Here is a 115,343-nt window from a genome sequence, read left to right as displayed (position 1 = left end):
CTGGGCAATCGTCTTGAGCGACTGCATCGACTGCGTGCTTTTGAAGATGCCGGCCAGCGCGTAGTAGTCGGCGGTCGAGATCGGATCGAACTTGTGATCGTGGCACCGGGCACACGCGATCGTCAGACCGAGAAACGCCTGACCAAGCGTATCGATCTGCTCGTCGATGATGTCCATCTCCATCTTTACGGTGTCTTTCTCGGCCAGCACCTTGGGGCCCAGCGTCAGAAAGCCAGTCGCGATCGTCGAGTCGTAGTCGTCTTGCTCGGCCGACTCTTTCGCCAGCAGATCGCCGGCGACCTGTTCCATGACGAACCGGTCGAATGGTTTGTCTTCGTTCAGCGCGTCGATCACGTAGTTACGATACCGCCAGGCATCGACGAACGCCTGGTTCTCGTCCAGGCCGTTACTATCGGCGTACCGCACGACGTCCAGCCAGTGGCGTCCCCAGCGCTCGCCGTAACCAGGGGATGCCAGCAAACGATCGATCACCTTGGCAAACGCCTCAGGCGACTCATCCGCCAGAAACGCGTTCACTTCGTCCGGCGTCGGGGGAATGCCGGTTAAATCGAACGTGGCCCGGCGGATGAGCGTCCGCCGATCGGCCGGACCATTGGGTACGAGCCCTTGCTGATCCAGCGCCGCATGAATGAACGCGTCGATCGGATGCGCAGCGTTCGACTTCGGCACCTCCGGCCGCGTCACGGGACGAAACGCCCAATACTCGCGGGCCGCTTTCCAATCGATCGGCGCGCGTCTCGGCTGGATGCCTCCCTTGTCGAGTTGATCGGGGTGGGGGGCTCCCATTTCGATCCACTGCTGCAGCAGCTTGATCTGCCCGTCAGTCATCTTGCCGTCGGGCGGCATCTTCAGATGCTGGTTGTCGTACCGCACCGCGGCCAGAAGCAGGCTGTGCTTCGGGTCCTTGGGAATCACCGCGGCGCCTGATTCTCCGCCACCCAGCATGCCGGACATGGTATCAACGCGGAGCGAGCTTTCCTGCGTCTCAGCCCCGTGGCAATCGACGCAGTGCGTGACCAACAGTGGACGGATCTTCGATTCGAAGAAGGCCAGATCCTGTGAACTGGGCGGCGCGGCTTGCACGGTGCGAGCAGTCAAAACGCATACCACAAGCAGCAGCATCGCCGCTTGAACGAACACCCCAGGCACGAAGGTCGATGTCGGCATAGCAGCCTCACTACACATCGGACAACAGGCAGGCACCGCTACCAGAACGTGGGCAACGGCTCAAATGGGCAGGAAAGTGATATCAGGTGAGATCACTTCAGTATATCGAATGCCAAGCGTTTGCCCACATTGATTTTTGGAAACGGAAGAATTTCCCTGTTGGGAATCAAGGTGGAAAAACTCTCTTCCGCGTGTGCCACTGCCGACCTCGGCAGTGTGAACTAGCAACTCGGTAAGCACCGCAAGAGGAGACGTAGAATCCGTCAAACGATGAACGCTTGATCGATGAATTAAGGCGTATCACACTTCACACTGCCGAGGGCGGCAGTGGCACACGGTCAACGGAATCTACTTCGCCACAATCCGCTGACTCAACTCGCCGCTTTGCTTATTTCGCAAAATAAGTTTCGTCGCGCCATCAGGCATCATTTCTCGTTTGATCAAATCGTGCTCGTCGTCGAACGAGCGTGACTTCTCGGCCTTCTGCTCGCCCGTATGACCTCGCCACAGGGGCAGTTCGACCGTTGACCACTGCCGAGATTTCACGCTTTGGTAAGCGGCATCGATGATCGCGTTCACGACGTACCCATCATAAAAATCTTCCCGAGGGGTTCCGCCGTGTTCCATCTGCGTGAGGACGTCGGCAAACATGTCGTCGTACCCCAGCGCGGCCCCTTCGTTGCCGACGGGGAAGAGCCAGCCGGTGTCGGTCTCGGCTTTTTCGGCGATGTAGCCGGCCTGGGTCGACGACGAGAACATCTCCATGCCGGTTCGCAGCCAGTGATTGAGCCAGATGGTTCCCTCGGTGCCGCCGACCTCGTCGCGCAGATCCATTCCGCCACGAAAGATCCAGCTCGTCTCGAACTGCCCTATCGCGCCGTTTTCGTAGCGGACCAGTCCGATCGCATGATCTTCGACGTCGACCGGATGAAACTGCGTATCGGCCCAGCACATCACTTCGACCGGACGAACTTCCTTGCCGATGAAGTTACGGGCGATCTCGATGCAGTGGCACCCCAGGTCGATGATCGCTCCGCCGCCGGAAAGCTGCTTATTCCAAAACCAATCGCTATGTGGGCCTGGGTGTGCTTCGCGCGAGCGAACCCACAGCACGTCGCCGATCGCGCCGGCGCGTACCGACTGCAGTGCCTTGAGCGTCTTCGGCGTGTAGACGAGATCTTCGAGGTAGGCATGGTAAACGCCTGCCTTTTCGACCGCGTGCAGCATCTCAAGCGCTTCGTTCGCGTTCATCCCCAGCGGCTTGGTACACAGCACGGCCTTGCCGGCGGCCGCCGCGGCCAGCACCACCTCCAGGTGCAGGTGATTAGGCAAGCCAATGACGACGGCGTCGACGTCCTCGCGCTGAATTGCTGCGTGCCAATTGTCCGTCGCGTGAGGGATACCGAACTCGTCGGCAAACGCGTCCGCGCGCTCGCGGCTGCGCGAATAAACGACATGAATCCGGTCTCGCGAGCGCCGACCGTGCAGCGACTGTGCGTAGAAACGGCCGATCAGGCCGGTTCCCAGAAGAGCAATGCGTGTCATGGAAGTGCCTTCAATCGATGCGATGCTAGGGGGTAGCCGAGACGGCCTGGATCGCTTTCGAGACCCGCTGGTCGGGCCAAATTTCCAGAGGAGTGTAGTTGGGGTGGCGACCGCCGGTGACGATCGGATCGTTGTGCCGCGTATTATAGCAGCAGATCAGCGACCATCGCGGATTCTCGGAAACATTCTGGTCCGATCGATGCAGCAGATTGCTATGAAAGAAGACGGCATCGCCGGGGCTCATCTCGCAGTAAACCAGTTCGTGCCGCGCAATCGCCGCCTCGACCCGCTGTGGATCAGCGCCGGTCTGATCGCCGATCTTCACATGATTGACCCGGCCCATATGATGCGTTCCGCGAAGTACCTGCAGGCAGCCGTTGGCCTTGGTTGCCTGATCGACGGCGATCATGCAGCTTCCCATGTCAGGGTACAAGCATCCGTTTTCGTACCAGTAGCCGTAATCTTGATGCCACTCCCAGGCCCCGCCTGTCTTGGGCTGTTTCAGCATCATCTTGTGATGGTAGTGATAGACCTCGTCACCCAAAAGCTTCTGCATCGTCGCCGCCACACGCTGGCTTCGGACGATCGCCGTATAGAGCGAAGACTCGTCCAGATCGTTGCGAACCGTCAGACGCGTTTCGGCGCCGGAAGCATCGACCTTCACATGCGACTGACCCAGCAGATCTTGATCAGCCCGGGCATACGCCAACAGACCATCCATTTCTGCCTGGTCGAACAAACGACGGACAATCAGGTAGCCATCGGCCTGAAACCACGTCACCTCTTCTTCGCTCACCGCGAACTCATTCATCGATCGATCCTTTTTGTCTCGGTAACATGAGGGGGGAATTGGATGAGACACGAAACCATTATCCACGATTAAGCAACCACCGCCAAACAGGAAACCAATTTGGTCCCCTCGCGCCTGCCCAGAAAGGGCCAGGGCGAGGGGCAAACCAGGTACCAACTCCTCACTGCTGGACGAGCCAGCAGGGGCACCCAAAATGGTTCCATGATCACGTCAGCCCTAAGGGGCGCGGGGACTGGATTACTGGGGCGTCATGTTCAGTGCGGCACGGTAGTCGGCCATGGCTTTGAAGAAGTCGGCTTTGGCGGAGATGTCGATCAGGCGGGCATCGGTGGTGGCTTGTTCGTAGATGTTCAGTTCCACCAGGTCGATGTCCCCTTCGTTGAACTGGATGCGAGCCAATTGCAACGCTTCGTCAGCCAGGCGGACATTTTGTTCGGCTCGGCGGATTCGCTGATGCGCATTGAGCAAAGCCGACACGGCGTCTTGCACGGCGGCAACCGTTTTGTCCTCGGTGAACTGCCGTTTGACCGACAGCTGCTGAAGCTTGGCCTGGGTCGAAGTAACCTTGCCATACGCTTCGCGTCGCTGCAGAGGAACTTCACCAAACAGTCCCAGCTCCAACTCGAACGGTGTTTTGTCCCCCTTGGAACTGGTCGGCTCGCCGACATCCTTGGAAGCGTACAATTGTGCGTCGAGCTTGGGCAGCAGCGAGTTCTCGGCCTGTTGCAGGTCGATGCGTGTTTGGCGGATCTTCCAATCCATTTCAGCCAGAAGAGGCGAAGCGGCGATCGCGGCTTGGGTCGCGTCGGCCAGGTCGGCTTCCGAGGGAAGCTCTTGCCCGGGAAAGCCGTCCGGCAGAAGGGACTCGTGTGGCAAAAGCGGCTCGCCCGAAGGATCGCGGAAGAAAAGCGATAACTTGATCGCCGCGCTTTGCAGCTTCCGTTCCGCCTCGATCAGTTTCGTTTCGCGCGAGGCAATGAGCTGCTCGTTGTTGATGCGCGTTATCGACTTGAGATCTCCCAATTCGATCCGCCGCTGGATGTTTTGCACGCGCTCCTGCGCGAGCGAGAGGAGTCCTTGCTGAGCATCGCGAGCCTGACCGGCGGCGACCCAATCCCAGTAATAGATCGTTGCCACGCGTGAGAATTCGATCAACTGAGCACGGATTTCCGGCTCGACCCGTTGGCGTTCGAGTTGGGCTTTGAACAATTCGGCCCGCCGCTTGTCGATGGCACGATCCTTCAGCAAGGGAACGCCGACGCCGGCCGCGAATTCGCCTCCCCCGTTGGTTTCACGCTCCCCGTACCAAGGAGCAAAGTTGCCTTCGCCGAGGCGGTAGCCACCGTACAGATAGCCGCCGTTGAACAGAGGTTTTTCCATCGACACCGCGTTGCGATACGTCTGGTAGAAGCCTTCCGGGCGCGAGATCGACGAGCCCTTGAGCTTCAAGTCGAAGTCCCCCCAGGCAGAAATGTTTTCGCCCGCGGCGACGTCGCGTCCGAGGTACGCGCTGGTCAATAACGGGTACGATGCCTGGACCGCCGTGAGGACGTCTTGTACGTCGAGCGGTGCTGGCTGAATCTCTTCCAGCGGAGTGGACTTCAGCCCAGGCAGTTCGTTCGGGGCCGGCTTGTCGTTTGAGATCGGTTTGGTCTCTTCCTCAAACGAGACCATTTGCAAATCGCTGCTTGCCTGAGGAGTGCCCGCGGCGGCCGGCAACGCCGCGGGATGAGGATGCTTCCCCTTGGCGGCAACGTGCTCCGAGTAGGCAGGCGGGCTTGGTGAAGACGCGCGGCACCCCAGCAGCGTCAGCGCCCAAACGAAAGCCAAGAATGCGACTGCCGTTGGTCTTACTTGGGAAGTTTGACCTTGGGCTTGGTAGCATCCTTGCTTTTGACTTTGGCCTTGCTGTTGGCGGCCGTGGGAGGAAATCCGTTTAACTGTCGCCATATTTCATAGCCCAAGGGAACTTGATTCAGCATCACCCAGCCGTTGGCCTGGACGCCTTGTCGTAGGTAGCTTTCATCCGGCCAGGCATTTTTGGCATCGGCGTCTGGGACGACCAACACCCGAAAATTGCCCATTCCATCATCGGTAGCGTCGACACTCGCAACGGTTCCGCCGAACGTTCCCACCGCAACCGAGGGCCAGCCGGCGAACTGTACCGCAGGCCATCCTTCAAATTGCAGCCGAACGTGATCGGCCGTATGAACCAAGGGAACATCGTTCCCGGAAATCCAAAGCTCGACCGCCCGCTGAGTCGTCTCAGGGACAATCGTGAACAGCGGATCTCCTTCCTTTAACATCTGACCTTGCTCGAATACTTCGACCCGATACAAGGTCCCATCGCGGGGGGCTCTGATTTTCAATCGCTGGAGTTCCGAAAGCTTGATGTCGACGTCGCGGCGTTCTTTGTTGGCGGAGGCTGCCTGCCCCAAGGCTTCCTGCTGCATCGCCTTGGCGTAGTCGACCTTGGTTTGGGCTTCCCGCTCCTTTTGAATTCGCTCGTTCTTCTTCGCTTCCAGTTCCCCCAGCGCGGCTTCGACTTCGAGCTTGACCGACTGAAGGTCGGACTCGGCGACGTCGAGGTCCTTTTTCAATTTTTCCAGTTCCTTTTCCGACTGCAGGCCCTCGTCAAACAGCTTTTTCTGGCGCTCCAGATTGAGCTGAGCCTGTAACCGTTTGGCTTCATAGCCAGGCACTAATTTTCGTTTGGCATCCCACTTCGCCTTGGCGGCTTCCACCAACTGGTCTGCGGCGGAGACGGCGGCGCTTTTGGCTTCGGTAAAATCAATGACATTTCGACCATACACTTCGGCTTTGGTCTGGGCGGTCTCGATCTTGGCGTCGAGGTCGCGCAGTGCCCCTTCCAATTGGCTGACCAGGTCGGCCGCTGCCGGCTCCATTTCGAGAATCAAGTCTCCCTTCTTCACGGGAGACCCTTCTCGCAGGTCAGGCATGATCTCGGAAACGATCCCCTTGGTCGGAGCCGTGACCATTTGTTGCCGTTCTTGCGGAGCATAGGCGATCACTTGTCCCGTCCCGCGAGCCGACTGCTGCCACGGCACGAAAACCATGCCCACGATGCTCAATAGCAGCATCACCAGCAACGCATTGGCCAACCGCCATACCCATCGCGATGACTGAACCAGCTTTAATGCTGGCAAGCTATCGTCGCGAGCTTGCGGGGTGGTCGTCATGTTCGTCAAACCCACTCTATTCATCGGAAACTGCTAGTTAGGAGCCTTAGAATCGATTCGCTTTATCCCGTATTTACCTTCGTGTTTTGCGATGCCCCGCCTGAGCGGAGCGCAATCTGCTGCTGGCATTGCTCGGCCAATCGCTTCCGCGACGTGGCGAGGACCAGCGTCCAGCTCTTTTCCTTTTGCAATCGAGCTAGCAGGCGATCGGCGAGGTCGTCGGAAAGCCCATCCAGCACGCAGTCCAACAGCAGCATTCGCGGGTGCCCCACGATAGCGCGGGCCAGCATCACGCGCGCGGCCTGGCTGCGGGAAAGCCGGTGCCCGTGCGTCTGCACCACCGTGTTGAGCCCGTTGGGCAGGTCTTGGAATTCATCCAACAGTTCGACCGTGGCCAGGGCGTCGTGCACGTCTCGGGCATTGATGTGCGCGCGGTTCAAATGGATGTTTTCGTGAATCGTGCCATGAAAGATTTCGATCTCGCCTGCCAGCGCGATGTGCTCTCGAAGCGAGTCAGGGCGAAGCTCGCGGATGTCGATGTCATCGAGTTCCACGCCCCCTTTGTTCGGATGTCGAAGACCGCACAACAGACTCAGCAGCGTCGACTTACCTGCGCCAGAGTCGCCATAAATACCGTGCGAGACGCCTGCTTCGATTTCGAGATTCAGGTCCGAGAAGATAGGCTTCTCGTGATTGGAAAGGGAAACGTTGCGGAAGCACATTTGTGCCGGTTCCCCTTCACGCAGGTGGAACAATCGGTCGTGCTGTTCGATGCTCAGGTCGAACAGTTGTCCTAACTTGTCGATCGAAGCGAGCAGATCGTAAAAGCTTTCCAGGTGCTTTCCCAGCTTGGCAAACGACGAGAGGATGGTCATCACAATGAGTTCCGCCGCGACCAACTGACCGAGCGTCATTTCACCCGAAATCACTAACCAACCCCCCAAGCCCAAAAGGATGGTCGCCGCGACCGCTTGCAGGCCCAACACAAAAAGGATCTGCCGCAGAAGGATGCGGAAGTGTGATCGTCTGGCATCCAGCCAATGCACGGCCAGGTCGTCGGCTCGTTCCAAGGCATAGGTCTGCCCGCCGTTCATTTTGAATGCCGTGGTATGCCGGGCCAGTTCCTGCAGCCACTCGGCAACGGCGTACTTGGCCTTCGATTCCTTGATCGCCGTTTTCACCGCTCCACGTCCAAGCACCGAAACGGCCATGATGATCAGCATCAAAAGAACGACGTCGTAGCCCAGCAGAAACGGATGATAGAAGGCAATCACCGCCATGCCGATGATCGTTTGCAACACGATGGCAACGCCGTCCAAAAGCAGTGTCGAGGTTGACTTCTGGACGGTAACCACGTCGAAGAAGCGGTTGGTCAACTCGGGGCCGTGAACGTCGTCGAACTCTTCCTGCTCGACGCGCGGCAAACGGTAAGCGAGGTCTTCGACCACGCGGATGAAGATTCGCCGCTGAAGGACTTCCGCCACGAAGATGATCAAGGCCCGCATCGCGGCGGCGAACAAGAGGAAAGTGAAAAGCAGCAGGGCCAGTACGATGACCGGCTGCAGATAGCGGCCAAACGCGACCGTGTTGACCAGCACCTCCACCGCGACCGGCGTTGCCAGGGCCAGCAAGCCAACGATGGCCGAGAAGATTAGCAGGATCCACAGATCTCGTTTTTCTGGCATGAACAGCGAGATCAAGCGATTGAACGGTTTGGCACCTTCCTTGCTTGAAGGAATGTTGGTAGGTCTGCCGGAGGCCTGACAGCTGAGTGCCGGCTGGCCGACGATCCATCGGCATTTCGCGTTCTTGCCGGATAGCGAGATCTCTTTGGCCAGTGCCGCTCGCGAGACCCACTGGGTCGTGTCGGCTTGAGGGTGGCGAATAAGGATCTTGTTGCCGCGGGCCTGTAAAAGAATCCGCCAGTGGATCTCGCCCGATTCGACCTGCGAACCATAGGCGACCGGCGTCCCGTCCTGTACGAATTCGATAATGCGATCGATGCTCGCATCAAGGGTTCGCACCTTGAGGTTGATGCTTTCACCCACCTCGACCAGTCGGCACCCCCACGTCGCTGGGTCGCTCCCCGGAATGGCGCGTTCGGCTTCGTGCAACAGCCGACGAGCCTGACCACGGTCAAAGGTGACCCGCGCGGCCTCCGCAAACTGCGCCAACACATCCGCGGCCCCGCGGAGTGTAGCATCTTCCCAGTCAGTAGGACGTCCGAGCGTCATGATGTGTGATCTTCCCCGTCGTTGGTTCTGCGTAGCAGACTGCTTAACCGTTAATTATCGCGTTTGGTATCCGCTGAGTTCATTGATTAATTGCATCCCTGCCATAGAAAATTTCAATGCCACGAAAAATGGCCGGAAAGCAGCTTGGGATTCCCCCTTAACCCTATTTCAATGGGGAACCAGGACAGCTTCTTGCGGTTCCCCCGCGTGAAAAACTCTCGGGTACAGAGGGACACATTCAACGTTTCCGGTCGATAAAAACTTGGTGGACATTACGTTTTTTTGCTATAACGTTGCATTGTAGCGATAATAACCCTCGCCGAACCTCCATTCCCGTCCTTTCTTCGCCGCTATACCAGATGCCGATTGCGTCGCGATTGGTGCACCTTTTCACTCGGTTTTCGGACCGTTTTTGCCTGCCTTCCATCCCTTCCGACCTTTACCCCAACGAGTCGCTTGGAGGCCTCAATTTGCGTATGCCCAGCCTGTCGAACATCACGCTCGGTCGACTTGCCGCAGCGGTTTTGCTGTTGCCGCTTTTATGCGTGAATGCTTTGGCCGCCGAGCCAGCGGCGAGTGAAGAGGTGCTGGCCCGCACCGTTGGGGCCCGCTGCGTCAAATGCCATGGGGCCGATCCGGAAGACCTTTCCGGCGATGTCGACCTGCGAACGTTTGCTGGCAACCAGCACCAGGCAGATGCCCAGCTGCTGCGACAGGTGATCGAGGCCATCGAATTCGGCGCGATGCCCCCTGAAGACGAACCGCCCCTGGAAGATGCCCTGCAACTGCAGCTGATCAACGAGTTGAACACGCGGCTGCACAACGCCGTGACCCGTGAAGACGCGCTGCCGCACGTTCCGATGCGGCGGATGAACCGGTTTCAGTACAACAACGCCGTGATGGATTTATTCGATCTGAAGTGCGTCGTCTTCAGCTTGCCGGAACGCATGATGCGCGATCACAGCGGCTACTTCCAACCGCAAACCGGCAAGATGCCCGGCGTCGTCTCGGTAGGAAGCCGCCCGATGGGCAAGTCGCAGTTGATCGAACCCCGCCTGGCTGGCGTGGCCGTCATTCCGCAAGACCTCCGAGCCGAGCATGGCTTCGACAACCGGGGAGATCACCTCACGCTTTCTCCCTTGCTGATGCAAGAGTTTCTCAAGCTCGGCAAATCGATCACCGAGAGCCCTGACTTCGTGCCGAAGAACGTCGGCATCTGGAAGACGTTTTTCGCGCCGCCCAGCCCGGAACTCGATGCCCGGCAGGAAGCGCGCCGTCGTTTGAAGACGTTTCTCACCCAGGCCTTTCGGCGACCGGTCGAGCCGGAAGTACTGGACCGCTACGCAAACTTCGTCGCGCGGCAGCTGGACGCGGAGGTCCCGTTCCCCGAAGCGATGAAGTCGGCAGCCGCCGCCGCGATTTCGTCGCCGAAGTTTTTGTATCTGTACGATCAGAAGAGTGACGGAGACGTGTCGACTTCGCTCGACGACTTCGAACTCGCTTCGCGGTTGTCGTTCTTTCTGTGGGGCAGCATCCCCGATCGAAAGCTACTCGACCTGGCCGCCGCCGGTCAGCTGAGTTCGCCGGAAGTGCTCGACCAACAAATTGACCGCATGCTGAAAGACGTCCGGCTGAAGCGGTTCAGCGATAGCTTTCCGACGCAGTGGCTGCAGTTGGAACGGATCATCTCGTCGGTTCCCGACCCCGAGCGTTACCCCAATTTTTACTTCTCGCGGTATCGCGACAGTATGCACATGATGCTCGAGCCGCTGCTGATCTTTGAAACGGTACTGATCGAAAACCGGCCGATTCGCCAATTGATCGACTCTGACTTCACCTATCGCTCGCGGCTGCTGGAAGACGCGTATGACACGCTCGCTTCTCCGGATGCCGCGAAACGAGTCAAAGGGGGAGACGTGGCGGTCTTGAAGTTCGAGCGCGTGCCGGTTACCGATCGCCGCAATGGAGGTATGATCACCAATGCGGCCGTCATGACGATGACCTCAGGCCCTCAGCGCACCCAGCCAATTACCCGCGGGGCCTGGATCGCGGCAGTGATCTTCAATAACCCACCCAAGCCTCCGCCGGCCGACGTGCCGCCGCTGGCTGAAAAGCCGCAGGAAGGGGAAGAGAATCTCACCCTTCGCGAACGCCTGGCACTGCATCGTCAGCGAGCCGATTGCCGCGGCTGCCACGAACAAATCGACCCGCTGGGCTTTGCCCTGGAAAACTACAGTCCGATCGGCACCTGGCGCGAAACGTACGACAATGGCCGCCAGGTCGACGTCTCCGGTAAGCTGTTCGGCAAGCACGAGTTTACGAACATCATTGAGTTCAAAGACGCGATCCTCCGCGAAGAAACTCGTTTTGCCCGAGCACTGGCAGGTCACCTCCTTTCGTTTTCCCTGGCTCGCGAGCTGGTTCCTTCCGATCAGATCGCCCTCGATACGATTGTCGCCAATGCTTCGCAAGACGGCTTTCGCCTGCAAACGATGCTTAAGCAAGTGATGCTCAGCCGACCGTTTCTAGCCAAGCGTAACCCGGCCGATTTAAACCCTCCGCAGTTGTCCCAAAAGGTGAGCCCATGAAGAAGTCGCTTGACCGTCGCCGTTTTCTCCGCGGGGTCGGAGGCTCGATGCTGGCACTTCCCTGGCTGGCCAGCGTAAGCCGCGCCGCGGCGTCCAAGCCCGTCGCCCAGCGGATGGCGTTCTTCTACGTGCCGATTGGGGTCGTGCGGCGGGGGTTCTTTCCTGGCGAACAGAACGGCAAGATCCCCGTGGGCAACATGGGCAACGTGATGAAGTCGCTCGACAAGCAAGACCCCAACTTCCGACAAGGTCCGCTGGAAGAACTCACGCCGACGATGAAGCCGCTGGAAGACCTGAAAGGCAAGATCAACCTGATCACCGGCATGGACCGCACCTTCCAGCAGGGGACCGACGTCCACGCGCAGTGCGCGTCGTGCTACTTAAGCAGCGCGAAGCCTTATACGATTGAAGGAACCGCCTGGCCGTTGGATCGGACGCTCGATCATTTGGTCGCCGACAAAATCGGCACCACCACGCCGTTCCGCACGCTTGAGTTCAGCTGCAACAGTCATCGCGATAATAAAGAGTCGATCTACTTCGACAACATCTCGTGGTACGGCACCGGGCACCTGGCCCCATCGATCCGCGACCCGCGTAAGATGTATCGGCGATTATTCTCGACGCAAGACACCGACCAGCTGCGCGACGTCACCGACCTGGTGCTGGAAGACGCCAACAGTCTGAAGAAGCAGCTTGGCTACGCCGACCGTCACAAGTTTGCCGAGTACTTCGACTCGATCCGAGCCATCGAACTGCAGATGGATCGTCTCGAAACGATGAAGAGCGAGCTTTCCAAGGTCGATCTCGAAGAGCCACCCGAAGCGTATCTGCCGCGCGGCGAGTACATTCGCCTGATGGGGGACTTGATGGTGGCCGCCCTGCAGACCGGCCTGACGAACGTGGCGACCTTCATGGTCGGCCCCGAGCGTTGGGACACGCCGTTCATGTTCGAGAGCCTGTTCGACAAACCGCGCAGCCACCACCAGATGTCGCACAATCAAACGAAGATGATCGACGACCTGCTGAAAGTCGACGAGTTCCACATGCAGCAGTTCGCCTACCTGGCCAGCAAGATGGATCGCATCGTCGAAGAGGATGGCACGACCCTGCTCGACAACACGCTGTTCACGTATGGCTCGGGGCTGGGAGATGGCTCGACCCATCAGTACAACGACCTGCCGGTTGTCGTCGCAGGCGGCGGCAGCAAGGTCCGCACCGGGCAGCACATCAACATGCCTGAGGGAACGCCGCTGGCAAACCTCTGGCTAACCCAGGCCCAGATGATGGGACTGGCGATCAACGAGTTCGCCGACAGCAGCGGCACCGTCGATACGATCCGGGCTTAATCGTTCAAGCGGTGAATCGTATTGTGAATCCGCACTTCCACCGGCTTACCTTCGGCCGACTTCAGGAAGCAGCGGATCTCCATGCCCCAGGTCGGTTCGATTTCCGGCAAGGTTAGCGTGACGGTCTTTCCATCGTCCGACAGCTTCGCGGCACTGACCTTCCACGGTCGTTCGTTGTAGTGCTTCGAGCCGTAATTCTTGCTTCGCTGAAGATCCCACGCAGTGATCGCGTAGTTTTCAGGGTTCGTTGCTGTGGCGGGATCGAGCTTACCTGTGAACGTGATTTGAACGCCATCGGTCGATGCGTTCAGCCCGACGGGCAGGTACACCGGCTGATCGGTGCGGCGAATGCGATAGAAGCCCCCAGGCTGCTGCTGATTGCCACCCCAGGCAAACATTCCGCAGACGTACAGCTGGCCATCGACCTGGCTGAAGCGGCCTCGCGCGATTCCCGTGGGGAACTGCGGCAGCGGCAGTTGGCACATGCCTCCTTGCTTCAGTCCGTCGACCGTCTCGAACGGAACGACGTACACCTTACCGTAACCGTACGACAGATTGAGCAGCGATCCGCCCAACGATCCCCAGCAATCTTCCGGTACCCACAACAACTCGGCAGGCGAACGATCGAACTCGTTAGTGATCCAACACAGTGGCGGGTCCATCGCTTCATCGGATGAATCGGTCACGTCGTGGTAACCATACATGTTGCCGTAGAAGCCTCCTTCTTCGACCCAGTTGATGCGGTTCTTCGGGTTCCAGTGTCCTTCCTGATCGGTCACCACGAACGTGCCATCGGGGTTCAAGCACACGCCGTTGGCAGCCCTGAAACCGGTGGCCAGAATATCGGTCCTTTCGCCGTCAGGCGAGACGCGAAGTAGCGTCCCGTGGTGCGGGACGACCGCCGTCAACGCATGCCGGGCCGACTTGGCGTAGTAGAAGTTGCCTGCGTCGTCGACCTGTAGTCCCATCGCGAACTCGTGGAAGTGCTCGGTTACCTGGTGATCGTTGTTAAAGCACTCGTAGAAGTCGGTTTCCAGGTCGCCGTTCAGGTCGCGCAGAATGACGATCTGATCGCGGCACGTCACGTAGATCGCTCCGTCGACGATCTTCAAACCGAGCGGCTGAAAGAGGCCCGAAGCGATGCGCCGCCAGTGGAGCGTACCGTCCTTGGCCATCAAACCATCGACCAGCCAGACGTCGCCGTCCCAGGCACACACGGCCGCGCGATCGCCCCCTTCGTAGAAGTCGAAACCCGTTAGACGCATCTGGGCATTCCACGGATTGGCATCCGGTAGGGTTAACACGTCGGCCGCGAAGGGACCGTCGTTTTCACCGCGGACGGTTTTCGTTTCAATCACCTCTGGCCAGCGGGCAGGGCTTCCCTGCGTAGCCACTTGAAGGTCTGGCGTGTCGCTGCTGGTCAGTTTTACGGCACCGACGATCCGATCGACGTCCTCGGCCGCTTCCGCGGAAGTGAACCACAAGGTGAACTTCGTTGCCTGGTCGGTGGCAGGCAGGTCCAAAAGGAGTGACTGGCCATCCAATCGGAAAGTAGCGTCCGCCGGAGGACTCTTCAGCCCGGCGACCAGGTAGCGGGGAGCATCCGTCGGCCCCGCACCGCGAACGATCTTGGCGTGGTGGTTCTTTCCCGTCTGATCGATCAACTGACCATCTTGGGTGACGCCGGTCTCCCAGCTGGCAATCCGAACTGAGGGCTTGAACGTGTCTTGCTTCTTTGCCGGGCTCCGCTTTTCGCCATAGAACCGCACCGATTCGATCTCCCCTTGAAAGAAGCTTTGCGAAGGGAAGTTGGGGGCGGCGAAACCGATGCGAGCGACCTGGTTCTTTTGCACCTGCTTGGGGCGCAGTTCTTTTGACTGGTCGAGCCGACCATCGATCCAAAGCGCGGCGATGCCAGTTTCATGGTCCCAGACCAAGTCAACGTCGTGCCATTTGCCGTCGTCGACGCTTCGCTTGGAGGTCACCACGCCGACCCAACCGATGTCATAACAGAGCTTGCCGCCTCGCACGAAGAGTACCTTGCCATCGGGCACCCACTTGGGGCCCGGCGTGGTCTGGGCGAAGATCGTGCCTCCTTGCCTGGTGCGGATCCTGGCGGCGATGCTGAAGTCGGACTTCGTCATGTCGAACGCATCGCCGTTGGCGACTTCAGCGTAAGTGCTACCGTCGAACGTTAGCTGGTCACTTACCGGCGGGCTATTCTTGCCCGCTTGCACGACGAACGCCGAGCCATCGTCGTTCCACTTTTTGAGTTGTGCCAGCTCGCTGCCACTGCCAGGTAAATCGGCCACGCGCAGCACCAGCTTGTGATCGCGCGGAGCGATCTCGAACTGCCGGGCAAAGACGGCCGGCGAATCGACCAAGAGCCGCGGCATCTCCAGGACGTCAGCTTTGCCAATTTGATAGCTGATGATGCGATCGCTGCCGTGGCGATACAGTCCGTGGTACTTCGCCCAAGACTTAGGCAGCGGACCATAGTGGCGTCCGTCACGTCCGACCACGCGAGGATCGTCGAACGAGTCATCCTCTGGGTTCGCCCAACCAGGTGCCGTTTTGTTGGCGGCTAACACGTCGCCGACGATATGGGGATGCACGCCGTGCTTGCCGTCGAAGTGGATCCCCTGCCAGTCGATGAAACCTTGCCCCTTCCAGGCGGCCGCCATGCGCATCGTATCGTGATCGAAGATCATCCAGCGGCTGCCGCGCGAGACGCCGCCGGCCCCTTGATCCAGCCGCGTGGCGATTCCCTTGTAGGCGAAGTTGGAACCGTCATTGCCGACTTCATACGTGTTGATGAGGGATGGCCCGTAGTCCATCGTGATCCAGGGCTGCATCGCCGATGGCGCAGGCCCGCGGAAGTCGCCGGCAGGCAGGCCCTTCAAGTAAGCGTCGTCGATAGCGAAATATTGCGAAGGATTGTCCTTCTGGAAGTAGGCCTGACGGATGTAATGAATCACGTCGTACTTCTGCTGCGGCACCATCCATCCCTGTGGCTGCATCATCCCAAAGCCGTGCGTCAGCGTTTGATACATGCCGTGCGGATCGATGCGGTTCTTCAGTTTGGCGCTGGCAAAGCGGGGCGAAGTCGGCAGCGAGCCTGGCTGATCGTGCGTGCCGTGGCAGTTAGCGCAGACGCGCTCGTAGATCGCCTTGCCTCGTTTGAAGCTGGCATCGTTCAAGTCCTTGAGCAGGCCGGCGTGATCGATTCGCTTCTCATACTCCGGAATCGGCTTGACCGCATACAGATGGGGTGCCGGTTCGAGATTACGGGCCGCGATGCGTCCCCCGTCGCGGACCTCCATCAAGTAGCGAACCAGATCGAGAAACTGCTGTCGACCGGAAAGCTGATTGGCGAGGCCTGCCGGCATGAGCGACTGCTTGCCGCTGTTGTGCGCTTCGATCTCGTCGGCGGGAATCGTATGCCGCTGCTGAGCACCGGTCAGCTCCTGCAACACGATGTGATCTGGCGTGCTCTCAACTTGCCGCCCGGTGATCACTTTGCCGTCGACGGTCAAAATGCTAACCGCCTCGAAGCCTTCTCGGATCTTCTTGGAAGGGGCCAGGATGGCGTCGACCAGGTCGGCATCGGAAGGAAGCGTCTTCCACTGCGTCAAATCAGGTCCCAGCTTGGCTTCATCCTCGATCGCATGACACGACCGACACGCCATGTGAGGCTGGTAGAACAGAATCGCTCCCCGCTTCGCGTCCCCCAACTGCCTGGCTTCGGCGGCCAACTGCTGGGGATCGATGGCCTGAAGTTGTTCCTCCAGCGTTTGTGCCAATAGGAGCTGAGCGGAAAGCGTCACAATGAGTAGGGCAAACGTCGAAAGAATTCGATGCGATAGGTTCATGGATGATTTGCGCCGGATGAGGGAGTGCCGGGTGGGAATCGATGCGGTGCCATTAACTTGACCGATTCGTCGAGAAGCACCGCGAATCTGCTTTTTCGTAGCTTTTCATTCTAACAGCCGCCACCTAGGTTTTCTATGAATTCCGCGACGGTCACGCGTATCGCTGCGCACAATACTGGCCTCCAGCGGCGGGAACTCTCGCACTGGCCCCGTTCCGCTAGTCGACTCAAAGCCGTTTTGCCGTCGATCATCGAATTACTTCCATGCCGAATACCATGCCATAGCACACCTTAACAGGCCATTCATTAGCACAGTTAACTTTTATTAAATCATCCTTATATTGTTTGATATAAGAACACAACTATGACACAATCAAACGCACCGTGTTGAGCAAGCGATTTCGGAGTGTTGTCGATGGCTATCCTAAACCCCGCCCCAAGTTGGCAGCCGCCGCGCAATGAGTTATTGACCCTCTATCACGGCTGCACCACGAAAGATCGCGATAAGATCGAGCAAGACGGAGTCAAACCAGAGAAAGGCCGACCGAACACCGACTTTGGCCAAGGCTTCTACACGACCACGCTCAAGCGTCAGGCCCGACACTGGGCATGGGCTCGCTTTTATGCCCCCGAGTTCGCCCACGCATCCGGGTACCAACCGGTGATCCTGACGTTTCAAGTCGAACGGCACGAGCTTGCCAAGCTTGCCGTCCTTTCGTTTCAGCTCGGAGACTACAATCAGGATGACTACTGGAGTCTCGTGCAGCATTGCCGGCAAAGTAGTGCCCCATCCGATCCCAAGCCGCATACAATCAACAGCCACTTCGGTCCACAAGCTGAAAATGGAGGGGACTGGTACGACGTCGTCTGCGGGCCGGTGGCGGCGTTTTGGGAACAGCGCAGTGCCATGCAGGATTCCGACCAATTCAGCTTTCATACCACGGCGGCGGTCAAGTTGCTGAACGATCTGATCAGTAAAAAGAACACAAGCAGTCGATATTCGTCGCAAATTGTCACGAACTAACGGGACGATCTCATGAGCACCTACGTACCGCCTAGTCGAGAGGAAATGGTCGGCCGATTCTGGATGGATGTCCGAACTCGTCTGACCAAGGTTTTTGAGTTATCGGAAGAGCGGGCCGACATGGGAATTGGACGCTACCGCTACGAGACCGAACTTCGCGAGATCGGGGACGCCGTTTACAACCAAGGGGTCGAACTCACGGCGGACATCGTGAACGACGTCATCCTGAACGGTCGTCCCCGCGACATGAGCTGGCAACGAGAGTCTTTTTGACAAGGATCATTCCATTGACAACCTTTCTGTATTGGCTGGGGATCATCGTCGCCGTGATCCTGGGATTTGCGATCGGGGCGCTGGTCTTTGGCTTTGAGCCGGTCGATGGTGCCGACAATTACTTTTGGGTGGTGGTCGCCGGCGGTTTCGGGGGCATCATTCATGGCCTGATCGACGACGGCGGATCTGGTAAGTTTCGACTTCCGCGGTCGGTGACCACGCAGGACAACGACGTCGTCGCCGACATCGGCATCTTTGGCGAAATGCTGATTGGCATGCTGGGGGCCATGATCAGCGTCCTGGTGATTGCTGTGTTTCTGGGAACCGATCCGTTTACCGAGGAAGATCCCGATGTCAGTTTGTTCCGCCTGATCGGCTTTGGTGCCTTGGCCGGCTTCGCGGCTCGTCAGTTTCTGCCCAACTTATCGAAGCGGTTTTCCAGTTTGATCGAAAGCAAGATTGAAACGATGGCCGACGCGGCGAAAGCGGAACAGGCGCGCCAGGCCGAGGTCATCGCCGAAGGCCAAAGGGCACGCGCCGAAATCGTTCGTCTGGCAGGCCAGACTTCGAGGTTGTCGCTGGAAGCCATGCGCGGACAAGGGGCAACCAATTTTGATTCCATGGAAACGCTTGTCGCCGAACTAGCGGGCATTACTCTCCAGACGCATCCCGAATATAAAGAGCGCGTCCGCGCGATGATGGATCTGGCCGATCGCATGGTCGAAGGGGTTCCGGCAGATACGGCCACCAAGCAAAACATCGCGGGTCGAATAGGGTCTGCGGACAATAAAGCTTGGCTGGTTCCCCTGTCGACCTTGATCGCCAGGTCGCCTGAGGATGGCGATGCCCAGCGGTTGCTCGACGCGTATGACGCGGCGCTGAGCGATCCTGAGATACGAAAGAAGAGCAAGTTTATCCTGTATCGTATTTTGCTGGCGATCATTGCCCTGGTAGATTCCGTACGGCTGCCGATCTCGCAAGTTCCGCGTGCCCGAGCGGTCGCCCAGGCATGTCTTGCGATCGATGACGCCAGCCTCAAGAAACGAGCTGCCGTCGTTTTAGCGATGCTGGAGTAGATCATCGGCCTGCAAGCACGCCCCGCGTTTCGGCCTGATCGGTTCGTGCTCAGACCCTGAGAGTCAGGGCAGGGGATCTTACTGCGGTAACAAGATTAGTCGATCGATACCGAGCGATGTTTGAAGTGCAGAATGGCCTGGTTGGGTGACAGGTTAAAAATGGCACGGGGGTTGGCGATCCAACGGTCACCATCGTATTCAAAGACCCCGGTCGCGGCTCGGAGATTGCCGACGGCCTCGACCTCTTCCATGTCTCCTCCTTCGATGGCCTCGAAGCGGACGGTCAAAGAGACAAACGCGCGCAACAGACCGTACTCTTCATCGCAGGCATATTGAACGTCGTCGCCAAACTCGCAATCGACCCAGCGCAAACCTCGCGGCTTGCCACTGGCGGCGGCGGCCTTCAAGAATTCGGTCTCCAGCCATTCTCGGCGGAGACGGAACCGCTGCTTAGCTTGCTCCTGATTCTTGCTGCTCAGTCGGTACCGGCGACGGCCGTGGATCCACTCCGCCAATCCCCACGCACCAATTAAAACGACGAGGACCACAATCGAGATCCAAATTGAGATCCAAATCGCCCACATGGTCATCATCCTCAGCCAAAAGTCGAATTGGGTTCCGCCCAGAAAAGCGAAAAGGACTTCACCCAAACGAAACAATTAAGATGCAATTTATTCTAAGGATCAGCACACCAAAAATACAACGAGTTTTACCGCAACCTAGTCGATGCTGGCACGTGCCGGGCGAACAAGCTACCATAGTCGCCAATTCGCTGTCTTATCCGAACTCTTTTCCTTGCGTCATCGTATGTCGTCGGCTCCGGAGCACTCTCAGACCGCATCGCCCAACGAAGAGCCCTTATTCTTCGTCAAGATTCCCGAAGGGCAGATTTTCGGTCCCGTTCCCTCAAAGGAGTTGGATCAGTGGGTGCTCCAAGGGCGCATCGACCGGCAGTGCGAGCTGCGCAGGACGAACTCGCAGGTTTGGGAGAAATCGGATCAAAGATATCCCATTTTGGCCCTGCCAGAGCAGGTCGGCTCAGGCTCGCCGTTTCACCAGGTTCGCCTCAACGAAACGAATGCCCCTTACCTGGTGCCGCATCGCGGAATCCCCAGTTTAATCTTCGCCCTGGTTGGACTTTTAGGCATCTGCCCCATCTTCAGCATCGCAGCCTGGAGCATGGCCCACTCCGACCTGGAAGAAATCGACAAAGAGCACATGGACCCAGGCGGCCGCACCTTGCTGCTGTGGGCCAACTACCTGGGTATGGCCGGGGTGATCGGCTACGGAGTATTGTTCCTCGGCTTTTTACTGGTGGCGATGCTGCGGCTGTTGTTGTAGGTGGTCCGCTGCTCATGCCATTTGCCCTTTATTTTCATCATGTTTTCCCCACTAGGCACATCTCATGAACGACGAAGCAGACCACTCGTTGGAAGACAGCGATGACGCCCCTGGCTGGGACGCCATCGAGGCGGCACTTGCGCCGATCTACGGCGACCGCGAGCCAATGCACTACGGGACCGTTCTGCCGATGTCGCTCGGTGGGCAAGATCCTCTGCAAGGGATCAGCGCGTACAAAAACCTCGAGCCGCAGCCGCACTATCACTTTGTGACGTTCGGCTTTTCCGAACTGTACGAAAAGGAATCGGACGATCCCGACGTCAGTGGTTTCGGTTTTGAATTGACGTTTCGCCTGGCCTGTGGGGCCGATGCTCCGGAAGAGCCACCGCACTGGCCGCTCAATTTCCTGCAGAACCTGGGGCGGTATGTTTTCTCGACCGGGAACGCGTTCGACGAACGTCATCACATGACGCTCAACGGCCCGATTGCCCTGGGAGAAGAGACCGATATCACCGCGATCATGCTGATGCTCGATCCACAGCTGCAGGAAATCGACACCCCCAACGGCAAGCTTAAGTTTCTGCAAATCGTCGGTCTCTGCACCGACGAGCATCACTTGATCGAAGAAGGTTACTTCGACGCCGTCGCGCTACGAGTCGAAAAGACCGCCCCCTTGGCCATCACCGAAATCTGGCGTGATTCGATTCTGAAGGATCCCAAAACGCTCGACGAAATCACCGCCTCGGAACCTTCGACCAACCAGTCGGAAGTGTTCGGCAGTATCGCCCAGTGGGAAGAAGCGGACGGCAAGCTGCTAATCCAAATCGGAGCGACCGTCGTACGGCAACTGAAAGGGATACTCAAGAATGTCCTCTCTCAAGGGGAATCTGGCGTCGTGTATGGCAAAGGATCAGGGATCGTGTTTCAGCCGGGCGACGGGGTAGAGTGGGAAGTGGACGAAGGCCTGCTGATCGTCACGCTTCCCCCCGAGCTTGCCGCGGCGCTGGCCGATTCCATGCAAGCCGAACGAGGCGTGTTTTCCGTGCCGGAAACCGACCTGGTGGCGATCGAAGTACTTCCGGTGGATATCAAAGATGCCGACGGCAACGTCATCAAAACGGTGGGCTAGCCGATGGCCAAGCCAAAACAGAGTGCTGGGCTCGTGATGTTTCGCCTGTGCGAAGGCCAATGCCAGGTACTGCTTGGGCACCCAGGCGGCCCTTTCTTTCAAAAGAAAGACGCCGGCGTCTGGTCGATTCCGAAAGGAGAGTTGGACGAAGGAGAGGACGCCTTCGCCGCCGCGCAGCGTGAGTTCCAGGAAGAAACGGGGCTAGTAGCCCATGGCCCTTTCATCCAGCTGACGCCGATCCAACAAAAGGGAGGTAAGATCGTACATGCCTGGGCGTTTGAAGGAGACTGCGATCCGACCACCATCATCTCGAACACGTTCCCGATCGAATGGCCTCCCAAGTCAGGCCGACAGATCGAGATTCCGGAAATCGATCGAGCCGAATTCTTCGACTTGCCCGAAGCCAAGATGAGGATTAACCAAGCCCAGGCGGCTTTGCTGGATGAACTGGCCGAAAAGCTCGCCGGCCAGCGACTTGCTTAATCGTCCCAATCCCGTAGCGTCGATGACCTCTTATCGTGTCTTGCTGCATTGGCGATGAAGTCGGGTGATTTTCGGCGAGATTCTTGATCACGTGTGGCACCTGCCAAGGCCGCCTGGTAGCGAGTGATGACGTGTTTTGCTAGGCTACCTCGACCCAAATTCATAGTCTGCTATTCCCAATAGCTCGCTCGTCCCAGCAAGTCGGGAAACGAAGCGGGAATGTTCGATAAACCTTTACAATCACTCAATTGATTTCGGTATGCAGCTTTTCTACGACCCAGACGACTTGCCGGATGCCAAGAGGCTTAATGACAAGAGAATCGACTGGCTCAGAGAAATCGGAGCAGTTGAGCTTCATCGGGCTCTACCCGATGCAACCGGATTCCTATTCAGTTATCAGCACGGCGAGTCGCACTTGGTCCAACAAGTGGAAGATCATCCAGGAATCCACGACCGTCCCAGCGAACGCCAAGAACTCATACGATTGGACGACATACTTCGTACACTTGCCGAGAATGAGATAGATGTGCCAACTCCCAAGACATGGGTGCTTGAGATCGACCAAGAACTTCCCGATGACTTGAAATTCCCCCTGTTTCTTCGCACTCCAAGGTCATCGTGGAAACGGGGAGGAGAACAGGCAAAGGTTCGCAATTTACGTGAACTTGCGGATGAATCGGAACTGCTGCGACGTGCTTTTGGATGGAACACACCAATTATTGCCCGTCAATGGCTTGATATCGCTGTGGCTGGGAAGTGGATGTTCGGAAATGCTCCGCAGGAAATTCGCACTTGGGTTGTCGATGGTGAACCGGCTGCATGGAGCTTTCACTATCTTCATGCTGTGCCAAATCCGGCTGGATTCCCGCTTTCTGAGGACGACTTATCTCAGTTGAAAACGATGGCAGCCACTGTCGCTAAACCATTTCATTCCAGGCTAATCGTCGTAGACTTTATTCGGGATACGCGTCTTCAATGGCACTTCATCGAGGCAGGCCCCGGAGCGGTCGCCGGGACGGCACATCAATGGGTTTTCAAGTACGTCGCCAATCGACTAGTTGGAAAAGAAACGAACCCGATTGCCGACGAGGTGGGAGGCGCATTTTAGTTTTTTTTGCTTTCGATGTGACCATACTATCCGCTTCTCTATGTTGGTAATGGAGCCCAGAGGCGATCTGGCATCGGTGACTGGTAGTCGCCCGAGCCAAGATTTGCTAGTTTACCAGCCATAGCCTCTGCTCATTCTCCGTTTCGTTTGTTCAAAATTCCCCCCGCACAGGACTCGTTTCCGCAATGCCGCTCATCGGTGCCCACATGTCGATCGCTGGCGGCTACTACAAGGCCGTTGAGGCTGCTGCCGAAGTCGATATGAATGTCGTGCAATTGTTCTGCAAGAACAACAACCAGTGGCGGGCCAAGGCGATTACCGATAAGGACGTGTCCCTCTTTCAAGATGCGCTGGCCAAGCACAACGTCGATGCGCCGCTTTGTCATGCTTCGTACCTGATTAACCTGGCTTCGCCCAAGGCCGAGTTGTGGGAGAAGTCGGTCGAAGGGCTGAAGATCGAGATGCTGCGGTGCGAGCGGCTAGGCATTCCGAACCTGGTGTTTCATCCCGGTGCTCACATGGAGGCCACGCTGGAAGAAGGGATCGAACGAATCATCCAGGCAATCGACGAGCTTCACCAGCAACTGCCGGATTGCCCGGTGACGCTATTGTTGGAAACGACCGCGGGGCAGGGGAGTTCGATCGGGCACAAGTTCGAGCATCTGCAAGCGATCCTCGAAGGGGTGAAGCAGGGAGAACGCGTGGCCGTGTGTCTGGATACGTGCCACATCTTCGCGGCCGGCTACCCGATCTCCGAAGAGAAAGACTTCAAAGCGACGTTTGAGGATTTCAACAAGCTGATCGGCTTCGACAAGCTGCGGGCAATCCACTTGAACGACAGCAAGAAGGACCTCGGATCGCGGGTCGACCGGCACGATCATATCGGCGAAGGCAAGATCGGCGTCGAGGCGTTCCGGCACATGCTGAACGATCGCCGCTTCAAGAAGATCCCCATGTATTTGGAAACGCCCAAAGGGGAAGAGAATGGCGTGCTGTACGATGCCAAGAACCTGGCCACGCTGCGTTCGCTGATCAAGTAACAAGCGATCTACTCGTCGTGCAGGCCTTGTTCTAGCTGCCGCGTGTAGCGATTGGTTTGCTCCTGCTTCCGTTTTTTGTTAATACTCTTGCGATTCATCAGCACGAGCACCCGCAGGAGGGTACCGGCCGAGAACAAACCAAAGAAGATCGCGGCGATCACCAGGTAAAGATAGTAGGCCGAAGCTTCGCCTACGAAGGTGCCCACGACCAGAAAATAGACGTGGGCAACACAGATCACTCCCATCAAGCCGCCGACCGCGATCAATTGGTCAGGCGACTTCCAAATTCCTTCCTTCGACAGCACGAAGGACAACCGTTGCCACAGTGTGGACTGCTTTCGACGGCTCATGACACCCGCTTAAACCGATTCGATGTACACGCCGCGGCGATCGCGTTGTTCCTGGCGGGCATCGTCGATCATCAGGGCGACCTTTTTGACGTCCTTGATGCCGGGGATGCGCAGTTCGGGATGGGTGCGGTCACTAGAGGTAATCTTGATCGTACCGACGTTAAACATGCGATCGAGGATCCCCTGTTCGACGGTCACGTCGTCGATGTCGATCACTTCGATCCGGTCGGTGGTTCGTTTGATAACACCGTGTTCGTGCATGAAACGACGCGTGGTCAGTTCATACGAAACACCCATCTTGATCCACCAAACGCGGATGAACTGGGCAATCCACAGCACAGGGATCGCGAAGACCAGAGGCCAGAAGAACACGCCACCCACAATCAGCCCAATGGTGATCAGGGTCAGAATGATGAAACTGCCGCTCTGATCGACGGCCGAGTAACCGCCGCTCCAGATCTGCTCGTCCGGGCCGCTACCGGCTTTCTTCTTACCGGCGGCAAACTTGTTTTGCGGATCTTGATTGTAGGCCCCATCGACAGCGGCGTTATCGGGGTTGTCCGACTGACTTTGCTGTCCGGGATCATTTGGGTTGAAGGGATTATTGGGGTTGCTCGCGTCCATCGTTCAATTCCTTCCCAATGGAAAAAGCAGGAGTGCCTGCGTGGTTCTTGAAAAAGGGGGATGCCTGTGAGCGAATATTCGCAAAAACGAGGCCAATCTTGATCCTTTTCCCGGTCATTATAGAGTTTCTGAAAGCTCAAAAAAGCGTCCCCGCCACTTGTTTTTCGCCAAACGGGTCGCGCATCAACCAGGGGAATTGCGAGTTATCTTGTTTGCTGAAGGAGACTTAGCTTGCTCAATTTGAAAGTTCAGGCCAAACTATGAAGATTGAAGCAGTTTCCCTGGCGGTGACCGCGCACGATTTCTGTTCGCGCCATCGTGATATCGAGTAAGCCCTATGCGATGCCCGTTCTGTCGAGCCGACAACGACCGTGTGATTGACTCACGCGCAAGCCAGGACAGTTTCTCGATTCGCCGCCGGCGCGAGTGCCTGGGCTGTAAGCGGCGTTATACCACGTACGAACGCGTGGAAGAACTCGACATCAAGATCGTCAAGAAAGATAACGTCCGCGAACCGTTCCATCCCGAAAAGATCAAACGGGGTTTGTCGCTGGCCTGCTGGAAGCGCCCCATCAGCGAAGCCCAGATCGAAGCGATCGTGGCGGCGGTCGAAAGCGAGATCTACTCCCAGTACGAAGGGGAGGTGGAAAGCCGACTGATCGGCGAGATGGTCATGCAGCACCTGCACGCGATCGACCAGGTCGCTTACGTCCGCTTCGCGAGTGTCTACCGCGAGTTTAAAGACGTGCGAGACTTCGTCGATGAACTGCAACCGATGCTCAAGAAGTACGCGCCCAGCGTGCCGAAGCCGTCTTCGTAGGCGTTTGTCCTCGCGGACGAAACATTGAATAATGCCAGAAGTTAATCGACCCGCGACACGCTGGCCCTACACGAGACTGAGCAAACACGCGAATTCGCCTAAATCCTTGAGAAGCCTGAGCCATGATCAGCATATCGCAACTGACCAAAGATGCCCTATCGCTGCCGCCGGAAGAGCGTGCCCGACTGGCTCAGACGCTTTTGGAGAGCATTGATTCGAGTCTCCCAGGTGCTCCTGATGCAGAGTTGATAAGTGTTCTGAAACGAAGAGTGAAGGAACTCGACGACGGAGTGGTGCAGGCCATTCCACTCGCTCAAGCCATGGAGCAGGCTCGTAGATCGCTCCAATGATTATCGATGTCCATCCAGAAGCTTTACTCGAACTGCAAGAGGCCGCAAAGTATTACGAGTCGAAGTCGACTAATCTTGGTGTCGAGTTCCTCGATGAATTTGAAGCGTGCACAAGGCGCATCAAGGAATCTCCAACGCGTTTTGCCTTGGTAAATGCCAAAACGCGTTGTTGTTCGATGTTTCGTTTTCCCTTCGGAATCTATTATCGCCTGTCCGAAAACCACGCCAGAATCATCCTCATCCGACATCGTAGCCGTGATCCCAAATACGGAATGGATCGGACTTAGATCGCGGGCTCGGATTTAGCGTAACTTTCAATCCAGTCGATCTTGCCGATTACTACTCCGGCTGATACCCATCCCACATCCAAACCAACGTGTCGGCCAGGGTCTGTTCGAATACCTTCTTATCGCAGTGGCGGGTCGCCTTGCTGAAGATGAAGCGGTAATCGTAACCCTTGGCTTTCAGCGCGGCGGCCGTGCGGCGGTTGGCCATGACCCAGTTGTGGTAGGTCTCTTCCGGGTCGTTGGCTCGGTTGTCGTTTTCGGCAACGTGCGTGAAGATCCGCAGCGGTTTCTTTTCGCTGTTTTCGATCAGCTTCATGCTCGAGTGATACTCCCAGGCACCCAGCGGGTAGTCTTTTTCTTGCGGGGCGTCATCGTCTTGTTGATCGACGAAGGTGCCAGAATAGGTGATCAGGCGGCGGAACAGGTCGGGGCGGAACCAACCGATCGTCAGCGCGGCGGCTCCGCCGGAGCTGCACCCCATGACCGCTTTGCCCCAAGGATCTTCGGTGAACGCGATGTTCGGATAAGCGGCTTTGATTTCGGGATTGTCCAAGACGGCGGGAAGAACTTCGTCGTTGATGAACCGGGCATGGCGGTCCGACATGGTATCGTATTCCAGACCGCGCTGGCTGCCTTTCCCGTCGTTTCCTCCGTTTTGCACGCCGATCGCAATGAACGCTGGCAGCTTGCGCTGCGGGTCCTTCGAGATCGTCAAGTTGTCCAGCGCGTTACGGACCAGGTTCAACCGGCTAGGACCGTCAAACGATACCAGGATCGGGGCCTTGGTCCCATCTTCATACGCGGCCGGAACGTAAACGAAGATCTTCCGTTCGGTTCGCACGTCCTTCTTCGGATCGAGCGTGACGTCTTTGCCGTCGAAGATCTTGCTCTCGGCCAGCGGCATCGAGAATTCGAAGTACTTTCCCTTGGGATTACCACGATCGGTCAGATCAGGATCGATGTGATAATCTGGGCCGATGACGAAGTCGCCGTTGCCGGAAATCTCTTCGGCCTGACTGGCATAAGGAAAAAACGTAACGAGCAGCGCCAGAGCAATGAGGGGAAGGGTTCGCATGGTGAGATGTCGCAGGGAAGGGGAGGTGGAGGTCAGAGCATCTCCCTTAGCATATTCAACAGCCGACCTCCGCGAAAGCGCCAGCCACGCCGATTAATAGCAGCGTTTGAGTACGAACTCCGCCAGCTGACGCAGCGCCGTGGTTGCGTCACCTTCGGGCCACTCGGCGATACTCGCCAGTGCACTCTCGACATGGCGGATGGCCGATTGGCGAGCGTAAGCAGCGCTGTCAAACTCTTCGAGCCAAGCCAGTACCTGGGCGGGATCGGGGGTTTCGGCCTGCAGGACGCTCAGCATTTCGGCTCGCGTTTCCGGCGGAGCGACCTTCAATGCATGGATGATCGGCAGAGTCGGCTTACGCTGGGCCAGATCGGTACCGAGCGTCTTGCCGGTGCGGTCGGTGTCCCCTTCGATGTCAAGAAGATCGTCGACAATTTGGAAAGCAACGCCCAGGCAGCGTCCGTATTCTGCGGCTTGCTTGCTCGCATGGGCCGGTGCGTCGGCGTAGATCGCTCCGAGTTCGCACGCGCATTGGCATAATACGGCCGTCTTGGCCTCGATGATCGACAGGTACTCTTCTTCGCTCAGGTCGAAGCGTCCCTTGGTCGTGATCTGGCGAAGTTCTCCTTCGCAGACGATGTTGGTTGCCTGACCTATTTTCTGGGCGGCCAAGGTGGTTGGCAGCGTACTGGCCAGGTAGAACGCGTGCGTGAAGAGGAAGTCCCCCACCAGCACGCTCGACTCGGTTCCCCAGCGATGATGAATCGTTTCCAGATGACGCCGCGTATCGGCTCCGTCGAGGACATCGTCGTGAATCAACGTGGCCGTGTGGACCATTTCGAGAACGGCCCCCAGCTTGTGATGACTGGCATTAAGGTTGTTCCAAGCCTGACCGCACAGCAGGACCAGGGCAGGGCGAAGACGCTTGCCGCCGAGCAAATAGCCGTAAGAAACGATGTCGCTGACCTTAGGGAACTTGGACGACATCTCCCGCTTCAAAATCGCTTCGACTTCCGCCAGATCGTCACCGATTCCACCGTAACAACGCATCAATGCTTCGGCACTGGGAGCGGCTGGAGTCTGATTCGCAGGATTCACGATGGTCTCGATTCGCTTTCTATTCGGCTTTAAGTTCCGTCGCACGCTGGAAGGTGCCTGACTTGCCCCCTGACTTTTTCATCAGGCGGACATGCTCGATTTCCATTCCTCGATCGATTGCCTTGCACATGTCGTAAATGGTGAGTGCGGCGACCGAAGCGGCCGTCATTACTTCCATTTCGACGCCTGTCTTTGCGGTCACTCGCGCCGTGGCGGTCACCAGCAGCCGGGTCGTATCGGCAAACTCGAATGCCACTTCGATGCTTTCCAGCGGCAGTCCATGGCACAGGGGAATCAACTCGTCGGTTCGCTTGGCGGCCATGATGCCGGCCAGGCGTGCCACTTGCAGCACCTCCCCTTTCTTATTTCGGTTGTCACGGATCGCATCTGCGGTAGCGGCTTCCATTTTTACGCAAGCCTCGGCGACCGCTTCGCGAAGGGTGGCTTGCTTCTGCCCTACATCGACCATCTTGGCCGCGCCAGACTCGTCCAGGTGCGTGAAATCCGCCATCAACCCCTCACACGTAAAATCACGAATGCCTCCATGTTAAGACGATTCGTCATTCTTCAGAAGGGGCGCTGGCAACGTTTTCTGCGGATGAAAGCCACACCCTGGCATCGAGTAATCGTCGCATCACGCAGTGGTTTCAATCTGTACCATGGCAACCGCAGCTTGAGAGAGATGGTTAACCCGAATGTTGAGGGGGATTTCGACCGCTAAAGCCCCTTTCGACAAGCAGTCCATTTCCCTTACCCGGAGGCGAAACAGACTGCTCTGGCCTGCCGCTAACGCGCAAAACGAAGCGATTTTCCAGGGGCTTCTCCCCAATTGGCAACCTGGGCAAGCAACGGCAAAACATCAGCCACTCCCCTAGCTATCGCGGGGAATCCAACATCCCATTCCAGGTGGCAACTCTATATTCCCCATGTATGTCATATTTTTGACTTGAATGGCTTTGCGAAGCTAATTAAAAAATCATGCAACACAAACACCCTATTAAGATGCAGTTGACCCCCCTTCGCCGCGACCCGCCCCAAGCGAGGGATTCCTCGGTTCAACCTGGGGTGGCTTCCTTGTAAAAGCGAAACAACGGCTGCGCGTTCCCACCTTGCTTACTCGCGTCTGAAAGTCGGCATTCATGAAGACTCATGCGTTTTCTAGCCTCCTCGTTCTGCTTTGCCTTCTCTTCAGTGGCTGTGGAGGCAATGGAATCCCCCGGGCTGCCGTTCAGGGAACAGTCACGTTGGACGGCAAGCCGATCGAATCCGGCGTCATCATGTTCATTCCGGAAACCGTCGCCCCGGTCGCCCTCAAGATTACCGGTGGCCATTACGACTCCGAGTCCGACGTCAACGATCGACGGGGAGCGGTCATTGGTCATTGCTCCGTCCAGATCTTTGCCAATCGCCCCACCGGTCGCAGTTACACCGACGTCATGACCGGCGAAAAGATGGAAGAAACCAAGCAGTTTGTGCCTGCCAAGTACAACGAGCGGACCGAACTGACCGCCGAAGTCGAAGCCGGTCGGCAGACCATCGACTTCCATCTCGAGTCGTAAACCAGGTTTGCTGCACCCAATCGGATACCAATCACCTGCCACCTATTTTCCTTATTTCTCTATTCGTAAGGATGCCTCCGATGTCACCCCACTCCTCGCGAAAGTCAGGCTTCACGCTTGTCGAATTACTCGTGGTCATTGCGATTATTGGCGTGCTGATCGCCTTGCTTTTGCCAGCCGTCCAACAGGCCCGCGAGGCCGCGCGTCGCATGTCCTGCAGCAACAACATGAAGCAACTGGGCCTGGCCACGCATGTCTATCACGATGCGTTTGGGCAGTTTCCGATCGGTTGTCTGTACTTCGACAAGGCGAGTGCCTGGAATAACAACCTGACGACCTGGATGGCTCGCATTCTGCCACAGATCGAACAAACGGCCCTGCACGACCAGATCAACTACGTGAGCGACGTCTACACGACGAACAACACCCCTGCACAGGTCGAGATCGATGCGTTCCGCTGCCCCAGCAACGCCCAAGATCCTCGTTCAAATTCCTCGATCACCACGGCCCCGACCGACTACGCCGCGTGCGTGGGCAAAGCCTGGAACCTGGGGGGCAACGACATCAACAACACCGGTTGGACCGCCGTGATTGTGCATGGTAAGAGCAAAGGGATCTTCGCCGCCAATGGAACGGTCCGTTTTGCCGACGTGACTGATGGCCTCTCGAACACGATGGCCATTTCCGAGATCACCCACGGCGATTTCTACGCCAGCAGCAGCACGCGGCCGACGTGCATTTCGGACCTCGGCACGCTCAGCACCACTCCCAATGGCGACTCGTGGCTGATCGGACGCTTTCAAGATTGGTGCTTCAACACCCAGTACACACCCAACCCGCCGAGCCCCGACTGCCAGCACAACGGGGTCTGGTTCAATGTCGCTGCCCGCAGTTTTCACCCCGGCGGCGTTCAGGTCACCATGGGGGACGGTTCGGTCCGCTTTGTGGCGGAAACGATTTCCCTTTCGACCTGGCAGAACCTGAGCAACCGAGACGACGGCAACGTGCTGGGGCAATTCTAAAATCACCGTTGTGTTTCGTTGGCCTACTGTCCCTTCTTCTCCGCTTGTCGGCGGAGAGGGGCCGTAGGGTGCAAGCGGGGCAGCGAACCGCACCAAGTGTGTACCCCGTATCCAAAGATGGTGCGATACGTTCCGCCTTGCGTCATTGCTCGCACCCGACGGCTTGTTTGCCCCACGCCGGCAAGAACAAAAAAGACGCCCCGATTTTCATCGTGGCGTCTTTTTTTAAGCTCGGATTGTGGTAACCCCGAAGTCGTTGGTCTTAGACCAATTCCTTCTTAGCACCGATCAAGGTTCGCAGACGTTCGGCCAGCAGAGCCGCATCAAACGGCTTCTTGAACGTCTCATTGATCGTGGACCGATCGAAGCTCATCGAGCTTCCATCATCGGGCAGCAAGGCGATCAGAATCGTTTCCGCGAAGTCCGGATTCCGACGCAGATTCTGGCAAATCTGCAATGCCTCGATACGACCGATCGAGAAATCCACGATAATGCAGTCCGGATGGAACCCTTCGGCTTGAATCCCCGCTTCAAAACCACTCGCGGCCACGCAGACCTTGAATGCTTTCTCGAGCGGAAGTTCGCGACGCAGATTTTCCACCAACACTTGGTCCTGAGCAACGATCAGCACCTTGGCCATGGCTTCGTCTTCCAAGTCGCCAAGGGGCATGCCGTGTTCTTTCAGGAACTTGATCAAATATTCCCGCGGGATACGGCGGTCCTGGGAACCAGGAATGCGATACCCTTTGAGGCGGCCCGAATCAAACCACTTACTCACAGTGCGGGGGGCCACTTTGCAGATCTTTGCGACCTGTCCTGTTGTGAAGACCTTCATCACAGGCTCTCCATTACTCTTTCGTTGAGTTGACCTCCACTGTGTTTCCGGTTCTGGCGGAAACACGAAAATCGCCCCTCATTTTCAACTTCCGACTCTTCTGGCGATCCCTCGCACTCGGCTATGGGTAGAGTCTTAGTATTCAATGTCTGGGTCAGGGCGCTACAAACGCTGCTTCTCTCGTGGCTCGTACTCAGATCCTTCTGAACCGCGCCTTCAAGGCGGAAACCGGATCCACTACTCACGACTTGGTTTGATTGGCCGTTCTCAAAGAACGAACCTCGCTCACCTTTTCGCAGCGGCTCGGCGATGCGGTGACCAATGGGAGAATCCCAAACAGAACAACTCACGCACTGGCAAGGTCACGCCAGTAGCGAAAGCTTCAGCTTGTTAAAGATTCCCCCCTTGGCCGGCTGCTTCATCACACCGACTGCAACATGTGCTGCAATCGGGAAGTGTGTAACAAGCCTTCCGAAGGTTAATTTCGATGTTTTGGGGGGTGTTTCTTTAGCATCTTTCCGATCTGTTTGCTGCGATCTTTAAAATCGCCACCAGCGGCACCGACAGATTGTGCGTCCTGTTCCGATTTTAACGGTGTGATGAGTCGCTAGCGGTTCTTCCCGGCGGTATGGAATTATTCGCAGGTACCAATGAAAAGGCCACCACCGATGCTCGGATTTATCTGGCGGGTGTCCGCAGACGGACTGCCTACGCAAGACTTTCGCCCTGCACGAGATTTTCTCGGAAACATCACATCCCACTCCGTACGACCACCCGAGCAGCGTAGTTCAGATGTTCATCTATAGAAATGATGGCAATCGCTAGCAGGGGTGGTTATGTTGGCGAGATGAATTCAGACCACCCTGATGATTTTCAAACGCCTGAGCCTGCCCCGCTTCGTCCATCGTGGCTGTTGGTTGCTCTCTCTATCCTGAACATCGCTGCTGGGGCTGTGACGGCCAGTATCGCGCTGGTAGGGCTGGAACTGCTTTGGCCCAATCCAATCGGCTACAGCTTGCTGTTGATCCTTCTTATTGGGCTGGTGACCATGGTGGGGCAATACTTCGGTACCTTTCGTGGCAGCTATCACGCTGCCTTCCTGGCCGCTGGCGCCAGCGGCGGTTGCTATTCGATGAGCTACCTGGCGATCGTGATTCACCGCATCATCTCCGATCTTAATTCTCCGGCGACGGCAGGTAGCGGCCTGAGTCATCAACAATCGGTCGTGTGGCCGGCCATCTTTGTCGTAACGATGGGTTCGCTCTGGCTCAATGGGCGGTGGGGGTGGCAGTTGAAAAGACGGAACGACCAAACCGCCGGACCAACTCGGCTGTCGATTTCTTTGCGCGAGATGTTTGCCTTCTGTTTCCTGCTAGGACTCATCATCTTGCCGGCCAGCATTCAAGCTCACAGGAATCAATCGATATATCGCGCCAACGTGGCCGCTGCGGACGCACCTTTTCCCGTTCCCGACCAGGCCGAGGCAATTCAATACCAGCGAGACCGCCATGGCTTGATCATTGGCAGTTATGAAGTCGACGAACAAGAACTCCGCAGTTGGCTCGACGTTCAGGCTTTCAAAATGTCAACCGGCGGAGCTCGATTGCAAGAAATAACCGCCGGACCGATCTTGGTGACTCCACCCGATCCAACGCAGACGCCGTTCCTGGTTCCGTATGGTACGCATCGCGTCACCAAAGGACTGCGAGCTTACTGGCACGTCGACGATCTATATCACATGCTTACCTACGACCGCGCGACGGGCGTTGCGTACTACCAAGAGCTGGCGATCCCGGAATGAAACGATGACCAGAGCAGCCGCGAACACGCCAATCAACTACCCCCAACCGACGCGTCTGCACTACGCCTGGTCATGCCTGCTCATCTTTGCCTGGCTGACCTTTGCCGGGTGCACGGCCGTGTGGCTCTTTAGTCCCGAGCCGCTCTTGAAGGTCATCGCCATGGCCCTGACAAGCGTATCGCTGCTGCTGGCACTGTTGCAGTATTACAGCACGTTTCGCTATCACCGCGAGGCGACGATCGTCGCCATGTTTCTGTATGGCACCCTGCGCGTCGCTTTGTTTCTGTCCGTGCTTTTTATGATTGGCTCGGCGCACAGCACTCACCAGTCGATTCCGCTCCGGGTAATCGTGGCGTTGTTGTCTCTGGCCCTGAGCCTCACCTTAATCATGGTCAACGTTTACCACTATTTGACTTGGAGCGAGCAGCTCTACGTGGCGCAGCAGTCGAACGCTTTGCCTTCCATCCCCCAGTTCGTCACCTTGCGGAAAATCTTCCTGCTGGTTCTGGTGATCAGCTGGGTCATCGGGATCGCATCGTTGGGCGTTCGAAACGGCTGGCAAACCATCTTGTTTTTCTGAGAGACCGAGTCTCGTGAACTCTCTGGAGCCAGCTAACGATCGTCGACATGATGGCCGCGACTCTGGTAACGGCGATTGTGCTGGGGACGTTTAGCTTTCTGTTTCGGCGGTAGCTACCTTATAGCTGGCAGCCTCGATGATCGGTTATTGTATGTGGATGCAAAATACAATCACCTTCACCTTGTTCACTCTTTGCCTGCTGGCAGGCTGTCACCACGAGGAGCCTAGCGTGTCCGACCAAGATCCGCTCGATGGTCTGTATCTCAGCACCAGTAGTCAATCCCAAGCTAGGGCTGAAGCAGTACTACCGGCTCAGGGAAGCGAAGACGTCAGCCATCTGTTGGGCACTATCACGATACCCAATGCAACCGCGCGAGACGAGGAACGCGATAATTACCTTCCCGAAGAAGCCACCGACTGGATCGTTGATGTTCAGTTTCCTGAGGGCAATGAATTTGAAGTAAAACGCCTGGCTCAATTATTCGATAAGTCCTTTCGAGAAGAACACGGGGGACTCACCCTCTACGGCAAAGATGCCAAGACAGGCTTCTGGACCTATCTCATTTCAGCAGATGGACCAACATCGGTCACCGGCCTAAAGATCTCCTGGGATTACTATTCGGCATGGAACGACGATGCTGAAGTGGCAACCGCTCAGAAGTATCAGGCCCGCCTGCAGGCCATTGAGAGCGTGCTGCAAGCAAATTCCATTAAGGCTGTCGTTCAACCGAACCGAACCACCGAAGATGCCGCGGCTCGCACACTCTTCTTATCGAATTTACCAGAACAAGTAGATCGCACGGTTGTCTTCGCAGTCGTCGCCCCCGAAGGGAAACCGTTTGAGGGACGCAAAATCTGGGACGTAATGTTGTGTCTGGGGCTCACCTGGGGCGATATGGATTGTTTTCATTGGATCAATCCCACGGGCATCGGCGACGACTACTACTTCAGCGTGGAAACCTCGACGCCGCCTGGCTACTTTCTTCCCGAAGAGATCGCGATGGGACGCGTCCATACGCAAGATCTCGTCTTCCTGTTCAGCCTTCCCCGCACAGCGGCGCCTTCCGTGGTTGCGGCACGAATGCGCAAAGCCGTTGAGTATGTGCAATCACGACTCGGAGGCGAGATCGTCTACATGATCGACGACGAGCAATACGAGTTTGATTCTGCCATCCAAGAGATAGGCGGCATCGAAGCGGAACTTACAGAACACGGTTTTCCGCCAGGAAGTGACGCAGCGCTGCGGTTTTTCTAGAATCTCTCGCAGTAAACCTTAAGCCACCGAGATATCGCCGTCACCTGTTTCATGCACGTCCTCAAACCGCACGCTCACGCGTTTCGAGATGCCGGACTCTTGCATCGTCACGCCGTGCAGGGTCGTGGCGGCGGCCATGGTCGCTTTTGAGTGGCTTACGATCACAAAGCGGGTCCAGTCCAGAAAGCCGTTCAGAACGTCGACGAAGCGGCCGATGTTGGCTTCGTCCAAGGGGCCGTCCACTTCGTCCAGAATACAGAACGGGCTGGGGCGGAACTGGAAGATGGCCAGCAGCAGCGTGACCGCGGTCAACGCTCGTTCGCCGCCCGATAGCAGCGAGATGTTGAGCGAGCTTTTGCCGGGCGGCGTCGCGATGACGTCGATGCCTGCTTCCAGGATGTCGACTCCTTCCTCGATGATGATATCGGCCGAACCGCCACCGAACACGCGGCGGAACATCACCTGGAAGTTGCTGCGAACCGTTTCCAGCGTCTCCTCGAACAGGCGGCGGCTGTCGACATTGATCTTGTTGATGATCTTCTCAAGCGATTCCTTCGCTTCGGTCAGATCCTTCAGCTGGCCGTCGAGCTGCTCGAAGCGGGCCTGGAATTCGTCCAGTTCCTTCAAGGCCTCCATGTTGACCGAGCCGATGTTGCTGATCTTGCGGCGCAGGTCGGCAATCTCTTCGTCGATCGCGGCCCGGTCGCCGGGCAGTTCGATCTCGTCGGTATCAAGCGTCACCTCCGAGATCTCGATGCCGTAGTCGTCTCGCAGACGCCGTTCGAGCGTGCTCCGTTCGTGCCGCAGATCGGTGAAGGCCAGTTCCTTGCGGTGCAGCTGATCGTCGGCCGTACGCTGCTTCTGCCGGGCCTCGACCAGCTTGGCCGTGTGCTCCGCTTTCACCTTTTCCAGTTGCTTTCGGGCAGCACGCTCGGTCGTCAGCATCTCTTGCGATTCGGCCAGTTGCAGCATCGCCGAGGCGTACTCGCTGGTGGCTCGCAAGATTTCCAGTTGCTGACTTTCCAGCTTGACGCGATTCTGGGCGATCGATGTGTGAATCTCCTGAATCGAAGCCTTCCGTTCGTCGAGGTTGGCGTGCAGCCGCTCGCTGCTGGCCTGGTGGGCTTCGACCTGCTGCTCAGCCCGGGCCAGTTCCACTTTCAGGCCGGTAATCTGGCCGCGGCTATCGCTCAAGCTTGCTTCCAGTTCGCCGAGAACGTGCATCAGAGTTTCGCTATCGCGTTCGAGCTGAGCGATCGTTTCCCGAGTCGAAGTGAGTTCCTGCTCTTTCTCCGCGAGCTGCTTCTGATCGTTCTCGATGCGGGCCGTGATCGTTTCCCGCTGCTCGATTCGCTTGGAAAGCTCGGAGTCGGCGTCGGTGATGCGCGACTCGAGACGCTGCTTCACCAGTCGATGTTCGGTCAGCACCGACGAGGCCTCTTGCTGCTGGCCGACCAACTCCTCGAGTGCTTGCTTCTGCTGGGCGACGGCGGCCTGAACCTCTTCCAGGCTCGCTTGTTTTTTCTCCAAGGCCTGCTGCAGCTTTTCGACTTCACTACGCAGAGCCCGCAGTTCACTTCGCCGCGAGATAATACCGCCGACGTTCGTCGTTGGCCCGGCATAGACGCGGCCATCGGCCTCCAGCATCTCGCCATCGCGGGTTACGAAGCGCAGGGGCTGCTTGTAACGCTTCTTCAGTTCGAGTGCGCTGCGGGCGTTGTCGACGAACCAGATGCCACTCAGCAGGAAGCGTGCGACCGGCTGGAATTCGTCCTCTGCTTCGACGAAATCGAGGGCATTGCCCATCACGCCTGGCTCGTGCCGCAGCCCGGACGGCTCGTCGTCGTCCCGCTGGGGGAGCGACTGCATGTCTAACAGACCGACGCGGCCAGGGAAGATCACTTCCCTCTCGAGCACTTGCTGCAGAAGTTCGCCGTTTTCCAGGATCACCAGCTGAGCCGAATCCCCCAAGGCGATTTCGATCAGCCGAGCGTACTCGACGTCAACACGCACCACGTCGGCAACCAAGCCGATCACCGACTGAAACAAGGGCAGCCGTTCGACGCGTGCCCGGGAGAGGATTTCCTTGACGCCGGAGTTCACCCCTTCGCTGGTGCGTTCCAGTTCATCGAGCACCGAGGCCCGCTCCGCGGCAACGGCTCGGCGGCGAGACAGGGCATCGAGGTCGGCCTGAATGTCGGCCGCTTCCTGCTCCTGCTTCCGCAAGGATCCCTTCGCGTCGGTTACATCGGCCTGGGCGGTCGAGAGATGCTCGACCAGGCCTCCTTCGTCCTCGGTTAGCTGCTCAAGTTCGCTCCGATGCTCACCCAGGCGGATCTCGTCGCGCTCGATGTTCTTCTCGATCGCTTCCAGCTGGTTCTGGTCGCTCTCGATGCGAGCTTTGACCGCGCCCAAGGCGTTGTCGAGCGTCGACACGTGCCGCAGCAGTTCCAGGTGCTGCTGGCGGTTGGCTTCCCCTTGCTCGCGTTTCGCCTCAATTTCGGTCTGCACTTCCTGGGTGGCGGTTTCCACGCTTTCCAGGTCGGCGGAGACCACGTCGCGCTGCGTCTTCGCTTTCGACAGGTCGTGCTGCGAAGTGGCCAGGTCGGTGGTCAGCGTTCGCAGCGAAGCAAAATTGCGGACCAGGCTCACCGACAGCGAGGTCGACTCTTGTTCCAGGTCCGATAGCAGCCGATACTGCATGCCGGACGAAGAGTGCAAGGTGGCCAGACGCTGGGCCAGCTTGGCGTGCTGCTCTTCCTTTTGCGTCAGAATGGTCTGCAGCTCGAACAGCTTCGCTTCGGCCCCTTCCAGGCCGGCTTCCGCGGTCGTGATCACCTGTTGAGCATTGGCCTGGTCTTTGCGAAGCTCTTCCAGTTCGCTCGAATACTGCTCGACGCGAACCGACAGGCTATTCCAGTCTTCCATCCCCACGACGGTGCGCAGCAGCTGGAGACGCTCGGTGTATTCGCGGTACTTCTGCGCCTTGCCGGCCTGGGCTTTGATGCTGCGATAGCGGGAGCCGACTTCTTCGACGATGTCCGACAGCCGCACCAGGTTCTGATCGACGCGGTCGAGTCGCCGCTGGGTCTCCAGTTTCTTGGCCTTGAAGCGGCTGATGCCGGCGGCCTCTTCAAACACGGCGCGGCGATCGCGCGGCGAGGCCTGCAGCAGCGTATCGACCTTGCCTTGCTCGATAATGCTGTAGGCGTCGGTGCCGATACCGGTGCCGCGGCACAGGTCTTTCACATCACGCAGGCGGCAAGGATGCCGATTGATCAGATATTCCCCTTCGCCGCTGCGAAACACGCGCCGCGTGACGTGAACTTCGGGGGCGTCGATCGGCAGGGTACCTTCGGCGTTATCGAAGATAATGGTCGCCTCGGCGGCGTTCATCGGCTTGCGGCCATGGGCGCTAGAGCCTTTGAAGATGACGTCGGCCATCTCCTTGCCACGCAGGCTCTTGGCACTCTGTTCCCCTAAAACCCACTTGATCGCGTCGACAATATTCGACTTGCCCGAGCCGTTAGGGCCGACGACGACCGTAATTCCCTCAGGGAATTCCAGGCGAGTCTTGTCGGCAAAACTCTTAAAGCCGTGAAGCTCTAAGGCCTTCAGCATATTCAGCTCCGACGGGGGGACGGATTAAAGGGACGCAATGGATAAACACTCCAGAGTCCTCTAATCGAACGTCGGGATCAAGGTGTCATCCCCATCGGCGTAGGTGGTTACCTCGGAAGACTCTTCGGTTTTGGCAGTTTCTGACGACTGGGAGAAGTTATCCGTGAAATTTTCCTGCTCGTCCGATTCCTTGGCGATCAGCTCTTCCGAGCGGACATAGCTGCGATCGGGACGCGGCATCGCGTTCACCTCGACGCGAGCGGTCAGGTAACCTTCGTTTCGCAGAGCGAAGACGTTCCGAACGATCTCGCCGTAGCCGCATTCGACTTCGGTGAGGGCCTTGATGATCTCTTTCAGGTCGCTGGAGCACTCTTTCTCCAGTTCGCCACCGTCGGCCTGGAACCGCGTGACCTTGACCTTGCGATGTCCCGAGGAGCGGATCGTGAGGCCGTTTTGCCCCACGAAAGCGACGTCGCCATTGAGACGTACCTCGGTCCCGAAGACGACGATCTCAGGACGGTCCTGCAGGCGGAAGTGAACCATTGGCGACGAAGCCGAGCGGACATGATGCAAATGAACGTGATTGTCCAGCAGCTCGCCGGCGATCGACGGCAACTGGTTCGAGCGTTTCTTCAGCTGGTCGAACGCACCATAACGTGCCTCGGCACTTTCTTCGTGCAGCAGACCTTCCAGACTGTCGATCACGTCCAGATCGTCAAACGACCCGAGTGCCTGCAGGGCCCGGAAGCGGAAGCCGTTGTTCGTACGGGCCGCTTCGGTGAGGGGTTCGATACAAGCCGAATCGTTCATGTAAGCCAGCGATTCCGCCGAGCAAAAACGAACTAGTTCGTTCTCGGAATTGAGCCCCTTCATGAGTGAAGGAACCGCTTCCTTGCCGATCGCTTCTAACTTAAGCGCACCTGCCTGAGCGGTCGATTCGACCAACAGCTCCGCTTCACACTCGGCGATGTAACGACGTCGAAACTCGGTCGAGCGAGAGAGGGGAATGAAGCGAATCACACGCATGTAGCGAGAGATGCTCTCTTTATAGCGTGGATGCACGTCCAGCGTGATGAACTTGTCGGTCATTGGCGTGGCGACCCCTTGCTTGGTCCCCTCGCGATACATGTGGAAGCGGCCGTTGATCGCGGCTCCGATCGCGGCACTTGCGGCGATCGAGACTTCCCCTTCGATCAATCCCAGGCCAAGAGGTCGCTCTTCCATCATCACGGCCCCGCCCAGGATTCGGCCGCGTCGCATGTTGGCCTTACTGTTGTTCCCTTCGATTACGCTGTCCAGCACGATCGGGCCGGAGGCCATGGCGATGTCGTTCCCCTTGCGAGCGCGACCGCCGAGGAAGGCCATTTCGGTGAGCCGCGTCGATGGCGAATAGCCATTTTCCAAGCTGGTCGTATCGGTCTCAGGTGGGGCGAAAACGGTAACGTCGATCGTGTCCCCTTCGCGGGCACCCGGAGGGATCACGGCTTCCAGCATGACCAGCGCCGTGTGAGGCGAGGCCAGCCACTGTTGGGGCTGATCGACTTGTAGAATACGCATCTCGTTGAGTAGCAGGTCTCGGGCAGCCGAAGGAGGTGGATCGCTTCCGGTGCCGTGCAGCCCCGTGACGAGCGTCACCCCTTTGATCTTGGCGTTGTTCATGCCGCCTGGCACGGTCAGATCGCCCACCGTGCGGGGTTTGTCCCAGTCGTGCGAAGGCTCTTCCTCTTTCTCATCGCCATCAGACCAAGGATTGAGATAACTCATCGATGATCCGCTGTCACTGGTCCACGGGGCCGTACACCCCGAGGTGAGCGCGTGCCCGGCGATGATAAGGCCAAGCGTGATAAAAAGGTAAGCCGTATGAGAGCGTCCGTGCCGTGGCATTGGGTTGCTGGTCCGTCAAAAACCTACGGTATTAGTCCGAAGAATTCCCTTCCTTCGGATCTAGTTGCGGCAAAGAGTAGGAAAAACTGATAGCACGATCAAGAGCAATTTCTTATTCCGCTTAGGCTTACGGCGGATCGAAGCCGCTTTTACATAGCGGGTTACAGCGTAAGATCCGCCACGCGCCGCGCAGAGCCCCCGAAATAGGGCCATACTTGCGCACCGCACCAATAAAGTAGTTGCTGCATGTCGGCTGAAAGCGGCACGATTGCCCGATCCACGGGCTGAGCGTGTACTGATAGCACCGCACGGCGAAGATCATCACCTCTGACAGCAGTGCTTGCCATCCTTCGTATAGAAACCGTAGAAAGATCATCCGCGCGGACTTCCTTCCGGTGACGGGGCCTTCTCGCCGTGACTGCGTTTCCACTTTCTAGCCGCACGATGAGCCAGTTGCACCAGGCCGTTTTCCAGTTCGGCGAAGGTCGGGTGCTGTTTCGACTGGGGCAGCACGACAAAGTCGAATCCGCTGGGGAGCTTCTCGCGGCTGAGCCGAAATGCCTCGCGCAGGCGACGCTTCCAACGATTACGCTGCACGGCGTTGCCGATCTTTTTTTTCGAGACGACCAGCCCGACACGGCAGACGCCTAGCGAATTCTTCGCCGCATAGACCACCAGCCAACCGTTGCCCGCTGATGCTCGGCGCGTGAAGACGGCGTCGAATTCGGCTGGCGTTTTGAGACGTAATTGCGGCGGAAACCGATGAGACTTCTCCGTCACACGCTTTCCTTTCCGCTACCAGCGAAGGTCCTTGCGGGGGTCTTCCGGGTGGTCTTCGGCGAACTTCTCGACGGCCTGCTTCAACTCGTCGGTGGGCTTTTCAGGCAGGGCAATCTGCAGCACGACATACAGGTCGCCTGCGTCGCCGGAAGCTGCCGGCACCCCTTGGCCGCGCACGCGCAGCCGTTTTCCGCTGGAACTACCTGGCGGGATCTTCATGGTGACGGTGCCCCCGGGGGTCGGGACGTCGATCGAGCCACCCAGCATGGCCTCGGCCAGCGAAACCGGCACGGTCACTTCCAGGTCTTTTCCACTGCGTTTGAAATACTTGTGCGATTCGACATGAATACGAATCAACAGGTCGCCGGCCGGACCGCCATTGGGGCCGGGGTCGCCTTGGCCGCGGAGACGGATCTTCTTGCCGTCTTCGATGCCGGGAGGAATCTTGGCGGTGAGTCGTTCCATCTCGCCGCCAGGCCGACGAACGTTTAAGTTGATCTCGCCCCCTTCCATGGCCTGCTTGAAGGGGACCGTCACGTCGTGCTGCAGGTCGTTACCGCGCACCGGCTGGGCGTGACGTCGACGGCCACCACCGCCACCGAATCCAAATATGTCGGACAGATCAGGCCCGGCACCGCCGCCGCCGAAGATGTCGCCCAGGTCGAACTCGTACTGAGCACCGCCACCGGGGCCACCGCCGGCCGAGCGCCATTGATGAAAGCCCCCTGGGCCGCCGCCACCGGGACCGGCTCCCATGTTTTCGAAATTGCTGCCGAACTGGTCGTATTTCTTACGCTTTTCGGCGTCGCCGACCACGTCGTAAGCGTTTTGAATCTCTTTGAACTTCGTATGGGCCGCCTTGTCGTCCGGGTTGAGATCTGGATGGTACTTCTGGGCCAACTTCTTGTAGGCCTTCCGGATCTCTTCCTGCGTCGCGGATCGTGAGACTCCCAGAATCTTGTAGTAATCGTCAGCCATGAACTTCTTGATTTTCGCCTAACTGGTTCCCTGAAAACAACTTCCAACGACATTCACGAGCATTTCGGTCCCCTCTTCCTCGAAGGGATAGGGTGAGGGTGAGGGTGAGGGATTTTTGATGGATGGATCGCAACGTCTGGCATTGCCCCTTCCATATCACTCTTGACCCCCTCCAAGCGACCTCACTGGGCCCGCGAACATGCCCCCGCACCCTGACCCTCTCCCCCGAGTACAGGGGCGAGAGAATAAGAATGTGTGGCTTATGCAAGCTATTCTATACTTGATAGCCGCTCTGGGGAGAGCGGCCAATTATCCCAGATTTGCCCGGCAAACACACGCACCGGTTTCCGGAAACTTCCGCCGCTATGCATTTATCCCACATATTTACCACCGTCCGCGTCCTCTTGCTGCTGTCGTTCGTATTGGTCGCGCCGGCCATCGTGCAGGGCGCCTACGCCGAGTACGAACTGCGCGTGGTCGATGCCCAGACGCAGTTGCCGTGCTCGGCGAAGATTCGCATTACCAACTCACGCGACCTGCCTCAACGCATCGATGGGGGCCTGATGATTGACGGAACGGCCTACTTTACCGGCAGTTTAAAGATGAAGCTGCGACCAGGGCAGTATGGCTTTCGGCTCGATGCGGGCCCCGAGTATCCCTTCATGGAAGGTCATTTCATCCTCCAATCCGGCGATACCGACAGCCGTACGATCGAGCTGAAGCGGTTCATCGATATGAAGAAAGAGGGGTGGTATCCCGGCAACCTGGCGCTATCAGGCCGAACCAACGACCTGGAAACGATCATGCTGGCCGACGACCTGGTGCTGGGCAATCACATTACCTGGAACAACCAGATCAACCCGTGGGCCGGCAAGCCAATCACCACGCTACGGGACGAGTTCGGAGCGTTTCGCTCGCTGTGGGAGATGGGGGGCGAAGACAACCGGGCCGGCGGGAAGGTCTGGTTTGCTCGCCTGAACGAGCCGCTTCCCGTACAGCGGCTTCAGCCTGAATACCCGGCCGCAACGTTCTTCCAGGGTGATCTGGGTTCGGCCCACGTGACCGCCGCGAGCCCGCTGGAACCTGACCTGCCGCTGTGGATCGCTCGGGATTTTCTCGATTCCGTCTGCATCCTGGGCCCCGAAATCGAGGCCTACCAGTTCGGTCCCAAGCACCCATTGGCCGAGAAAGCGGCAGAAATTCGCAAGGGAGACGTCACCGGCAAGGCTCGACTGGCCCTCGATATCTATTACAAGCTGCTGGAATCAGGCATCCGAATGCCTCCGGTCGCCGCCAATGGCACCGATGAAGAAGACAGATCGTCGAGATTGGATCGCGTTTACGCCCAGGTGGACGGCGACTACTCGCCCGTTGCCTGGTGGGATGCGGTCGACGCAGGCAAGGTCTTCGTCACCAATGGACCACTACTGCGAGCCACCGTCGAAGGGTACCCGCCAGGGCACGTTTTTCCGATCAACATCGGCGAAAAGCACGAGTTTCAGATCGGCCTGAGCCTGGCCACGCGGCAAACGATTGCCTACCTGGAAGTGATCAAGAATGGCGAGAAAGACTTGGAAATCTCGCTCGACGAATATAAGGACCGCCGGGGAATCCTGCCACCAGTTACGTTCACGGACTCTGGTTGGTTTCTGGTGCGTGTCGTCACGCAGGAAGCGGACTACTACCAATACGCCACGACCGCTCCGTTCTATGTCGAGGCCAACGGCCAGCCGCGGATCAGCAAGTCGGCGGCCGAATTCTTCCGAGATTGGGTCTTTCGCCGGGCCATGAACATCGACCTGCCGGATGGTCCCCAGCGCAACGAAATCATCGATTTGCAGCGCGATGCCCGCGATTTCTGGCAAAAACGGGCCAAGATGGCCAACGCCCCGTAGTTCGCCGCTCTAGTTAAGTTGCCCTGAAGCGGTAAACTAGGAGTTTCGATCCTCCAGCGAGACTCCACTAGACTATGGCATCGTCGGCCGACTGGCGCAAGTTGTACCCGTTTTCGTCGCATACCCTTACGCTTCCCGATGCGCGAATGCACTACGTCGACGAAGGCTCCGGCGAACCGATGCTGATGGTGCATGGCAACCCGACCTGGTCGTTCTACTGGCGCAATATCATCACGCAGTTTCGCGATTCGCACCGCATGGTGGCCGTCGATCACATCGGCTGCGGGCTGAGCGACAAACCGCAGCAATACACCTATCGACTGCAGCAGCATATCGACAACCTGGTGGCATTGATCGACGCGTTGAATCTGCGGAACATCAACCTCCTGGTGCATGACTGGGGCGGGGCGATTGGTCTGGGGGCGGCCCTGGCTCGGCCCGATCGGTTTGCCCGAATGGTGCTGTTCAACACGGCGGCGTTTCCGCCTCCGTATTGTCCGCTGCGAATTCGAGCGTGCCGCATTCCGCTGCTGGGCCCTTGGATGGTTCGCACTTTCAATGCGTTTGCCCGGCCGGCGCTGACCATGGCCACGGAAAAGCCGGAGCGTTTCACGCCGGACGTTTGTGCCGGATATATCGCCCCGTACGACAACTACGCCAATCGCATCGCGACGGCGCGCTTCGTGCAGGATATTCCGCTCTCGAAAAGCCACCCGACCTACGCGGTGCTCGAGCAGATGGAACAGCAACTGCCGACCCTTTCGCACTTGCCCATTCAGCTGATCTGGGGGGGCAAAGACTGGTGTTTTCGGCTCGAATGCATGGAGCGTTTTCAAATGATTTGGCCGACTGCCCGGGCAACCGTGTTCAGCGATGCGGGGCACTACGTGGTCGAGGACGCCAGCGAGCGCATCGAGCCGCTGTTGCGTGATTTCCTGACGCAAATGCCCAAGCCTGTCGAAGCCGAGACGCCGCAATGAGCGCGAACCAAGCGTTGTCCGTCGGTCAGTTGGCATCGCTGGCCTGTACGCTGGAAGTATGCGCCCCGAAGCCAGGCAACGTCCATCGCAGCGCCGACTTTGAAGACGTCACGCTGCAAGATTTTCTGGCCAGCGCGATCGCCATCGGTCCGGTCTTCGACCAGGCCCAGTCGTTGCCGCTCGGGCAGATCATTCTGCAAAGCACCCTCGCGACCTCGCGCGTGACCAAAACGAACACGAACCTGGGGATGATCCTGCTGTTAGCTCCGCTGGCGATGGCCATGAACGTGGCGAACTTGAAGCAAGATGCCGCCGCGGCGATCGAAAACTCTACCTCCCAAGATGCCGCCGATATTTACCAGGCCATTAGCCTGGCCAAGCCTGGCGGAATGAATACTTCCGCCGAACACGACGTCGCGGGAAGTGCTCCGCCCCATATCCTGGACGCGATGCAACTGGCGGCCGATCGCGATGCGATCGCTCGGCAGTACGTCCATGGTTTCGCCGATTTGTTCGACCAGGTCGTGCCGCTGTTGGCCGATCCCATCAGGCAGACGCTTCCCTTGAGCCAACGGATTGTCCATGCTCACGTCGCATGGATGGCCCAGTCGCCGGATACGCTGATTGCCCGTAAAAACGGGGACGAAATGGCTCAACGGAGTGCCATGATGGCCAAGCGGGTCATCGACGCCGGCCCACCCATGCAAGAAGATTACATGCAGCAGCTAAGCAATCTCGATTTCTGGTTGCGCTGCGACGGCCACCGGCGCAACCCCGGCACAACCGCCGACATGATCGCCGCCGGATTGTTCGTCTGCCTCAGGCAGGAAACCATTGTCGCGCCGTTTGTCTAATCGATTTCCCCCCTCGGAGCGCCGAAGATGCCCGTTCGTCATTGGGTCAAGCTAACCAAAGATCACCTGGTGTTCAGTGCCGGGCATTTTATTACCTTCGGCGGCAATATCTGCGAGCGGATTCACGGACACAACTACCGCGTGGAAGTCGAACTACATGGCCCGCTGGACGAGAACCACTACGTGGTCGACTTCATCGCGCTGCGCGACTCGCTGCAAGAGATCGTCACCGGGCTCGATCACCGGATGCTTCTTCCCACCCAGCACCCAGCGATCCACGTTACCAGCGACGCCCAGGAAGTCACGGCGACGTTCGAAGATCGTCGGTGGGTCTTTCCCAAACAGGAATGCATTCTACTGGACATCCCCAACACGACCACCGAGCTGTTGGCTCAGTGGATCGGCGAGCAGCTGTTGGCCACCCTCAAAAAAAAGTTGCAGTGGAAACCCGAAGTTTTGCGCGTCGGTGTTGACGAAAATTACGGTCAGTGGGGTTACTGCGAATTCTCGTAGGTGCGGGTGCCTGTCTAATCGGAACGATCCCTACAAGCTGACCGCCGACAGCATGCCCAACGTCCGTCCGGATGGCCCGAAGCGGATCTGGGTTCCCCAAAACGGCAAAAACCATTTGTGCGGCACGAATTTTGGTTTGACCGCCCCCTACCGCGCTCTATTTTTGGGAGTCTTCCGAGCCAGGAAGGCTTCACGCTTGGCGTTGAAGTCGTAGCCGCGTAAGACATCCAGGTCGCTTCAACGTCGTCACCCAGCTATCGGTGTTCCCATGCAGGTCGAATACATCAACCCATTTATCCGCTCCACGCTTGTCACCTTCGACACCATGTTGGGCTGTACGATCAAACGAGACAAGCTGTGCATGGCCGACCAGGTCAGTGACGAGTACGAGATCAGTGGTGTGATCGGCCTTTCGGGTCGATGCCAGGGCTCGGTCGTGGTGAGCCTGTCGCGAGCAGTCGCCATCCAAGGTGCCGCCGCCATGCTGATGATGGAGCCCGGCGAACTGGACGACCTGAACGAAGACGTGATCGACGCCGTCGGCGAAATCGCCAATATGGTTGCCGGCTCGGCCAAAGCCGAACTGGAAGAACTGAACCTCTCGATCAGCCTGCCCAACGTCGTTCTGGGTCACCCTCCCGACATTCGCTTCCCTTCGCAGGTGAAGCCGATCGCCGTGACGTTCGCTTGCCCTTGGGGACCGATGGCCCTGAAAGTTGGCTTCACCCCAGTGCATGCAATGATCTAGTCGATCATTCCCACAGACAGTACTCCCTCGCCCGGCGAGGGAACGATGGGCGACCAGAACCTGAGTTCTCGTCGCCATTGCCATTTCTTGACGCCAGAAACGCTAGCACGCGATTGCCGTGCAAATTTCGCTAATCGTTAAAGTCGAACATGTCGATGAATGAAGATGACCGGTCGTTTTCCCGGGCCATCCCTTGTAACCCTCTCTCCCCTCAGGGGCGAGGGGACAACCTTCAACGCAGCCATGAGCAAACGCGATCCTAGCCAGCACTTCTCGAATCCTTCGCTCCGCAAGGCGGCGATTATTTTGATGTCGTTGCCAGAAGAGGAAGCGGCCAAGCTGATGGGCAAGCTGACGCCCAAGCAGGTCGAACTGGTCTGCATCGAGATCGCCCAACTCGACAATCTCGACGGGAAAGAACAAGAATCGGCCATCCTGGCCTTCGCTGAACAAAACCCCAACCAACTGGGTGGCGGCGGGGGTGGGATCAACCTGGCCAAATCACTGGTCACCAAGGCCCTCGGCAAAAACGCCACCGAAACGCTCGATAACGTTCGCCAGTCGGTCGAGTCGGTTCCCTTCGGCTTTTTGCGGAAGGTCGACAGCCAGAACCTGCTGACCTTTATCGTCGACGAGCACCCCCAGACCATCGCTTTGATTCTTTCGCATCTGCCGGCATCGTACGGGGCAGAGCTGATCGCAGGCCTGCCAGCGGAACGCCAGCTGTCTGTGATCCGCCGTATCGCCAACATGGGTCAAACCAACCCCGAAGTGATCCGCGAGGTCGAACGGGGCCTGGAAGACCGAATGGCCAGCGTGATGAGCCAATCGTTCGAGAACGCCGGCGGTATTCCCAGCGTGGCCGAGATCCTCAACGTCACCGATCGCAGCACCGGCAAGGCCTTGCTGGAAAACCTTTCGCAGGAAGACCCCGACCTGGTCGAAGAAATCCGCCGCTTGATGTTCGTCTTCGACGACATCCAGAAGCTGATGGACAAAGACATCCAGGCCGTTCTCAAGAACGTCGAGACCTCGCAGTGGGCGATGGCCCTCAAAGGCGCCAGCCAAGACCTGCGGGACAAAGTGGTCGGCAACATGTCCAAACGAGCCGGCGAAATGCTGCTGGAAGAAATGGACTTCCTGGGCTCGGTCAAACTATCCGAAGTGGAATCCGTCCAGCAGCAGATCGTGGACATCGTCCGCCGCCTGGAAGACGCCGGGGAAATCCAACTGACGGCCAGCGACGAAGAAGAGATGATGATCCAGTAGGTTGGCTACGAGTTTTCTGGATATCTCCGCAATGTCCAGCGTTTACTATCAGAATCTTGCTGAACAACGCCTTCACTCTCTAAGAGGCCAAGCACTGTTCTAGGGATGTGACCTTCATGCCCCACATGACCAGCATAGATTCCTAGCGATCTACCGATCTCCGCATTCGTTAATCCATTCGACGGAGCAGACTCCAAAACCAAGTAGATCGCAGATTTTAAGTTTGCAATCGCCTGTTGGGCTAATTGATATGCTTCAGAATTCATTGGAATCTCGAAGTAAGTGAATCGTGCGAATCATTACTAAACGTATCAAAACTCGTGTGAGATCGCCAATTGGGCCCCATCCGACCAATTCGCCAATGCTTAGCTACCAAAAAAATTTTCTAAATCGGTCGTGACACGGATCTTGGGATTTCGTATTTACTCCCCCGTCGCTGGTGAATACCGGCGGCGAGGTCACAGGAACGGACATCGGAAGTCCTTTGTCACTTGGTAGTTTGCGGGAATTGCCTGCCCCCCTCCTGGGCTGAAGCTCATACTTGTCAAGGTAAACGGCTACTGGGTCGGCCGTCTTGGCAAGTGCTTCACAGAGGGCTTCCGGTTAGACCTCTGGAGCTTGGGTCATTTGCTCCAGAGGTCGCCTCCACCAACGCGGCGAGCGATTCCAGTCGGAATCCTCGCCGCGTTTTTTTGTGCATCGAAAGAGAGAAGAGGGGAGTGACCACGGATTTCACGGCTGAACACGGATAGGGTGCAGAGCATCGAAGATGCTCGCTTGTTCTTTCTTATCCGTGACCATCCGTGTAATCCGTGGTCAAAACTCTTCCCCCCTCGCGTTGACAGCCTAGAACCTCGTACCTAGCCTGAAGACTGCCTTCCGAGTTCCCTTCTTCCCCTTGAGTAAGCCTCATGTCGAAGCGTGTTGCGATTGTGACGGGTAGTTCCCGTGGTATTGGCCGTGCGATTGCCGAGCAACTGGCCGCCGATGGATACAGCGTCACGGTGAATTACAATTCCAGCCCCGATGCCGCCATGCAGGTCGTTGCCGGTATCGAAAACGCCGGAGGGGAAGCGATCGCCGTGCAGGCCAATGTTTCCTCCGAGCAGGGACGGTCGCAGCTCATTCAAGACACCCTCGCCAAATGGAACCGCCTGGACGTGCTGGTCAACAATGCTGGCATCACCTCGCCAGGGCGGCTCGATATTTTGGAGGCCACCTCCGAGAACTGGGACTTGGTGCTGGGCACCAACTTGAAGGGGCCGTTCTTCCTTACGCAAGACGCCGCCAACCAGATGCTATCGCAGATCGAAGAAGGCACGATCCCAGCCGGCAAGATCATCAACCTGTCGTCTCTTTCCTCGTATGCCAGCAGCCCGAACCGGGCCGATTACTGCATCGCCAAGGCAGGTCTCGCGATGATGACGCAGCTCTTCGCCGATCGTTTGGGGAACGAGCACATCCAGGTCTTCGAGGTCTGCCCCGGCATCATCGCCACCGACATGACCGGCCCGGTGAAAGAGAAATACGACCTGCAGATCGCCGAGGGGCTTACCCCCATCAAACGCTGGGGACAGCCTGAAGACGTCGCCAAGGCCGTCTCCGCCATCTGCGCCGACTACTTCCCCTTCAGCACCGGCCAACGCATCAACGTCGACGGCGGCTTCCACCTCCGCCGATTGTAAACTCTCTCTGGTCCGACTCTCCGTGCGAGGGGAGAGTGTTAAGAGGAGGGGCTGCGCAAGTTGACGCCGTTCCTCTCAGGTCGGATAATCAAGACAAATTGATCTATTCGGCCAGCCATGAACGAAACGTCGCTCAGCCTCCTCCATCGCCTCAGACACGCTTCCGAATCCGATAGCTGGACTCGGCTTGTCGATATGTATGCTCCTTTAATCAGGGCATGGCTGCGAAAATACGACGTGCAAGAGAGCGATGCCGAAGACCTCGTGCAGGAGGTCCTGGTGGCCGTCTCGAAGGATGTCTCCAACTTCGAGCACAAGGGGCAGCCGGGCGCTTTTCGGGCATGGCTCAAGGGGATTCTGGTCAATCGGCTGCGAAACTTCTGGCGAACGCGTGATCGTCGACGCGAGGCGCGCGGTGAATCCGATCTCGACCGAAGACTGGCCGAACTGGAGAGCCCCACCAGCGAGTTGAGCCGCCTCTGGAACGACGAACACGACCGATACGTACTCAAACAGCTCCTGATTCTGGCAAAGCCTCATTTCACTCCGACTACCTGGACAGCGTTCGATCGGGTCGCTCTGAGGGGGGAAAGTCCACGTGATGTGGCCTCCGAAATGCAAATTTCCTTGAATGCCGTCATCACTGCTAAGTCCCGCGTACTGCGAAGGTTACGTCTGGAAGCGGATGGGCTCGTCGATTCCTATTCAGATTTTAAGGTTGAGAGCTGACATGATTGAGCAGGTGCGGTTCTTAACAGGTAGCGACACGTCGCTGGCAGGCACTTGAGTCCGTGCCTGGGCGGACGGGCGCTAAGCACTCAATGACGGAGATTTCCGGTGTCTGAGAAAGCAACCCACCCCAGCCCCGACCTGCTGCACGCTTTCGGACTTGGTCAATTGGCTCCTGACGAAGCGACCATGATCGAAAAGCACATCAGCGAGTGTGAACCGTGCTGCGAAACCATCGCCGATCTGTCAGCCAATGACACGTTCATCGGTCTTCTACAACGCGCTGATCAACAACCTACCGATCAGACCGTGGATCAACACTCGGGGATCGCCGCTCCAGGCTCCGAGGGCATCCCGGCTCCGCTCGCCGAGCATCCTCGCTACGAGATCGTCGGCCTGATCGGTCGAGGCGGCATGGGTGACGTCTACAAGGCGCAGCATCGCAAGATGAAACGCACCGTGGCACTGAAGGTCATCAATCGCAAGTTGTTTCGTCAAGGGGAAGCGGTCAATCGTTTCCATCGCGAAGTGGAGGCCGCCGCGCAGTTGTCGCATCCAAATGTCGTCACCGCGCATGACGCCGACCAAGCCGGCGATTTCCATTTCATGGTGATGGAGTACGTCGATGGCGTGGACCTTTCCCAGGTTGTCCGAGACCGAGGCGTGTTGCCAACGGAAGAAGCGTGCGAATACATCCGCCAGGCAGCCCTTGGTCTGCAGCATGCCTACGAACGGGGAATGGTTCACCGCGACATCAAGCCCCACAACCTGATGGTGACTGCGGATGGCACCGTGAAGATCCTCGACTTCGGCCTGGCTTCTCTTGCACCGGAATCCCTTTCGGATGCCGAGGTTGAAGAAGCCCGCGACGAATTGACGATAGCTGGTTCGATTATGGGGACTCCCGATTTCATCTCGCCTGAGCAAGCGAACAATGCCCATGCTGCCGATATTCGCAGCGACATCTATAGCCTGGGGGCGACTTTCTATTACCTGCTCGCCGGACACTCGCCCATTGCTGGCCGAAGTGTCACCGAGAAGCTCCGGAACCTGGCCGAAAACGAGCCGGAATCGCTTACAATGATTCGCGAAGACATTCCCGCCGACGTGACTGCCGTCGTCGAGAAGATGCTGGCCAAGAACCCAGAGGAGCGTTTTCAGACGCCTGCCGAGGTCGCCGAAGCATTGCTACCGTTTATCGATGGCGGAAATTCAAGCACAGGCAAACCCAGCGCAACCCGAACCAAGTCCCTTCGCAACTTCGCGATCGCCGCGGGTTTACTTGGTCTAATCGCGTCAATTGGCGTTGCCATGATGATGCGTGAATCGGTTGGCGACAAGCTTGCCAAGATGGATCCAGGCGTGACGTCGGTCAGTTACCCACCTGCCGGAAAGGAGTATTTGTTTCTGTACACCGTCGAGGGAGCCGCTCTCGATGGAGAGCCCGCGGCGGTTTGCGATATCGGTGACTGCCGCATTGCGTTATTAGGGCAAGACATCTCGGCTACGCGCGACTACAGCGTTGGCGTAAACGTCGCCGTGGCAGATTCGTTACCGGAAAGTTCAACTCGCGAGCGAGATAGCGACGGCAAGGTCTTCTTTACCAGTAACTCGGCGGACGGAAAAGCCACGTGCAAGTTTCACGGCTTCAAGTTCGACCTGACCGAGAGCATGATTTCCATCGGCAATAGTTGGAGTCACAAATGGAAAGATCCCTCATCGCCGGGGCTGTTGATCCTGGTAGACACGAAAACGAACCGTTTCACCACGCAAGCCATGCGGCCGCGATCTGAGAGAGAGCCCCTTCCCGAAAGATGGATCGCGCCGCCGCCAAGCGAGCCTGAGCCCCGACCAGGCAGTGCGGAGGGTGGTCTTCACTTGTCTCCGCAGTTGCAGGCAGGGCTTCGCCAGTCGGGTCAAAGCGTTACGGACTTCCAGGATCGACTGAAGGCCACCCTCAGCCACGCGGCAGGGATTCCCAACGACCAGTGGGAGAAAACGGGCAAAGGAATGGGTACCGATGCGATTCAAGGCATGCCCCTCTCGAAGTTGCTGATCATGACGGCTCCTGTGGACCGTTCAAACTCAGGCGATGTACCCGCTCCACGAGCCTTCCGCATGCTCACCAGTCGCGTGCCCAAACCGCTGGAGCTTCACAAGGCGATGTCCCCAAGCCAGGTTCACGGCTATGTCTCGGTCATTCAACCGGAGTACGTCCTCAAGATAACGCTCGATGTCGATCCCGAAACGAAGCGATACAAGGGAACCGTCTGGTTTGAGGCTCCCGATCTCTACGCCGGCAAGGTCGATTTTGCTCTGAAGTACGATGCGGGACGCATGGACGTGGTCGAGTTCATACTGCCTGAGCAAGGCACGAAGCTCGTCCGAACCCCAAACGGTCTGTGGACTCGCAGCGGTAGTGAAACAGAAGCCAGTGCGAATAGCAGCAAAAGCCATGAGCATGATCGTAAGCAGCCTGCCCACTTGGTATCGGATCTCGATCGCATCCAAGGAACTTGGCAAGTTACTTATTCGGAAGATAGCGGCAGAATTGCTCCGCAAGAGTTACTCGCGAATCTCCGCTTCATCATTGATGGGCAAACACTCACCACGGAGATCGCTGGACGCAAAAGCGTCTCGACGTACAAACTCGATCCGACGAGCACTCCTAAGATGATTGATCTCACGGAGAACGGTCGCAGCAAGCTTGGCATCTACGACCTCGACGGGGACACACTAAGGATTTGCATCGCTGAAACTGGCAAGCAGCGTCCGGCGGCCTTCGACTCGCAGCCCAACTCGGCAAACGACGTCGTCATCATGCTTAAACGGATTCACCCAGCGGTGGCGGCAGCACCTCTTGCTACCGACGTTCCCAGAGTCACGGATCTCGATCGCATCCAAGGCAATTGGGGTGTGACTTCCCAACTCGTCGATGGAGAGGCCATCGACCGGAATTGGGAAAAGGACGTGATCTACTACATGGTGTCCGGATACGAGGTCGACTTGATCGGCGGATCCGAGATCGATCACGCGAAATTTCGCCTGGATGCGACCAAGAGCCCCAAGACCATTGATATTCGACACGAAGACGGAACGGTCGAACGCGGCATCTATGAAGTCGAGGGAGAGTCACTGGTGATTTGCTCGGCGAAACCCGGAGCCAAGGATCGTCCCACTTCGCTCGAATCAAAGAAAGGTTCCGGAACGACGCTCACCAGATTCGAGCTTCTGGATCCACCTCTTCAGCTCGATAGCCAGCGTATTCAGAAAACCTGGCAGTTGATATCCAGTATCGCTGACGGAGTGAAAGTAGAACAAGACGAGCCCTTATATTTCATCTTCGACGAAGATAGTCTCGTGATCGATGCTGGCACGGAGAAGGAAAGACGTAGCTATCGCCTGGTGGACAGCGACGACGGTCCCCAGAAGATCAATCTCATCTTTTTCGATGGGGATGTGACACGCTGCATCTATGAAATCGAAGGAGACACGATGCGCTTGTGCATCCAAGACATGGAAACCGATGAGCGTCCCACGTCATTCGAGTCTACTTCCGAATCGAAAACGACGCTGATGACTTTCAGAGAGGTTCCGCCGGAGTACTCCGATCATCAGTTAATCCAGGGCACCTGGCAACTCACCGAAAAAATGAATCATGAAGGTCTTGTCGAAGCGTCCAAGTGGAAAACCAATCCGACGACCTATGTATTTCAAGGCAACAAGCTAATCCGGAATGACGGAACGGAAAAGCTGGATACCGACTTCTATCTTGACTATCCCTGGGGTCAAATCATGCTGATCGACGAAGAGTGGAATCTCACCCGGGGCGGGTATGAAATCGAGGGAGATACCCTCCAAATTAGCCTGTCCGATGACGAGTATCTTCCGTCAAGTCCATTGGATAAGACGCCAACTTCCAACACGACGCTTCTGTTCTTCAAGCGAGTTAATCAAGCGGATAAGAGTCACGAACCAATCCAGAAAGAGTCGCAGCCGAAACGAGCCCCCTTAACCCCGCTGCCTGATATGGCGGCCGAAGACCTTGAAGATTTCTCGGTCGAGACGGGTAAATCCGTGCCCGAAGTAAGCAACTTGATTCGGCAGTATTACATTGACAAATACCCCTTGTTCGCAGCGGTCGTCAACAAGAACTCCCATATCTTGCGCACGCCTGCAGATTTTCTGCAAAAAAGAACGCGTAGCGAAATTGGTGATCTGGCGGTCGATTCTCCGGTCTCTGAGTTAATCAATTCCTTGTCCAGCCGTCCGGCGGTCACGTTCTCCGAGGCAACATTACTCTCGCAAGACGAAGCACTCGTGACTCGCGTCAACATATATCAAACGTTCGACAAAACGTGCCGGGTTGTGGTATCGCGGCACCGTCGCCGCTATATGAAACCCGAAGAAACGTATCCGCCTACAAAACCAATTACCCAAGACGAACTTCGCCGACTCCTTGCCGGTGAATCGCCGCAAGAGTCATCGACGCTGGATGAAGAATCGAATGTTTCCACCAAGGAGCCTCATCCATCTCCCGCCCAGGAAGAAGTCGACGCCGAAGCATTGAAAGCGCAATAAACCGAGGGACTATGTTCATCCCCACCAAGTCGCCAACCGAAAGCAAAACGATGAAAACTTATCTTGCCGCACTGATGATGCTCGTCACGCCGCTGGTCACCATGGCGGAAGAAGAGAACGTCCCCTCAATCTCCAGTACGTGCGTCGTTCGATCCCGCCCAGGCGGACGGGATGGTTCGACCGTCGAATATACCTGGACGATCACGGCCAAAGCAGCGAAAGAGAAACGCATCCTCTCCGTCGCCCAAATGCGACGTTCGGTAATCGAGAACCTCGGAGAAGAACCGTGGATACTTGGCTGGGAAAAAGCTTTGTGGTTAGATCCAGGAAGCAGCCGGCAGGAAGAGATCACGCTCGAGATCGATCAAGCTCCCGATGGAGGAGAACGATCCTACTGGTTTGAAGGATTTGTCGTCGAGCGGAACGAAGACATGGCACTTCCTGAAACGGCCAGCATTACCGCCACCACCACGGAAGTGGATAGCGACGATGACGCTGGCCAATTGATTGATATTACGGTTGCCGATGAAAAAGGAAGAGAAATCAGCCAGCACTTCATCTACCTACGCTACGTGAAGACGGAAGACTACGAGGAGTTCGCCAAGGAAGCGGACGTCGACCCCGGCAAGCAGTGGAAAACGACTGTGTGGCAACGATTCATGGACCCCAACGAAGTCAAGCAACTGTTCGGCCGCGTTAAGAATCTCACTAAGTAGGCTGGCATTTGACCCAGTGCATCAAGCACCGGCTGGTAAAGTTTGCCGATTACGCAAAAGATTCCACTCGCAAGCACCGATACTTGAGAGTGTGCTCCTGGATGGTAGGGGTGCGTTCATCAGTGCTATCTGCCAACAGGGTGCTTTGGCAATGCGGTTGGATTGGAAAGTTGCTTTCATCGTGACGCTCGCGCTGCTGCTGGAAAGCGGTTGCGTTTCGATGCGTTACGAAGATATGCAGCTCCCTACCGAAGCCGCTCCCATTGCCTGCGATACCACGTTTGCTGAAGAACAGCCGACGCTAGCAGCTCTGCCAGCGGAGCCGCCATCCATTACGGCAGATGCCTGTCCTCCGGACTTCGTGGCTGGCTTCAACTTCCATCATCGCTGGAAGGCCTGGCTGCACGGCCGCGAGCGTACTCCTTCGGTGCCCCCCGTGATACCGCCTCACTCGAGGTTTCATCCGGTCCCCACGCGTCCTGTCTTCGCTCAACCGGTCATTCACTACGACGACATCCCACGTCCGCTGCCGACCAAGGTAGGCAAGCCGATCCCGGTGCCGCCACCGACCGACATCGAGCCAGACACGCTTGACCAGGAAGCAGGCGTCCCGCAACCGCTGGACGACGAGCTTCGCATCGCGCGCCCTATTTCGCTCGAAGGCCCCGTCCGTCCGATCGCCGACGGCTGGAAAGCGGTCTCTCCCAAGTAACGCGGCGGCAGGCTGCATGCATGGCGGTATGGTTCATGGCGGCCCATTCTCTTCGACGGCTCGCTCGTCCCATTCACCTATGTCGATACGACTTGTTCTGTGCTTGCTGTGAATCTTCGCGTAAACCGCATAGTTAGCGCATGAACGAAGATCTTACTGGCAATTTAGGTTGACTCTACGGCCCAACCCGAGAGGGATGAAGCAACCGAGCCGTCTGTTCCGATGACACCTTTCGGCCCGCTGATCCATCTCTCCGCCAGTCACAAGCAACGATCGGAGCTGCGGTGCTATCAATATGTAGGTACTGAAGACGCTCCGGGTTGCCGAAAGACGAGAGATCTATGCGTTCACCCTCCTTGAATATCCTCGCCGTTCGTCTTTGCTGGCTATTGCTTGCGACAATGGTGTGCTATTCACCGGTCTTCTCCGGCCCATTCGCTCAAGCCACTGAACTCCGCATGACCCCAATCGTCAAAGCGGTTCAAGGGGCCAAAGACGCAATCGTCAACATCCACGGACATAAGACGGTATCCACCGTCAGTGCCGTCGGCGGCGATACGCCCCGTCAAGTCAACGGCATGGGTACCGGCGTGATCATCGATCGCCGCGGCTTCATCGTCACCAACCACCACGTCGTTGACGGCGTCCGACGCATTCAAGTTACATTCAACAATGGCGAAACGCTCATTGCCCGCCTGATCGCTCACGACCTGACGACCGACCTGGCCGTTATTAAGGTCGATGCTTCCAAAGAGCTTCCTTGCATCAATATTGGCAAGTCGACCGACCTGATGCCTGGTGAAACGGTCATTGCAGTCGGCAATGCCTACGGATACGAAAACTCGGTCACTCGCGGCATCATCAGTGCTCTGCACCGTAGCGTTCAGGTCACCGAGAACCAGAAGTACGACGACCTGATTCAAACCGATGCCAGCATCAACCCCGGCAACTCCGGCGGCCCACTGTTGAACATCGACGGTCAGATGATCGGCATCAACGTTGCCGTTCGCGTCGGTGCCCAAGGCATTGGCTTTGCGATTCCTGTCGACAACGTGATGGAAATCGCTTCCCGCATGATGTCGACCGAACGCATGAGCGATCAATCGCACGGCATCCGCGGCAAGACGATGTGGGAAGGGGACACCCCCACCTTCAAGATCACCGGCGTTGAAAAAGACAGCCCAGCGGACGCAGCCGGCCTCCGCATCGGCGACACGCTGACCAAGATCGGCGAGCAAAAGATCGAACGTCAGCTCGACGTCGAACTCGCTTTGCTCAATCGCACGCTCAACGAAGAAGTGACCCTGGAAGTCGACCGTGCTGGCGAAACCGGCAAGCAGTTGGCCATCGTCACCAAGAGCGTCAGCGGAGCGACCAACGTTTCCGACCTGGCCTGGCGAACGATGGGCGTCCGGGTCAAACCGATGCCTGAGAATGACTTCGCTCAGCTTTCCAGCCGATACCGCGGCGGCCTGCAGGTTACCGCCGTGCGAGCTGGCAGCCCCGCCGAACTCGAAGGGATCCAGATCGGCGACATCCTGGTCGGCATGCACGATTGGGAAACGATCTCGTACGAGAACCTCGACTACATCCTGAAAAACAAGTCGGTCACGACCCGCGGTGCGATTCGCTTCTACATCCTGCGAGAACGCGACACCCTCTACGGCGACATCAGCCTGGCCGCCACCCAGCAAATCACGCAGCGATAAGACTGACTTGCTGCGACAAAGGTGACTCGCTGCCACCCTTAGCTGGAAACAAAAATCTTGTCCCCTCGCCCCTCCGGGGAGAGGGTTAGGGTGAGGGGCAAACCAGGTACTCGCTTCCCATCACTTACCTACGACGAGCAGTCCTTCTCGCCTATAATTCACAGGCAAGCCAAGCACCTCCTGTGAAAGTCTCCGCTCGTGGAACAAGCGTTCCTCAAATACCTCGCCGCTCAGAAGCAATCCCTCGCGTCCAATCACATTGGCATCGGTGACGACGCGGCCGTGCTCTCATGGCAGGCCGATCAGAAGCTGGTCGTCTGCACCGATTTGATCTCGGACGAAACCGACTTCCACCTGGCCGACGTCACCCCGCAGCAGATCGGCCGCAAGGCCCTGGCGATCAACCTCAGCGACATCGCTGCAATGGCCTGCGAGCCGGTAGGAGCGTTCCTGACGCTGCTTCTTCCCAATGGGGACGCCTCGCTTGCCCTGGCCAAGGGCATCTACGAGGGAGCCGCACAGCTAGGCCAGACGTACGGCTGCCCTATCCTCGGCGGCGACACGAACACCTGGCCCGGCAAGGTCGCCGTCAGCGTGACCGTGCTGGGTCGCTGCCCTTTCGAGAAACCGCTGCTGCGCGAAGGGGCTCAGCCAGGGGATGCGATTTACGTGACCGGCAGGCTTGGTGGTAGCATCCTGGGAGGTCACATCGACTTCCATCCGCGCGTGCGTGAGGCGATCCGGCTGCGTGAGATTTGCGGTTTGACCGCAGGCATGGACGTCAGCGACGGCATCTCGATCGACCTGCCACGGCTCTGCGAGCGAAGCCATGTCGGGGCCGAGATCGACGTACGCACGCTTCCCATTTCGGACGCGGCCCGGCAAATGAGCCAGTCGACCGGCAAGCCTGCCTGGTGGCATGCGTTGAACGACGGCGAGGACTTCGAGCTTCTCTTCACCGTCCCCTCAGGCGAAGCCAATCGCCTGGAAGCCCAATGGACGGAGTCGACCCCAGTGACAAAAATAGGAACCATTCAATCAGGCACCGAGCTGACCATGCTGGACGCAACAGGCCAGCGACAGCCGCTCAAGCCGGAAGGTTTTTCGCACCAGTAAATTAGCAAGCCGCCATGAGCACCATCACCTGGGAAGCCACCAGCGAAGACGACACCAAGAAGCTCGGAAGCATCCTGGCCGATGCCATCCCGCCAGGGACCGTCGTGGCCCTCAACGGCACGCTGGGCGCCGGTAAGACGCGGCTGGTCAAAGCGATGGCCGATAAGTTGGGCATCCCGGCCGAAGACGTCATCAGCCCCACGTTCGTCATCATGCAGCGATACTTCGGCGGCAAGACGCTCTACCACTTCGACGTCTACCGCATCAAAGACGACGACGAGTTCCTGGAACTAGGCCCCGAAGAATATTTTGACTCCGACGGGATCACGCTCTTGGAATGGGCCGACCGCGTCGAGAACTGCCTGCCGCACGATTATTTGCGGATCGACATCGAAGTGCTGGGGGAGACTTGCAGGCAGTTTACCATTTCTTCAGTGGGGGCGGACTTGGAGAACGTGCCGCTGTTGGTGAAGGATGCCTTGTAGGCTTATCTGAGTTTGATTGATCCTACTTCTTATCGGCAAATACGACCAAATTGGTTGCAATTCCCCCTCCATCCGGTTATCAAAGCGTGTACCAGGGGGCAGTCACTAGCCCTACAGGGGATCTCATCAGGATAATCGACGTATACCATGGACGCTCAAGCTCTTCAGCATGGACTTTCACTGGCCAAGCGAAATCTCAGTTGCGCGGTTGAATTGCCGGGAGCCGAGACGCTTGATATTGATGAGTGCCTTGAAGAACTCGCGGAATGGGCTCATCAAGTCGAAAAATTCACACGGCGATTGATGCCACGCTTCCAGAGCAGCCCGGAACAATTCGAGGAAACAGAAGCTCGCTTTCGCATGCTCTGCCTTACAACGTATTTGCAAAGAGACCTGGGCATCGGCTACGACCAAGCATGGAAAGAGATTCCACTTGAAGACGACGCCCTGTTCGATGACTCACAGCGTCTGTTTTTGCATGGAGTGATTTACGAACGGCGAGGCACCTGCAATTCCCTTCCCGTGCTATTTACCGTTGTTGGACGCTGCCTCGGATATTCTCTCTACTTGGTCAAGTCAATTGGCCATACTTTTGTTCGGTGGGAAGATTGTTCTGACCGTTTCAACATTGAGACAACATCGCCAGGCTTTCGGGCTCTTGATGATCGGCATTACCATCGTTGGCCTAAAGCAATGACCCATCAAGACACTCAAGCAACCTACCTGTTACGCAATATGAATGAAGAACAGGAAAACGCTGCGTTCTTTGCACTGCGCGGCCATTGCCTGACGGATAACCGCCGCTTCACCGACTCACTAGCCAGTTATCAAGAAGCTCAACGCACCGATCCGGACGATCCCAATTACCGTGGACATTCCGCAGTAGCAACGCTCATGGCGTCGATTGAGTCGCGAGCGATGTTCCATGAAATCGATGGTGCGGGAAACTTATTGAACGTCGTTTACCGTCGCCAGGGCAGGAACACAAAGCGTCCTGCAGCGTGGTGGGAAAAGAGATCGTTCCCCCAAGCTCGAAAGCAATACGAATTCATTATGAAATGTTGGGCGGACCGGGATACGGATACCGCATTGGAAGACTTTTATCGTTAACGGAGATCAGTTCCATGTTCGATCCCACCATTGGCCGTTGGATTAGTGAAGACCCGATTGGATTTGAAGCGGCGGATGAAAATTTACAGCGGTATGTTGGAAACAATCCAATCAATTCAACTGATCCAAGCGGCCTTCAAAAGGCTGGAGATCTAGGCCTCGGGGAATTCAGCGAAACGCTGTTCGAAACCACGTACAATGAAGAATTCTGGATATCAATTGGACGTGGCAAGAATATTACGATTCCTGAGGGAGCCGAAAAAGACGAACTATTTGAAAAAGCCTTTGCAAAAAAATACGATTTGGAGGTTGGAGAAATTCTTCTCAGCGACCCAACCACGCACAAGTTCACACCAACTAGCAAACATTACAAAATCCATCAGCGCAAGTTCGGATTTAACGACCGGCTGATGGCACATCTTATTTCATTCGATTTCACTGACATACGGTACGTCTACGAAATTGTGTCTGTCAGGAACAACCCTGCCAACAGTAAAGAAGACATTTGCCGTTACAAGATCATCGATAGATTGGCGCGAGTCAAAACATCCGTGTGGGCTGGCTACATATTTAAAGACAACCAAAAAGGAAGAGGAGAAACAAGGGACCAACTTTTCTTTGACACCCTTGAACCTTTTTCTCAGCCTGAAAAGATCAAAGATCACTATTGGTGGCGTCTTAAACACTACCCGGATCTGCGAATTCTTCCTGGTTATAACGGGAATATCAAATTTGAGAACTTTCAACAGGCATTCCCCTACGTCAAACCTCCATCTAAGAAATAGACGTGGGCTATCGCAGGCTACGTTTTTTAAGACGCTTGAAAAGAGATTGCAGCCTTCACCTATTTCACATCACAATGCCCTTTTTGGTAACCAAAAGGGCATTGCCAATAGGATGCCTTAGTGCAAATTTTGCCCAGAATCAGATTCAAGATTTGGCATGCAATGCTCTGTATCGGAATCATAGCAGCTGCTCTACCTTTCTTGACGAATCACGATCACGTTGAAGACCAGGAAATCATAAATCATTTTATCTCGAATGGGGCGTTTCACCTCCAATGCTCGCTCAATAATGCTGAACAAGTTGAAAGGCTGAATTTCAGCTTGACTGACTTCGATAACGTCTGGTGGCCGCAAATTGAAAAACTAGATTCTCTGCGAGAATTGGAATTGCGTGGCCATGAGATAAATTCTTTCGGGCTCGACCATTTATTGAAATTGCACTTAGATCGACTTGACATTCGCGATACGAACTTAACCTCAGAACAAGTAGAGGACATCCAAGAAAGACTGCCTAATTGCCAGATTAAGTACAGTTATCGTAAATTCACCGATTACCACGAGTATTTCATCTTCCGCCAATCGCTTAGAGCTGAAGAATTGAAATCGACTTCGTTGCCGTAGCCCGTTCTCTCTTCGCAGATCCGATGTTGAAGCGAATCTGCTTTACGGCAAATTCTTCTGAATTGGCAATGGCCCCTCGTTCTGGATACGGGTCAGTTCCTCATGGCTTACCCGCCATTCAGTCGAATTACCACAGCCGACGCGGCTCTTTTCGGCCCTCACCCGACCATGTCGATGATATTTTGCTTCGATTACAAAATAAACCGACTCAAATCCTCATCCTTACTCACATCATCCAGCCGCTGCTTCACGTACGCGGCGTTGATTTCCACCGTGCCGTACTTCATGTCGGGGGCTTCGAAGCTCAGTTCTTCCAGCAGGCGTTCCATGATCGTGTAGAGCCGCCGGGCTCCGATGTTTTGGGTGGTTTGATTGACCTGGAAGGCGTACGAGGCGATCTCTTCCAGGGCGTCGGTCGTAAACCGTACGGCCACTTCCTCGGTCTTCATCAGCTCGACGTATTGCCGGGTGAGAGAGGACTTCGGCTCGGTCAGGATCCGCACGAAATCTTCCTTGGTCAGGTCCGATAGTTCGACGCGAATCGGGAAGCGGCCTTGCAGTTCTGGCATCAGGTCGCTCGGGCTCACTTTATGAAACGCTCCGGCGGCGACGAACATCACGTGATCGGTATTCACGTAGCCATACTTCGTCTGCACCGTGGTTCCTTCCACGATCGGCAGCAGGTCGCGCTGTACGCCTTGGCGGGAAACGTCGGTGCCGCTCTTCCCTTCGCCGGCGACGATCTTGTCGATCTCGTCCAGGAAGATCATCCCCACGTTCTCGGCCAGTTCGATGGCCGCTTCGTAGATCCGTTCTTTATCAAGCAAGGCCTCCGTTTCCTGTTCGATCAGCACCTTGCGGGCTTCGGCCACGGTCATTTCGCGGCGGGTGCTGTTCTTGGGCATGATCTTTTCCAGCATGCCTTGCAGATCCATGTCCATCTGCTCCATGCCCATGCCACCGATCATCACCGGCGTCCCCTTTTGCTCGACCGTTAGTTCGACCGTACGATCTTCCAGCTGGCCGGCCTCCAGCATCTCTTTCATCCGCTGCCGCGAACGCTCGTGCTTCTCTTGTTCGTCCGGTTCGCCAGACGAAAGGGCAGGGCGGGGGGAGATCAACTGGTCGAGCAAACGCCGTTCGGCCCGCTGCCTGGCTTCCCCTTGAACGGCTTCCCGTTCGGTCTCGCGGACGATGCCGATGGCATTATCGACCAGTTCGCGAACCATGCTTTCGACGTCGCGGCCGTAGTAACCCACTTCGGTGAACTTGGTCGCTTCAACCTTAATGAAGGGGGCCCCGGTCAGCTTGGCCAGGCGGCGAGCGATCTCGGTCTTCCCCACGCCGGTCGGGCCGATCATGAGGATATTCTTTGGCGACACTTCCTGTTGAAGCTCGCTCGGCAGGTGCTTGCGGCGCCATCGATTGCGGACCGCGATGGCGACGGCCCGCTTCGCTTCGTTCTGCCCGACGATGTCGGCATCGAGCATTTTCACGATTTCGCGCGGCGTGAGTTCCTGGTTGGCTTTCGACATTAGTCCATCTCCACGCGATGTATTTTGATGTTGTCGTTGGTATAGATATCGATCGCCGCGGCGATCAGCAAACTTTCGCGAACGATCTCTTCGGCCGACAGGTCGCTATGCTTGACCAGGGCCTTGGCCGCCGCGGTCGCGTAGTTGCCGCCTGAGCCAATCCCCAGGATGCCGTCGGTCGGCTGAATGACGTCGCCGGTACCGGAAAGTAGCAGCGTCTGCTGAGCGTCGACCACCACCATCAGCGCTTCCAGGCGGCGCATGGCCCGGTCGGTTCGCCACTGCTTGGCCAGCTCGGTCGCGGCCTTGGGAACATTGCCGGGGAAATCTTTGAGGAACGACTCGAAACGTTCCATCAACGCGAATGCATCGGCGGTCGAACCGGCAAACCCGCACCAGACTTTTCCACCCAAGAGAGGACGGATCTTCGAGGCGTCCGATTTCATCACGCTGGTGTTCATGGTAACTTGGCCATCGCCGCCGATGGCGACTTCATCGTTATGGCGAACGGCCAGAATGGTCGTCGAGCGAATTCGCATGAGGGTATCCTCGCGAGCTTTCTTGTCGATTGCTAGGCTAAAGGTCTAGGCCCTGTATTGTGTCGCAATTTATTGCCATCGGCTAGGAGTAGCCACAGAGGACACCGAGAGCACCGAGGAAAGATGTTTTTAACCACGGATTACACGGATGAACACGGATGAACACGGATAAGAGGAAGGGGCTAAGTCGTGTGCCACTGGCCTCTGGCCAGTGCCTTGGAAGCGGATTCGACGAGACGATCTTCATCAGGGTTCGCACTGGCAGGATGCCAGTGGCACACAAGCCAATCTGCTTCTTATCCGTGTTCATCCGTGTAATCCGTGGTCACTCCCTCTTATCTCTTCCCTCGGTGTCCTCTGTGGCTAAACTTCCCATAACTTAGTTGTTTCCCATTTTGATCGTGCCTTTCATGACTGAACCACTTCCCAATCCGCTGCTGATGACGCCAGAAAACACGTTGCTGCTGGTAATCGACATGCAGGAGAAATTGCTTCCGTCGATTCCCGAGAGCGAGCGTATCGTCTGGAACGCGCGCAGGCTTCTGGATGGGGCCGAGATCCTCGGCATTCCAGCCCTGGGGACCGAGCAGTACCGCAAAGGGTTGGGTGCGACCGTCGAGCCGTTGGCCGCCAAACTGGGCGAGATGCCGGATAAGCTTCATTTCAGCAGCTGCCAGGCGATTGTCGCGAAGCTGGAAGAATTGAACCGACCCAAGATCTTAATCGCCGGCATCGAGGCCCACGTCTGCGTGCAGCAAACGGCGCTCGATTTGCTTTCGTTGGGCTATGACGTCTATCTGGCCGCCGATGCCGTGGGGTCGCGATTTTCGTACGACCAGGAGATCGCCTTGCGGCGGATGGAGTCGACCGGTGTGACGCTGACTACCACCGAGGCCGCGCTGTTTGAATGGTGCCGGGCCGCTGGCACGCCGCAGTTCAAACAGATCAGCCAGCTGGTTCGCGAAGAGAAGCCTTAAGTCGTGGGTGACAGCCCCAGGCCGCCCAGGTAATGATCGAAGTGCTCTTTCAGTTCCTGGGCCCTGGCTTCGGTCCACCAGATCCGAAATGCCTCGGCTTTCTCGTCGAACTGGACACGTTCGTGGTCGGCCATCTGCAACAGAAACGCCGGGAACTTCTTGGTGGCCGTTTCGTTCTGCCAGGCTTGAATCTTTTCGACGGCCGTGTGATGGTCGTTGATCGCGCCCAGCTTCGACTGCACCTCTTCAAACGCAGGGTAGAGTTCTTCGCGGAAGCTATCGGGGAAACCGCATTCGACTAGCTCCATCGCGTAGCGGACCTTCTTCCCTTCGATCCGCATCTGATGCAGCGACTCGGGCGATTCGCTCAGCATGTTCGAAAAGTGAAAGAAGCGTACCACCAGTGGTTCGAGCAAGGTGGGCGCCATCTGCTCGACGGACTCTTCCTCGGCGACTTCGCGCCAACGCGTGCGGAGGATGACCCCTTCGAACTTCTTGGCCAGGTTTTCCGACTTGCCCCACTCCCAGGCCTGGACGACCTTGGGCTGCGCGGCTTTGCGAAGTCCTTTGAGAAACGTCAGCACCTCGGCCTTGTCGTCGTCACCAATGACGAACTTGGCCTTGCGAATCCGCTTCATGAAAACATCCAGATCGCGGGCCTCGCCGCCTGCTTTGCGCAGCTTTTGGGTCGCTTTGCGGACAGCGGTCGAACGCTTCAACGGAAGCAGCGAAGCAAACAGCTGTAAGGCAGCCTGGGTACGGCGCGACCACGTTCGCAGATGATGGACGTACTCGACGTCCTCCTTCCAGCGATTGGCAGCCAGCGGAAGGTACTCGAGCATGCGACTGGAACGCGTGCTGATCGCTTCCTTCGCGACTTCCGATATGGCATGCCCTGGCTCGATCTTGCCGAGCCAATTGGTGTTCTTTCCCATGAAACTCAACTCTAGTCGCTCGAAACGCGACTCACCGCCGGGCGATGAAGCCCAAACCGGATGTCGGTATCGAACGCTTTGCAAAACAACTCGGTGCGAGATCGGGCTGCCCACAAATCGACCTCTGGGTCGCCGGTGGCCTCGATCGAAACAAAGACGTGGTCGGGATGCTTGGTGACTTCCACCTTGGAAACTTGCTGGCGGTGGCTGCGGTCGAGCGCTCCGGCTACCCGCAAGATGGCCGCCAACTGCTTGACCCGCGTCTGATCATTCTCGCTCAAACGAGTGAAGTTCGCATGCTTTTTCTTAGGATTTGCGCCACGATGGTATCGGGCCACGTTGGCCACGATTTCCAGTGCATGTCTCGAAAAGCCTGGCAGTTGGCTGTTGAGAATCAAGCTGTAGCTGTGCTTGTGGTGCTTTTCGTAGTTGATCAGGTAACCGACGTCCTGCAGCATGGCCGCCGCGTAGATCGTTTCGTCGTCGGTCTCCCGCAGATCGAACATCGGCGTCATCTGACGAAACAGGCTAACGGCCAGGTTGGCGACGTGCTGCGTGTGGATCATATCGACGCCGCAGCTCCGGGCGAACGTCGACATCGCTTCCTGCCGACGCTGCTCTTCAGCCTCTTTGTCTTCGGCCGAGCCTGGCTCAAGCTCTTCCATCATGGTCAGCATCAGCCCGTCGCGAATGCCGCGGTCGTGGATCCGCAGCGTATTGACGTCCAGACGATGCATCAGGCGGTCGATGATGGCGATGCCGGCGACGATGATGTCGGCCCGATCGGCGCTGAGCCCCGGCACGCTCTTACGTTCCTTGATCGTCATCTTGCTGAGCGTATCGAGCGTGTGGCTGACGTCGGCGCGGTGAACGCGATAACCCCACTCCATCTGCCCCACTTCGCCGCGCTGCATCATCAGGATGCTGGCCAGCGTGGTGAACGTACCGCCGGTACCAAAGAGAACCTGCGGCACAAAAGGACGCTGCTTGATCATCGGCTTCAATTCCTTATCGATGCCGGCGATCATCTTTTTCAGGCTATCCGGCGTTGTGAAGAGTTCTTCGTTGATGCCGTACTGTTCGGTGACCCGTACGCAGCCTAGCTTGGTGGGCAGGATCTCTTCGATATGGCCGCCGCAGGCAAACACGATCTCGGTGCTGCCGCCCCCAATGTCGGCGATGACGACGTTCATGTCGCGAACGTCGAAGGCCTGAGCGACGCTGCGAAACGCGAGCTGACCTTCCATGTCGGCCGAGATCACTTCGATATCGATGCCGACTTCGCTCTTGGCCCGTTCACAAAAATACCCGCCGTTGCCCGCTTCTCGCACGGCGCAGGTGGCGATGGTGCGAATATCGTAGACGCCGAAGCCTTCGGCGATTTTCTTGAACCGGCGCAGGGCACTGATCGAATTATCGATCGCTTCCGGATCGAGGTTCCCATGAACCGACAGGCTGTGGGCGAGACGCGTCGACTCGCGTTCTTCGTCGAGTACGCGATAGTCGAAACCGGCCAGCTTCTGCGCGACCACCAGCCGCATGCTGTTCGAGCCGATATCGATCGCGGCGCAGCGGACCGGTTCGTCTCCGTGGGACGTGCCGTTCTCCGCATCGAGGCCTGTCAGACGGATCTCGGTCGGTTGTTGGCTCATAGGGTCGCCATCCTTACGTCAAAAGTTCGACTAGATGCATATTCAAAAATAGAACCACACGACACAATAAGACGGCTATGCCGTTGCCAGACCGAGTTCAAGTCGGGGGCAACGGCTATAAGAATCTTCGCTTGCCACACGATGGCCGAAAGAGACCACGGATGATACGAATGATTTTGATGCGGCACGCCAAGAGTTCTTGGGAGGATGATGTCGCGGATTTTGATCGCCCTTTGAATCGTCGCGGTCTGCGAGATGCTCCTCGCATCGCTGCGGAACTATCGGATCGAGGCTGGTGCCCCGATGTGGTGGTTCACTCTGCCGCCCTGCGAACCACCCAGACCTGGGAATTGATGGCAAGCCATTTTCCCGAGGTACGCCAGGTTGTTTCCGAGAAATCGCTGTATCACGGATCTCCGTCCGATATTCGACGCGTCGCGGAATCATTGCCTGCGGATTGCGGCACCTCTTTAATCATCGGGCACAACCCAGGGTGGGAATTAGCGGTTCATCAATTGTCAAGCCAAAACGTCCGCATGACAACCGCTAACGCCGCGTTATTTGAGAATGTTGCCAGCGACTGGCAATCGGCCTTTGACGATCCCACCGCCTGGAAATTGATTGACGTGCTGCGTCCGAAAGAACTCGCCTGGTAAAGCTTGCTATTACCCTCACAAGTGGCAACACCTGCCGATGACGAGAATTTTTTCGCCTCATGCCGATTTCCTCAACAGCTACCAAGGGCATTCGCTTTACCGCAAGCGTCGTCCTTGCGGTGCGCAGCCGCGCCGCTGGTAGTTTCGCGGTGCAAGCGCAAGTGAATTGCCAAAAACAAGAGCCTCGACATGCCCTGATCGATGCCCAAAATAAGTGGTAGACAACCCTTACGCTGCCTGACCGGCGCTTTCGGACTCAGGCAGACGTTCCGGCAAAAAGAAATTTGAGGAGCATTCGCATGTCGCACCAAGTCTGTCTGCTTTCCGGCGATGGCATCGGGCCTGAAATCACCAATGTCGTGCGGGAAATCATCGACGCGGCCGGCGTGAAGATCGAATGGATTCCATGCGAAGCGGGGCTCGGGTCGTTTGAAAAAAATGGCGATCCGCTGCCGCAAGAGACGCTCGACAAGATCCGTAGTACCAAGCTCGCTCTGAAAGGCCCCTTGGCCACCGCCAGTGGAACCGGTTTTCGCAGTGTGAACGTCTCGCTCCGCAAAGAACTGCAACTATATGCCAACTACCGTCCGGCCAAGTCGCTTAAAGGAGTACCGGCTCCGTTTGAAAATGTCGACTTGATCGTCGTCCGCGAGAACACCGAAGGTCTCTACAGCGGGCTCGAACACACGGTCGTTCCCGGCGTGGTGGAAAGCCTTCGCGTGATTACCGAAGCAGGCTCGCGGCGAATTGCCGAATTCGCTTTCGAGACCGCCCGCAGCCTGGGCCGCAAACGCGTGACCTGCATTCACAAAGCCAACATCCTGAAACTCAGCGACGGGCTGTTCCTCGATACGTGCAACAAGGTCGCCAAGGATTACCCCGACATCCAGTACGACGACTGCATCGTCGACGCCGCCGCGATGAAGATGGTCCTCAACCCGCACCAGTTCGATGTGCTGGTGATGGAAAACCTGTTCGGTGACATCCTCTCGGACCTGGCCAGCGGTTTGGTCGGCGGCCTGGGTGTGACCCCCAGCGGCAACCTCGGAACCGACGCCGCCGTCTTCGAAGCCGTCCACGGCACCGCCCCCGACATCGCCGGCAAAAACATGGCCAACCCGACGGCTCTGCTGTTAAGTGCCACGATGATGCTCAAACACATGAACGAAGCGGAAGCCGCGAAAAAGATCGAAGCCTCGCTCTTTTCCGTTCTGGAAGAAGGCAAAACGCTCACCGGCGATTTGAAGGGGAGTGCCTCGACGACCGACTTCGCCGAAGCGATTATTGCGAAGCTGGATACGGTGGCGGTTTAGGGTAGGGCCATCTGTGCGCCACTGGTCTCTGGCCATTGCGAACAAGGTGCATGTTTGCCAACAGTATTTCGGTCTGAAGTTATTATTGATGTCTGCGCCCTGAATCGAATGCCTCTACACCAGCCATTTTGCAACGAATTCCGGGACTTCCGTTGGGCGCCCCTATCGGATTGGATGCGCAGACGGCAATAGGATACGGTGGGGTTTTAAGCTACCATCCTGCCGAATTTGAAGTCATTCGGCTCCATCGAGAACGCCTCATGCTTCGAGATCTCGGGCAATTCGTCTACAACCTGATTTCCGGGACGGCCGTTCATGTGATCTCGATGCTTCTCGGGTTCATCTTGACGCTCATCTTGTTTGGCAAAACCGATGAGAGCATCTTTCACCTGGTCGTGGCCGTCTTCGTTCCGTTTTTGGCATCCGGGGCGTTTATCGCGCACCGTCGACTTCGCTGGGCTCCTCTGGTCTGCGTCTTGTCGGGTACACTTGCTTTGACTGTGCCGCCGATTGCCATTTCGGCCTATTGGGGTTGGAGCTGGTCGACTCTCGGCAGCGATTATTGGTGGGTACTGACGGCGGTGCCTTGCTCGCTTCTGGGATGTCTGTGGGTGCAAAGTACCCCCAGCGCCGCTACGCAAAGTGAACTACCTGGCAGTTCTCACGCTGACCCGAATGCCGAGTAACTCGGCACGCAGGCCAATCTCTCAATTTTTTTCCAAGCGCACTATCTCACTGAAGCGCTTCGCCCCTAAATTACTCTTATCAGTCCTCGGATCACTCTCGATCTGGGTAACCAGTTCACCGTTCCACTCAACCCGTAACGAGCATCACCATGTCCCAAGCCCACGCACCATCGGATCCCTGCGGATCGTTTCCCAAAGGGAACGCCCCGCAGGTGGTGGTGCGCGCGGGGAAGACTTTCGTGTGCTCTGCCTGTGGAACGTTGGTAGAGATACCGGCCGATGTGGTCGGGCAGTTGGTCATTACGGTGGGTCCGCCGCCGCCGGATCCGCCTGACGCAGAGCTTGCTTCGCGAGAAAACCAGACGCTCGCCCAAACCTCGAGGTCGACTTCCCAATGCAAGAAGACACGGCCGCCGCAGCCCCGACGCCCTCAGCAACCGGCGCCAACCGCTTTCGCTGGCGAGATTATCGACAGACTGCGAGTTCCTTCCGCCAAACAGTTGGACCGTGCGTTCGGGTGGGTTTCGTTTCACTTGCAGGTCCTCGACCGGCAAGGAAGCGAGATCAAGCGGCTGCGGAATTTGCTGAAGCAACGAAGGGTGCCATGTCCACGTCCGCGTGGGCATGTGGATGAGGTCGCCGTACAAGCCCCAGTTGCACCTTCCCCTCAACAGCAAGCAAGATATGCCCATGAAGACGTGAGTATGGCCCCTGCAATCGATAACGCGAAAGAACGCGGGCCGCCATAAACAAACTCTTGTCCCCTCTCCCTCGCAGGGAGTGAGCTAGGGTGAGAGGTTTCTGATACGACTTTTGCCTTGCATCGCCGGATGTGTGTTTCTAAAAGAAGTGGAACTTGGATCGCGCATGCACTTCTGACAAGCGGGATTACCCCTCACCCTAACCCTCTCCCCCAAGGGGCGAGGGGATTGGAAAGAAATGCGCGCAAGCGTTGGTGATTGGGGCGTGGCAGAAACATGCTTTCGCACGCACTTTGCTGTAAAATCAGGGGGTTGGTTAACCGCTCTGACACTTAGCGGTCAGTCCGATGGAGAGTGTTCTTCTCGGAGGGTGTTGGCATGTTTACATTTCGCAGCAAAATACCTGTCTCGGTTGCCACGGCGTTTCATTGGCACGAGCAGCCCGGGGCGCTCGATCGGTTGATCCCTCCGTGGGAAGACATTCAGATCGAACAGCGCAGCAATTCGATCGCGCCCGGCAGCCGCGTCGTGCTCAAGATGCACGTGGGGGGCTTCCCGGTGCGGTGGGTCGCCGAACATACGGCGTTGGAACCGAACAAGTACTTTCACGATCGCCAGGTTTCCGGCCCCTTCGCCAAGTGGGAGCACACGCACCGCTTCCTTCCCAGCGAAGACGGCCACTGCGTGCTGGAAGACGAAGTCGACTACCAGATCCCCGGCGGCAGCCTCGGTGATCGGTTCGGCAAGTCGAAGGTCGAGAAGATGCTACTGCAGATGTTTCGCTATCGGCACGACACGACCACCCACGATTTGATCGCCCATGCCCGTTACCAGGAACGTCCCACCATGAAGATCGCCATTACCGGTGCCAGCGGCCTGGTCGGTTCGCAGTTGGGGCCGTTCCTCACCACCGGCGGGCACCACGTCGTCTCGATTTCGCGTTCGGCCGGCGAAGACACGATTCAGTGGGACATCAAAAAACAAGAGATCGACGCGGCGAAGCTCGAAGGACTCGATGCGGTCATTCACCTGGCCGGTGAAAGCGTGGCCGCGCGGTGGACCGACAAGAAGAAACAGGCCATCCGCAGTTCGCGTGTCGATGGAACCCGGCTGTTATGCCAATCGCTGGCGAAGCTTGAGAACAAGCCTAAGGTCTTGGTGTGTGCTTCAGCGATGGGATTCTATGGCGATCGCGGCGATGAGATCTTGAGCGAAGCCTCGCCCCCAGGGGATGGTTTTCTGGCCGACGTGTGCCAGGAGTGGGAAGCGGCCGCGCAGCCTGCTCGTGATGCGGGCATTCGCGTGGTGAATGCTCGTTTGGGCATTGTGCTCAGCCCCAAGGGAGGCGCCCTGGCTCAGATGCTGACGCCGTTCAAGCTGGGTGTTGGCGGCAAGATCGGTTCCGGCAAACAGTGGTGGAGTTGGATCTCGCTAGACGACGTCGTCGGTTCGCTGCATCACTTGATGATGAATGATGCTATTCAAGGGCCGGTCAACCTGTGCACGCCGAAAGCAGTCACCAACGAAGAGTTCACCAAGACGTTGGGTAAAGTGATTTCCCGCCCGACGTTTCTCCCCGTGCCAGCCTTCGCGGCGAAGTTGGCCATGGGGGAAATGGCCGACGAGATGCTCCTTTCCAGTTGCCGCATGGAGCCGAAGGTTCTCGAACAAACCCAGTACCACTTCCGCGACCCCAACCTGGAACGCTGTCTGCGGAAGCTGTTAGGGCGGCAATAAGTAGGACCTGCGTGTCGCGGGTCACAAAGTGGATACCGAGCATCCGACCCGCGACACGCGGGCTCTACCGATCGCTAGTCCTCGTCGTCCCAATTCTCCTCGTCGTCCTCGTAAGTACGCGTCCAGATATCGGCCGCGATCGGCTCGGTAATCGAGGTTTGGAATTCCCACTTCGATTGCTGCGATTCCGATCCGTTTTGCAGCTCGATCATGTCGCGGAAGACCTGCTGGGGAGTTCCACGAGACAGGGCGTCTTCCAGTTCGGAAATCCTTTGATTCCATTTTTCCCGCTGCTTGCGCATCTCGGCGGCGTCTTCGTCATCCTCGTCATCTTCCATGTTGAGAATATCGGGATAGTACTCTTCGTCGAAAACCTGCAATAGTTGTTCGCCGTGCATCCGCTCGTGAATGACGACGCCGTAACTTTGGAGATGATCCCACTCGAATGAATTGAGATCGGCCTCTTTGCGATACCGCTTCAAGGCCCGGTCGCTCATGAATTGGTGAATGGCGGTCCGCCACTGAAGCTGAATCTGGCGAACCGTCTCGTCGGTGCACTGCTCCCCATTCATCTCGGCGATGCGGCGAATCTCTTCTTCGGTCGTGCCGCCGCGTTCGATCCGCCAGTCCATTTCCCGGGCATAGGCCTTCTCGAAGTAGGTCGGAAATTCCTCCGCGGTGATCGTCGTCATGTCGGTCGCGGGTGCGTCTTCGCGGAAGCGGGCAACGATTTGTTCGACCGGCTCGTCGGGGAAAAACTTATGCGTCGAAAAGGGAGGAACATCCATGCCGTGATACTTGGTACCGCCGAAGGTCCAGCCGGTGCCATCCTGGTAACGCCGGACGACGTCGCACCAGACGCCAATCACCGGATGAGAATAAACAACCCCAACGGTCGACTGATCGCCATCCAACAGCACCCGCATCGGCGTGGCGATCTCCTGAATCACGTAGTCTTCGAGCCTGGTGAAGCCGAGGCTTTCGAACTGCTCACTCAGCGAATCGAACTGTTTGCGGTGGTCGCCCTGCACCCATTCGTCTTCGGGATCGTCCAGTTCGCTCCGCTTGGTGAGCTTCACACGGAAAGGAGGAACCCCGCCGGCCAGGCCTTGCGAAATCAAATCGCCGAGCGATTTCAGCCAACTCCGCAGCTTCCAGCGAATAAGCAAAAAGGCTACGACCACAAAGAGAATCAAACCGACAAAAACGCCGCCTACGATCTGTAAGAAAAGTTCCATGACGTCCCCCACCTGGCCGTGATGCGATTCGGTAGAATTCAGCTGTCGGCAAATTACCAACTGCCTAATGGGGATTCCAGCTTTTTCTTGAAAACCGATCGTTAATTCATTCATCCTTATCCGGTTTCATTTAACTTGAGCTCCACACTCCGTTCGAAAAGGAATTCCCTTGTCGGCCGAACTTTGGCAGTTGCGAATCAGCGATATCAACGACGCTCCGGTCAACGAAGAAGGCAAGTACGTCCTATACTGGATGATCGCCAACCGGCGAACCGAGTACAACTTTTCGCTCCAAAGGGCAGCGTGGTGGGCTGACAAACTCAAGAAACCGCTGATCGTCTTCGAGGCCCTGCGGGTCGGGTACCAGTGGGCCAGCGATCGTTTGCACACGTTCGTGTTGCGGGGGATGCTCGACAACTTAAACGCGTTGTCGGACGGCCCCGTCGTTTATTATCCGTACGTCGAGCCGAAGAAAGACGCCGCCAAGGGACTTCTGAAAGCGCTCGGCAAAGAAGCGTGCGTCGTGGTGACGGATGACTTCCCGTGCTTCTTCCTGCCGCGGATGGTGAAAGCCGTGGGCAAGAAGCTGGACGTCAAGCTCGAAGCGATCGACAGCAACGGGCTGCTGCCGATGCGGGCTGCCGATCGAGACTTTCCCCGGGCCTACAGCCTCCGGCGTTTTTTACAGAAGGAATTGCCGCCACACCTGGAAGTCGTCCCCAACGCCAATCCACTGGCAAAAAAGTCGTTTCCGGCGACCAACCACAAGCTGATCGCCAACGTGATTCAGAAGTGGCCTTCGATCGATAAACGAACGCTCGAGAGCCCGGCCGACTTCATTTCAAGCTTGCCGATCGATCATGAAGTGGGCCCGGTCGATACCTGCGGCGGATCGGTCGCCGCACGCAAGCAGATGAAGTGGTTCCTCAAGGAAGGCCTGCCGCGTTATGCCGAGCAGCGTAACGACGTCGAAAGCGAATGCGTCAGCCAGTTGTCACCGTACCTGCACTTTGGCCACCTCTCGGTGCACGAGGTCTTCCACGAGTTGACCCAACAGGAAAAGTGGGAGCCGAGCCAACTCAGCAAGAAGGTGACCGGCAGCCGGGAAGGGTGGTGGAACATGAGTTCCAACGCCGAGTCGTTCCTCGACGAAATCATCACCTGGCGGGAACTAGGCTACAACATGTGCCACCTTCGGGAAGACTACGACCAGTACAGTTCGCTACCAGACTGGGCCCAGCAGACGCTCGCCGATCACAAAGACGACAAGCGCGAACACGTTTACACGCTCGAGCAGTTTGAGAAAGCCCAAACCCACGACGAGCTCTGGAACGCGGCCCAGCGACAACTGGTGCGCGACGGGCGGATCCACAATTACCTGCGGATGCTGTGGGGCAAGAAGGTGCTGCACTGGACTAACACGCCCGAGTATGCCGCCCAGATCCTGATTCACCTGAACAACAAGTACGCCCTCGATGGGCGAAATCCCAACAGCTACAGCGGCATCTTCTGGTGCCTGGGTCGGTACGACCGAGCGTGGGGCCCTGAGCGAGAGATCTTCGGCAAAATCCGTTACATGACCAGCGACAGCGCGATGCGCAAGCTCAATCTGAAGGGGTATATGAAGGAATACAGCGGGGCCAAGCTGTTCGACTGAGGGGCGGATCGACCTGGAAAAACCGGCCCCAACTCGCCGCATTCTCTCTAAATTGACCAAGATTTGCCCAAGAATCAGGGTATACAGGGGCGATTTTTCCTAAATGGACTAGATGCATCGCTTGCTCTGGCGGTATATTACTTGTTTGACTTTGAGGTCAGGGTCTACCGGTATCTAGGTAGCACTTCCCATAAACCAATTTTTCCGGCAGCAAGTCGGGCTATCGAAACAAAGGAAATCTTTAGGTAACCAATGGTTAAGGTACTCGTTCGCGACAGGGAATCGATTCAAGAAGCAGTTCGTCGGTTTGGTAAGTTGGTCATGCGTAGCGGTCTCAAGAAAGAGATGCGTCGCCGCAAGTATTACGAAAAGCCGAGCGACCTGAAGCGTCGAGCCCGCCTGCGTGCCGAACGCCGCGCCATGAAAGAACGCTTGCTGGTTCAGGAGTAGATTTCTACGAAGAAGAAGTCGGGGGCCTGTTTAAAAGGCGTCGGCAACCTAAAGCCGCACATATAAACGACAACACCCAGTGGATCCACTGGGTGTTGTCGTTTCTTGACTACTGAAATCATCGAAGGCTTTAGTCCTTCAAGTGCGGCTCGAGCTGTTTAGTCCAGATGGCGTAACCTTCGTCGGTCATGTGCAGGCCATCGTCTTTGAACAACTCTGGCCGCGGTTTGCCATCTTCGCCGAGCATCGGGGCGTCGATGTCGATGAACTCGCAGTTCTCGGTCTGGGCACACTCCTGGGCGATCAGCTTGTTCGTCTCGCGGACTTCCTGGATCAGGTTCCAGCGTTTCAGACTTGGCTTCACCGCGATGTACAGGATCTTCGTCTGGGGCAGTTCTTCACGAATGGTCGCGACGAACTCTCGGAAGTCTTCGTGAATCTGCTGCGGAGTGTATTCTGCGGCAACGTCGTTGTCCCCTGCGTAGACGACGACCGTGCGTGGTTTGTACGGCAGGATGATCCGGTCAGCGTAGTAAACCGAGTCTTCCAGACGCGAACCACCAAAGCCGCGGTTCACCGCCTGCAGCTTGGGGAACGACTTATCGAGATCCCACATCCGAATGCTGCTGCTGCCCACAAACACAACGCCGCCTGGCTTGACCGGATTCTCCTGATCCTTTTTGGCGAACTTGTCCATGTCGCCTTGCCACTTGGCAATGCTCTTGGGCACGTCCTTGTCGGCAGCGAAACTCATGACCGTGAGTACCAATACGAGAGAGAGACTGGAGAGGAAACGAATCATGAAGTGAAGTCCGATGGAGGTATGCAATGCGAGAAGAGTGATTTCGTCAACGCGGAGGCAAAAGAGGGATTAGCCACAGAGGGCACAGAGTTCACGGAGGGAAGATTATTTGACCACGGATTACACGGATAGCACAGATATAAATTCGAGTGGACGGAGTTGACTCCTTTTATCCGTGTTCATCCGTGAAATCCGTGGTTGGTTCTTTCTTCTCTCCTACTCAGTATCCTCTGTGATCTCTGTGGCTAATCAACTTCAAGAATCAAAGTGGTAACGGCAACGTCAAGAAATCCTGACAGCGTTTATCCCAAAAGAAAAGCGGGAACGAGTGGATCCCGCTTTTGCGAAATGAAACTGACGGCGATTAGCCAAGCACGTACGGTGCGCGGTGGGCTCGGTGGGTCATTTCGGCGGCTTCGTCGTCGCCGGTGATCTTTTCGGCAACCGGATCCCACTCGATCTTGCGTTCCAATCGGCAAGAGATATTACCCAGGTGGCAAGCGGTGGCCGTGCGGTGGCCGATTTCGACGTCGCAGATCGGCAGTTCGCGGGTTTCCATACAAGTGAGGAAGTTCTTGTGATGGTTGTTGCTGTCGATCAGGTGAATGTCCGAATCCTTCAGCTTGATCGCACCGATTTCCTCGGACGACGGCTGGAACACGCCACGGTTGACGTAAATTTCCCCCTTGTCGCCGATGAAGCGGGTACCCATCTTGATGTCCTTCTGGCCCTGGCCGACGATCATTTTCACGCCGTCTCCATAGTCATAGGTGATGCGACAAGCTTCGGGCACTTCGTGGTAGCCTTCCGGATGATACTTGACCTGCTCGGCATGCACCGAGAGCGGGCCGCTATCGTCCTTACCCATTCCCCAGTGGGCGATGTCGATGTGATGGGCACCCCAGTTGGTCATCTGACCGCCCGAGTAATCCCACCAGAAGCGGAAGTTGTAGTGAACCCGCTTCTCGTTGTACGGACGAAGCGGGGCTGGGCCGAGCCAGAAATCGTAGTTCAGATTTTCCGGTGCTTTGCTATCAGGCGGCAGTTTACCGGGGTCGTTCGCGTTGGCGATCCCGACATGCACCGTATGAACCTTGCCGATGTAGCCGTTGCGAACCAGTTCGCACGCGCGGCGGAAGTTGGACGACGAACGCTGCATCGAACCGGTCTGCACGATTCGCTTGTTGGCGCGGGCCGCTTCGACCATCCTGCGACCTTCGTTGATCGTCAGCGACAGCGGCTTTTCGCAGTAGACATCTTTGCCTGCTTCACAAGCGTGAATGGTCGTGATCGCATGCCAATGGTCCGGCGTGCTCACGACAACGGCGTCAATGTCTTTGCGATCCAGCAGCTTGCGGTAGTCGCCGAAGACGTCGACCTTGCGATCCTTTTTATCGAGCACGATCTTCGCGGCATTCTCGGCATGCTTTGAGTCGACGTCGCACACGGCCACGGCGTTGTCGAGGAACTTGCCCAGGTTGCCTCGGCCCATGCCGCCGACACCGATGTGACCGGTGAGCACACGATCGTTGGCACCGAATGCGGTCGAAGGGATAAACATCGGAGCAGCCGCCAAACCGGCAGCCGCGCTGGATGTTTTCAGAAACGTACGACGCGAAACGCGATGATTAGCTGTCATGAATTCCTCTTTTGCTTGAAAGCGAATGAGCCTCTTCTGGCCGCGGCTGGAAGGCAGGAGATTCAGGCGGGGCGGTAAACTTCTTATAATAGCTGAAATTGGTTATCGCGCAAAGTCAAAGAAGGCACCACTACCAGCGGGTTATTGGATTAGTCCAATTCTTCCCACACGCTGTGACAGCCGTCGACCGCCTCAGCATACTGTAACAGCCGCCCATAAAACGAGTTACCACCAATCGTCGAACTGTCCCCCACGACGATCAGCTTTCGCCGAGGCCGCGTCAGGGCAACATTCATGCGACGCGTATCGAGCAAAAAGCCGATCTCGCCGGACGTGTTCGAACGGACCAGCGAAATGATCACAGCTTCGTTTTCGCGTCCTTGAAAACCATCGACCGTGTCCGCCTCGACTCCCTCAGGAAGCAGATTCCGCAGACGCTGGACCTGGGCGGCATAAGGAGAGATGACCGAGATGGCCGCGGGAAGAATGCCTGCTTCGATCAGCTGCGTGGCCTTCTTCGCGACGAACCGCGCTTCGGCATCGTTATAGCGGCTGGAGGTGGCATCGTCCTCTTCCTCCATGAAGTCAGCTCCGGCCGTGTCGTAGAACTGCCACGGCTTCGGATCGACGTAGACGGCATCGTTGAGCAGCGGCTGCAGGTCATGCGACGCGACCGAGTCGTCCGCTTCCAACTGGCCATCGTAAAACTCGAGGCTGCTGAAATCCATGATCGACGAGTGCATGCGATATTGCCGTTTGAGCAGTCGCGCGATCTCAGGCCGCTTTTTCACCAGCCGCTGCTGCATGCTTTCGGCGTAGCCGGCGCTGGCCGCTTCCTGCGATAAGATCGTTGGCGGAAGCTGGCAGTGGTCGCCGGCGAGAATGACGCGCGAGCTTCGCGAAAGCGGGATCCAGCACGCTGGCTCAACTGCCTGACAGGCTTCGTCGATTACCGCCGTATCGAAGTTGCGTCCGGCGAGCAGGTCGTCGTCGATGCCGGTCAACGTGACGCATAGCACCTGGGCACCTGTAAGAATCTGATCGAGCGTTTGCCGTTGAATGCGCTGGGCATCGTCGAACAGCTGCCGGGCTTCATCCCGCAAAGCGGCGCGTTCGCCAGGGGCTGGTTTGGCCCGGGTATAACGGCCGGCGCTGCGCAGCTTTGCCTGAGCATCGCGAATGAGCTTATCGGCCAGCTTGGCATCGGCGTGCGAGCGCGCCAGGTAATCGAGCGTCGCGTCGTGCAGTTGCGCCGAAACACGAGCCGGATGCCCGAGCCGGACGGCATTCACCCCTTGAGCCATCACGCGGAGCATGAGGTTATCGACCGCCAGGTTACTGGGAGCACACGCGAGGACCTTTTCGCCTCGGTCGACGAGCCTACGAATCAGATGGGCCAGCGTGACCGTCTTGCCGGTGCCTGGCGGACCGTGAATGATGGCCACGTCTTCGGCTCGCAGGGCGTTGTCGACGGCGTCCCACTGCGACGGGTTCAAGCTACGCGGCGCGTCGCCGGTACTGGCCGATGCATCAAACCGCGGGGCCGCTTCGCCGAGCAAGACGTCGCGCAGCTCGGCCAGGCGATTGCCTGTCGCGCTGGCGGCTCGCTTCAGGGCAAACTCCATACGGCGTCGCGTGACTTCGTCGTCGCTGGGAATCAAGTTGAACGGGTCGTCGTCGTTCTCGAGAAAGTCTTGCGTGACGACTTCGATCGAGCCGTCGCGTACCGAAGCGACGAGCCCACGAACCTGGTTTTGTTCGACGTCCTGCACGATCACCGGTGAGCCGGAGCGAAAGCGATGTGGTGGTAGCGAGGCTCCTTGGGTCTTAGGACGGAACTGGCAGATCACCCGACCGGCCAGAGCCGACCACTGCTCGTGCAGCTTCAGGCCCCTGAGGAGACCTTCCTTCTGCTTGCCGTCGGCCAGACGCTGTGACTCTTCCTTCGCTTCCAGGGCCATCCAGCGGCGGAAGTCCTGAAACAGGGAGGGCCATTCGATTTGGTCCGGCTCGAAGAATGCGTCGACTTCCGGCAGCGTTTCGCGAAGGGTCTTCGCGGCCCGCTTCGCGCGGTCCTCGGCGACCTCCACGCTGGCCTGGCGGCGGATCAGATCGATCGCGCCGATTTCCTTGCCGGGGATATCGGCCTGTTCAATCAGCAGTTTGAAGAGCTGGTTGCGGTTGGTCCCCGGTGGAAGTCCCCGTAAATGGAGCCGTGCCATGAGTGGTGCTTTGCGGATGGGAGTGCTTGCTGGGGTCCGCCACCTGGTCTCGTGCGGCGGGCGGGGTCGCGAAGAAGCACGCAACCGCCTGAACGAACAACATGGTAGCAAACAACCACAACACGGAGTCATAGCTACCGAGAAGTTCTTTCCCCTGGCTCATCAGAAACGGCCCGGCGGCGCTGCCTCCGACGATCGTCATCATCTGAAATCCTTTGATCTTCCCCAAGTGGGCCCGACCAAAGTAACGTGCCAAAAGTGAATTCGATCCGGCAGCCGAGACCCCTTGAGCCACGCCAAACGTCAAGCCATAAACACCGGCCATCCAAACCGAGTCGATCGACAGATAGACCAGCACGCCCACGCCCAGCAGTACCGAGCCGGCAAACAGCAGGTAATTCAACTTGAAATAGTCGGCCAGAATGCCTCCGAAGAACTGGCAACTGGCCATGCTGATGGCCATCGTCCAGAAGACGACCTGTGCGTCCTCTTCGGTGAGGCCTCGACTTTCGACGTAGGGGATCACCATGAACATCAGGGCCGTGCCGATCATGGCCCACATCGTCATAAAGGAGAGCACAATCCAGAACGACCGCTCGGTGAGCGCTTCCCCGAGGGTCAGCTGCGGCATCATGAAGAACGACCCGCGACTCTCAGGCTCATCGTCCTTGCGAGCAGCGTGCTTCTCGCCGTCGGGCAGCTGACCGACTTCTTCGGGATGGTTGCGGAAGACGAAGATCAGCAGCGGAAACATGATCGCCCACACGCCGACGCCCAGCGCGAAGTAGGCCTGCTGCCAGCCGAACCAGTTGATCAGTGCGATGGTAATGACCGGAAACGTTCCGAACGCGATCGGTGCGGACAGGTTGCGAATGCCATTGGCGAAGCCGAGCTTTCGCTGAAACCACATGTCGGCCGTGTTGGTCGCCAGCAGTGTCAGCGAGCCTTGCCCGAGCGTTCGTATCGCTAGGAATGCGACGAACAGGGCATACGGTCCTTCGACCTGCGACATGAACATGCACGCCAATCCGAACAGCACGATGACCAGAGTGATCGTCTTTCGCAGTCCCCATCGATCGGCGAGTGCTCCGATCCAAGGGACCGGAAACGCGGCGAGGATGGTTCCCCACAAATAGGCGGTGGTGACCGTCACGATCTCGGCGTCGATCAGTTCTTTGGTCAGCACCACCTCTTGGCCGGGGTGAGTGCTCTTGTACGTTTCGGTTGCCAGCGAAGTGGCAATATGTTTGTTGAACAGGGCCACGCCGTACGTCTGACCAGGGCTGGTACAGTACTGAGCGACCATCGCGACTCCCAGCATGACCCAGCCATAGAAGAAAGGGGTCGCTCGGACGAGCGGATCGCGTCGCAAAGAAGCTGCCTCAAGCGAGGCGGCATCGGTGGCCATAGTGGAGGGTTGCCTGAATTTGTTCTAGCGGAGGTAAGCAGGCGAATCATTGCCTGCGCGGACTCATATACTAACAACGGGCCCGCAGGTAGGAAACGTCTAATGAGCGCCAGGTTCACCCTATTTTCTAGCACTCAACATTACGCCCGTAAGTGGCATTACCGTTGGCATCTTCGCCAACAAAAGCAGGCCAATTGCAAGCAGTGAACATTGCCGATACGTTGGAACGTCTCGGACACCCGTCTGGGTGTGACTTGTGGTGCTAAGGGCAATCCTGGGTGCCATGCTCAAGCCTTCTTGAGCGTGCTCTTCATCTTGTCCCCTCGCCCCTTTGGGGAGAGGGTTAGGGTGAGGGGCGAACTGGGTACCCGCTTGCCAACCCTAACCCTAGCCCTCTCCCTTGGGAAGGGAGAGGGGACCGGAAAGTGAAGAGCACGGCACCCGTTGTACTTGTAAATCATCCAACCACAGCGTGAAGTGAATGAGCCGAATTGGTTTAGCTTTCAAGCTCTTTTTTCAAATACTATTTAATTCTGAAGTCGCCGAGCGAGCCGAGTCTCTCTCGCTGCCTGCCCCGAAAGAGCAGGAAAAGAAACCGGCGCCTCCTCCTCCGCCACCACCTCCTCCGAAGCCCAAGCCACCGCGGCCCGATGGCATCGACGCGCTTGTGCTGCTGGGAACCTTGCAGCGCGAGGCCCGTTTTCTCGATCTCTTTCAGGAAGACTTGAGCGAGTACGACGACGCCCAGATTGGTGCCGCCGTACGTGACGTGCAGCGCGACACCAAGGCCACCCTCAACCGGTTGTTCGCCATCAGTCCGGTGCGCGACGAAGAAGAGGGAGGCCGCATCGATCTGCCAGAGTCGTTTGACGCCAGCGAAATTCGCCTGGTCGGCAACGTGCAGAACGAGAAGCCCGCCGGCGGCACGCTCGTGCATCGCGGCTGGAAGGCCACCAAGTGCGACGTTCCAAAGTTCAACGGCACGCTCGCCCAGGCCCAAGTCCTCAATCCGGCAGAAGTGGAGGTCTAAGCGCATGGGGGCGAAATATGTCATCGGCGTCGACCTCGGCACAACCAACAGCGTCCTCGCCTACAGCGACCTGGAAGCCGAACAGCCGGTCGTCCAGCTGCTAGAGATCCCGCAACTGGTCGCGGCCAGTACCATCGAGAACCGCAAATCGCTTCCCTCCTTCTTGTACCTCGCCACCGAGGCCGACCAGGAAGGGGGCAAGCTTGGGCTGCCATGGGGCGATAGTCAATCGTACGCCACCGGCGAGTGGGCCCGGCGTCAGTCGGCCGATACGCCGGACCGTACGGTCGGCGGAGCGAAGAGCTGGCTCTCGCATCATAAGGTCGACCGGCAAGGCGCGATCCTGCCATGGAACGCGCCGGAAGAGGTCGGCAAGATCTCGCCCGTCGAAGCATCCCGGCGGTACCTGCAGCACCTGGTGGCGGCGTGGAACGAAGCCCAGCCTGAGCATCCGTTCGCCGATCAAGCGGTCGTGCTGACGGTGCCAGCTTCGTTTGACGCCAGTGCTCGCGAGCTGACGCACGAAGCGGCCATCGCCGCAGGCTTCCCGGCCGACTTCACCTTGCTGGAAGAACCCCAGGCCGCGGTCTACTCGTGGCTCGGTCACATGGGGGACAAGTGGCGCAAGGCCCTAAAGGTGGGCGACAAGCTATTGGTGTGCGACGTCGGTGGCGGTACGACCGACCTGACGCTGATCACCGTTGAAGAGGAAGCGGGCGAACTGGTCCTCAAACGGATGGCGGTCGGCAATCACCTACTGGTGGGCGGCGACAACATGGACCTCGCCCTGGCGTTTCATGTGGCCGAACTGTTCCAAGAAAAGAACGTCACGCTCGATCCGTGGCAGTCGGTATCGCTATGGCATAGCTGTCGAGCCGCCAAGGAACAGTTGCTACAAGAGGACGGACCCGACAAGCATCCGGTCAGCATCCTGGGACGCGGCAGCAAGCTGATCGCCAAGACCGTTTCCGTCGACGTCGAGCGCGAGCCGATCAAAGCGATGCTGCTGGAAGGGTTCTTTCCCGCATGTGCCGCAACCGACAAGCCCGAACGAGGATTCGTCTCCGGCTTTCAGGAACTGGGCTTGCCGTTTGAATCGGACCCGGCCGTCACGCGGCACCTGGCCGAGTTTTTGGCCCAGCATTCCGAGAAAGCGGGCAGCGCGATCCACCCGACGCACGTGCTGTTCAACGGTGGCGTCTTCAAGAGCGAACCGTTTCAGACGCGCTTGATGGAAACGATCGCCTCGTGGCAGCCGGATCAGCCTCCGCAGCGTCTGGAAGGGGATCACGACCTCGACTACGCCGTCGCGCGCGGTGCGGCGTATTACGGCTTCGCGAAAGAGAAGGGGGGCATTCGTATCCGCGGAGGAACGGCCCAGGCCTATTATGTCGGGATTCAAACTTCCGGCCTGGCAATCCCCGGTGCGCCGCGTCCGCTCCATTTGCTCAACGTCGTGCCAATCGGCATGGAAGAAGGGACCGAGACCGACGTCCCCAGCGCCGAGGTCGGGCTGGTGGTCGGCGAGACCACCAAGTTCCGCTTCTTCTCGTCGCCGATTCGCAAAGACGACAAGCCGGGGCAGATGATTCAGCGGTGGGACGAAGCCGAGATTTCCGAGACCGACAGCCTGGAAGCTTCGTTACCGCGCGACGACAAGATTAACGAGCCGTACGTCCCGGTCACCTTCCACAGCAAAGTGACCGAGCTAGGCATGCTCGAACTATGGTGCGTCAGCAGCAAAACCTCCGGCCGCTGGAAACTCGAATTCAACGTCCGCGAAGAGGATTAGGCTGGTTCAATCAACGCAAGCAGGATTTTAGCCACTGAGGACACAGAGAGCACCGAGGGAAGGAAGAAGAGCAACCACGGATTACACGGATGGGCGCGGATAAGAAAGATGATCGAAGTCGGGTGGCCCTCTATGAAGACAGACTCGTTGTCAAGTGTTTTCACCGGTGGTTCCCTTCCTCTATCCGAGCGTTTCCCGTGGTGGGATAGCCCCTGTGGGTGTTTTCGAAGTAAAGGGGAAGGCTGCCCTAACCAGAGACGAGCTTGAGCCCAGGGCCACCTCGAGCGTACCTTCCCGCCGGAACAGGTGAATGCTTGACCAGTCGCTTCTTTCGAAGGATCTCCCAGAGTTCTATCGAGTTGTGGGGATTCCTTAATTTAAACGGCTTGCTCTAAAACGCGATCCGCTTGGGGCGTTTCGCGGCGTAGTTCGTGGTGCAGCCAGCGAACCCAACGATTGGCGACCGCCGCGACCACCACGTTCTTCGGTTTGCCTCGACTCAGCATGCCGGTCGCTAGCTTGGTCCATGGGCCACTTGTTTGTCGAATCAGTCGATGCCCCAATTCGATCAACACAGTCCGCAGGTCGGGGTTGCCGGCCTTGATCAGTCCTGCATCTGCCTGACGTTGTCCACTGCTGGCATTGCGAGGCGTCACTCCGCAGAACCGAGCCAGTTGCTTGCCACGCGTGAAGCGATCGAAGCGACCGATCTCGGCGCGAAGCGTAACCGCCGTCACCAGCCCCACGCCGGGCATTGTCAGAAGCTTCGCAACGACCGGATCGTCTTCGACCGTGTGCCTGATCTTGGCTTCCACAGCACGGATGCGACGCCCCAGGGAAGTCAATTCCTCGAGGTGGTCTTCCACAAGCCACCGGTCGCTTGGTGCCAAGTCGTCTGTTTCCTGCAGCCATGTGAGCCACTTCTTCGTCCAAGGCGTGCCGCCCGGTGAAGGCACCCGGTTTTCTCGTAAAAGCCCACGAATCCGCAGTTTAACGTCCCGCCGCCGCCGCACCAATTGAGCCCGATGGCGGACCAGGCGTCGCAGTTGCCGCGTTGCTTCGGGGGCCAGCCACACGCTCGGCAGGTAATTGACGCGAGCCAGATCGGCCAGCAGTTGGGCATCGGCCAGGTCGGTTTTGTCAGGCGAACGCTTCATCCGTGCGACGTAGCCTGGATGAGCCAGCTGCACCGGCAAATTGCGATGGGTGACCAGTTCCTCGGCCAGATCGGCCGCCCCGCAACAGGCCTCGATCGCCACGCGTTGCGGCGTGCCATGCTGCAACGCAAAGCGGGCAATCAAATCAGCCTCATTCCGCACCGACCGATTCGCCAGCGTCCGCCCTTCCGAATCCAAAACACACACCTGAACCAAATCCTGATGGTAATCAAGCCCGACGAAAGTTGGTAAACTAGACATCGCTCGTTGCTCCTTTTGGGTTTATGGGTTACTAACACACTCGTAGTAAACCCTAGGAGCAACGGGTCTTCATCCCTATCCAGAGAGCTATCTCTGGGTCGGCTTTAGCCGACAAGCGGCTCATGAATGGACGTGACTCAGAATAGAAACAATCTATTAGGTTCAGGCCACATGTATTAGCCGCTTGTGGCCTGCGGCCACCCAGAGATGACTCTCTGGGCCAAATAAGTCTTTCTTATCCGTGTTCATCCGTGTAATCCCTGGTCAAAAAACTCTTCCCTCCGTGCTCTCTGTGCACTCTGTGCACTCTGTGGCAAATCAAGAAATCACTCTCACCATGTCAATCGTCAAAGCAACTTCCGCCCAGCGGCCCGGCGACGAAGAGGAACTTCCCAGCCGCTATCTCGTTGGCATCGACCTGGGCACGACCAACTCGGCCGTGACGTTCCTCGATACGCAGACCGAAGGCGCGAAGATCGAGACCTTCGCCGTCCCGCAGGTCATTGCCCCGGGCCAGATCGAAGCACGCACGACGCTGCCGTCGTTTCACTATCAAGCGGCCCAAGGGGAGTTCGCCCAGGATGCACTTCGCTTGCCGTGGAGCAAGTCGGACGAGACGACCGCGGTCGGCAGCTTTGCCCGCGATCACGGTACCAGCGTCCCTGGCCGGATGATCAACTCGGCCAAGAGTTGGCTCTCGCACTCCGGCGTCGATCGCACGGCGGCGCTGCTTCCCTGGCACGGCACCGCCGACGTCGAGAAGCTTTCGCCCGTCGAAGTGAGTAGCCGCTATTTGCAGCACGTGCGGCGGGCATGGAACCATCGGTTCAAATCCGAGCCGCTCGAAGAGCAAGACATCGTGCTGACGTTGCCGGCTTCGTTCGATGAAATTGCCCGCGAGCTGACCGTCGAAGCGGCCAGGCAGGCAGGGCTCAACCGAGTGGTTCTCATCGAGGAACCGCAAGCCGCGTTCTACGACTGGCTGGCCAAGCATGCCGACAGTTGGCAGCAGCACGTAACGCCAGGGCAGACGATCCTGGTGTGCGACATCGGCGGCGGCACGAGCGACTTCACATTGATCCGTGCCCGGGCCGGCGAAGAGAACCTGGTGCAGTTCCATCGCGTGGCGGTTGGCGAGCATTTGATCCTCGGCGGCGATAACCTCGACCTGGCGCTGGCCCATCATCTGGAGCAAAAGCTCTCACCCAAGGACAAACTGCCGGCCGATCGCTGGTCGATCCTGGTGCGTCGCTGCCGTCAGATTAAAGAGGCCTTTCTCGGACCCGACGCCCCGGAGTCGCAGACGATAAGCTTGCCGGCGCTCGGTTCCAAACTGATCGGCGGTGCGCTGCAGTGCGAGGTCACGCGAGCCGAAGTCCACCAGGTGCTGGTCGAAGGCTTCCTGCCCGATTGTGAATTGACCGACGTGCCTGATACGCGGACCTCTGGCTTTCAGGAATTTGGCTTGCCGTATGCCCCCGACGCGGCCATCACCCGCTGGCTGGCGCACTTCCTGCGAACGCACAATGAGGTGATCGAAGAAGAAAACCGCCACGCGAGTGGAGCGGTTCGTCCCGATCTCGTTTTGTTCAATGGTGGCTTCTTCGAATCGCCTGTCCTCAAGCAGCGTCTGCTGGACGTACTGACTCGTTGGTTCGCGAAGGACGACGCCAATTGGCAGCCGGTGCTGCTGGAGAACCATCATCTCGACCTGGCCGTCTCGCGCGGAGCGACCTACTACGGCCAGGTCCGCCGCGGCACAGGCGTGAAGATCACCGCCAACCTGGCCCGCACCTATTACATTGGGATCGGCAGCGACGGCTCGCTGGACGCGATGTGCTTGCTTCCGGCGACGACTGAGCCAGGGCAAGAGATCGACCTTGATCTGACCTTTCAGCTGCGCGTGTCGGAGCCGGTCGAGTTTCCACTGTTCATTTCCAGCACGCGCCTGATCGACGAGCCAGGACAACTGGTTCCGATCGATCCGCAGCAGATCAAAGCCTTGCCGCCGATCCGTACCGTGCTGCGGGCACGGCGACGCGCCGAAGCGGAAACGATCCCCGTGCATCTGCACGCCAAGCTGACCGAGATCGGCACCATCGAACTATGGTGCGCCCAGGTCGATAGCGATCGCACCTGGCGACTGCAGTTCGACATTCGTAGCGCCACGCAAACCGACGTCGCCGCGCACCAGTCGGCTAAGGAAGCGGAAGGGATGCTCGATGAGTCGCTATGGAACGACGCGGCTCAGGTACTCAATGAAACGTTCGGCAACGAGGCAACCCGCAAGCCGCAGCCGTTGATCAAAGATTTGGATGCGGCTTTGGGGATGGGCCGCGACGAGTGGCCGACTTCGCTGCTGCGGCGAATGTGGGAACACCTGATGGACCTGGAGTCCGGCCGCGGCAAAAGTCCCACGCACGAGTCGCGCTGGCTGAATCTCACAGGCTACTGCTTGCGGCCTGGGTATGGCCTGGCGCTCGACGACTGGCGAGTCTCCGAGACGTGGAAGCTACTGCAAGGCAAGGTGCTGCACAACGACGATAACTGCCGCAATCAGTCGCTGATTCTATGGCGACGGATTGCCGGGGGGCTCAATCGAGGACAGCAGCTAGCGATCGCCGAACCACTTCTGGTCGCGACCCGCGCGATGCACAAGCGCATGACCAGCGGTGGCGGCGGAACCACAGCCGCCGCGACGTTCACTCCGCAACAAGCGATCGAAGCGTGGCGTCTGCTGGGAAGCTTGGAACTTTTGGGAGCCCAAGAGAAAACCGAGATCGGCCGCATGCTGGTCGACCTGTTGGGCAAGAAGAAACTGGAACCGGCCCGCGGAGCGATGGCCTGGACGATCGGCCGACTGGGAACCCGCACGCCGGTATACGGGCCGCTCAATACGCTGGTCCCGAAAGAGATCGCCGCCCAGTGGCTCAAAGCGATCACCACGCAGAAGACGACCGACCGAGCCGACCTACTGGCCGTGATGCAACTAGCCCGCCGGACCGACGACCGCTACCGCGACCTGGCCGAAGGTGCCCGCGACGAAGCCGCCGCGTGGCTCGAGAAGCAGAAAGCAACCGAGCACTGGGTCCGCATCGTGCGGGAAGGGGGTCAGCTGGATGAAGAAGAACAGTCGCAGATCTTCGGAGAGAGCCTGCCGACCGGTTTGACGCTGGTGCGTTAACCCTACGGGATTATTGTTTCTCGGGGCGTTCTTGTTCGACTTGCTTTCGCAGGGCTTCTACGTCGATGTACTTTTCGATTTGATCGTACGGGATCGACATGGGAACGCCATCGATACGTGTCAGAAGCGGCGTCTTTGTTCGTTTGCATGTTTCGATGACATCGAGTGAGGCAGCCCTGAAAGCAGCATCCGCGAGTTCCGAAATGTCACTTGTTTTCTCGATCATCAAATGCCCTCCGCGAATTGCTCAAACTTGCCGTAGGGTGCTTGCTGAATTACTTGTAACTTCCCCGCCACTGATCTGGCAATACGATATGGGGGGACGCCGGAGTTGTCATACAAATGCCATCTGTCCGCGATTTGTCGATAAGCCATCCAAAAGTTTCGTATTCCCGAATTATACCTTCGACGGATAACTGGTTCAGGAATATTGTGCCCGCCTTGTTGAACACGATTGGCAACTCGTTCTACGGCTTCATCTTCGCTTGGCAACCACAAGAAAAAGATTTCGATTTCATAGCCCCGCTCTCGGAGAGAATCAAACTTCTTAATATAGCCACGCCCAGAGAGGGTGCTCTCGAAGCTGAAATTTTCTCTTTTACTCGTCAGCTCATCCATCCGTTGAAGCATGATCTTCCCTGCCGCCACACTCTGCGATTCTGGATCGAACGGTGAAAGACCGGCGGCGATCAGGTCGGCGTTGAGGAACTCTTTGCAGTGGACGAAGTCAGGCAGGAACTTCGAGGCGAACGTGGTCTTGCCGGCTCCGTTTGGGCCTGCGATTACGTAGACGGTTGGCGCCATCCTCACGTCTCCGACCGATCAATCCACCGCGGTTGTTCGTGCGGGTGGGCGGCGATGAGTTGTTGTAGCGCCTCCGCGGGATCGTCGGAGGTCAGCAGCAGGCCGCGACAGTCGGCAGACATGAACTGTTGGTCGGTGGCCTGGTCGAGCATGGCCAGCAGAGGATCGAAGAAGCCTTCGATGTTTAACAGTCCGCATGGCTTGCTGTGAAAGCCAAGCTGAGCCCAGGTGATCACCTCAAACAGTTCTTCCAGCGTGCCGTACCCGCCTGGGAGGGCGAGGAAGCCGTCGGACAAGTCCGACATCTTCGCTTTGCGCTGGTGCATCGAGTCGACGACGATCAGGTCGGTCACGCCGTGGTGGGCCAGTTCTCGCTCGACGAGGGCCCCGGGGATTACGCCGATCACTTCGCCGCCGGCCTCAAGGACGGAATCGGCCAGCGCGCCCATCATGCCAACTTTACCGCCGCCGTAGATCAGTTTGATCTTGCGCTCGGCCATCATGCGGCCCAGTTGGCTGGCGGCTTGAGCATAGACAGGCCGGCTTCCGGATGCCGACCCGCAAAAGACACACAAACTTTCCATCATCAATTCCGTTCGGATGGAATGACCAACGACGCGTTACTTCGCCGACAAAGCGAAGTCGCCTCGCATGTCACGCCATACGCAGTGAATGTGATTGGCCGGGTTGCCTGAGACGTCCGGCTGAGCGTTGACGAATTCAATCAGAAACGTTTCGCCTTGAACACGATAGTAATGCGGAATGCCATCCTTGAAACCACCCGCCCAGGCAAAGTGAATGCCGTCCCAGCCAGCGGCTTCCAGATCGGCGTAGCGCTTGGCGGCTACGTCCTGTGGCATGGCCGAGACGTACGTTTCGATCAGCTTCTTCAGCGTGGCCTTTTGATCGGCGTTCAAGTTGCTCCAGGCAATCCCTTCGGCAGCCGTTTGCGGCGGGTGCGGCTGGCCGGCGTTGCGGATCTCGGCGGGGCACTTCTCGGCGATCACGGCCTTTTCGAGCTGTTCCTTGGCCAGCGAGTTCACCAGCGTAAAGGCAACTTCTTCTTCGGCCTTCAGCACTTCCATCCCCTTGGGGTAACCTTCGAGGACTTGCTCTTTGACTTCAGCCGGGTTGGTGGCGAAGAACTGCGGCGTCGACGAAACGACCTTGTCTCCTTCGACGACGAAGTTGAGCGAGAGGTGGTGCCCTTCGAAACTCAGGCCCCAACGGCTATCGGCCTTCGGCTCGCCGAAGATGGTCACGTAGTATCGCTCGGTATCCCGAATCGGGCCCTTCGTCTGAATGTGCTTCAGCAGGGCTTCCAGGGAGATGATTTCGGTGGTTTTGTTGTAACCGACTTCGCTGAGCGCGGACTGCAGCAAGGCGTGCGTCATCTTGCGTTGATCTTCGGTCATGTGCTTCATCTGCAGGCCCTTGCGCTGGTCCTTGGGGATGAAGTGCCAGCCGAGGCGTTGCTCGCTATCGTACGGATAGAGCATCACTTTCTTCTGCTCCGCATCGAGCGACTCGACCAGGGCCCCTGCGGCGGAGGTCATTTTCTCGCCGGTCCCGGCCAGGCGATAAAACGTGTAAGCGGAGGTCACGGTGGCCAATGCGAGAACCACAGAGGTTACGGCAAGCAGACTTTTTCGCACAGCGAGTCCTTTGGTAGAGGAGGGTCGGGGGGGAGGATAACGGACAGGTCATCAAGCGAAACTATTGTTTCGGAGTAATATAAATTACCATGAGCCGTGGCGAATTGCATCCCGCTTGACCGCCAAACCTGCCAAACTCGGCCCCTGCCTCACCGATTTCACCTGTGGAGACCATCATGCTGAAGAATCTAGCGTCGTGCTGCCTTGTGTTGTTCCTCTCTTCCTCAGCCGTTTGGGCCGCCGAAGGTAAGAAGGCCCCGCTGTGGAAAGATGGTGCCCCTGGTGCCAAGGGAACCGAAGAAAAGGACATCCCCACGCTGACCACCTACCTGCCAGCCTCCGAGATCAATACCGGCTGCGCGGTGGTTGTCTTTCCTGGGGGCGGCTACGGCCATTTGGCGGTTGGGCACGAAGGGGTCGATATCGCGGACTTCTGGAACGACCGTGGCGTGGCCGCGTTCGTGCTGGAATATCGTCACTCGGGCCGCGGCTACAAGCACCCCATTCCGCTGCAAGACGCCCAACGGGCCATCCGCACCGTGCGTGCCCGGGCCGAAGAATATGGCGTCGATCCTAACCGTATCGGCATCCAGGGCTTTTCAGCCGGCGGTCACCTGGCATCGTCCGCAGCAACTCACTTCGACGCAGGCAACCCCGATGCGAAAGACCCGATCGACCGCGTCAGTTGCCGACCTGACTTTGCCATTCTGTGCTACCCAGTGATCGCGTTCGATCAGCCGTACACGCACAAGGGCTCGCAGCGCAACCTGTTGGGTGACGATGCTGACAAAGAGTTGGTCCAGTCGATGTCGAGCGAACTGCAGGTCACTTCCGACACGCCGCCGACGTTCCTCTTTCACACCACCGAAGACACCGGCGTGCCACCGGAAAACAGTGTCGTCTTCTACCTGGCTTTGATTAAGAACAAAGTCCCGGCCGAGATGCACGTCTTCGAGAAAGGGCGTCACGGCGTGGGCCTGGCCAAGTCGATCCCTGGCACTTCCGAGTGGGGCAATCTGTGCTATCTGTGGCTGAAAAACCGCGGCATGATCGACGCGAAGAAGTAATCCGAAGGTTGCCTGTGAGGTCATTCTTCGGGTAATCCAGTAGTATGAAGAACTTCGTCTTCGGCAGGGGTCAGTGGACTCTACATCCATGGATCGCTGCCGAAACGTTTTCTTGGTTCGCTGTAGATATGGGTGCGATGCGCTTCGCGCACGCTTCGTGATATCACGCGTTGGCGGACTTTAGTCCTGCCGTAACTCTCGGGCATCCACAACGGATTCCCTGCCAGAGGGATGCATCTTCGTTACAACCGGCACCAACCGACATTTCCCCCCCAGAATTGGCCTCATCTAACAGACAAAGTGCCGATGAAAGCACGGGTAAAGCAGTAAGTTTCAAAAGTTGAGAATTACCACACGCGCATACCTTTCGGGACAGAAATGGACATGGTCGTTAGTCATTCGTTCTTGGCACGGGGCATGGAAACGCTGGTCACGTTTAATCCGATTAGCGTTCACGAAGACGTTATGCTCGACGAACTCCTCGAGCGGCTCTACAGCACCGGCTTTCATCATTGGCCGGTTGTCGACGATCAGCAGCGCGTCGTCGGAATCGTATCGGATCAAGACATCATCCAGGCTGCCACCGAGCGTTACATTGCCAATGTATCCCTGGAACAGTGCCGCAAAAACTACCAGGTACCCATCAGCAGTTTCATGAAGCGAAACGTAGAAACGATCGACTATTCGGGCAGCCCTCGAGAGGCTTTAGCCCGGATCCTTGAGCGGGGCATCCACTGTTTGCCGGTTACCAAAGATGGCGTTCTATCGGGAATCGTAACGACGACCGACTTCACTCGTGAGTTTGCTTACAGTTCGCATGTCGTACACGATATGGCCATCCAGCAGGCATACGACAGTGAACCTCAGCTTGTAGAAAGCAATACCCCGATCGACGACGTCCGCAGAATGTTCCTAGAAAAGGGCCTCTCGTACGTCTTGGTCGTCCAAGGCGATTGTCCGCTGGGGGTCATCACGAACCGGGATCTCCGCCGCGACTGTTGTCGGCAAATGGCTCGATCACTGTTCGACGGGCAGACCGGCAAATCGTACAAAGCGATCGACTTGTTGAAAACGACCAGTTGCCTGCAACGAACGTGCACCTTGGGTCATGCTGCCGCGACGATGTACGAGCAGCAGATCAACGCAGTCATGATCTGCCCGCGGGGGGAAGAATACCACGGGGTGATCACCGAGGAAGAAATCCTGCGGCGTATCTGCGAGGTCGAACTGGCCAAGCAGCCAGAAGCCGTCTGCACCTGCAACTAGGGGCCCAACAGCGTCAAGCGTTCGACTTCCAACGGAAAGTCGTGGTAGGTACGAATGCTGGACGTCTTAGCAGAAAGAACGCGCACCTTCGCTGAGTTGCCAGTGGCCGGCCGATTGTTGCGACGGGTCTCTAGCGAAAGGCGTTTCTCGGCTCGTTCCAAATCTTGCTTACGATCGGCATGCTGTTTGATCTCGGCCTCGAACCGCTGCTGTGTTTGCAATTGGCGGGTTCGCAAAACATCACGACTGGCAACCAGCCGTCGCCCTTCGGCCTGAACCAGGGCCAGGTCGCGTTCGTAATCGTTGATCAATCGTTCGAGTCGGAAGATCTCGCGGTCCAAGCGGTCTTTGCGCACCGGATCGGTCGTCTGTCGGCGCTCTTCAGTCAGGCGAAAGACGTCGTCAATCAAGATGGCCAGCTCGCGGCGTATGACGCTCTGCTGCGACTCGAGCTGCGAAATGGAGACGTTCAGCGGACCTTCCAGCTGGGTGAAGCGTTGTTCTTCCTGAATCCACTCGCTGCGCAGTTTGTCGATCTGATCGGTGGCCTGCTGCGTGTCGACTTCGATCTGTTTTCGGCGGACCTCTAGCTGCTGCTGATTATTCTGCTTCTCCATCTGCTCCTTCAGCTTGGCGTCGTCCTTGGCATCTTGCTGCTCGGTCGTCGACGAGGTGAACAGCGTTGCAACGTCTTGATAGTTGTTATCGAATTCGGTCTGCCGCTGACCGACCAGGGCGGGACGGATCGCATCTCGCGCGCGGGTTACCAGCGCCGCCGATACATCGCCCGATCGCGGACCTTCGTAGAAGCCGAACAAGCGCCCCAGCAGGCGAACCGTCTCCAAGACTTTCGCTTCGTCCTGGCCGGTAAGCTCACTGGCCGGTAGCTGCTTGGCCAATCGCTGCACCTGGACCAGCGCCGCGTCAAACTTTTCCTGCAGCGTGCGAATCCAGATGAGTGCTCGCCAGCTGCGGTAATGTTTCGGGTCGACTTCGATCGCGGCCTGAAATACCTCGGCCGCATCGTCGTATTGATGATGCCGCAACAGCGCCAGGCCGGCGGCATACAGGGCGTCGGCATCTTGCAGCTGGCGTGCCGATGCGGTTCCCTGCCGCGCAGCGGCCATGCCATCGGGGCCGACCTGCCAACCTTCGCGGAGAAGCTGGTCGATCACCTCTTGGGCATTCGCGGCCGCGACCTGGCAGGCCGACCAGGTCAGGCTGCCTGCCAATACAACGGCAGCCGAGAACAATACCGATACGATTCTGCGGGGATGATGCCCCATGCCACGAACTCCCGAGATGCCCAACGAACACGAAAAGCTCTTCCAGAAGAGACCATTCGTATCGTAGGAACGTTCCGGAAAAATGACAAGAAACTTTTCGGTTTAGCCGATGCTGGCCGGGTCGAACAGCAGCGGAAAGAACTGTCCTTCCATCTTCTGACCTTGCGGAATCGGTGGCACGCCGGTGAGCAGTTCCTCGTTCTTGTCGCTGACGACCCCATCGCGAAATGCATTGATCACCGTCGCGCGGCGCGGGCGATTGATGCGATTTTCAAACGAGCCATGCACCATCAGCGGATGATGGAAGGTCGCTTGGCCTGCTTTCAGCTCGGCACCGACCGGATGCTGAAACTGCTCCCATTGCTGGTCGGTCAGCACCTCGCGGATGGCTTCCATGTTGCCGGCCAGGCCGGTGATCGGCAGTAGATCCCACTTGTGACTACCGGGTATGTACTGCACGCAACCGTTGTCGTTGGTGGCATCGTCCAGACCGATCCAACAGGTCAGGTGCGCGATCGGCTTGGTTCGCGTCCAGTACGAATAATCTTGGTGCCAGGCCACCACGCCGCCATGCTTGGCGGGCTTGCAGAAGAGCTGATCGTGCCAGAAACGGACCGGACCACCCAGCAGTTGGCTGGCCGCCATCACGAAGCCAGGAGCCCACAGGACGTCATGAAATGCAGGACGCAGACGCCACGCGCCCAGGGCATGAAACAGGACCGTCTCCGGCGTGGTCGATTCGTTGGTGTGGTACTCGTACCATAGCTCTCGGCCTTCGTGATCCGCTTCGAAGAACTCGGCCAGTTCACCGCGCAGCGTTTCTATCTGCTTCTCATCCAAGATCTTCACGCCGGCCAGGTAGCCTTCTTCGTTGAAGAAATCGACTTGCTCTTGGGTGAGTCGATACTGGTCCCAGCCAGCGGCATTGGCGGGCCAGGCAAACAAATCGGTGGCAAGTTCATGCAGTTCAGACAAGTCGCGGGCCATAGTTCATCACTTCGAGGGAAAGGTTGGTTGGAAGGGGGAATAGCGCGGCCGTCTGGTTATCGCAAGCAATTACCAGGAAATCAAGTCGCCTGGGCATTAGTGCTTGTGGTCGTGATCGCCATGGTCATGACTGTGATCATGGTCGTGATGATCGTGATCGTGCGAATGATCGGCGTGGCTGCCGGCCGGATGCAGGTCGTTGAAATGGATGTGCAGTTTCGGGCGTGCCTTGACCAGCTTCGACATGCCGTCGTCGGTCAGTTGGGTGCCGTCCGCGTAGAACGATTCGAGCTGCTGCATGGCCGCGATCGCATCGACCGCGTCATCGGTCACCGGACTGTTGAGCAAATGCAGGTAAAGAATCGTAGGGCTTTCGCTAACCTTGGCGATGCCTGCGTCGGTGATCTTCGGCGAGCCGACGCGCAGCAGTTCCAATTTCGGCAAGGAAGCGATCTTCGCGATCCCTTCGTCCGTCAGTTCACTCATCGGCAAGTTGACGATCTTGAGCGTTGGAATCGAGGCGATGATCTCTGCTTCTTCATCCGTCACTGGGGTTTGATCCAGGCGAACCTCGCGTAGATCGGTGGCCTGGGTCAGGTGCTGTAGTTGTTGCAGCGGCACGGCCGAGTCCGACACGTGAATGCTATCGGTCGCGGCCGACGAGACGTCAAGCAGTTGCCGCTCGAACGAAGGTTCGGCGCGCTGTGTTTCCTGGCTGGGAGGTTTGACGAAACAGCCGGTCAGCAAGGCGGCGAAAACAAGTAGCAGGAATCGCGACATTCAATCTTCTCGGAAATAAGTGTTCAGGTAAGGTCAGCCGCAACGGGGGCAACGCAAGCGATAACGCGTCAGTCCGCCGCCGCGAGAGGTGCCAGATATCATAATCTCTCCGCACCTGGGACAAAAATCGGGCTGGGTGTCGTCGTGGCCGTCGTCATCTTTCTGCTGGCAGGCAACGCAGATCTTGGTATCGGGGAAGACCTCGAGCCGCTCGGGCGGGATCGTCTTACGGCACTGTTGGCAGACGCGGCCATCTCCCCAGTCTTCCTCTTCGTCACGAGGGAAATCGATCCGCAGCCCGACTCGGCCGCACTCGCCACAGGTCAGCTTGCGGCTGCTGCGCTGGAACAGCTCTTCGATGATGGCTTGGTCGGGATTTTCCTCGCGGCGAAGCATCCCGACCTGGTGCAGCAGGCACAGCTTCTCGGCCGTTCCGACCAGCCGGTGCCAGTGACAATCGGGGCAGCTAATCTCTTTCAGCATGCTTTTTCCGGGGAAATCGGGGCCCGAGGCCAACCTATCGTTTTTCAAAACGGGGCAAGTTAGAATAGGGGATCACGTCCGCAACGGTTACCCTTCTCGTATTGTTGCAAAAATCACCCACCCCGAAGAGGACATCTGATGTCGATGCGTAGTTTTATTTCCTTGGTTTGTTGCCTCGCTGTGGCCTCGGTTGCCTGTGGTCAAGAGTTCAAAAGTGGTATCGAGTGGCCCGAACCGAAGGTCATCACCCCCGGCGAGAAGCCCTCGGATCCTCCTTCGGACGCGATCGTTCTGATCGGCACCGACGGCATGTCGGCCTGGAATGGAGGTGAAAAGTGGAAGTTTGAGGACGGCGTCGCCACGGCAGCCAAGGGGGGAATCAACACCAAGCAGAAGTTCGGCGACATTCAGCTGCACATGGAATGGGCCGCGCCGGATGAAGTCAAAGGAAGTGGCCAGGGACGCGGTAACAGCGGCGTGTTTCTGATGGGACACTACGAGGTTCAGATCCTCGATTCGTACGACAATACGACCTACTTCGATGGCCAGGCGGGTGCCGTTTACAAGCAGTCGCCCCCGATGGTCAACGCGATGAAGAAGCCCGGCGAGTGGAACACGTACGACATCGTCTTCACCAAGCCGATCCGCAACGAAAAGGGAGACGTCGTCGCTCCGGCTCGCATCACGGTGATTCATAACGGGGTGCTGGTGCAAAACAGCTACCCGATCCGTGGCAGCACCAACTGGCACAAGCCGCCGGCATACGACCGCCACAAGGACGCCGAAAGCATCAGCCTACAGTTTCACGGCAACCCGGTACGCTTCCGTAACATGTGGGTCCGCGAGATCGAACCGATCGAACCAACCTTCGTGCCGGAAGATACCAAAATGGTTCGCTACCGCGCCGACTGGTCGACCGAAAAAATCACCGCCGCGCCGCCCAAGGAAAGTGAAGCCACCGCTGAGGAAGCTCCTGCGAAAGAAGAACCGAATAAGAAAGAAGAGCCCAAAGCGAAGGACGCCAAGCCGAAGAAGGAAGAGGTAAAGGAAGAAGCCAAGCCACAGGCGAAGACCGAAGAGCCCAAGCAGGAAGCCAAAAAGGAAGAGAAACCCGAGTAAGCCTCCGCTGCGTACGCTTCCTAAACTAACAATTGGCGAGGGTGCCCCACCGGGTCACCCTCGTGTCGTTTCTTGGCTTGGCTGTCGACGATGCACTTACCCAAACACCCCAGCTAGCAGACACCTCCCCACCTGAGTGGGGCAATTTTCATCGATTCAGGGGCGTTAACCCTAGTTCTCGCCCGCATTTACACAACTATTACACAGCTTCGACACGCCGTTTACCCTCGTCGAGACGATTCCTCTTACAATTCTTCTCAATCCCGCGAAGCTTCAGCTGCCGCCAGAGAATCGCGACTTGGACCTCTCCCCCGAATGGATCGCAAATAAGGACATTTCCATGTCGATCGTCACCGAAAACGAAAAGACTTCGCTACTCGGTGAGAGCAATCTCACAAAAGAGCGACCTAGCAAAAATAAAAAATCGGATCCCAGCCGCCCGCGCCAATCGAAGCCCTATGCTCAGCGTTTCCGCCACGGTGGTGCCTGGCCCATTATTGGCTGGATCGGCCTGATTCACCTGGGGGCGCTCGCAGCACCGTTCTGCTTTACCTGGAGCGGACTGGTTGCCGCGGTGGTGCTGTTCTACTTGACCGGCTGCATCGGCGTGACCCTGGGCTTCCACCGTTACCTGACCCATGCCGGTTTCAAGACCACCAAGCCAGTGAAGTGGGCCTTGGCGTTCATCGGTCAGTTGTCCGGCGAAGGCTCGGCCCTCGACTGGGTTTCGACGCACCGTAAGCATCACGCTCATAGCGATGGGGAAGACGACCCACACTCGCCGCTCGACGGTGGTCTGTGGGCTCACATCATCTGGCTCTTCCCACATCACACCGGTCCTGAAAAGGACGAACTGCACATGCGTTGGGGTCCAGACCTGCGTAAAGACAAGGTCATCTGGTTCCTGCACAAGACCTTCATCCTCTGGCACCTGGCACTTGGCTTCGGTCTGCTGGGTCTGGGCTACGCGATCGGCGGCTGGTACACCGGCGTTTCGCTGGTCGTGTGGGGGATGTTCCTGCGATTGACCATCCTGCTGCACGTCACCTGGTTCGTGAACTCAGCCACGCACATGTGGGGCTATCGCAACTACGAAACGACCGACAAGAGCACCAACCTGTGGTGGGTTGGTCTTTTGGCCTTCGGCGAAGGTTGGCACAACAACCATCACGCTTACCCCCGCATGGCCGTTCACGGTCACAAATGGTGGGAATTCGACCTGACCTGGAACGTCATCCGCGGCCTGCGAATGTGCGGCGTGATATGGGACGTTGTCGACTACAAGCAAAAGACCAAAGACGGCACGATCAAGGTTTAACCGCCTGCTTTCATATCGAATGAATCCCCAAAAGAGGCCATGCCAACCGCATGGCCTCTTTTATTCCTTCGCATCCGATTCGTCGTCCGCTTGTTTCTTTTCAGCTTCCGGCGACGTGACGGCGCCATTGGGAATAAACTGATAGCCAGCATCGCGGATGGTGATGAAGTGCTTGGGCTTCGATTTGTCTTTCTCGAACATCTTTCGCAGCCGGGCAATGAACTGGTCAGGGGCTCGGGTCGAGACGTTAGCCGGTATTTCCCACACTTCCCGCAGCAGTTCTCCCTTGGGGATGATGCGATTGGGGTGGCTGACGAAGTAGTAGAGTAGTTTCGATTCCAGCTGCGTCAGGCGGATCGGTTTGCCCCCGACGAACGCCTGGAAGGTGTCGAAGTCGATCTCGACGTCGCCGAAGCTGTATTGATGGACCAGATCCTCTTCGACGTCTTTCTGCGGCTGCCGACGACGACGCAAGGACAACAGATTCTTCACGCGGCTAAGAAACTCGTCCAGGTCGAACGGTTTCATCATGTACTGATCGGCCCCGACATCGAAGCCGCGGGTACGATCTTCCGAAAGCGTGCGGGCACTGAGAATCAGGATCGGCATGTCCTCGCCGTTACTCCGTAGCGTTTCGCACACGGCGTAACCGCTCATGCCGGGCAGCATCAAATCGAGAATGACCAGGTCGACGCGGCCCGTATTCTCTTCCACGATCCGCAGCGCCTGACGGCCATCTTCCGCGACGGAAACCTGGTACCCTTCCGCTTCCAGGTTATAGCGTATCCCTACGGCCAGATGTTCCTCATCTTCCACCACCAGGATGTGCGTGTCGGCGTTCGATTTCATCGTCATGATTATCAGCAGGCAGAATGAACGTTGACAAATACCGTGATTATGACGGGTTTAAACAGGGACAGGTTCAGGCGCCTTGGCTTCTGCCAACGTCTTGGCCCCCGGCAGCGTCACAACAAAGACCGTACCGGTTCCCTTCGGCGGATCCTTGACCCGCACTTCGCCCTTCATGCGGCGAACGAGCGTACGCACCAAGTACAATCCCAGCCCGGTACCAGGCTTCTCGCGCTGCAGTTCTAATCCAAGTCGTACGAAACGACCGAAGATCTTCCGCCGCTGCGAGAAGGGAATCCCCGGTCCGTTGTCGGTCACTTCAATGACCGCTTCGTCGTTGTATTTTACGCGCAGTTGTACTCTTACTTCGGGATCTTTGCCTGAATATTTTACGGCGTTATCGATTAAGTTTCGGAAGATGATCTCGATATCGCCATGCAGCCCGCGAACGGTGCAAGGAACCGACTTCACCTGGATGGTGTTAGGGGGCAAACGATAGAGCAGGGCCACCGACTGGGCACAGCCGGCCAGCACCTTATCGAGCCGAACGTCCCCCTCTTCGGCATCTTCTCGCCGCCGATCGAGCCGGCCGGCCTCTAACAGGTGATTGATCAGGTGATCGAGACGCTCGATATCCTCCAGCATCGTCTCGTAGAACGCACCCACCTTTTCAGGCGGAATCGATCGGCGATTGAGCGTTTGCAGATACAACTTGAGCGAAGCGATCGGGCTCTTCAGTTCGTGCGTGACGCTGTCGATGAAATTGGCCTGACGCTGGCTCAAATTGATCGCCTTGATCGACACCACCATGTAGAAGATAACGCCGGCCAAAATCGCGGCGAGAAAGGTCGCTCCGATCGGCAGAAAGATCCAGTACAGCGGCGCGGCCTTTTCGTTCTCGGTCGCACCCCACACCGTGATCAACACCCAGCCCACGATCAGTACGATCAACAGCACGATCATGATCACGGCGATCGTAATCGGTAAACTCAGATTGCGGCGACTGGACATAGGCAGTAACGAAAGCTCAGGCAGAAAATCAACGTGCTGCTATTATAACGCGAAGCGGCCGCAATCCGAGGTCATCACGGCTGGGCCGTCATCTCCGTTTTGGGCGTCAGCATGCCGATTCGCCACGAGAACCTACCGTATGCTTTGCCCTGCTTATCTTTGTCCCACATTCCTTGAAAGATGAACCGCATGTCGGCCGGGTCGATGGTCAATGTCTGGTCGTGACCTGCCCGGATGAGTTCGCCATGGCTGACGTTTTCGGTCCACGGCTCGACGCCATCGGCCGGTTCAATGTTCGAGTAAGCGGCAAAAGGGTTCTTCGCCGTGGCTGCCAGCGGCGTCCACTTGCCGTCCAGAGAATCGGCGACGTAGGCTTTGAAGTAGCGTCTGCCGTTTTCTTCGATCAGGGTGAGGTACTTGTCTTGCCCCTGAACGCGATAAGTGTGGCTGGCCTCGAAGATTTTGTCTTCCAAAGCGAGCTGGCAGTCGTCGAAACCGCGGGGAAACTGGTCGATTGGCGTCGACAGCCGCCACATCTTGCCGTTGAGGGTCGTGTAGAAGAGATACGCTTTGGAGTCATCGCAGATGATCCAGTAGTCGAGACCACCTTGCGGTCGCGGATCGTTCGGTCCGCCATCCAGAATCGGCGCAGCCTGGGTCCAGCTGGTGGGGTCGGCAATGTCCTCGGTGGTTGAGTAGGCAACCCACATCTTCTTCTGCATTGGCATGCCAACCTGGTAGATCAGGTACCACTTTTTATGGGGCGTGAAGTAAAAGACCTGCGGGGCACAGTAATAGTCGCTCTCACTGACCGGCAGAATGGTCCGCGCCGCCTTGTCCGCATCGTTCCAGTCGGCGAACGAGCAGTACTCGATCACCGAACGACCTTCGAGCTTGGCCGTCATGAAGACGTGCCACTTCCCCTCGAAATAGACCACGGTGGGATCTTTCTGAGCGTGACTTGGCGCCTTCTCGCGAACTTCCGGCGAAATCAACGGAGCACTGTACGTCCAACGCTTGGGAAGTTGCAACTGCTGCTGGGCTTCGGCAGCCGCACAAGTCGCAAGAAGCAAAGCGAGCGAGAGAAAACGGTTCATGAAATATCTCGGCACAAAAGGGGAAGGGTATTGCCTTTCACATTATCATAGACCCATCCGCCGATCGAGTTTTAGAAAGTTCTTTTCATGCGTCCGTTCTGGGTCATCTTATTTTGCCTGTGCTGGCTTGGGGTTTGCTGGCTGGGGATGATGACGGTACACGAGACGGGGCACATCGTGGCGGCAATTGCCAGTGGCGGAACGGTGACCAACGTCGTTCTCAGTCCTTTTGCTATCTCCAGAACAGATGTCTCGCCGAATCCTTGGCCAGCGATAGTCGTCTGGTTGGGGCCGTTATTCGGCGCGCTCTTTCCACTGATTGCCTGGAGTCTGATTCCGCGCGGCTGGACCTGGCCGCGTGGGCTTTTACAGTTCTTCGCCGGCTTCTGTCTGATTGCCAACGGGGCTTATCTAGGACTCGGATCTTTCGAGCAAGTTGGAGATTGCCAAGAGATACTGAGGACAGGCTCGCCCATTTGGACGATGTGGCTGTTTGGTATCGTGACCATCCCGAGCGGCTTCTGGCTGTGGCACCGGTTGGGTTCGCCGACCGAACTATGGAGAGAAGACTCACCGGTGAGCACCCAAGCGGCCTGGCTATCGGCTTTTGCCCTGGCGATGATCGCAGGCACAGCCTGGTTCGTTTCGCCAAGCTGAGGTAGGGCCCGCGTGTCGCGGGTCACAAAGCAGGTACCAGGTATCCGACCCGCGACACGCGGGCCCTACGGAACCTACTAAATCGCAACCAATAGATGCCAGGGCACACCTTCCTTAGTTGCCTGGGTCAGGACGTGACTCCACTGGTCGAGTTCGCCAAGCACTTCTTTTGTATTGGGAAGTGTCGCCGGGTGGGAGTGCAGGTGGTCGCGCAGCGCGGTGACGGTTTGTAAACCTTGCAGGGGTGCGTACCAGGTTTCTTTTTCGAGCTTGACGTCGGACAGATCAATCCCGTTGAGCCCTGCCAACGCATCGGTCACCGCAGGGGATTGGCTCTTGAAATCGGTCAGCGAGACGACCCCCAACTTCCGAGCAAGCCGAGCGAGAAAGATCTCGGCCTTGGCAATTTCCTTGCCCGGCACATCGTCCGAAACGTCCGCGACTTTACGATGCAACACGATTAAGAATTCCGGCATAGCACGGATGCCTCTTTCGACCGCCTCAAAGATCTACTTAGCCTGCTCCTGAAGAGAATTAGACAGCTTCATTAAATTTTCGACAATCTTTGTGCTCGCTTTTTCTTCGACGAAGTTGGTACCCAACCACGTTTCGTAGCCGCCATAGCGGTGCTGCTGTGGGGTCGGCAAGTAACCGAACGAACCGTTAGCCAGTTCGATCGTGAAGGCTTCCATAAACGGACTGCGATCTTTGATCTCGAGGCCGGTTTCGGCGAATGTTTTGAACGGAATCGCCGAAATCCCCAGGTCACCAATCTTCAAGACCTGCAGCGGAACTTCGACCACATCGGGGGCATCTTTCAGTTTTTCGATGCGGCTGGCATAGATCTGTTCGCGGCGATGCCCGGACGAATCGTCCTTCGAGCGAGCGGCGACCTCTTCAAAGTGCTTGCGCATTTCCGGCGTCGGCTTGCGTGCTTTGAGCGGTAGTTTCGATGTGGCGGCTGCCAGAGGAACCCATGTTTGAAATTTGATCTGAGCGTGCGCGTCGGCCACTTTGCTGGCCACCTTCTGGGCAACTTCCTGCATCTTCTCGTACGGTGCGTAGCGTTTGGGGCTCTTCTCGGTGAAGTCGATGTTGTTCACGTCGCCGCTGGTTCCGTTGGAAAGAATCCCCACGAACGCCGGCTGCTGATCGGCGGCGCCAAGCTTGTCTTCGATATACTTGGCGAAGTAGCCGAAGTAGTCGGCCGATACGTCGCCACTGCGAACGCCCCCGACGTAGTGCAGCGAATAGTTGGCCAGAAGTGCGATTGGACGTCCTTCTTTGCTTTGCACCGAGAGAAAACATACTTCGGGATCAACCGGACCAGCCTGACGATCAAGAGCACTGCTGCCGCGGGGAGGATTCATCCGCACGCGATCGACACCACCAAACGGATTGGTCAGCTGCGCCGCATCGTTCATGAACCAGCGACGATTGAAGACCTCGCTCGGCTCTTCGGTGCGTCCCCAACCAATTTGGGCTGGTTCTAGTTGATTGACGGCACGCTGCACGCCGTCGGCGATGCGCTGGGTAAGAAACGTTTGATACCCGGTCAGTTCGTTCTGCTTGATCAACTTTGACTGCCCCCGCGCGGTGGTCGCCGAGTGGGTATGCGTGGCGGCCATCAACTGATGCGAAGCGGGGATTCCCGTTGCCTCTTCCACCAGTGCCTTGGCGTTGTCGAATACCTCTTCGGGAATGCCGACGTTGTCGCAGAGGACAATCGCCAGGCGAGTGTTGCCGTCGTCGAGCACCAGGCAGCGGGCATGGAGTTCGTCGTGAATGTGCCGAGCCGGAATGGGCTGCCAGCCGCCGACGATTAATTCTCCCAGCGGCGGCGTGATGTTGCTGGTCGCCGCGCCGGCCAGCAATTGCTTTTCGGCGGCGGACGCAGACGAAGCGAAAGCCACCAAGCCCAAGAGTACGCAAAACAAGAGGGACATGTGATCACGAAGCATGGGGTTTTCCATTTCCTGACGGGAGGCGGGCGAACAAAAAGGCGGGTTCTCACAATGTACCAACGTAGAACGTGATATCAATTTGATTTAACTTCGATTCGAGAAAACAGATTGCAGGATGTTCCTTTCTGTACGAAAATATGTTTTCGCGCAGAACTCGCCTAAGCACTTACCTCCCGCCTGCCTGAGCCCAACCATGACGCGTCCTACCTCAACGACTTCTTCCCTGACTCGCCGTACGTTCAATCGAGGTGTGGCATCGTTGCCGCTACTTGGGCTGGCTTCGTCGCTGTCGGCTGAGGAAACGACACGGCCGCTTCACCTGCCAAAGGATCCGGCCCGGGGCATACGGGAAGGGTGGACCGTGGCTGTCTTTCCCGACACGCAAAACTACGCCAAGTATGGCAAGAACCAAAAGAACTTCGAGCGGATGTGCCAATGGGTGTTAGAGCACCTCGATGCCTGGCGAATTGGCCTGGTAATGCACGAAGGGGATTTCGTCGAGCAGAACAACATTGCCGAAGGAGGTGGTCGCGGCTGGGGGGACCAACACTCGAAATCGCAATGGGAAAGCGCCAAACGAGCGCTCGAACGGCTCGAAGGACAGGTGCCGATGATCTTTGCGACCGGCAACCACGATTACGGCATCCGTAATGCCGAAACGCGGGAGACGCAGTTCAACGACTACTTCGGCATGACCGACAACAAGTTGGTCTCGGACGGGCAGGGGGGCGGCATTCTGATCGAGGCAGGCCAAAACGCTGCAGGGCAGCAAACCTTGGAAAATGCCGCCTACGAGGTTCGCTTACCGGATGGACGCAATCTGCTGGTCGTGTCGCTGGAATGGGGACCACGCCGCGAAGCAGTCCATTGGGCAAAGCAGTTGGTAGAGCAAGACCGTTTCAGACAACACACCGGCATCCTGCTGGTGCATGACTTCATCACGCCTGAGTCGAAACGTGACGGACAAGACGGCAACCGGAAACGAAGTGGCAACCCGCACACCTATCCCACCGGCAAAACCGGCAATACACATGACGGGGAAGACCTCTGGCAGGCACTGGTCCACGACGCTCCTCAGTTTCAACTGGTACTCAACGGTCATGAAATGGGAAGTCACGTCGGTCGCCGGACTGATCCGAACGCCCTAGGCATGCCGGTCCATCAGATGCTGTTTAATGCCCAAGGAATGGGAGGTGGCTCCGCCGAGAAAGGGAATGGCGGTGATGGCTGGATACGGCTACTTACCTTCGAGCCCGATGGCGTCACGCTGACGGTTCGGACCTTTTCACCCTTGAAGCTCGACGAAGGCAAGTTACCGTGGTGGGATCATCCATCGTGGTGCTTCTCGCTGCCGATTCAGCCGGCCTAAAGCGAGTCTGCCAATCGGTAAACGGCGATCGATTTCGCCCCCTAATAGATGTTCGCCCCTTTGAACAGAAGCGAATCGCGCAGTTGGCGGACGCCGTGACTGGTATGTTTCGAGCCCAGCAAACTTACATTCGAGAGAAAGGGCATGCCGTGCAAGTGCTTGAGCCCCTCGTCCGTAAACTGCGTTCCCTGGGCATGCAGGTACTGCAAGCTCCTAAGCTGGCCGACCGACTTGAGCGCATCGTCGGTAAGATTCTTGCAAGCGGAAAGATGAATCACGACAAGCTTTTGCAGGCCGGTAAGATGACGAAGGCCATCGTCGGTCACGTTGGATCCCGCAATATTGAGCATTTCCAACTGTTTCATCTGACCAATCACTTCCAACGCCTCGTCGGAAACCTCGGCGCTGCGCAGGTTCAGGTTCGTGAGCTTGCCCAGCGGCACGATCGCCTGCAATCCATCGGCCGTCACGTTCTTCGCTCCTGCCAGGTCGAGATATTGCAGGTCTTGTAGTGACGCAACGTGCCGTAGCATCTGGTCGTTGCCGAAGTAATCGACGCGCAGGTACGTGAGTTCCTGAAGCATCTCCAGCCACTGATAGTTCATACCCTCGAGTTGGTTGGTGTCGAAAGTCAGGGACTTCGCGTTGCGGCAATACTTCAGAGCTTCCAGGTCCTTCGCGCTAAGTGCCCCCATCCAGTCAACACTCTGCCCGTTCGTTCCATTGTTGAGACGAATCCAATCCTTGAGTATGACCACGTTTCTGGGGAACTGCCCAAAAGTCAGCAGAAATCCTTCCGGCGTCACATTGGTATGGGAAAACCGGAGCGATTTCAGACGCGAAGCGTACGGTACATTCGCGATGCCTGCGTCTCCGACCGGTACGTTGGTGAGTTCCAAGTTTTCCAGAGTATTGGCCGCAATCAGTGACTCTAGCTCCAAGTCGGTCATCGGGGCGTCCGTGACTTCAAGCGAGACAAGGGTAGGATGCCCAGTCAGATACGTTGCCCACCCTGAGTACACCGGGCGAGAAACGTAAAGACGCTCGACGCTGATCTTATCACGCAGCAGCCAGAAGCTTTCGAAACCAAGCTCTTGGGTCACCAACCATTCCACCGAGACATTGGGGATGGAAGCCAGATGGTCGATACCGACGTCGGTCATCGTCAAATCGTGCCGCAAGATCTGCAGACGGGGATGGTCTCGCAGATGCACCAGTCCCGTTTCGTCCATTTTGGTGCGATGAATATCGAGCACTTCCAATCGCTTGAGCTTGCCTACCTGCTCGAGCGTTTTATTGGTGAGGCGCGTATTCCACAAAGCCAGCTTGCGTATTCTGGGCAAGTCCTCGAGCACGGTCAGGCTTTCGTCCGTGATTCGCGTGCCAGGGATATACAACTCTTCCAGCGTGGGCGTCTTACGAAGCAGTTGCAGATCTTCGTCCTTGATTCGCTTGTGGTGCCAGTCGACGGCGACGATGTTCGAGAAATAATAGCTGCCGAAAAGTTGATGAACCCACTCCGGCCCCCACGTCCCCCAGCGAACGTCCCCCTTGGCCTCGGCGATCTGGGCCGCGACCTCTTGTTGCTGATCAACCCAGGTCATGTGCCACCGCCACAGACCGAAACACCCGGCCGCCAACGTGCAAAAGATCAGCAGGGTGCGCAGTCCGAATTGGCGTAGAAAGCGAGGCATATGGCGAGACTCGCGCGAGGAGAGGAGTGGTTTCCGTTGAAACTACCAGAAGCCTCGCGCCAACGCAAAGTTTCCTGACCTAGGGGGTCGATTACGGGATGTGCTCTTCGAGGTGATCTTCGCTGACCGGCAACGATTTATACAGCTGCCGAAATCCTTCCGGGGTATGTTTTGTCCCACCGACTTGGATATCGAAGAGTTTTGGCATTCCGTGCAAATGCTTGAAGCCTTGGTCGGTGATGTTTGTTCCGGCGATATCAAGACGCCGCAATTGTTTCAATTGGCTGACGTACAGCAGGGACTGGTCGGTCAATTTACGACACTCGGCAATATCAAGCTCTTCGAGGCTCTTCAGCTCGACGATCGACTTCATCCCTTCGTCGGTTATGTTGGCGCCTTGAATGTTCAGCTGCTTGAGTTGCGTGATTGTGCAGATGGCCTTCAACTGTTCATCGGAAATAGGGGAATGCGGTAGTGCTAGTTTTTCCAATGACTTGATCGATGCTAACTCGGCCAACTCATCAGGCGTCGCATTATTGAAAGGAAAAAGGACAACGGACTCCAACTTGGTCAATGAATCGAGATGCATCATGACGGGGTAATGCTCTTGATGCCCAATCGTAATGTGCTGGAGTGATTTCAGTTCAGGGAGAAACGCGAAATCGATCTCACCCCGGAATTTCACCGAGAAGAAAGTCATTGCCGTCAGCTTACGACAGTTGACCAGAGCCGCCAGGTCTTCGCCGGTCATGGAGCCGATCCAGTCCACTTCCCGCTTTGCGTTACTGTCAGACAGCTTCAGCCAGCTATCCCTGATCTGAATATCGGTTGCCGAGGGGCCGAGGCAGGTGAGCAGCCCCGTCGCGGTGACGTTGGTTTCGTGTAGCGATAATCTCTTAAGCCGAAAAGCACCCGGCACCTCAGATAGCGTTTCATCGTCAATCGGCACTCTATCCAGCCTGATTGTGGTCAGCGTGTTCTGTGACAAAAGGTCGGCAAACTGATCCGTTTGCACCGGAGCATCGGTGATCTGTAATGCGACCAAGGTGGGATGGCCAGCCAGGTACTTCGCCCACTGATCGTTCTCGGGGGAGTGCATTTTAAGCGACAGGATCTCGAAATGGTCGCGCAGTTGCCGGAACGTTTTCTCTGATCCGCCGTGGACCGTAAGCATGGTCAGTTCAAGGTTCTCGATCGTGGCAAGGTGATCGACGCCCACTTCGCCGAGCGGCATGTCGTAGCGCAGGACTTTCAAGCGGGGATGGTTTCGCAGATGCACTAGCCCCTCTTCGGTCATCGCGGTTCGATGAATATCGAGTGTCTCCAGTTTTTTCAGTTTGCCGACATGCTGCAAGGCGTCGTTCTTAAGACGCGTGTTCCACAAAGCCAGCTTGCGAAGCTTGGGCAAGTTTTCGAGCACCACTAGGCTTTGCCCCTGGAGATCGGTTCCCGCCAGATACAGTTCTTCCAGCGTCGGTAGCTGCCTGAGAAGTCCAACGTGTTTATGTTCGATTCGCTTGTGATTCAGATCGACGGCCACGATTTCGGAGAAATAGAAGCTTCCAAAAGCCTTGTGCATCCACTGGGGCCCCCAAGTTTTCCAGCGCACATTACCGCCTGCATCGGCGATCTGCGAGGCAAACTCACGCTGCTGATCAACCCAGGTCATGTGCCACCGCCACAGACCGAAACACCCGGCCGCCAACGTGCAAAAGATCAGCAGGGTGCGCAGTCCGAATTGGCGTAGAAAGCGAGGCATGTAGCGAGACTCGCGCGAGGAGGGGTTAGTTTCCGTTGAAACTATCAGAAGCCTCGCGCCAACGCAAAGTTTTCGCGTTTCAATAAGTTATGCACTGGCAGGCTTCATCAGCGGCGCACGATCGATATAGCCGAGCTTCTGTCCCCACTGTTTGATGCTGGCTACCAGTCTGGCGTCGACCAACGTCTCGTGCCCAGGCTGCGCATCTGGGCTGTGCTGGGCAATCATCTGTTTCGCGGCATCTTCGCTCATGCCCAGCCCCACCAGGTACAACCACAAAACGGTCGGACTACGCATCTGGCCGGCGATGCAGTGCAGATAAACCTGCGAGTTGGGCACGTTCAACATACCGTGCAGCGTACCAACGACCTCCAAGGCCTCTTGCGTAGGAATTCGCAGATAATCGTCGATCCGAAAGTCCTTCACCTCGGCAAACCCCGCCGTACGAGTCGACGGAAGACTCGGTGTATCGCTCACGTTGAGGACGTGTGTGAATCCTTGCTTAAGCAAATAAACACATCGTCCAGGAGCCGGAAACCGCCCAATGGCGATTCGCGTGGTCACAGGGAACACGCCTTCTTGCAGGGCTTGGATCATTTCCGGACGCATGGTGAGCCTATGTATGCCTGTCCAAGATAGTTGTCTTTTGGGAATGCGACATTTGGGCAGTTCAGAAATACCATGATCTCATGGCCGAACGCAAGGTGAGCCGAATTCATCCAAGCCGCAGACAGCCGTCATGAAGACGCGTCTCTGCCATCTTTCCACAATTTGGCAAACCATTCGAGCGACTGAAGTTCGCGGCGCAGCGGCGTGTCGATGAAGTCTGGCGCACGAAAGATGTACTCGGCCGCCTTCCATTTGCCTTCGGCGCAGAGCGATTCGATGTGCGTGATGGCCGACGCATGGGAGAAGTCTTCCCCCCGCTCGTTCAGCTCGCGGAAGTTGTTGGGCAGGCCCGTCCACACGACGGCATCGAAATCGGTTTGATCGGCCCACTGGATGATCGTCGGCGGGATGACGGCTTGCGACAACTCGGTGGGATCGGAATGAGGCCGGTAGACGCCGATTTCCTTATCGGTCGCATTTTCGCGGACGAGAAGGTCCTGGATTGCCTGGGCAAGGCTCTCGCGTTTGCTCACGGTGTAAGCCGCGCGGCACTCGGCCCCCAGCTCTTCTTGGAGAACCAGCGTAAGTGCCCGCTTGCGGCTGATCGAGATGCGCGTGAACTCCAATCGCAGCCGAGGGCCATCGAAATACCAGGGACCGTGATGCTGATCGAACTTGGGCCGGTCATCCCAAAGGAGGGAACCCCAGCCGATGATGGCCGTTTTCATGGGTGCGATCTTCGAGTCAATTCGCCCATTGTCTTAGTCTTTGCCTTTGCCTGACTTCCCAAATGCCAGGTATCCACCCACGGCAATCATGGCTACCGAGAATCCAATACCACCAGAGGCTTTCGAGATGTCGTTAGTATCGCTCAAATCGTATTCGGTAAGCGCTAACCTAAGGCCAGACATGACCATCAGGCCACCGATGATAACGAGCACAATCCCCAAGGTTTTCATGGCAGGGTTTCTATCTTGATGAGAGTCATTAAAAAAAGGCGAGCCACCTCTAGGGTAGCCCGCCTTCGTAGTCCTTTACAAGACGCAATCCTTGGATCGTTAACCCCTCACACTAGCCCTCTCCCCTCAGGGGCGAGGGGACAAGAGATGAAAGGTAGCTCGCAGGGAATCTGCACTCAATCGTCGATTCCCTGCAGGTGCTAGTCCCAGTTGAGACCGCTGGAGCTTTGGTATTCGGTGACTCGCGTTTCAAAGAAGTTCTTTTCTTTGGCGAGGTCCATCGTTTCGCTCATCCAGGGGAACGGGTTGTTCGACTGGTTGAACTGCTTCGGCAAGCCGATACGTTCCAGGCGGCGATCAGCAATGTGATGCACGTAATCGCGGAACAGGTCACGGTTCAGACCGAGGATGCCGTTGGGCAGGCAGTCCGCAGCGTAGGCGATTTCCAGTTCGACCGCTTCGTGAATCAGGTCGATGATCGACTGCTGGAACTCTTCGGTCCAGACGTCGGGGTTCTCTTCCTTGATGCCGTTGATCAGGTCGATACCAAAGTTCAAGTGAACCGTTTCGTCACGCAGGATGTACTGAAACTGCTCGCCGATGCCGGTCATCAAGTTACGCCGATGGAACGAAAGCACCATCACGAAACCGGTATAGAAGAAGATGCCTTCCATGATGATGTAATAACCGATCAGGTTCTTCAGGAAGGTTTGAATTCCTTCGTACGAGTCGGTCTTGAAGTCTGGGTCGAGCACTTCGCGGGTCAAGTTCATCTCGAACTCGTCCTTCTTGGTGATCGCCGGGACTTCGTGATACATGTTGAAGACTTCGCCTTCGTTGAGGCCCAGGCTTTCCACCACGTACAGGAACGTATGCGAGTGGATCGCTTCTTCAAAGGCCTGACGCAGCAGGTACTGGCGAGCTTCGGCGTTGGTCACATGCTTGAAGATGGCCAGCACCAGGTTGTTACCCACCAGGCTTTCCGCGGTGGAGAAGAAACCGAGGTTCCGCATGATGACCTTACGTTCATCTTCGGTCAGCTTGTCGCTCCGCCAGGTTTCAATGTCCTTGGTCATGGGAACTTCGGTAGGCATCCAGTGATTGGCGCAACCATTAAGGTAATGCTCCCAGGCCCAGTGATACTTCAGCGGCATCAGTTGGTTCACGTCAACCTGGTGGGCGTTGATCAGACGCTTTTCACTGGCGTTAACGCGCTGCGTTCCAGTCATTTCGGTATCGAAGCCGAGGCTTGGAGTAGACATCGTGTTTCTCCGAAGGGAAAGTTGTGCAGGGAAATTGCTTCTTGCAAGGGCGTCGGCCGAGGGCGGCCACTTGGCCGACGCATGTTCAACAGG

The 115,343-nt window shown here is 57.4% G+C and carries 99 protein-coding genes (1 of these 99 running past the window's edge); 51 read left to right on the top strand and 48 right to left on the bottom strand.

Annotation, left to right across the window (positions count from 1 at the left end):
• From Pan97_RS11590 to Pan97_RS11565, 6 genes are all read right to left on the bottom strand, one after another.
• Positions 1 to 1,188: the 5' portion of a DUF1553 domain-containing protein gene (locus tag Pan97_RS11590; RefSeq protein ID WP_144972674.1), read on the bottom strand. 1,245 nt of this gene lie to the left of the window's left edge; the window shows 1,188 of its 2,433 coding nt (coding positions 1–1,188); its start codon is at positions 1,186 to 1,188; its stop codon lies off the left edge, out of view.
• 348 nt (positions 1,189 to 1,536) lie between these two features.
• The gene (locus Pan97_RS11585; protein WP_144972672.1) at positions 1,537 to 2,733 is read right to left on the bottom strand and encodes a Gfo/Idh/MocA family protein; all 1,197 of its coding nucleotides are present in this window, start codon (positions 2,731 to 2,733) and stop codon (positions 1,537 to 1,539) included.
• A gap of 25 nt (positions 2,734 to 2,758) precedes the next feature.
• Entirely contained in the window at positions 2,759 to 3,544 is a 786-nt protein-coding gene (locus Pan97_RS11580; RefSeq protein WP_144972670.1) for a phytanoyl-CoA dioxygenase family protein, read from the bottom strand.
• Between the two features lie 237 nt (positions 3,545 to 3,781).
• The gene (locus tag Pan97_RS11575; protein WP_165698713.1) at positions 3,782 to 5,374 is read right to left on the bottom strand and encodes a TolC family protein; all 1,593 of its coding nucleotides are present in this window, start codon (positions 5,372 to 5,374) and stop codon (positions 3,782 to 3,784) included.
• A gap of 20 nt (positions 5,375 to 5,394) precedes the next feature.
• Positions 5,395 to 6,744, bottom strand: a complete 1,350-nt coding sequence (locus tag Pan97_RS11570; protein WP_165698712.1) for an HlyD family secretion protein — start codon at positions 6,742 to 6,744, stop codon at positions 5,395 to 5,397.
• 62 nt (positions 6,745 to 6,806) lie between these two features.
• On the bottom strand, positions 6,807 to 8,978 hold the full coding sequence (locus Pan97_RS11565; RefSeq protein ID WP_144972664.1) for a peptidase domain-containing ABC transporter: 2,172 nt from the start codon (positions 8,976 to 8,978) through the stop codon (positions 6,807 to 6,809).
• 476 nt (positions 8,979 to 9,454) lie between these two features.
• On the opposite strand from Pan97_RS11565, the gene Pan97_RS11560 reads away from it, so the two are divergent.
• Both Pan97_RS11560 and Pan97_RS11555 read left to right on the top strand, forming a co-directional pair.
• Complete coding sequence (locus tag Pan97_RS11560) at positions 9,455 to 11,566, top strand: DUF1592 domain-containing protein (RefSeq protein WP_144972662.1); 2,112 nt, start codon at positions 9,455 to 9,457, stop codon at positions 11,564 to 11,566.
• The gene (locus Pan97_RS11555) at positions 11,563 to 12,912 is read left to right on the top strand and encodes a DUF1552 domain-containing protein (RefSeq protein WP_144972660.1); all 1,350 of its coding nucleotides are present in this window, start codon (positions 11,563 to 11,565) and stop codon (positions 12,910 to 12,912) included. Before Pan97_RS11560 ends, Pan97_RS11555 begins: the two co-directional genes overlap by 4 nt.
• Here the strand turns inward: Pan97_RS11555 and Pan97_RS11550 are convergent.
• Positions 12,909 to 16,784 (bottom strand): DUF6797 domain-containing protein, encoded by a 3,876-nt coding sequence (locus Pan97_RS11550; protein ID WP_144972658.1) that lies wholly within the window; start codon positions 16,782 to 16,784, stop codon positions 12,909 to 12,911. The genes Pan97_RS11555 and Pan97_RS11550 overlap by 4 nt on opposite strands.
• A 414-nt stretch (positions 16,785 to 17,198) precedes the next feature.
• Here Pan97_RS11550 and Pan97_RS11545 point away from each other — a divergent pair, with 414 nt between their 5' ends.
• The 3 genes from Pan97_RS11545 to Pan97_RS11535 are packed head-to-tail and all read left to right on the top strand — an operon-like array spanning position 17,199 to position 19,156.
• Positions 17,199 to 17,807 (top strand): DUF3990 domain-containing protein, encoded by a 609-nt coding sequence (locus Pan97_RS11545; RefSeq protein WP_144972656.1) that lies wholly within the window; start codon positions 17,199 to 17,201, stop codon positions 17,805 to 17,807.
• Between the two features lie 12 nt (positions 17,808 to 17,819).
• Entirely contained in the window at positions 17,820 to 18,080 is a 261-nt protein-coding gene (locus tag Pan97_RS11540) for a hypothetical protein (RefSeq protein ID WP_144972654.1), read from the top strand.
• Between the two features lie 14 nt (positions 18,081 to 18,094).
• Positions 18,095 to 19,156, top strand: coding sequence for a hypothetical protein (locus Pan97_RS11535; protein ID WP_144972652.1), 1,062 nt, complete (start codon positions 18,095 to 18,097; stop codon positions 19,154 to 19,156).
• A gap of 95 nt (positions 19,157 to 19,251) precedes the next feature.
• On the opposite strand, the gene Pan97_RS11530 is transcribed toward Pan97_RS11535, so the two are convergent.
• Positions 19,252 to 19,740: a hypothetical protein gene (locus Pan97_RS11530; RefSeq protein WP_144972651.1), complete on the bottom strand. Its 489-nt coding sequence runs from the start codon at positions 19,738 to 19,740 to the stop codon at positions 19,252 to 19,254.
• Positions 19,741 to 19,951: 211 nt separating this feature from the next.
• Between Pan97_RS11530 and Pan97_RS11525 the strand changes: the two genes are divergently transcribed.
• The 5 genes from Pan97_RS11525 (at position 19,952) to Pan97_RS11505 (ending at position 24,257) form a co-directional block, all read left to right on the top strand.
• Positions 19,952 to 20,497, top strand: coding sequence for a hypothetical protein (locus Pan97_RS11525; RefSeq protein WP_144972649.1), 546 nt, complete (start codon positions 19,952 to 19,954; stop codon positions 20,495 to 20,497).
• A gap of 64 nt (positions 20,498 to 20,561) precedes the next feature.
• Positions 20,562 to 21,626 (top strand): suppressor of fused domain protein, encoded by a 1,065-nt coding sequence (locus Pan97_RS11520; RefSeq protein ID WP_144972647.1) that lies wholly within the window; start codon positions 20,562 to 20,564, stop codon positions 21,624 to 21,626.
• Between the two features lie 3 nt (positions 21,627 to 21,629).
• Entirely contained in the window at positions 21,630 to 22,109 is a 480-nt protein-coding gene (locus tag Pan97_RS11515) for an NUDIX domain-containing protein (protein WP_144972645.1), read from the top strand.
• Positions 22,110 to 22,395: 286 nt separating this feature from the next.
• Positions 22,396 to 23,217, top strand: a complete 822-nt coding sequence (locus tag Pan97_RS11510) for an ATP-grasp domain-containing protein (RefSeq protein ID WP_165698711.1) — start codon at positions 22,396 to 22,398, stop codon at positions 23,215 to 23,217.
• 185 nt (positions 23,218 to 23,402) lie between these two features.
• Positions 23,403 to 24,257, top strand: coding sequence for a deoxyribonuclease IV (locus Pan97_RS11505; protein ID WP_165698710.1), 855 nt, complete (start codon positions 23,403 to 23,405; stop codon positions 24,255 to 24,257).
• An 8-nt stretch (positions 24,258 to 24,265) separates the two neighbouring features.
• Here Pan97_RS11505 and Pan97_RS11500 read toward each other — a convergent pair whose 3' ends face one another.
• Positions 24,266 to 24,607, bottom strand: coding sequence for a hypothetical protein (locus tag Pan97_RS11500; RefSeq protein WP_144972641.1), 342 nt, complete (start codon positions 24,605 to 24,607; stop codon positions 24,266 to 24,268).
• A gap of 9 nt (positions 24,608 to 24,616) precedes the next feature.
• A complete protein-coding gene (locus Pan97_RS11495) occupies positions 24,617 to 25,231 on the bottom strand; it encodes a PH domain-containing protein (RefSeq protein ID WP_144972639.1) in 615 nt (204 codons plus the stop codon).
• A 337-nt stretch (positions 25,232 to 25,568) separates the two neighbouring features.
• Between Pan97_RS11495 and nrdR the strand changes: the two genes are divergently transcribed.
• The 3 genes from nrdR (at position 25,569) to Pan97_RS27150 (ending at position 26,688) form a co-directional block, all read left to right on the top strand.
• Positions 25,569 to 26,051 (top strand): transcriptional regulator NrdR, encoded by a 483-nt coding sequence (gene nrdR, locus Pan97_RS11490; RefSeq protein ID WP_144972636.1) that lies wholly within the window; start codon positions 25,569 to 25,571, stop codon positions 26,049 to 26,051.
• A gap of 122 nt (positions 26,052 to 26,173) precedes the next feature.
• A complete protein-coding gene (locus Pan97_RS11485) occupies positions 26,174 to 26,401 on the top strand; it encodes an addiction module protein (RefSeq protein ID WP_144972634.1) in 228 nt (75 codons plus the stop codon).
• On the top strand, positions 26,398 to 26,688 hold the full coding sequence (locus tag Pan97_RS27150) for a type II toxin-antitoxin system RelE/ParE family toxin (protein ID WP_144972632.1): 291 nt from the start codon (positions 26,398 to 26,400) through the stop codon (positions 26,686 to 26,688). Before Pan97_RS11485 ends, Pan97_RS27150 begins: the two co-directional genes overlap by 4 nt.
• 52 nt (positions 26,689 to 26,740) lie before the next feature.
• Here the strand turns inward: Pan97_RS27150 and Pan97_RS11475 are convergent, their stop codons facing one another.
• From Pan97_RS11475 to moaC, 3 genes are all read right to left on the bottom strand, one after another.
• Positions 26,741 to 27,763, bottom strand: a complete 1,023-nt coding sequence (locus Pan97_RS11475) for an alpha/beta hydrolase (protein ID WP_144972629.1) — start codon at positions 27,761 to 27,763, stop codon at positions 26,741 to 26,743.
• Positions 27,764 to 27,856: 93 nt separating this feature from the next.
• Positions 27,857 to 28,861: a polyprenyl synthetase family protein gene (locus tag Pan97_RS11470; RefSeq protein ID WP_196782362.1), complete on the bottom strand. Its 1,005-nt coding sequence runs from the start codon at positions 28,859 to 28,861 to the stop codon at positions 27,857 to 27,859.
• A gap of 19 nt (positions 28,862 to 28,880) precedes the next feature.
• The gene (gene moaC, locus Pan97_RS11465) at positions 28,881 to 29,372 is read right to left on the bottom strand and encodes a cyclic pyranopterin monophosphate synthase MoaC (protein WP_144972627.1); all 492 of its coding nucleotides are present in this window, start codon (positions 29,370 to 29,372) and stop codon (positions 28,881 to 28,883) included.
• 628 nt (positions 29,373 to 30,000) lie between these two features.
• Here moaC and Pan97_RS11460 point away from each other — a divergent pair.
• Both Pan97_RS11460 and Pan97_RS11455 read left to right on the top strand, forming a co-directional pair.
• Positions 30,001 to 30,420, top strand: coding sequence for a hypothetical protein (locus tag Pan97_RS11460; RefSeq protein WP_144972625.1), 420 nt, complete (start codon positions 30,001 to 30,003; stop codon positions 30,418 to 30,420).
• Between the two features lie 80 nt (positions 30,421 to 30,500).
• Positions 30,501 to 31,442, top strand: a complete 942-nt coding sequence (locus Pan97_RS11455; protein ID WP_144972623.1) for a DUF1559 domain-containing protein — start codon at positions 30,501 to 30,503, stop codon at positions 31,440 to 31,442.
• A 262-nt stretch (positions 31,443 to 31,704) separates the two neighbouring features.
• Here the strand turns inward: Pan97_RS11455 and Pan97_RS11450 are convergent, their stop codons facing one another.
• Complete coding sequence (locus Pan97_RS11450; RefSeq protein WP_105353146.1) at positions 31,705 to 32,277, bottom strand: helix-turn-helix domain-containing protein; 573 nt, start codon at positions 32,275 to 32,277, stop codon at positions 31,705 to 31,707.
• Between the two features lie 847 nt (positions 32,278 to 33,124).
• On the opposite strand from Pan97_RS11450, the gene Pan97_RS11445 reads away from it, so the two are divergent.
• The 3 genes from Pan97_RS11445 to Pan97_RS11435 all read left to right on the top strand — a co-directional run bounded on the left by Pan97_RS11445 (position 33,125) and on the right by Pan97_RS11435 (position 35,913).
• Complete coding sequence (locus tag Pan97_RS11445) at positions 33,125 to 34,078, top strand: hypothetical protein (protein ID WP_144972622.1); 954 nt, start codon at positions 33,125 to 33,127, stop codon at positions 34,076 to 34,078.
• Positions 34,079 to 34,082: 4 nt separating this feature from the next.
• A complete protein-coding gene (locus Pan97_RS11440) occupies positions 34,083 to 34,658 on the top strand; it encodes a hypothetical protein (RefSeq protein WP_144972620.1) in 576 nt (191 codons plus the stop codon).
• Between the two features lie 229 nt (positions 34,659 to 34,887).
• Positions 34,888 to 35,913, top strand: coding sequence for a cell division protein ZipA C-terminal FtsZ-binding domain-containing protein (locus Pan97_RS11435; RefSeq protein ID WP_165698709.1), 1,026 nt, complete (start codon positions 34,888 to 34,890; stop codon positions 35,911 to 35,913).
• An 18-nt stretch (positions 35,914 to 35,931) separates the two neighbouring features.
• Here Pan97_RS11435 and smc read toward each other — a convergent pair whose 3' ends face one another.
• From smc to Pan97_RS11410, 5 genes are all read right to left on the bottom strand, one after another.
• On the bottom strand, positions 35,932 to 39,534 hold the full coding sequence (gene smc, locus Pan97_RS11430) for a chromosome segregation protein SMC (protein ID WP_144972616.1): 3,603 nt from the start codon (positions 39,532 to 39,534) through the stop codon (positions 35,932 to 35,934).
• 60 nt (positions 39,535 to 39,594) lie between these two features.
• Entirely contained in the window at positions 39,595 to 41,298 is a 1,704-nt protein-coding gene (locus Pan97_RS11425; protein ID WP_165698708.1) for a flagellar basal body P-ring protein FlgI, read from the bottom strand.
• 247 nt (positions 41,299 to 41,545) lie between these two features.
• On the bottom strand, positions 41,546 to 41,794 hold the full coding sequence (gene yidD / locus Pan97_RS11420) for a membrane protein insertion efficiency factor YidD (protein WP_144972612.1): 249 nt from the start codon (positions 41,792 to 41,794) through the stop codon (positions 41,546 to 41,548).
• Positions 41,791 to 42,198: a ribonuclease P protein component gene (rnpA, locus tag Pan97_RS11415; protein ID WP_144972610.1), complete on the bottom strand. Its 408-nt coding sequence runs from the start codon at positions 42,196 to 42,198 to the stop codon at positions 41,791 to 41,793. Before rnpA ends, yidD begins: the two co-directional genes overlap by 4 nt.
• Positions 42,199 to 42,213: 15 nt before the next feature.
• The gene (locus tag Pan97_RS11410; protein WP_144972608.1) at positions 42,214 to 43,176 is read right to left on the bottom strand and encodes a DnaJ C-terminal domain-containing protein; all 963 of its coding nucleotides are present in this window, start codon (positions 43,174 to 43,176) and stop codon (positions 42,214 to 42,216) included.
• Between the two features lie 365 nt (positions 43,177 to 43,541).
• Here Pan97_RS11410 and Pan97_RS11405 point away from each other — a divergent pair, with 365 nt between their 5' ends.
• The 16 genes from Pan97_RS11405 (at position 43,542) to Pan97_RS11330 (ending at position 63,063) form a co-directional block, all read left to right on the top strand.
• On the top strand, positions 43,542 to 45,071 hold the full coding sequence (locus tag Pan97_RS11405) for a CehA/McbA family metallohydrolase domain-containing protein (protein ID WP_144972606.1): 1,530 nt from the start codon (positions 43,542 to 43,544) through the stop codon (positions 45,069 to 45,071).
• A gap of 74 nt (positions 45,072 to 45,145) precedes the next feature.
• Positions 45,146 to 46,051, top strand: a complete 906-nt coding sequence (locus tag Pan97_RS11400) for an alpha/beta fold hydrolase (protein ID WP_144972604.1) — start codon at positions 45,146 to 45,148, stop codon at positions 46,049 to 46,051.
• A complete protein-coding gene (locus tag Pan97_RS11395) occupies positions 46,048 to 46,905 on the top strand; it encodes a triphosphoribosyl-dephospho-CoA synthase (RefSeq protein WP_144972602.1) in 858 nt (285 codons plus the stop codon). Before Pan97_RS11400 ends, Pan97_RS11395 begins: the two co-directional genes overlap by 4 nt.
• A gap of 27 nt (positions 46,906 to 46,932) precedes the next feature.
• A complete protein-coding gene (locus Pan97_RS11390) occupies positions 46,933 to 47,418 on the top strand; it encodes a 6-pyruvoyl trahydropterin synthase family protein (RefSeq protein WP_144972600.1) in 486 nt (161 codons plus the stop codon).
• Between the two features lie 268 nt (positions 47,419 to 47,686).
• A complete protein-coding gene (locus Pan97_RS11385) occupies positions 47,687 to 48,166 on the top strand; it encodes a chemotaxis protein CheX (RefSeq protein ID WP_144972590.1) in 480 nt (159 codons plus the stop codon).
• A 243-nt stretch (positions 48,167 to 48,409) separates the two neighbouring features.
• The gene (fliG, locus tag Pan97_RS11380; protein WP_144972588.1) at positions 48,410 to 49,435 is read left to right on the top strand and encodes a flagellar motor switch protein FliG; all 1,026 of its coding nucleotides are present in this window, start codon (positions 48,410 to 48,412) and stop codon (positions 49,433 to 49,435) included.
• A 911-nt stretch (positions 49,436 to 50,346) separates the two neighbouring features.
• A complete protein-coding gene (locus tag Pan97_RS11375) occupies positions 50,347 to 51,120 on the top strand; it encodes a 3-ketoacyl-ACP reductase (RefSeq protein WP_144972586.1) in 774 nt (257 codons plus the stop codon).
• Between the two features lie 117 nt (positions 51,121 to 51,237).
• A complete protein-coding gene (locus Pan97_RS11370; protein ID WP_144972584.1) occupies positions 51,238 to 51,849 on the top strand; it encodes an RNA polymerase sigma factor in 612 nt (203 codons plus the stop codon).
• A 108-nt stretch (positions 51,850 to 51,957) separates the two neighbouring features.
• Entirely contained in the window at positions 51,958 to 56,430 is a 4,473-nt protein-coding gene (locus Pan97_RS11365; protein WP_144972582.1) for a TIGR03067 domain-containing protein, read from the top strand.
• A 50-nt stretch (positions 56,431 to 56,480) separates the two neighbouring features.
• Positions 56,481 to 57,146 (top strand): hypothetical protein, encoded by a 666-nt coding sequence (locus Pan97_RS11360; protein WP_144972580.1) that lies wholly within the window; start codon positions 56,481 to 56,483, stop codon positions 57,144 to 57,146.
• Positions 57,147 to 57,297: 151 nt separating this feature from the next.
• Positions 57,298 to 57,858: a hypothetical protein gene (locus Pan97_RS11355; RefSeq protein ID WP_144972578.1), complete on the top strand. Its 561-nt coding sequence runs from the start codon at positions 57,298 to 57,300 to the stop codon at positions 57,856 to 57,858.
• Between the two features lie 341 nt (positions 57,859 to 58,199).
• Positions 58,200 to 59,567: a S1C family serine protease gene (locus tag Pan97_RS11350; RefSeq protein WP_196782359.1), complete on the top strand. Its 1,368-nt coding sequence runs from the start codon at positions 58,200 to 58,202 to the stop codon at positions 59,565 to 59,567.
• A gap of 198 nt (positions 59,568 to 59,765) precedes the next feature.
• Entirely contained in the window at positions 59,766 to 60,683 is a 918-nt protein-coding gene (thiL, locus tag Pan97_RS11345) for a thiamine-phosphate kinase (protein ID WP_144972576.1), read from the top strand.
• Between the two features lie 14 nt (positions 60,684 to 60,697).
• Positions 60,698 to 61,168 carry a tRNA (adenosine(37)-N6)-threonylcarbamoyltransferase complex ATPase subunit type 1 TsaE gene (gene tsaE, locus Pan97_RS11340; RefSeq protein WP_144972574.1) on the top strand — a complete coding sequence of 157 codons (471 nt, stop codon included), beginning with the start codon at positions 60,698 to 60,700 and terminating at the stop codon, positions 61,166 to 61,168.
• A 147-nt stretch (positions 61,169 to 61,315) separates the two neighbouring features.
• Positions 61,316 to 62,278, top strand: coding sequence for a transglutaminase family protein (locus Pan97_RS11335; protein WP_144972572.1), 963 nt, complete (start codon positions 61,316 to 61,318; stop codon positions 62,276 to 62,278).
• A 14-nt stretch (positions 62,279 to 62,292) separates the two neighbouring features.
• Complete coding sequence (locus Pan97_RS11330) at positions 62,293 to 63,063, top strand: RHS repeat-associated core domain-containing protein (protein WP_196782358.1); 771 nt, start codon at positions 62,293 to 62,295, stop codon at positions 63,061 to 63,063.
• 812 nt (positions 63,064 to 63,875) lie between these two features.
• Here the strand turns inward: Pan97_RS11330 and hslU are convergent.
• Together hslU and hslV are read right to left on the bottom strand one after the other, a co-directional pair.
• A complete protein-coding gene (gene hslU, locus Pan97_RS11325) occupies positions 63,876 to 65,219 on the bottom strand; it encodes an ATP-dependent protease ATPase subunit HslU (protein WP_144972568.1) in 1,344 nt (447 codons plus the stop codon).
• Complete coding sequence (hslV, locus tag Pan97_RS11320; protein ID WP_144972566.1) at positions 65,219 to 65,758, bottom strand: ATP-dependent protease subunit HslV; 540 nt, start codon at positions 65,756 to 65,758, stop codon at positions 65,219 to 65,221. The genes hslU and hslV overlap by 1 nt, the downstream gene beginning before the upstream one ends.
• A 410-nt stretch (positions 65,759 to 66,168) precedes the next feature.
• Between hslV and Pan97_RS11315 the strand changes: the two genes are divergently transcribed.
• On the top strand, positions 66,169 to 66,735 hold the full coding sequence (locus tag Pan97_RS11315) for a hydrolase (RefSeq protein WP_144972564.1): 567 nt from the start codon (positions 66,169 to 66,171) through the stop codon (positions 66,733 to 66,735).
• On the opposite strand, the gene Pan97_RS11310 is transcribed toward Pan97_RS11315, so the two are convergent.
• Both Pan97_RS11310 and Pan97_RS11305 read right to left on the bottom strand, forming a co-directional pair.
• Positions 66,732 to 67,670, bottom strand: a complete 939-nt coding sequence (locus tag Pan97_RS11310) for a CHAD domain-containing protein (protein ID WP_144972562.1) — start codon at positions 67,668 to 67,670, stop codon at positions 66,732 to 66,734. The two genes, Pan97_RS11315 and Pan97_RS11310, sit on opposite strands and share 4 nt — an antisense overlap.
• 11 nt (positions 67,671 to 67,681) lie before the next feature.
• Positions 67,682 to 69,322 (bottom strand): Ppx/GppA phosphatase family protein, encoded by a 1,641-nt coding sequence (locus Pan97_RS11305; RefSeq protein WP_144972560.1) that lies wholly within the window; start codon positions 69,320 to 69,322, stop codon positions 67,682 to 67,684.
• A 161-nt stretch (positions 69,323 to 69,483) separates the two neighbouring features.
• On the opposite strand from Pan97_RS11305, the gene Pan97_RS11300 reads away from it, so the two are divergent.
• From Pan97_RS11300 to Pan97_RS11280, 5 genes are all read left to right on the top strand, one after another.
• On the top strand, positions 69,484 to 69,978 hold the full coding sequence (locus tag Pan97_RS11300; RefSeq protein WP_165698707.1) for a SixA phosphatase family protein: 495 nt from the start codon (positions 69,484 to 69,486) through the stop codon (positions 69,976 to 69,978).
• A 299-nt stretch (positions 69,979 to 70,277) separates the two neighbouring features.
• Positions 70,278 to 71,291, top strand: coding sequence for an isocitrate/isopropylmalate dehydrogenase family protein (locus tag Pan97_RS11295; RefSeq protein WP_144972556.1), 1,014 nt, complete (start codon positions 70,278 to 70,280; stop codon positions 71,289 to 71,291).
• 260 nt (positions 71,292 to 71,551) lie between these two features.
• Positions 71,552 to 71,977: a hypothetical protein gene (locus Pan97_RS11290; RefSeq protein WP_144972554.1), complete on the top strand. Its 426-nt coding sequence runs from the start codon at positions 71,552 to 71,554 to the stop codon at positions 71,975 to 71,977.
• A gap of 149 nt (positions 71,978 to 72,126) precedes the next feature.
• Complete coding sequence (locus tag Pan97_RS11285; RefSeq protein WP_144972552.1) at positions 72,127 to 72,726, top strand: hypothetical protein; 600 nt, start codon at positions 72,127 to 72,129, stop codon at positions 72,724 to 72,726.
• A gap of 330 nt (positions 72,727 to 73,056) precedes the next feature.
• Positions 73,057 to 74,415, top strand: coding sequence for a TIGR01777 family oxidoreductase (locus Pan97_RS11280; protein ID WP_144972550.1), 1,359 nt, complete (start codon positions 73,057 to 73,059; stop codon positions 74,413 to 74,415).
• A gap of 74 nt (positions 74,416 to 74,489) precedes the next feature.
• Here Pan97_RS11280 and Pan97_RS11275 read toward each other — a convergent pair whose 3' ends face one another.
• Positions 74,490 to 75,653, bottom strand: coding sequence for a hypothetical protein (locus Pan97_RS11275; protein WP_144972548.1), 1,164 nt, complete (start codon positions 75,651 to 75,653; stop codon positions 74,490 to 74,492).
• 169 nt (positions 75,654 to 75,822) lie between these two features.
• On the opposite strand from Pan97_RS11275, the gene Pan97_RS11270 reads away from it, so the two are divergent.
• Together Pan97_RS11270 and rpsU are read left to right on the top strand one after the other, a co-directional pair.
• Entirely contained in the window at positions 75,823 to 77,310 is a 1,488-nt protein-coding gene (locus Pan97_RS11270) for a cryptochrome/DNA photolyase family protein (RefSeq protein WP_144972546.1), read from the top strand.
• 252 nt (positions 77,311 to 77,562) lie between these two features.
• Complete coding sequence (rpsU, locus tag Pan97_RS11265) at positions 77,563 to 77,760, top strand: 30S ribosomal protein S21 (protein ID WP_144972544.1); 198 nt, start codon at positions 77,563 to 77,565, stop codon at positions 77,758 to 77,760.
• Positions 77,761 to 77,890: 130 nt separating this feature from the next.
• Here rpsU and Pan97_RS11260 read toward each other — a convergent pair whose 3' ends face one another.
• From Pan97_RS11260 to Pan97_RS11245, 4 genes are all read right to left on the bottom strand, one after another.
• Entirely contained in the window at positions 77,891 to 78,562 is a 672-nt protein-coding gene (locus Pan97_RS11260) for an SGNH/GDSL hydrolase family protein (protein ID WP_144972542.1), read from the bottom strand.
• A gap of 364 nt (positions 78,563 to 78,926) precedes the next feature.
• Positions 78,927 to 80,201, bottom strand: a complete 1,275-nt coding sequence (locus tag Pan97_RS11255; protein ID WP_144972540.1) for a Gfo/Idh/MocA family protein — start codon at positions 80,199 to 80,201, stop codon at positions 78,927 to 78,929.
• A 149-nt stretch (positions 80,202 to 80,350) separates the two neighbouring features.
• Positions 80,351 to 82,423 (bottom strand): IGHMBP2 family helicase, encoded by a 2,073-nt coding sequence (locus tag Pan97_RS11250; RefSeq protein ID WP_165698706.1) that lies wholly within the window; start codon positions 82,421 to 82,423, stop codon positions 80,351 to 80,353.
• Positions 82,353 to 83,831, bottom strand: coding sequence for an MFS transporter (locus Pan97_RS11245; RefSeq protein ID WP_144972536.1), 1,479 nt, complete (start codon positions 83,829 to 83,831; stop codon positions 82,353 to 82,355). Before Pan97_RS11245 ends, Pan97_RS11250 begins: the two co-directional genes overlap by 71 nt.
• Before the next feature lie 481 nt (positions 83,832 to 84,312).
• Here Pan97_RS11245 and Pan97_RS11240 point away from each other — a divergent pair, with 481 nt between their 5' ends.
• The gene (locus tag Pan97_RS11240) at positions 84,313 to 84,861 is read left to right on the top strand and encodes a DUF2760 domain-containing protein (protein WP_144972534.1); all 549 of its coding nucleotides are present in this window, start codon (positions 84,313 to 84,315) and stop codon (positions 84,859 to 84,861) included.
• A gap of 4 nt (positions 84,862 to 84,865) precedes the next feature.
• A complete protein-coding gene (locus Pan97_RS11235; protein ID WP_144972532.1) occupies positions 84,866 to 86,653 on the top strand; it encodes an Hsp70 family protein in 1,788 nt (595 codons plus the stop codon).
• 377 nt (positions 86,654 to 87,030) lie between these two features.
• Here Pan97_RS11235 and Pan97_RS11230 read toward each other — a convergent pair whose 3' ends face one another.
• Positions 87,031 to 88,071 carry an IS110 family RNA-guided transposase gene (locus tag Pan97_RS11230; protein WP_144972314.1) on the bottom strand — a complete coding sequence of 347 codons (1,041 nt, stop codon included), beginning with the start codon at positions 88,069 to 88,071 and terminating at the stop codon, positions 87,031 to 87,033.
• Positions 88,072 to 88,408: 337 nt separating this feature from the next.
• Between Pan97_RS11230 and Pan97_RS11225 the strand changes: the two genes are divergently transcribed.
• A complete protein-coding gene (locus Pan97_RS11225) occupies positions 88,409 to 91,255 on the top strand; it encodes a hsp70 family protein (RefSeq protein ID WP_165698705.1) in 2,847 nt (948 codons plus the stop codon).
• A 10-nt stretch (positions 91,256 to 91,265) separates the two neighbouring features.
• On the opposite strand, the gene Pan97_RS11220 is transcribed toward Pan97_RS11225, so the two are convergent.
• The 4 genes from Pan97_RS11220 to Pan97_RS11205 are packed head-to-tail and all read right to left on the bottom strand — an operon-like array spanning position 91,266 to position 93,714.
• Positions 91,266 to 91,481, bottom strand: a complete 216-nt coding sequence (locus Pan97_RS11220) for a hypothetical protein (protein WP_144972530.1) — start codon at positions 91,479 to 91,481, stop codon at positions 91,266 to 91,268.
• Positions 91,481 to 92,059, bottom strand: a complete 579-nt coding sequence (locus Pan97_RS11215; RefSeq protein WP_144972528.1) for a zeta toxin family protein — start codon at positions 92,057 to 92,059, stop codon at positions 91,481 to 91,483. Before Pan97_RS11215 ends, Pan97_RS11220 begins: the two co-directional genes overlap by 1 nt.
• A gap of 2 nt (positions 92,060 to 92,061) precedes the next feature.
• The gene (locus tag Pan97_RS11210) at positions 92,062 to 92,646 is read right to left on the bottom strand and encodes an LOG family protein (RefSeq protein ID WP_196782357.1); all 585 of its coding nucleotides are present in this window, start codon (positions 92,644 to 92,646) and stop codon (positions 92,062 to 92,064) included.
• A 33-nt stretch (positions 92,647 to 92,679) separates the two neighbouring features.
• Positions 92,680 to 93,714: a DUF3500 domain-containing protein gene (locus tag Pan97_RS11205; RefSeq protein ID WP_196782356.1), complete on the bottom strand. Its 1,035-nt coding sequence runs from the start codon at positions 93,712 to 93,714 to the stop codon at positions 92,680 to 92,682.
• Positions 93,715 to 93,890: 176 nt separating this feature from the next.
• On the opposite strand from Pan97_RS11205, the gene Pan97_RS11200 reads away from it, so the two are divergent.
• Positions 93,891 to 94,781, top strand: coding sequence for an alpha/beta hydrolase (locus Pan97_RS11200; RefSeq protein WP_144972526.1), 891 nt, complete (start codon positions 93,891 to 93,893; stop codon positions 94,779 to 94,781).
• Between the two features lie 384 nt (positions 94,782 to 95,165).
• Complete coding sequence (locus tag Pan97_RS11195; protein ID WP_165698704.1) at positions 95,166 to 96,047, top strand: CBS domain-containing protein; 882 nt, start codon at positions 95,166 to 95,168, stop codon at positions 96,045 to 96,047.
• Here Pan97_RS11195 and Pan97_RS11190 read toward each other — a convergent pair.
• The 4 genes from Pan97_RS11190 to Pan97_RS11175 all read right to left on the bottom strand — a co-directional run bounded on the left by Pan97_RS11190 (position 96,044) and on the right by Pan97_RS11175 (position 99,583).
• Positions 96,044 to 97,333, bottom strand: a complete 1,290-nt coding sequence (locus Pan97_RS11190) for a tetratricopeptide repeat protein (protein WP_144972522.1) — start codon at positions 97,331 to 97,333, stop codon at positions 96,044 to 96,046. The genes Pan97_RS11195 and Pan97_RS11190 overlap by 4 nt on opposite strands.
• 102 nt (positions 97,334 to 97,435) lie before the next feature.
• Entirely contained in the window at positions 97,436 to 98,320 is an 885-nt protein-coding gene (locus Pan97_RS11185; RefSeq protein WP_144972520.1) for a phytanoyl-CoA dioxygenase family protein, read from the bottom strand.
• Between the two features lie 96 nt (positions 98,321 to 98,416).
• Positions 98,417 to 99,100, bottom strand: coding sequence for a leucine-rich repeat domain-containing protein (locus tag Pan97_RS11180; RefSeq protein WP_144972518.1), 684 nt, complete (start codon positions 99,098 to 99,100; stop codon positions 98,417 to 98,419).
• A 33-nt stretch (positions 99,101 to 99,133) separates the two neighbouring features.
• Positions 99,134 to 99,583, bottom strand: a complete 450-nt coding sequence (locus Pan97_RS11175; protein WP_144972516.1) for a TraR/DksA C4-type zinc finger protein — start codon at positions 99,581 to 99,583, stop codon at positions 99,134 to 99,136.
• A gap of 138 nt (positions 99,584 to 99,721) precedes the next feature.
• Here Pan97_RS11175 and Pan97_RS11170 point away from each other — a divergent pair, with 138 nt between their 5' ends.
• Positions 99,722 to 100,702, top strand: coding sequence for a 3-keto-disaccharide hydrolase (locus tag Pan97_RS11170; protein WP_241676387.1), 981 nt, complete (start codon positions 99,722 to 99,724; stop codon positions 100,700 to 100,702).
• 340 nt (positions 100,703 to 101,042) lie between these two features.
• Positions 101,043 to 102,020, top strand: a complete 978-nt coding sequence (locus Pan97_RS11165; RefSeq protein WP_144972514.1) for an acyl-CoA desaturase — start codon at positions 101,043 to 101,045, stop codon at positions 102,018 to 102,020.
• A gap of 60 nt (positions 102,021 to 102,080) precedes the next feature.
• Here the strand turns inward: Pan97_RS11165 and Pan97_RS11160 are convergent, their stop codons facing one another.
• The 3 genes from Pan97_RS11160 to Pan97_RS11150 all read right to left on the bottom strand — a co-directional run bounded on the left by Pan97_RS11160 (position 102,081) and on the right by Pan97_RS11150 (position 104,977).
• The gene (locus tag Pan97_RS11160) at positions 102,081 to 102,875 is read right to left on the bottom strand and encodes a response regulator transcription factor (RefSeq protein ID WP_144972512.1); all 795 of its coding nucleotides are present in this window, start codon (positions 102,873 to 102,875) and stop codon (positions 102,081 to 102,083) included.
• Between the two features lie 51 nt (positions 102,876 to 102,926).
• A complete protein-coding gene (locus Pan97_RS11155) occupies positions 102,927 to 103,880 on the bottom strand; it encodes a sensor histidine kinase (protein ID WP_196782355.1) in 954 nt (317 codons plus the stop codon).
• A 74-nt stretch (positions 103,881 to 103,954) separates the two neighbouring features.
• A complete protein-coding gene (locus tag Pan97_RS11150) occupies positions 103,955 to 104,977 on the bottom strand; it encodes a non-reducing end alpha-L-arabinofuranosidase family hydrolase (protein WP_144972510.1) in 1,023 nt (340 codons plus the stop codon).
• 87 nt (positions 104,978 to 105,064) lie between these two features.
• Between Pan97_RS11150 and Pan97_RS11145 the strand changes: the two genes are divergently transcribed.
• Entirely contained in the window at positions 105,065 to 105,634 is a 570-nt protein-coding gene (locus Pan97_RS11145) for a hypothetical protein (RefSeq protein WP_144972508.1), read from the top strand.
• Positions 105,635 to 105,711: 77 nt separating this feature from the next.
• Here the strand turns inward: Pan97_RS11145 and Pan97_RS11140 are convergent, their stop codons facing one another.
• Together Pan97_RS11140 and Pan97_RS11135 are read right to left on the bottom strand one after the other, a co-directional pair.
• Positions 105,712 to 106,092 (bottom strand): hypothetical protein, encoded by a 381-nt coding sequence (locus Pan97_RS11140; RefSeq protein WP_144972506.1) that lies wholly within the window; start codon positions 106,090 to 106,092, stop codon positions 105,712 to 105,714.
• 51 nt (positions 106,093 to 106,143) lie between these two features.
• Positions 106,144 to 107,595: a neutral/alkaline non-lysosomal ceramidase N-terminal domain-containing protein gene (locus Pan97_RS11135; RefSeq protein WP_241676386.1), complete on the bottom strand. Its 1,452-nt coding sequence runs from the start codon at positions 107,593 to 107,595 to the stop codon at positions 106,144 to 106,146.
• A 196-nt stretch (positions 107,596 to 107,791) separates the two neighbouring features.
• On the opposite strand from Pan97_RS11135, the gene Pan97_RS11130 reads away from it, so the two are divergent.
• Positions 107,792 to 108,967 (top strand): metallophosphoesterase family protein, encoded by a 1,176-nt coding sequence (locus Pan97_RS11130; protein WP_165698702.1) that lies wholly within the window; start codon positions 107,792 to 107,794, stop codon positions 108,965 to 108,967.
• Between the two features lie 41 nt (positions 108,968 to 109,008).
• On the opposite strand, the gene Pan97_RS11125 is transcribed toward Pan97_RS11130, so the two are convergent.
• From Pan97_RS11125 to Pan97_RS11100, 6 genes are all read right to left on the bottom strand, one after another.
• Positions 109,009 to 110,661 (bottom strand): leucine-rich repeat domain-containing protein, encoded by a 1,653-nt coding sequence (locus tag Pan97_RS11125; RefSeq protein ID WP_144972500.1) that lies wholly within the window; start codon positions 110,659 to 110,661, stop codon positions 109,009 to 109,011.
• Positions 110,662 to 110,752: 91 nt separating this feature from the next.
• Complete coding sequence (locus Pan97_RS11120; RefSeq protein ID WP_144972498.1) at positions 110,753 to 112,420, bottom strand: leucine-rich repeat domain-containing protein; 1,668 nt, start codon at positions 112,418 to 112,420, stop codon at positions 110,753 to 110,755.
• An 87-nt stretch (positions 112,421 to 112,507) separates the two neighbouring features.
• Positions 112,508 to 113,029, bottom strand: a complete 522-nt coding sequence (locus Pan97_RS11115; RefSeq protein WP_144972496.1) for a protein-tyrosine phosphatase family protein — start codon at positions 113,027 to 113,029, stop codon at positions 112,508 to 112,510.
• A 128-nt stretch (positions 113,030 to 113,157) separates the two neighbouring features.
• Positions 113,158 to 113,757: a hypothetical protein gene (locus Pan97_RS11110; protein ID WP_144972494.1), complete on the bottom strand. Its 600-nt coding sequence runs from the start codon at positions 113,755 to 113,757 to the stop codon at positions 113,158 to 113,160.
• A gap of 33 nt (positions 113,758 to 113,790) precedes the next feature.
• Positions 113,791 to 113,988 (bottom strand): hypothetical protein, encoded by a 198-nt coding sequence (locus tag Pan97_RS11105; protein ID WP_144972492.1) that lies wholly within the window; start codon positions 113,986 to 113,988, stop codon positions 113,791 to 113,793.
• A gap of 200 nt (positions 113,989 to 114,188) precedes the next feature.
• Positions 114,189 to 115,250: a ribonucleotide-diphosphate reductase subunit beta gene (locus Pan97_RS11100; RefSeq protein ID WP_144972490.1), complete on the bottom strand. Its 1,062-nt coding sequence runs from the start codon at positions 115,248 to 115,250 to the stop codon at positions 114,189 to 114,191.
• Positions 115,251 to 115,343 lie beyond the last annotated feature (93 nt).

It is taken from the genome of Bremerella volcania, assembly GCF_007748115.1.
Classification (GTDB): domain Bacteria; phylum Planctomycetota; class Planctomycetia; order Pirellulales; family Pirellulaceae; genus Bremerella; species Bremerella volcania.
Note: the sequence above shows the minus strand (reverse complement) of the source record. Positions and strands in the feature narration are given on the sequence as shown.

What these genes read in the sequence shown, in the direction of transcription:
- Pan97_RS11585 (WP_144972672.1), bottom strand. Translation starts at nt 2,733, where the DNA reads ATGACACGCATTGCTCTTCTGGGAACCGGCCTGATCGGCCGTTTCTAC.
- Pan97_RS11580 (WP_144972670.1), bottom strand. Translation starts at nt 3,544, where the DNA reads ATGAATGAGTTCGCGGTGAGCGAAGAAGAGGTGACGTGGTTTCAGGCC.
- Pan97_RS11570 (WP_165698712.1), bottom strand. Translation starts at nt 6,744, where the DNA reads ATGACGACCACCCCGCAAGCTCGCGACGATAGCTTGCCAGCATTAAAG.
- Pan97_RS11565 (WP_144972664.1), bottom strand. Translation starts at nt 8,978, where the DNA reads ATGACGCTCGGACGTCCTACTGACTGGGAAGATGCTACACTCCGCGGG.
- Pan97_RS11560 (WP_144972662.1), top strand. Translation starts at nt 9,455, where the DNA reads ATGCCCAGCCTGTCGAACATCACGCTCGGTCGACTTGCCGCAGCGGTT.
- Pan97_RS11555 (WP_144972660.1), top strand. Translation starts at nt 11,563, where the DNA reads ATGAAGAAGTCGCTTGACCGTCGCCGTTTTCTCCGCGGGGTCGGAGGC.
- Pan97_RS11550 (WP_144972658.1), bottom strand. Translation starts at nt 16,784, where the DNA reads ATGAACCTATCGCATCGAATTCTTTCGACGTTTGCCCTACTCATTGTG.
- Pan97_RS11545 (WP_144972656.1), top strand. Translation starts at nt 17,199, where the DNA reads ATGGCTATCCTAAACCCCGCCCCAAGTTGGCAGCCGCCGCGCAATGAG.
- Pan97_RS11540 (WP_144972654.1), top strand. Translation starts at nt 17,820, where the DNA reads ATGAGCACCTACGTACCGCCTAGTCGAGAGGAAATGGTCGGCCGATTC.
- Pan97_RS11530 (WP_144972651.1), bottom strand. Translation starts at nt 19,740, where the DNA reads ATGTGGGCGATTTGGATCTCAATTTGGATCTCGATTGTGGTCCTCGTC.
- Pan97_RS11520 (WP_144972647.1), top strand. Translation starts at nt 20,562, where the DNA reads ATGAACGACGAAGCAGACCACTCGTTGGAAGACAGCGATGACGCCCCT.
- Pan97_RS11515 (WP_144972645.1), top strand. Translation starts at nt 21,630, where the DNA reads ATGGCCAAGCCAAAACAGAGTGCTGGGCTCGTGATGTTTCGCCTGTGC.
- Pan97_RS11505 (WP_165698710.1), top strand. Translation starts at nt 23,403, where the DNA reads ATGCCGCTCATCGGTGCCCACATGTCGATCGCTGGCGGCTACTACAAG.
- Pan97_RS11500 (WP_144972641.1), bottom strand. Translation starts at nt 24,607, where the DNA reads ATGAGCCGTCGAAAGCAGTCCACACTGTGGCAACGGTTGTCCTTCGTG.
- Pan97_RS11495 (WP_144972639.1), bottom strand. Translation starts at nt 25,231, where the DNA reads ATGGACGCGAGCAACCCCAATAATCCCTTCAACCCAAATGATCCCGGA.
- nrdR (WP_144972636.1), top strand. Translation starts at nt 25,569, where the DNA reads ATGCGATGCCCGTTCTGTCGAGCCGACAACGACCGTGTGATTGACTCA.
- Pan97_RS11485 (WP_144972634.1), top strand. Translation starts at nt 26,174, where the DNA reads ATGATCAGCATATCGCAACTGACCAAAGATGCCCTATCGCTGCCGCCG.
- Pan97_RS27150 (WP_144972632.1), top strand. Translation starts at nt 26,398, where the DNA reads ATGATTATCGATGTCCATCCAGAAGCTTTACTCGAACTGCAAGAGGCC.
- Pan97_RS11475 (WP_144972629.1), bottom strand. Translation starts at nt 27,763, where the DNA reads ATGCGAACCCTTCCCCTCATTGCTCTGGCGCTGCTCGTTACGTTTTTT.
- moaC (WP_144972627.1), bottom strand. Translation starts at nt 29,372, where the DNA reads ATGGCGGATTTCACGCACCTGGACGAGTCTGGCGCGGCCAAGATGGTC.
- Pan97_RS11460 (WP_144972625.1), top strand. Translation starts at nt 30,001, where the DNA reads ATGAAGACTCATGCGTTTTCTAGCCTCCTCGTTCTGCTTTGCCTTCTC.
- Pan97_RS11455 (WP_144972623.1), top strand. Translation starts at nt 30,501, where the DNA reads ATGTCACCCCACTCCTCGCGAAAGTCAGGCTTCACGCTTGTCGAATTA.
- Pan97_RS11450 (WP_105353146.1), bottom strand. Translation starts at nt 32,277, where the DNA reads ATGAAGGTCTTCACAACAGGACAGGTCGCAAAGATCTGCAAAGTGGCC.
- Pan97_RS11445 (WP_144972622.1), top strand. Translation starts at nt 33,125, where the DNA reads ATGAATTCAGACCACCCTGATGATTTTCAAACGCCTGAGCCTGCCCCG.
- Pan97_RS11440 (WP_144972620.1), top strand. Translation starts at nt 34,083, where the DNA reads ATGACCAGAGCAGCCGCGAACACGCCAATCAACTACCCCCAACCGACG.
- smc (WP_144972616.1), bottom strand. Translation starts at nt 39,534, where the DNA reads ATGCTGAAGGCCTTAGAGCTTCACGGCTTTAAGAGTTTTGCCGACAAG.
- Pan97_RS11425 (WP_165698708.1), bottom strand. Translation starts at nt 41,298, where the DNA reads ATGAGTTATCTCAATCCTTGGTCTGATGGCGATGAGAAAGAGGAAGAG.
- yidD (WP_144972612.1), bottom strand. Translation starts at nt 41,794, where the DNA reads ATGATCTTTCTACGGTTTCTATACGAAGGATGGCAAGCACTGCTGTCA.
- Pan97_RS11410 (WP_144972608.1), bottom strand. Translation starts at nt 43,176, where the DNA reads ATGGCTGACGATTACTACAAGATTCTGGGAGTCTCACGATCCGCGACG.
- Pan97_RS11405 (WP_144972606.1), top strand. Translation starts at nt 43,542, where the DNA reads ATGCATTTATCCCACATATTTACCACCGTCCGCGTCCTCTTGCTGCTG.
- Pan97_RS11400 (WP_144972604.1), top strand. Translation starts at nt 45,146, where the DNA reads ATGGCATCGTCGGCCGACTGGCGCAAGTTGTACCCGTTTTCGTCGCAT.
- Pan97_RS11395 (WP_144972602.1), top strand. Translation starts at nt 46,048, where the DNA reads ATGAGCGCGAACCAAGCGTTGTCCGTCGGTCAGTTGGCATCGCTGGCC.
- Pan97_RS11390 (WP_144972600.1), top strand. Translation starts at nt 46,933, where the DNA reads ATGCCCGTTCGTCATTGGGTCAAGCTAACCAAAGATCACCTGGTGTTC.
- Pan97_RS11385 (WP_144972590.1), top strand. Translation starts at nt 47,687, where the DNA reads ATGCAGGTCGAATACATCAACCCATTTATCCGCTCCACGCTTGTCACC.
- fliG (WP_144972588.1), top strand. Translation starts at nt 48,410, where the DNA reads ATGAGCAAACGCGATCCTAGCCAGCACTTCTCGAATCCTTCGCTCCGC.
- Pan97_RS11375 (WP_144972586.1), top strand. Translation starts at nt 50,347, where the DNA reads ATGTCGAAGCGTGTTGCGATTGTGACGGGTAGTTCCCGTGGTATTGGC.
- Pan97_RS11370 (WP_144972584.1), top strand. Translation starts at nt 51,238, where the DNA reads ATGAACGAAACGTCGCTCAGCCTCCTCCATCGCCTCAGACACGCTTCC.
- Pan97_RS11360 (WP_144972580.1), top strand. Translation starts at nt 56,481, where the DNA reads ATGAAAACTTATCTTGCCGCACTGATGATGCTCGTCACGCCGCTGGTC.
- Pan97_RS11355 (WP_144972578.1), top strand. Translation starts at nt 57,298, where the DNA reads ATGCGGTTGGATTGGAAAGTTGCTTTCATCGTGACGCTCGCGCTGCTG.
- Pan97_RS11350 (WP_196782359.1), top strand. Translation starts at nt 58,200, where the DNA reads ATGCGTTCACCCTCCTTGAATATCCTCGCCGTTCGTCTTTGCTGGCTA.
- tsaE (WP_144972574.1), top strand. Translation starts at nt 60,698, where the DNA reads ATGAGCACCATCACCTGGGAAGCCACCAGCGAAGACGACACCAAGAAG.
- Pan97_RS11335 (WP_144972572.1), top strand. Translation starts at nt 61,316, where the DNA reads ATGGACGCTCAAGCTCTTCAGCATGGACTTTCACTGGCCAAGCGAAAT.
- Pan97_RS11330 (WP_196782358.1), top strand. Translation starts at nt 62,293, where the DNA reads ATGTTCGATCCCACCATTGGCCGTTGGATTAGTGAAGACCCGATTGGA.
- hslU (WP_144972568.1), bottom strand. Translation starts at nt 65,219, where the DNA reads ATGTCGAAAGCCAACCAGGAACTCACGCCGCGCGAAATCGTGAAAATG.
- hslV (WP_144972566.1), bottom strand. Translation starts at nt 65,758, where the DNA reads ATGCGAATTCGCTCGACGACCATTCTGGCCGTTCGCCATAACGATGAA.
- Pan97_RS11315 (WP_144972564.1), top strand. Translation starts at nt 66,169, where the DNA reads ATGACTGAACCACTTCCCAATCCGCTGCTGATGACGCCAGAAAACACG.
- Pan97_RS11310 (WP_144972562.1), bottom strand. Translation starts at nt 67,670, where the DNA reads ATGGGAAAGAACACCAATTGGCTCGGCAAGATCGAGCCAGGGCATGCC.
- Pan97_RS11305 (WP_144972560.1), bottom strand. Translation starts at nt 69,322, where the DNA reads ATGAGCCAACAACCGACCGAGATCCGTCTGACAGGCCTCGATGCGGAG.
- Pan97_RS11300 (WP_165698707.1), top strand. Translation starts at nt 69,484, where the DNA reads ATGATACGAATGATTTTGATGCGGCACGCCAAGAGTTCTTGGGAGGAT.
- Pan97_RS11295 (WP_144972556.1), top strand. Translation starts at nt 70,278, where the DNA reads ATGTCGCACCAAGTCTGTCTGCTTTCCGGCGATGGCATCGGGCCTGAA.
- Pan97_RS11290 (WP_144972554.1), top strand. Translation starts at nt 71,552, where the DNA reads ATGCTTCGAGATCTCGGGCAATTCGTCTACAACCTGATTTCCGGGACG.
- Pan97_RS11285 (WP_144972552.1), top strand. Translation starts at nt 72,127, where the DNA reads ATGTCCCAAGCCCACGCACCATCGGATCCCTGCGGATCGTTTCCCAAA.
- Pan97_RS11280 (WP_144972550.1), top strand. Translation starts at nt 73,057, where the DNA reads ATGTTTACATTTCGCAGCAAAATACCTGTCTCGGTTGCCACGGCGTTT.
- Pan97_RS11275 (WP_144972548.1), bottom strand. Translation starts at nt 75,653, where the DNA reads ATGGAACTTTTCTTACAGATCGTAGGCGGCGTTTTTGTCGGTTTGATT.
- rpsU (WP_144972544.1), top strand. Translation starts at nt 77,563, where the DNA reads ATGGTTAAGGTACTCGTTCGCGACAGGGAATCGATTCAAGAAGCAGTT.
- Pan97_RS11260 (WP_144972542.1), bottom strand. Translation starts at nt 78,562, where the DNA reads ATGATTCGTTTCCTCTCCAGTCTCTCTCTCGTATTGGTACTCACGGTC.
- Pan97_RS11255 (WP_144972540.1), bottom strand. Translation starts at nt 80,201, where the DNA reads ATGACAGCTAATCATCGCGTTTCGCGTCGTACGTTTCTGAAAACATCC.
- Pan97_RS11250 (WP_165698706.1), bottom strand. Translation starts at nt 82,423, where the DNA reads ATGGCACGGCTCCATTTACGGGGACTTCCACCGGGGACCAACCGCAAC.
- Pan97_RS11245 (WP_144972536.1), bottom strand. Translation starts at nt 83,831, where the DNA reads ATGGCCACCGATGCCGCCTCGCTTGAGGCAGCTTCTTTGCGACGCGAT.
- Pan97_RS11240 (WP_144972534.1), top strand. Translation starts at nt 84,313, where the DNA reads ATGAGCCGAATTGGTTTAGCTTTCAAGCTCTTTTTTCAAATACTATTT.
- Pan97_RS11235 (WP_144972532.1), top strand. Translation starts at nt 84,866, where the DNA reads ATGGGGGCGAAATATGTCATCGGCGTCGACCTCGGCACAACCAACAGC.
- Pan97_RS11230 (WP_144972314.1), bottom strand. Translation starts at nt 88,071, where the DNA reads ATGTCTAGTTTACCAACTTTCGTCGGGCTTGATTACCATCAGGATTTG.
- Pan97_RS11225 (WP_165698705.1), top strand. Translation starts at nt 88,409, where the DNA reads ATGTCAATCGTCAAAGCAACTTCCGCCCAGCGGCCCGGCGACGAAGAG.
- Pan97_RS11220 (WP_144972530.1), bottom strand. Translation starts at nt 91,481, where the DNA reads ATGATCGAGAAAACAAGTGACATTTCGGAACTCGCGGATGCTGCTTTC.
- Pan97_RS11215 (WP_144972528.1), bottom strand. Translation starts at nt 92,059, where the DNA reads ATGGCGCCAACCGTCTACGTAATCGCAGGCCCAAACGGAGCCGGCAAG.
- Pan97_RS11210 (WP_196782357.1), bottom strand. Translation starts at nt 92,646, where the DNA reads ATGATGGAAAGTTTGTGTGTCTTTTGCGGGTCGGCATCCGGAAGCCGG.
- Pan97_RS11200 (WP_144972526.1), top strand. Translation starts at nt 93,891, where the DNA reads ATGCTGAAGAATCTAGCGTCGTGCTGCCTTGTGTTGTTCCTCTCTTCC.
- Pan97_RS11195 (WP_165698704.1), top strand. Translation starts at nt 95,166, where the DNA reads ATGGTCGTTAGTCATTCGTTCTTGGCACGGGGCATGGAAACGCTGGTC.
- Pan97_RS11190 (WP_144972522.1), bottom strand. Translation starts at nt 97,333, where the DNA reads ATGGGGCATCATCCCCGCAGAATCGTATCGGTATTGTTCTCGGCTGCC.
- Pan97_RS11185 (WP_144972520.1), bottom strand. Translation starts at nt 98,320, where the DNA reads ATGGCCCGCGACTTGTCTGAACTGCATGAACTTGCCACCGATTTGTTT.
- Pan97_RS11180 (WP_144972518.1), bottom strand. Translation starts at nt 99,100, where the DNA reads ATGTCGCGATTCCTGCTACTTGTTTTCGCCGCCTTGCTGACCGGCTGT.
- Pan97_RS11175 (WP_144972516.1), bottom strand. Translation starts at nt 99,583, where the DNA reads ATGCTGAAAGAGATTAGCTGCCCCGATTGTCACTGGCACCGGCTGGTC.
- Pan97_RS11170 (WP_241676387.1), top strand. Translation starts at nt 99,722, where the DNA reads ATGTCGATGCGTAGTTTTATTTCCTTGGTTTGTTGCCTCGCTGTGGCC.
- Pan97_RS11165 (WP_144972514.1), top strand. Translation starts at nt 101,043, where the DNA reads ATGTCGATCGTCACCGAAAACGAAAAGACTTCGCTACTCGGTGAGAGC.
- Pan97_RS11160 (WP_144972512.1), bottom strand. Translation starts at nt 102,875, where the DNA reads ATGACGATGAAATCGAACGCCGACACGCACATCCTGGTGGTGGAAGAT.
- Pan97_RS11155 (WP_196782355.1), bottom strand. Translation starts at nt 103,880, where the DNA reads ATGTCCAGTCGCCGCAATCTGAGTTTACCGATTACGATCGCCGTGATC.
- Pan97_RS11150 (WP_144972510.1), bottom strand. Translation starts at nt 104,977, where the DNA reads ATGAACCGTTTTCTCTCGCTCGCTTTGCTTCTTGCGACTTGTGCGGCT.
- Pan97_RS11145 (WP_144972508.1), top strand. Translation starts at nt 105,065, where the DNA reads ATGCGTCCGTTCTGGGTCATCTTATTTTGCCTGTGCTGGCTTGGGGTT.
- Pan97_RS11135 (WP_241676386.1), bottom strand. Translation starts at nt 107,595, where the DNA reads ATGCTTCGTGATCACATGTCCCTCTTGTTTTGCGTACTCTTGGGCTTG.
- Pan97_RS11130 (WP_165698702.1), top strand. Translation starts at nt 107,792, where the DNA reads ATGACGCGTCCTACCTCAACGACTTCTTCCCTGACTCGCCGTACGTTC.
- Pan97_RS11125 (WP_144972500.1), bottom strand. Translation starts at nt 110,661, where the DNA reads ATGCCTCGCTTTCTACGCCAATTCGGACTGCGCACCCTGCTGATCTTT.
- Pan97_RS11120 (WP_144972498.1), bottom strand. Translation starts at nt 112,420, where the DNA reads ATGCCTCGCTTTCTACGCCAATTCGGACTGCGCACCCTGCTGATCTTT.
- Pan97_RS11115 (WP_144972496.1), bottom strand. Translation starts at nt 113,029, where the DNA reads ATGCGTCCGGAAATGATCCAAGCCCTGCAAGAAGGCGTGTTCCCTGTG.
- Pan97_RS11110 (WP_144972494.1), bottom strand. Translation starts at nt 113,757, where the DNA reads ATGAAAACGGCCATCATCGGCTGGGGTTCCCTCCTTTGGGATGACCGG.
- Pan97_RS11105 (WP_144972492.1), bottom strand. Translation starts at nt 113,988, where the DNA reads ATGAAAACCTTGGGGATTGTGCTCGTTATCATCGGTGGCCTGATGGTC.
- Pan97_RS11100 (WP_144972490.1), bottom strand. Translation starts at nt 115,250, where the DNA reads ATGTCTACTCCAAGCCTCGGCTTCGATACCGAAATGACTGGAACGCAG.